104 protein-coding genes, 1 tRNA gene, 2 rRNA genes and 2 pseudogenes (2 of these 109 only partly in view) are annotated in these 115343 nt (G+C 60.4%); 58 read left to right on the top strand and 51 right to left on the bottom strand.

Annotated elements, in window-relative coordinates; translation table 11 throughout:
- Positions 1-810 carry the 5' portion of an SGNH/GDSL hydrolase family protein gene (locus tag WBR25_RS02930; protein WP_047434505.1) on the bottom strand. 228 nt of this gene lie to the left of the window's left edge, so the window shows 810 of its 1038 coding nt (coding positions 1-810); its start codon is at positions 808-810; its stop codon lies beyond the left edge, outside the window.
- A 254-nt stretch (positions 811-1064) separates the two neighbouring features.
- Between WBR25_RS02930 and WBR25_RS02925 the strand changes: the two genes are divergently transcribed.
- Positions 1065-1451: a YgiW/YdeI family stress tolerance OB fold protein gene (locus tag WBR25_RS02925; protein WP_005335826.1), complete on the top strand. Its 387-nt coding sequence runs from the start codon at positions 1065-1067 to the stop codon at positions 1449-1451.
- An 85-nt stretch (positions 1452-1536) separates the two neighbouring features.
- Here the strand turns inward: WBR25_RS02925 and mltC are convergent, their stop codons facing one another.
- From mltC to mutY, 3 genes are all read right to left on the bottom strand, one after another.
- Positions 1537-2640 (bottom strand): membrane-bound lytic murein transglycosylase MltC, encoded by a 1104-nt coding sequence (mltC, locus tag WBR25_RS02920; protein WP_005354839.1) that lies wholly within the window; start codon positions 2638-2640, stop codon positions 1537-1539.
- A gap of 117 nt (positions 2641-2757) precedes the next feature.
- A complete protein-coding gene (locus tag WBR25_RS02915; RefSeq protein ID WP_005335828.1) occupies positions 2758-3030 on the bottom strand; it encodes an oxidative damage protection protein in 273 nt (90 codons plus the stop codon).
- Between the two features lie 8 nt (positions 3031-3038).
- A complete protein-coding gene (mutY, locus tag WBR25_RS02910) occupies positions 3039-4091 on the bottom strand; it encodes an A/G-specific adenine glycosylase (protein WP_429032579.1) in 1053 nt (350 codons plus the stop codon).
- Positions 4092-4328: 237 nt separating this feature from the next.
- Between mutY and WBR25_RS02905 the strand changes: the two genes are divergently transcribed.
- Entirely contained in the window at positions 4329-5567 is a 1239-nt protein-coding gene (locus WBR25_RS02905) for a multifunctional CCA addition/repair protein (protein WP_479749380.1), read from the top strand.
- 118 nt (positions 5568-5685) lie between these two features.
- Here the strand turns inward: WBR25_RS02905 and WBR25_RS02900 are convergent, their stop codons facing one another.
- Both WBR25_RS02900 and WBR25_RS02895 read right to left on the bottom strand, forming a co-directional pair.
- Positions 5686-7284, bottom strand: a complete 1599-nt coding sequence (locus tag WBR25_RS02900) for a BCCT family transporter (RefSeq protein ID WP_005335834.1) — start codon at positions 7282-7284, stop codon at positions 5686-5688.
- 9 nt (positions 7285-7293) lie between these two features.
- The gene (locus WBR25_RS02895) at positions 7294-7821 is read right to left on the bottom strand and encodes a hypothetical protein (RefSeq protein ID WP_005335836.1); all 528 of its coding nucleotides are present in this window, start codon (positions 7819-7821) and stop codon (positions 7294-7296) included.
- Positions 7822-7984: 163 nt separating this feature from the next.
- On the opposite strand from WBR25_RS02895, the gene WBR25_RS02890 reads away from it, so the two are divergent.
- The gene (locus tag WBR25_RS02890; protein WP_013723454.1) at positions 7985-8464 is read left to right on the top strand and encodes a MarR family winged helix-turn-helix transcriptional regulator; all 480 of its coding nucleotides are present in this window, start codon (positions 7985-7987) and stop codon (positions 8462-8464) included.
- Between the two features lie 67 nt (positions 8465-8531).
- On the opposite strand, the pseudogene WBR25_RS02885 reads toward WBR25_RS02890, so the two are convergent.
- Positions 8532-9750: pseudogene (locus tag WBR25_RS02885) on the bottom strand (IS3 family transposase).
- Between the two features lie 109 nt (positions 9751-9859).
- Complete coding sequence (locus WBR25_RS02880; RefSeq protein WP_236297363.1) at positions 9860-10441, bottom strand: YjaG family protein; 582 nt, start codon at positions 10439-10441, stop codon at positions 9860-9862.
- A 162-nt stretch (positions 10442-10603) separates the two neighbouring features.
- Between WBR25_RS02880 and WBR25_RS02875 the strand changes: the two genes are divergently transcribed.
- On the top strand, positions 10604-11548 hold the full coding sequence (locus WBR25_RS02875) for a D-2-hydroxyacid dehydrogenase (RefSeq protein ID WP_005363043.1): 945 nt from the start codon (positions 10604-10606) through the stop codon (positions 11546-11548).
- 71 nt (positions 11549-11619) lie between these two features.
- Here the strand turns inward: WBR25_RS02875 and mepM are convergent, their stop codons facing one another.
- Positions 11620-12957 carry a murein DD-endopeptidase MepM gene (gene mepM / locus WBR25_RS02870; RefSeq protein ID WP_005354854.1) on the bottom strand — a complete coding sequence of 446 codons (1338 nt, stop codon included), beginning with the start codon at positions 12955-12957 and terminating at the stop codon, positions 11620-11622.
- A 260-nt stretch (positions 12958-13217) separates the two neighbouring features.
- Between mepM and WBR25_RS02865 the strand changes: the two genes are divergently transcribed.
- Positions 13218-14516, top strand: a complete 1299-nt coding sequence (locus WBR25_RS02865; RefSeq protein WP_323896561.1) for a LapD/MoxY N-terminal periplasmic domain-containing protein — start codon at positions 13218-13220, stop codon at positions 14514-14516.
- The gene (locus tag WBR25_RS02860; RefSeq protein WP_479749379.1) at positions 14513-15454 is read left to right on the top strand and encodes a TAXI family TRAP transporter solute-binding subunit; all 942 of its coding nucleotides are present in this window, start codon (positions 14513-14515) and stop codon (positions 15452-15454) included. Before WBR25_RS02865 ends, WBR25_RS02860 begins: the two co-directional genes overlap by 4 nt.
- Here the strand turns inward: WBR25_RS02860 and WBR25_RS02855 are convergent.
- Together WBR25_RS02855 and znuA are read right to left on the bottom strand one after the other, a co-directional pair.
- Positions 15449-16123, bottom strand: a complete 675-nt coding sequence (locus WBR25_RS02855; RefSeq protein ID WP_005335848.1) for a transglutaminase-like cysteine peptidase — start codon at positions 16121-16123, stop codon at positions 15449-15451. The genes WBR25_RS02860 and WBR25_RS02855 overlap by 6 nt on opposite strands.
- Before the next feature lie 67 nt (positions 16124-16190).
- Complete coding sequence (gene znuA, locus WBR25_RS02850) at positions 16191-17123, bottom strand: zinc ABC transporter substrate-binding protein ZnuA (protein WP_304520507.1); 933 nt, start codon at positions 17121-17123, stop codon at positions 16191-16193.
- A 93-nt stretch (positions 17124-17216) separates the two neighbouring features.
- Between znuA and znuC the strand changes: the two genes are divergently transcribed.
- Both znuC and znuB read left to right on the top strand, forming a co-directional pair.
- Entirely contained in the window at positions 17217-17993 is a 777-nt protein-coding gene (gene znuC / locus WBR25_RS02845) for a zinc ABC transporter ATP-binding protein ZnuC (RefSeq protein ID WP_005354861.1), read from the top strand.
- Positions 17994-18014: 21 nt separating this feature from the next.
- Positions 18015-18794, top strand: a complete 780-nt coding sequence (gene znuB, locus WBR25_RS02840; protein ID WP_005354863.1) for a zinc ABC transporter permease subunit ZnuB — start codon at positions 18015-18017, stop codon at positions 18792-18794.
- A 9-nt stretch (positions 18795-18803) separates the two neighbouring features.
- On the opposite strand, the gene WBR25_RS02835 is transcribed toward znuB, so the two are convergent.
- Entirely contained in the window at positions 18804-19694 is an 891-nt protein-coding gene (locus tag WBR25_RS02835) for a LysR substrate-binding domain-containing protein (protein WP_479749378.1), read from the bottom strand.
- Between the two features lie 91 nt (positions 19695-19785).
- Between WBR25_RS02835 and WBR25_RS02830 the strand changes: the two genes are divergently transcribed.
- Entirely contained in the window at positions 19786-20643 is an 858-nt protein-coding gene (locus WBR25_RS02830) for a DMT family transporter (RefSeq protein ID WP_219265035.1), read from the top strand.
- 4 nt (positions 20644-20647) lie between these two features.
- Here the strand turns inward: WBR25_RS02830 and WBR25_RS02825 are convergent, their stop codons facing one another.
- Complete coding sequence (locus WBR25_RS02825) at positions 20648-21235, bottom strand: uracil-DNA glycosylase family protein (RefSeq protein ID WP_479749377.1); 588 nt, start codon at positions 21233-21235, stop codon at positions 20648-20650.
- Between the two features lie 99 nt (positions 21236-21334).
- Here WBR25_RS02825 and rarD point away from each other — a divergent pair, with 99 nt between their 5' ends.
- Positions 21335-22225: an EamA family transporter RarD gene (gene rarD / locus WBR25_RS02820; RefSeq protein ID WP_042052465.1), complete on the top strand. Its 891-nt coding sequence runs from the start codon at positions 21335-21337 to the stop codon at positions 22223-22225.
- On the opposite strand, the gene WBR25_RS02815 is transcribed toward rarD, so the two are convergent.
- A complete protein-coding gene (locus WBR25_RS02815; RefSeq protein WP_216976005.1) occupies positions 22207-22941 on the bottom strand; it encodes a substrate-binding periplasmic protein in 735 nt (244 codons plus the stop codon). The two genes, rarD and WBR25_RS02815, sit on opposite strands and share 19 nt — an antisense overlap.
- Positions 22942-22985: 44 nt before the next feature.
- On the opposite strand from WBR25_RS02815, the gene WBR25_RS02810 reads away from it, so the two are divergent.
- Positions 22986-23330 carry a GIY-YIG nuclease family protein gene (locus tag WBR25_RS02810; RefSeq protein WP_479749376.1) on the top strand — a complete coding sequence of 115 codons (345 nt, stop codon included), beginning with the start codon at positions 22986-22988 and terminating at the stop codon, positions 23328-23330.
- Positions 23331-23420: 90 nt separating this feature from the next.
- Here the strand turns inward: WBR25_RS02810 and pspG are convergent, their stop codons facing one another.
- From pspG to WBR25_RS02790, 4 genes are all read right to left on the bottom strand, one after another.
- Complete coding sequence (pspG, locus tag WBR25_RS02805) at positions 23421-23639, bottom strand: envelope stress response protein PspG (protein WP_005335871.1); 219 nt, start codon at positions 23637-23639, stop codon at positions 23421-23423.
- A gap of 48 nt (positions 23640-23687) precedes the next feature.
- Positions 23688-23894: a PspC domain-containing protein gene (locus WBR25_RS02800; RefSeq protein WP_005335873.1), complete on the bottom strand. Its 207-nt coding sequence runs from the start codon at positions 23892-23894 to the stop codon at positions 23688-23690.
- Between the two features lie 2 nt (positions 23895-23896).
- Positions 23897-24559, bottom strand: a complete 663-nt coding sequence (gene pspA / locus WBR25_RS02795) for a phage shock protein PspA (RefSeq protein WP_479749375.1) — start codon at positions 24557-24559, stop codon at positions 23897-23899.
- A gap of 210 nt (positions 24560-24769) precedes the next feature.
- Positions 24770-25498: a 1-acylglycerol-3-phosphate O-acyltransferase gene (locus WBR25_RS02790; protein ID WP_005335875.1), complete on the bottom strand. Its 729-nt coding sequence runs from the start codon at positions 25496-25498 to the stop codon at positions 24770-24772.
- 185 nt (positions 25499-25683) lie between these two features.
- On the opposite strand from WBR25_RS02790, the gene WBR25_RS02785 reads away from it, so the two are divergent.
- From WBR25_RS02785 to WBR25_RS02770, 4 genes are read left to right on the top strand one after another with little or no spacing between them, the layout of a single operon-like run.
- Positions 25684-26061 (top strand): hypothetical protein, encoded by a 378-nt coding sequence (locus tag WBR25_RS02785; RefSeq protein WP_005354882.1) that lies wholly within the window; start codon positions 25684-25686, stop codon positions 26059-26061.
- 53 nt (positions 26062-26114) lie between these two features.
- Positions 26115-28157: a protein-disulfide reductase DsbD family protein gene (locus WBR25_RS02780; protein WP_479749374.1), complete on the top strand. Its 2043-nt coding sequence runs from the start codon at positions 26115-26117 to the stop codon at positions 28155-28157.
- A 9-nt stretch (positions 28158-28166) separates the two neighbouring features.
- Positions 28167-28910 (top strand): DsbA family protein, encoded by a 744-nt coding sequence (locus WBR25_RS02775; protein WP_005363069.1) that lies wholly within the window; start codon positions 28167-28169, stop codon positions 28908-28910.
- A 3-nt stretch (positions 28911-28913) separates the two neighbouring features.
- Positions 28914-29429, top strand: a complete 516-nt coding sequence (locus WBR25_RS02770) for a protein disulfide oxidoreductase (RefSeq protein WP_479749373.1) — start codon at positions 28914-28916, stop codon at positions 29427-29429.
- 77 nt (positions 29430-29506) lie between these two features.
- Here the strand turns inward: WBR25_RS02770 and WBR25_RS02765 are convergent, their stop codons facing one another.
- Positions 29507-30331, bottom strand: a complete 825-nt coding sequence (locus WBR25_RS02765; RefSeq protein WP_479749372.1) for a LysR family transcriptional regulator — start codon at positions 30329-30331, stop codon at positions 29507-29509.
- Positions 30332-30461: 130 nt separating this feature from the next.
- Between WBR25_RS02765 and WBR25_RS02760 the strand changes: the two genes are divergently transcribed.
- The 8 genes from WBR25_RS02760 to WBR25_RS02725 all read left to right on the top strand — a co-directional run bounded on the left by WBR25_RS02760 (position 30462) and on the right by WBR25_RS02725 (position 38887).
- Positions 30462-31340 carry an NAD(P)-dependent oxidoreductase gene (locus tag WBR25_RS02760; RefSeq protein ID WP_479749371.1) on the top strand — a complete coding sequence of 293 codons (879 nt, stop codon included), beginning with the start codon at positions 30462-30464 and terminating at the stop codon, positions 31338-31340.
- Positions 31337-32089: an SDR family NAD(P)-dependent oxidoreductase gene (locus tag WBR25_RS02755; protein ID WP_479749370.1), complete on the top strand. Its 753-nt coding sequence runs from the start codon at positions 31337-31339 to the stop codon at positions 32087-32089. Before WBR25_RS02760 ends, WBR25_RS02755 begins: the two co-directional genes overlap by 4 nt.
- Before the next feature lie 280 nt (positions 32090-32369).
- Positions 32370-32654: a cold adaptation protein ActJcold adaptation protein ActJ gene (gene atcJ, locus WBR25_RS02750; RefSeq protein ID WP_005343121.1), complete on the top strand. Its 285-nt coding sequence runs from the start codon at positions 32370-32372 to the stop codon at positions 32652-32654.
- A gap of 23 nt (positions 32655-32677) precedes the next feature.
- The gene (gene atcA, locus WBR25_RS02745) at positions 32678-33220 is read left to right on the top strand and encodes a cold adaptation protein AtcA (RefSeq protein WP_113739871.1); all 543 of its coding nucleotides are present in this window, start codon (positions 32678-32680) and stop codon (positions 33218-33220) included.
- 12 nt (positions 33221-33232) lie between these two features.
- Positions 33233-34000, top strand: coding sequence for a cold adaptation protein AtcB (gene atcB / locus WBR25_RS02740; RefSeq protein WP_005343119.1), 768 nt, complete (start codon positions 33233-33235; stop codon positions 33998-34000).
- 11 nt (positions 34001-34011) lie between these two features.
- Positions 34012-34914 carry a cold adaptation protein AtcC gene (atcC, locus tag WBR25_RS02735; protein WP_204382557.1) on the top strand — a complete coding sequence of 301 codons (903 nt, stop codon included), beginning with the start codon at positions 34012-34014 and terminating at the stop codon, positions 34912-34914.
- A gap of 525 nt (positions 34915-35439) precedes the next feature.
- Positions 35440-36927: a peptide MFS transporter gene (locus tag WBR25_RS02730; RefSeq protein WP_479749369.1), complete on the top strand. Its 1488-nt coding sequence runs from the start codon at positions 35440-35442 to the stop codon at positions 36925-36927.
- A gap of 571 nt (positions 36928-37498) precedes the next feature.
- Positions 37499-38887, top strand: a complete 1389-nt coding sequence (locus WBR25_RS02725; RefSeq protein WP_335815568.1) for a hypothetical protein — start codon at positions 37499-37501, stop codon at positions 38885-38887.
- An 88-nt stretch (positions 38888-38975) separates the two neighbouring features.
- On the opposite strand, the gene parC is transcribed toward WBR25_RS02725, so the two are convergent.
- The 6 genes from parC to nudF all read right to left on the bottom strand — a co-directional run bounded on the left by parC (position 38976) and on the right by nudF (position 45885).
- Positions 38976-41270, bottom strand: a complete 2295-nt coding sequence (gene parC, locus WBR25_RS02720; RefSeq protein WP_479749368.1) for a DNA topoisomerase IV subunit A — start codon at positions 41268-41270, stop codon at positions 38976-38978.
- Between the two features lie 71 nt (positions 41271-41341).
- Positions 41342-43237: a DNA topoisomerase IV subunit B gene (parE, locus tag WBR25_RS02715; protein WP_044800865.1), complete on the bottom strand. Its 1896-nt coding sequence runs from the start codon at positions 43235-43237 to the stop codon at positions 41342-41344.
- 116 nt (positions 43238-43353) lie between these two features.
- The gene (locus tag WBR25_RS02710; RefSeq protein ID WP_479749367.1) at positions 43354-43941 is read right to left on the bottom strand and encodes a YqiA/YcfP family alpha/beta fold hydrolase; all 588 of its coding nucleotides are present in this window, start codon (positions 43939-43941) and stop codon (positions 43354-43356) included.
- A 10-nt stretch (positions 43942-43951) separates the two neighbouring features.
- Positions 43952-44770: a 3',5'-cyclic-AMP phosphodiesterase gene (cpdA, locus tag WBR25_RS02705; RefSeq protein ID WP_042656609.1), complete on the bottom strand. Its 819-nt coding sequence runs from the start codon at positions 44768-44770 to the stop codon at positions 43952-43954.
- A gap of 22 nt (positions 44771-44792) precedes the next feature.
- Entirely contained in the window at positions 44793-45197 is a 405-nt protein-coding gene (locus tag WBR25_RS02700) for a DUF1249 domain-containing protein (RefSeq protein WP_050514255.1), read from the bottom strand.
- 46 nt (positions 45198-45243) lie between these two features.
- On the bottom strand, positions 45244-45885 hold the full coding sequence (gene nudF / locus WBR25_RS02695; protein ID WP_033135754.1) for an ADP-ribose diphosphatase: 642 nt from the start codon (positions 45883-45885) through the stop codon (positions 45244-45246).
- Between the two features lie 305 nt (positions 45886-46190).
- On the opposite strand from nudF, the gene tolC reads away from it, so the two are divergent.
- A complete protein-coding gene (tolC, locus tag WBR25_RS02690; protein WP_479749366.1) occupies positions 46191-47516 on the top strand; it encodes an outer membrane channel protein TolC in 1326 nt (441 codons plus the stop codon).
- Positions 47517-47632: 116 nt separating this feature from the next.
- On the opposite strand, the gene hldE is transcribed toward tolC, so the two are convergent.
- Positions 47633-49060 (bottom strand): bifunctional D-glycero-beta-D-manno-heptose-7-phosphate kinase/D-glycero-beta-D-manno-heptose 1-phosphate adenylyltransferase HldE, encoded by a 1428-nt coding sequence (hldE, locus tag WBR25_RS02685; RefSeq protein WP_182938309.1) that lies wholly within the window; start codon positions 49058-49060, stop codon positions 47633-47635.
- Between the two features lie 203 nt (positions 49061-49263).
- Between hldE and lpxL the strand changes: the two genes are divergently transcribed.
- From lpxL to WBR25_RS02650, 7 genes are all read left to right on the top strand, one after another.
- Entirely contained in the window at positions 49264-50187 is a 924-nt protein-coding gene (lpxL, locus tag WBR25_RS02680) for an LpxL/LpxP family Kdo(2)-lipid IV(A) lauroyl/palmitoleoyl acyltransferase (RefSeq protein WP_100652699.1), read from the top strand.
- Positions 50188-50812: 625 nt separating this feature from the next.
- On the top strand, positions 50813-52735 hold the full coding sequence (locus WBR25_RS02675) for a PTS mannitol transporter subunit IICBA (protein WP_421263367.1): 1923 nt from the start codon (positions 50813-50815) through the stop codon (positions 52733-52735).
- 37 nt (positions 52736-52772) lie between these two features.
- Entirely contained in the window at positions 52773-53918 is a 1146-nt protein-coding gene (locus tag WBR25_RS02670; protein WP_479749365.1) for a mannitol-1-phosphate 5-dehydrogenase, read from the top strand.
- Positions 53919-54051: 133 nt separating this feature from the next.
- Complete coding sequence (locus tag WBR25_RS02665) at positions 54052-54573, top strand: MltR family transcriptional regulator (RefSeq protein WP_005335907.1); 522 nt, start codon at positions 54052-54054, stop codon at positions 54571-54573.
- Between the two features lie 190 nt (positions 54574-54763).
- Complete coding sequence (locus WBR25_RS02660; protein ID WP_479749364.1) at positions 54764-56551, top strand: cation:proton antiporter; 1788 nt, start codon at positions 54764-54766, stop codon at positions 56549-56551.
- Positions 56548-57120: a DNA-J related domain-containing protein gene (locus WBR25_RS02655; protein ID WP_479749363.1), complete on the top strand. Its 573-nt coding sequence runs from the start codon at positions 56548-56550 to the stop codon at positions 57118-57120. Before WBR25_RS02660 ends, WBR25_RS02655 begins: the two co-directional genes overlap by 4 nt.
- Before the next feature lie 64 nt (positions 57121-57184).
- Positions 57185-57433: a hypothetical protein gene (locus WBR25_RS02650; RefSeq protein WP_005363113.1), complete on the top strand. Its 249-nt coding sequence runs from the start codon at positions 57185-57187 to the stop codon at positions 57431-57433.
- 60 nt (positions 57434-57493) lie between these two features.
- Here the strand turns inward: WBR25_RS02650 and WBR25_RS02645 are convergent, their stop codons facing one another.
- Together WBR25_RS02645 and zntB are read right to left on the bottom strand one after the other, a co-directional pair.
- Positions 57494-58006 carry a mechanosensitive ion channel domain-containing protein gene (locus WBR25_RS02645; RefSeq protein ID WP_005354921.1) on the bottom strand — a complete coding sequence of 171 codons (513 nt, stop codon included), beginning with the start codon at positions 58004-58006 and terminating at the stop codon, positions 57494-57496.
- A gap of 13 nt (positions 58007-58019) precedes the next feature.
- On the bottom strand, positions 58020-58985 hold the full coding sequence (gene zntB / locus WBR25_RS02640; protein WP_479749855.1) for a zinc transporter ZntB: 966 nt from the start codon (positions 58983-58985) through the stop codon (positions 58020-58022).
- A gap of 140 nt (positions 58986-59125) precedes the next feature.
- Here zntB and WBR25_RS02635 point away from each other — a divergent pair, with 140 nt between their 5' ends.
- Entirely contained in the window at positions 59126-59575 is a 450-nt protein-coding gene (locus WBR25_RS02635; protein ID WP_124928468.1) for a YaiI/YqxD family protein, read from the top strand.
- Positions 59576-59700: 125 nt separating this feature from the next.
- Positions 59701-60201, top strand: a complete 501-nt coding sequence (locus WBR25_RS02630; protein ID WP_479749853.1) for a metal-dependent hydrolase — start codon at positions 59701-59703, stop codon at positions 60199-60201.
- A 64-nt stretch (positions 60202-60265) separates the two neighbouring features.
- On the opposite strand, the gene WBR25_RS02625 is transcribed toward WBR25_RS02630, so the two are convergent.
- Positions 60266-61471 carry a NupC/NupG family nucleoside CNT transporter gene (locus WBR25_RS02625; RefSeq protein WP_005363118.1) on the bottom strand — a complete coding sequence of 402 codons (1206 nt, stop codon included), beginning with the start codon at positions 61469-61471 and terminating at the stop codon, positions 60266-60268.
- Positions 61472-62013: 542 nt separating this feature from the next.
- On the opposite strand from WBR25_RS02625, the gene dbpA reads away from it, so the two are divergent.
- Positions 62014-63393 (top strand): ATP-dependent RNA helicase DbpA, encoded by a 1380-nt coding sequence (gene dbpA, locus WBR25_RS02620; RefSeq protein ID WP_479749362.1) that lies wholly within the window; start codon positions 62014-62016, stop codon positions 63391-63393.
- An 89-nt stretch (positions 63394-63482) separates the two neighbouring features.
- Complete coding sequence (locus tag WBR25_RS02615) at positions 63483-63773, top strand: YkgJ family cysteine cluster protein (RefSeq protein ID WP_005341481.1); 291 nt, start codon at positions 63483-63485, stop codon at positions 63771-63773.
- Positions 63774-63799: 26 nt separating this feature from the next.
- Here the strand turns inward: WBR25_RS02615 and WBR25_RS02610 are convergent, their stop codons facing one another.
- Complete coding sequence (locus WBR25_RS02610) at positions 63800-64207, bottom strand: hypothetical protein (RefSeq protein ID WP_479749361.1); 408 nt, start codon at positions 64205-64207, stop codon at positions 63800-63802.
- A gap of 267 nt (positions 64208-64474) precedes the next feature.
- On the opposite strand from WBR25_RS02610, the gene WBR25_RS02605 reads away from it, so the two are divergent.
- Positions 64475-65869, top strand: coding sequence for a PepSY-associated TM helix domain-containing protein (locus tag WBR25_RS02605; protein WP_479749360.1), 1395 nt, complete (start codon positions 64475-64477; stop codon positions 65867-65869).
- A gap of 105 nt (positions 65870-65974) precedes the next feature.
- Positions 65975-67193, top strand: a pseudogene (locus tag WBR25_RS02600) (IS3 family transposase).
- A 73-nt stretch (positions 67194-67266) separates the two neighbouring features.
- On the opposite strand, the gene WBR25_RS02595 reads toward WBR25_RS02600, so the two are convergent.
- Complete coding sequence (locus WBR25_RS02595; protein ID WP_421255752.1) at positions 67267-68172, bottom strand: 1,4-dihydroxy-2-naphthoate polyprenyltransferase; 906 nt, start codon at positions 68170-68172, stop codon at positions 67267-67269.
- A 208-nt stretch (positions 68173-68380) separates the two neighbouring features.
- Here WBR25_RS02595 and WBR25_RS02590 point away from each other — a divergent pair, with 208 nt between their 5' ends.
- The 8 genes from WBR25_RS02590 to WBR25_RS02555 all read left to right on the top strand — a co-directional run bounded on the left by WBR25_RS02590 (position 68381) and on the right by WBR25_RS02555 (position 79566).
- Positions 68381-69703 (top strand): isochorismate synthase, encoded by a 1323-nt coding sequence (locus WBR25_RS02590; RefSeq protein WP_421296583.1) that lies wholly within the window; start codon positions 68381-68383, stop codon positions 69701-69703.
- 32 nt (positions 69704-69735) lie between these two features.
- Positions 69736-71493: a 2-succinyl-5-enolpyruvyl-6-hydroxy-3-cyclohexene-1-carboxylic-acid synthase gene (gene menD / locus WBR25_RS02585; RefSeq protein WP_479749359.1), complete on the top strand. Its 1758-nt coding sequence runs from the start codon at positions 69736-69738 to the stop codon at positions 71491-71493.
- Positions 71453-72250 carry a 2-succinyl-6-hydroxy-2,4-cyclohexadiene-1-carboxylate synthase gene (gene menH / locus WBR25_RS02580; RefSeq protein WP_479749358.1) on the top strand — a complete coding sequence of 266 codons (798 nt, stop codon included), beginning with the start codon at positions 71453-71455 and terminating at the stop codon, positions 72248-72250. The genes menD and menH overlap by 41 nt, the downstream gene beginning before the upstream one ends.
- Positions 72243-73103, top strand: a complete 861-nt coding sequence (menB, locus tag WBR25_RS02575; RefSeq protein ID WP_005354934.1) for a 1,4-dihydroxy-2-naphthoyl-CoA synthase — start codon at positions 72243-72245, stop codon at positions 73101-73103. Before menH ends, menB begins: the two co-directional genes overlap by 8 nt.
- On the top strand, positions 73103-74032 hold the full coding sequence (gene menC / locus WBR25_RS02570) for an o-succinylbenzoate synthase (protein WP_236358172.1): 930 nt from the start codon (positions 73103-73105) through the stop codon (positions 74030-74032). Before menB ends, menC begins: the two co-directional genes overlap by 1 nt.
- The gene (gene menE / locus WBR25_RS02565; protein ID WP_479749357.1) at positions 74025-75452 is read left to right on the top strand and encodes an o-succinylbenzoate--CoA ligase; all 1428 of its coding nucleotides are present in this window, start codon (positions 74025-74027) and stop codon (positions 75450-75452) included. The genes menC and menE overlap by 8 nt, the downstream gene beginning before the upstream one ends.
- A gap of 219 nt (positions 75453-75671) precedes the next feature.
- Positions 75672-78431 (top strand): collagenase, encoded by a 2760-nt coding sequence (locus WBR25_RS02560; RefSeq protein ID WP_479749356.1) that lies wholly within the window; start codon positions 75672-75674, stop codon positions 78429-78431.
- A gap of 187 nt (positions 78432-78618) precedes the next feature.
- A complete protein-coding gene (locus WBR25_RS02555; RefSeq protein WP_479749355.1) occupies positions 78619-79566 on the top strand; it encodes a SanA/YdcF family protein in 948 nt (315 codons plus the stop codon).
- A gap of 84 nt (positions 79567-79650) precedes the next feature.
- Here the strand turns inward: WBR25_RS02555 and WBR25_RS02550 are convergent, their stop codons facing one another.
- From WBR25_RS02550 to WBR25_RS02540, 3 genes are all read right to left on the bottom strand, one after another.
- Positions 79651-80265 carry a superoxide dismutase gene (locus tag WBR25_RS02550; RefSeq protein ID WP_479749354.1) on the bottom strand — a complete coding sequence of 205 codons (615 nt, stop codon included), beginning with the start codon at positions 80263-80265 and terminating at the stop codon, positions 79651-79653.
- A 17-nt stretch (positions 80266-80282) separates the two neighbouring features.
- On the bottom strand, positions 80283-80762 hold the full coding sequence (locus tag WBR25_RS02545; RefSeq protein WP_005354955.1) for a hypothetical protein: 480 nt from the start codon (positions 80760-80762) through the stop codon (positions 80283-80285).
- Between the two features lie 174 nt (positions 80763-80936).
- Complete coding sequence (locus WBR25_RS02540; protein WP_005335957.1) at positions 80937-81953, bottom strand: chemotaxis protein; 1017 nt, start codon at positions 81951-81953, stop codon at positions 80937-80939.
- Between the two features lie 201 nt (positions 81954-82154).
- Between WBR25_RS02540 and WBR25_RS02535 the strand changes: the two genes are divergently transcribed.
- Complete coding sequence (locus WBR25_RS02535; protein WP_479749353.1) at positions 82155-82874, top strand: SDR family NAD(P)-dependent oxidoreductase; 720 nt, start codon at positions 82155-82157, stop codon at positions 82872-82874.
- Here the strand turns inward: WBR25_RS02535 and WBR25_RS02530 are convergent.
- Positions 82861-84927 (bottom strand): tRNA(Met) cytidine acetyltransferase TmcA, encoded by a 2067-nt coding sequence (locus WBR25_RS02530; protein WP_479749352.1) that lies wholly within the window; start codon positions 84925-84927, stop codon positions 82861-82863. The genes WBR25_RS02535 and WBR25_RS02530 overlap by 14 nt on opposite strands.
- On the bottom strand, positions 84924-85235 hold the full coding sequence (locus WBR25_RS02525; RefSeq protein ID WP_100652668.1) for an HlyU family transcriptional regulator: 312 nt from the start codon (positions 85233-85235) through the stop codon (positions 84924-84926). The genes WBR25_RS02530 and WBR25_RS02525 overlap by 4 nt, the downstream gene beginning before the upstream one ends.
- Positions 85236-85372: 137 nt before the next feature.
- On the opposite strand from WBR25_RS02525, the gene WBR25_RS02520 reads away from it, so the two are divergent.
- The 3 genes from WBR25_RS02520 (at position 85373) to WBR25_RS02510 (ending at position 86831) form a co-directional block, all read left to right on the top strand.
- Entirely contained in the window at positions 85373-85579 is a 207-nt protein-coding gene (locus WBR25_RS02520) for a bacterioferritin-associated ferredoxin (protein ID WP_005335965.1), read from the top strand.
- A gap of 145 nt (positions 85580-85724) precedes the next feature.
- Positions 85725-86201 carry a bacterioferritin gene (gene bfr, locus WBR25_RS02515; protein ID WP_005354959.1) on the top strand — a complete coding sequence of 159 codons (477 nt, stop codon included), beginning with the start codon at positions 85725-85727 and terminating at the stop codon, positions 86199-86201.
- Positions 86202-86372: 171 nt separating this feature from the next.
- On the top strand, positions 86373-86831 hold the full coding sequence (locus WBR25_RS02510; protein ID WP_005363178.1) for a methylglyoxal synthase: 459 nt from the start codon (positions 86373-86375) through the stop codon (positions 86829-86831).
- Positions 86832-86920: 89 nt separating this feature from the next.
- Here the strand turns inward: WBR25_RS02510 and WBR25_RS02505 are convergent, their stop codons facing one another.
- Both WBR25_RS02505 and WBR25_RS02500 read right to left on the bottom strand, forming a co-directional pair.
- A complete protein-coding gene (locus WBR25_RS02505) occupies positions 86921-88072 on the bottom strand; it encodes an iron-containing alcohol dehydrogenase (RefSeq protein ID WP_198303884.1) in 1152 nt (383 codons plus the stop codon).
- Positions 88073-88215: 143 nt separating this feature from the next.
- Positions 88216-88671 carry a hypothetical protein gene (locus WBR25_RS02500; RefSeq protein ID WP_139443387.1) on the bottom strand — a complete coding sequence of 152 codons (456 nt, stop codon included), beginning with the start codon at positions 88669-88671 and terminating at the stop codon, positions 88216-88218.
- A 474-nt stretch (positions 88672-89145) separates the two neighbouring features.
- On the opposite strand from WBR25_RS02500, the gene WBR25_RS02495 reads away from it, so the two are divergent.
- Positions 89146-90618: a C69 family dipeptidase gene (locus tag WBR25_RS02495; RefSeq protein ID WP_479749351.1), complete on the top strand. Its 1473-nt coding sequence runs from the start codon at positions 89146-89148 to the stop codon at positions 90616-90618.
- Positions 90619-90679: 61 nt separating this feature from the next.
- Here WBR25_RS02495 and WBR25_RS02490 read toward each other — a convergent pair whose 3' ends face one another.
- The 3 genes from WBR25_RS02490 to WBR25_RS02480 are packed head-to-tail and all read right to left on the bottom strand — an operon-like array spanning position 90680 to position 92281.
- Complete coding sequence (locus WBR25_RS02490; RefSeq protein ID WP_064335364.1) at positions 90680-91426, bottom strand: SDR family oxidoreductase; 747 nt, start codon at positions 91424-91426, stop codon at positions 90680-90682.
- A gap of 56 nt (positions 91427-91482) precedes the next feature.
- Complete coding sequence (locus tag WBR25_RS02485) at positions 91483-91728, bottom strand: DUF3624 domain-containing protein (protein ID WP_479749350.1); 246 nt, start codon at positions 91726-91728, stop codon at positions 91483-91485.
- 31 nt (positions 91729-91759) lie between these two features.
- Positions 91760-92281, bottom strand: a complete 522-nt coding sequence (locus tag WBR25_RS02480) for a GNAT family N-acetyltransferase (RefSeq protein ID WP_267518751.1) — start codon at positions 92279-92281, stop codon at positions 91760-91762.
- A 186-nt stretch (positions 92282-92467) separates the two neighbouring features.
- Between WBR25_RS02480 and WBR25_RS02475 the strand changes: the two genes are divergently transcribed.
- Complete coding sequence (locus WBR25_RS02475) at positions 92468-93907, top strand: RimK family protein (RefSeq protein WP_421315723.1); 1440 nt, start codon at positions 92468-92470, stop codon at positions 93905-93907.
- An 83-nt stretch (positions 93908-93990) separates the two neighbouring features.
- Here WBR25_RS02475 and WBR25_RS02470 read toward each other — a convergent pair whose 3' ends face one another.
- Together WBR25_RS02470 and WBR25_RS02465 are read right to left on the bottom strand one after the other, a co-directional pair.
- Positions 93991-95619, bottom strand: coding sequence for an alpha-amylase family glycosyl hydrolase (locus tag WBR25_RS02470; RefSeq protein WP_479749349.1), 1629 nt, complete (start codon positions 95617-95619; stop codon positions 93991-93993).
- A gap of 109 nt (positions 95620-95728) precedes the next feature.
- Positions 95729-97696: a TonB-dependent copper receptor gene (locus WBR25_RS02465; protein WP_479749348.1), complete on the bottom strand. Its 1968-nt coding sequence runs from the start codon at positions 97694-97696 to the stop codon at positions 95729-95731.
- Between WBR25_RS02465 and WBR25_RS02460 the strand changes: the two genes are divergently transcribed.
- Complete coding sequence (locus tag WBR25_RS02460; protein ID WP_127006022.1) at positions 97685-97945, top strand: hypothetical protein; 261 nt, start codon at positions 97685-97687, stop codon at positions 97943-97945. The genes WBR25_RS02465 and WBR25_RS02460 overlap by 12 nt on opposite strands.
- Here WBR25_RS02460 and WBR25_RS02455 read toward each other — a convergent pair.
- Positions 97942-98199 (bottom strand): DUF2442 domain-containing protein, encoded by a 258-nt coding sequence (locus WBR25_RS02455; RefSeq protein WP_005335997.1) that lies wholly within the window; start codon positions 98197-98199, stop codon positions 97942-97944. The two genes, WBR25_RS02460 and WBR25_RS02455, sit on opposite strands and share 4 nt — an antisense overlap.
- A 259-nt stretch (positions 98200-98458) precedes the next feature.
- Between WBR25_RS02455 and WBR25_RS02450 the strand changes: the two genes are divergently transcribed.
- Positions 98459-100423: an LTA synthase family protein gene (locus WBR25_RS02450; protein ID WP_479749347.1), complete on the top strand. Its 1965-nt coding sequence runs from the start codon at positions 98459-98461 to the stop codon at positions 100421-100423.
- Between the two features lie 90 nt (positions 100424-100513).
- On the opposite strand, the gene WBR25_RS02445 is transcribed toward WBR25_RS02450, so the two are convergent.
- Positions 100514-100984: an Lrp/AsnC family transcriptional regulator gene (locus tag WBR25_RS02445; RefSeq protein WP_005336001.1), complete on the bottom strand. Its 471-nt coding sequence runs from the start codon at positions 100982-100984 to the stop codon at positions 100514-100516.
- 143 nt (positions 100985-101127) lie between these two features.
- On the opposite strand from WBR25_RS02445, the gene WBR25_RS02440 reads away from it, so the two are divergent.
- Positions 101128-101646 carry a cyclin-dependent kinase inhibitor 3 family protein gene (locus WBR25_RS02440; protein ID WP_429134050.1) on the top strand — a complete coding sequence of 173 codons (519 nt, stop codon included), beginning with the start codon at positions 101128-101130 and terminating at the stop codon, positions 101644-101646.
- Here the strand turns inward: WBR25_RS02440 and metA are convergent, their stop codons facing one another.
- Positions 101647-102594, bottom strand: a complete 948-nt coding sequence (metA, locus tag WBR25_RS02435) for a homoserine O-succinyltransferase MetA (RefSeq protein ID WP_479749346.1) — start codon at positions 102592-102594, stop codon at positions 101647-101649. It lies immediately after the preceding gene.
- 144 nt (positions 102595-102738) lie between these two features.
- Between metA and WBR25_RS02430 the strand changes: the two genes are divergently transcribed.
- From WBR25_RS02430 to yidA, 4 genes are all read left to right on the top strand, one after another.
- Positions 102739-103977: a cyclic di-GMP phosphodiesterase gene (locus WBR25_RS02430; RefSeq protein WP_162517468.1), complete on the top strand. Its 1239-nt coding sequence runs from the start codon at positions 102739-102741 to the stop codon at positions 103975-103977.
- Positions 103978-104030: 53 nt separating this feature from the next.
- Positions 104031-105179, top strand: a complete 1149-nt coding sequence (locus WBR25_RS02425) for a competence/damage-inducible protein A (RefSeq protein ID WP_479749345.1) — start codon at positions 104031-104033, stop codon at positions 105177-105179.
- 255 nt (positions 105180-105434) lie between these two features.
- Positions 105435-107102, top strand: coding sequence for a DUF342 domain-containing protein (locus tag WBR25_RS02420; RefSeq protein WP_240533643.1), 1668 nt, complete (start codon positions 105435-105437; stop codon positions 107100-107102).
- Positions 107103-107216: 114 nt separating this feature from the next.
- The gene (gene yidA / locus WBR25_RS02415) at positions 107217-108026 is read left to right on the top strand and encodes a sugar-phosphatase (RefSeq protein ID WP_479749344.1); all 810 of its coding nucleotides are present in this window, start codon (positions 107217-107219) and stop codon (positions 108024-108026) included.
- Positions 108027-108135: 109 nt separating this feature from the next.
- Here yidA and WBR25_RS02410 read toward each other — a convergent pair whose 3' ends face one another.
- From WBR25_RS02410 to WBR25_RS02390, 5 genes are all read right to left on the bottom strand, one after another.
- Positions 108136-111219 (bottom strand): transglycosylase domain-containing protein, encoded by a 3084-nt coding sequence (locus WBR25_RS02410; RefSeq protein ID WP_479749343.1) that lies wholly within the window; start codon positions 111217-111219, stop codon positions 108136-108138.
- A 208-nt stretch (positions 111220-111427) separates the two neighbouring features.
- Complete coding sequence (tmaR, locus tag WBR25_RS02405; protein ID WP_005336024.1) at positions 111428-111745, bottom strand: PTS system regulator TmaR; 318 nt, start codon at positions 111743-111745, stop codon at positions 111428-111430.
- Between the two features lie 408 nt (positions 111746-112153).
- Positions 112154-112230 (bottom strand) — tRNA-Asp (locus tag WBR25_RS02400).
- Positions 112231-112327: 97 nt separating this feature from the next.
- Positions 112328-112442, bottom strand: a 5S ribosomal RNA gene (rrf, locus tag WBR25_RS02395).
- Between the two features lie 107 nt (positions 112443-112549).
- Positions 112550-115343 (bottom strand): 23S ribosomal RNA (locus WBR25_RS02390); it runs 95 nt beyond the window's last position.

Here is a 115343-nt window from a genome sequence, read left to right as displayed (position 1 = left end):
CTCGGCGGCGCTGCCGGAGAACGGCTTCCACGTATAGCCGCCACCGTAGCAGGCGTGTTCTGTGTCACTCAGCCCGAACAGCTGGGGATCGCGCATCATCTCGTCAAACTGCTTGTCCACTTCGAACAGCTTCACGATGCCAAGGGGAGCCAGCTCTCGAGTGAGGTTCTGCAACTTCTGGTTGTGGTAACTGGCCACATGGCGCACCTTCTCCACCACCTTCATGCTGCGGGCTGACGGGGTCTGCCCCAGATCAGGAATGTTGAACAGCAGGATCTGCTGCGCGCCGTTGAGCACCAACCGGTTGGATGCCAGCCGGATGGTATCGATCACCCGATCCGCATCCCGCTCGGTGTTCCAGCCATAAGCCAGATAGTCATTGGCACCGACCCAGATCACCACCAGATCATCGGGGCGGAACTTGTCCTTTTTCAGGAACTGATCGATCTCGTAATCGAGGTTGTTGATCACCTGATATTTGGGATCCCAGGACCAGAAACCGAGCCAGCCATTCAGGGCCCCCAGATGGTTATAGGCCACCGCGGTTGCACCGCCTTCAGCCTCGTTGGCCACGACCAGACCGGGAAAACGCTCGTCACCCAACTGCTCCAGCCACACCGGGCCGTTGCTGAATCGCCCGTTGAAGTAAGGTGGGCTGGAGGGGAGATACCCCCGCATCTTCTTGTACATCTTGCCGGTGTCGGAGAGGCTGTCACCAAACATCACGACCCGGGAAAAAGGTTGGCGTCCCTCTGCCGCTTGCGCGGTTAATGCCATTAACCCCAATAAACAAACAAGCCATTTTTTCATATTGTTATGCTCTTCGATTAAGCAGGTGAGACCTGCGGACTTCTCCTCGAGTGGCGACAGGCATGGGAAGAGTCTGCTGCCACTGACTTCTGGTGAAGGCGACAGATTACAGTTCCAGATGAAATCACACATGTTCCGACACCGATGAAATCGCTTGCGCTCACAAAACAGACAATCACACCAGCCTATTTCTTTCACGCTTGTTTCACATCCCCCCCGGCACAATGCCCCCATACCAACGACAGGAGTATGAAATGAACAAGGCAAGCGCAAGCGTAATCGGACTGTTGACCCTGATGTCTGTCTCCTCTTTTGCCATGGCGGCCTATACCGGCCCGCAGGAGCAGAACAAGGTTTCCGTTGCTCAGCTGAAAGATCTGGCCGATGACAGCTGGGCCACCCTGGAAGGGAAACTGGTCAAGCACCTGGGCGGCGAGAACTATCTGTTCCGCGACGCCAGCGGTGAGGTGGAGGTCGAAGTGGATCAGGATGTGTGGCGTGGCACCGAAGTGGGCCCGGATGATCAGATCCGTATCCGTGGTGAAGTGGACCACAGCTGGAACAAGACCGAAGTGGAAGTGAAAACCCTGGAGAAAGTGGGCGCGGCCCCGCAGACCAAGGGCGGCTTTATCGCCAAATAAGGCCACTTCAACGACGAATTGGCCAGACGTTAAAAGGGCGCTTGATATCAAGCGCCCTTTTGCATGGTTAACCCAGCGTCACCGCTTAACCGGCCCGACTGGCAAAGGCTCTCTTGAACCCCTTCTCGGCCTGATTGACCTTGTAGAGGTAACGGCGCGCCTCCTCTTTGGGATGCTGCTCGGTCAACACCTGATAGACCGCCTCGGGGGAGAGCCGGTTGATCCGGCCCGGCGCCGCCTTGCGATCGCTGGAGAAGGTATTGAGCACCCCGCCAGCGCCACCGTTATAGGCGGAGATAACCGCATAGCGACGGGAGCGCGGATCCTGAATATCCGCCAGATAGACGGTCTGCAACAGGTGCAGATAGGCGGTACCGACATCGATGTTGTAGGCCGGGTTGAACAGCTCCTCCCGGGTCGGCTGACCGTTCTTGCCCTTGACCCGCACATAGACGTCACGACCGGCGGTAGCCGGGATCACCTGCATCAGGCCATAAGCGTTGGCATGGCTCACCGCATAGGGGTTGAAGCTGCTCTCGGTCTTGATCACCGCATAGATCAGGCTCTCCGGCACGCCGTATTTGCGCGACGCTTCCCGGATGATCCCAGCATACTTGTAGCCCCGTCGATCTTCATGGTTGGCCACCATGGGTATATCGACGAAGAAGATGGTGCGAATACCCAGAGTGCGCTTCTTCATCGCCGTGTTGAGCAGGTAATCGGCATAACGCTCGGCGCGCCAGGAGGCGCGGATTGGCTGGCGCTGATTGTCCAGCACCTGACCGTAGAGGAAAGGCTCGCCGCCGGTCAGAATTTCCCGATCGGAGTAAAGATCCACTTCGGCCGGATCGTCCGGCGTCAGCAGGGTCTCGATGATGGCGCGACGCAGGTGAGCGCGGGGATCGATGCCCGAGACCGTCTCCACCATGATGTGGCCGCTGGAGAAGTCGATGTGGGCCCGGCTCTTGTACTGATCCGTGTATTTGACGTAGTCAAACTTGCCCGCAAACAGCGCCTCCCGCCCCCATATCTCGTTCACGTTATGGGAGAGCGCGCTGATCATGTGTTCAAAACCGCGGATGTCCTTGCCGTTGACCAGATCGTCATCCTCACTCCCGCTGGGCTTGGGGGAAGATGAGCAGGCAGAGAGAAACAGCAGGGTGCACAGCAGCCAAAAAATTCGGCCCATAGGATCCTCAAACCGGGCAGCAGAGCTGCCCATCATTCATTTGCTGCGACTTCAGGAGCGGTCACACCAGTGTGGCGCCATTACCGCACCTGTTCACACATACAACAGCCGGAGAGCTTACTGGGCAGGCGGGGTGTAACCTTCGATCTGCACTTCACCTGCATCAAACAGGTAGCTGACCATCTCTTTTTCCAGCAGTTGGCGATGCTCAAGATTCATCATGTTGAGCTTTTTCTCGTTGATCAGCATCACCTGCTTCTTCTGCCACTCGGCCCAGGCTTCCTTGCTGATGTTGTCAAAAATCCGCTTGCCGAGCTCACCGGGATAGAGTTGGAAATCCAGACCCGGGCCCTCTTTTTTCAGGCGTTGGCAAAATACAGTACGGCTCATGTTGACCTCTATGGTTGTAACTCTGGATAGGCGAGCAGACGGGCCGTGGCGGCCGCCAGCCCCACCTCGGCAGGATGGCGTAAGTTATACCAGAGTCGGTTATCTGCTTCCATGAGCCGCAGCGGCTGCGCCTCATCAATGTCAATCAGCAACGGCTGAATATCGAGATGGAAGTGGCTGAAGGTATGGCGAAAACCGGCCAGTTCCCGATAGCCGTGATGGCTCAGGCCAAGGGACGCCAGCAGACCATCCACCTCCGCCAGCGAAGCCACCTGCGGGAAGCAGTAGAGCCCGCCCCAGATCCCCTGTGGCGGCCGCTTCTCCAGCAATAACTCGTCACCATGGCGGATCAACAACATGACGCCGTCGCGGGCCGGAATGCTCTTCTTCGGCTTGCTGTTGGGGTAGGCAGTGGGGTTGCCTTGCGACAGCCCCTGGCAATCGGCCCGCACCGGACAGCGATCACAGGCAGGCTTGCTGCGGGTGCAGATCGTCGCCCCGATATCCATCATCGCCTGATTGTATTGCGCCACGCCCAGTTTGGGAGTCAGCCGGATGGCGATCTCCCACAGCTCGTTCTCAACCTGCTTCTGGCCGGGCCAGCCCGGCAGCGCCAGCCAGCGGGTGAGTACCCGCTTCACGTTGCCATCAAGGATGGCGTGGGGCTGACCCAGAGAGAGCGACAGCACGGCCCCGGCGGTTGAGCGACCAATGCCCGGCAGCGCCATCACCTCGTCAAAACTCTCGGGAAAGAGACCGTGGTGGTGATCGCGGATCTGCTGGGCCGCCTTGTGCAGGTTGCGGGCCCGGGCGTAGTAGCCAAGCCCGGTCCAGTGGTGCAGCACCTCGTCGACAGGGGCATCGGCCAGCGCCACCACATCGGGGAAACGCGCCATAAAACGCTGGTAATAGGGGATGACTGTAGCGACTTGGGTCTGCTGCAGCATGATCTCCGAGACCCAGACCCGGTAAGGGGTCTTCTCCTGCTGCCAGGGCAGGGTTTTGCGGCCATGAAGCTCATACCACTCCAGAACCCGGCTTGCGAAGGTTGATTGATTCACGTTGTTCTCATGTCGTTGATATATGGGGAACTCTGCGGTTCCTTCGGCTCATCTGGCCTGCGCGGGCATAAAGTCATCCCGCAGCACAGCGCCAGCTGTCTGGTGCGGCAGCGTAAGGCCTCGTCACGCCCAAGTCAAAGCCGCGCTGACTGGCGCTGCGGGCAGGTGGTGGTCAGGCAGCAAAGCGGTAACAAAGACGATATACTCGGCCCCACGATTGATGACGGGAGAGACGGTTTGCAGACTTATCTGGTTGGGGGCGCAGTGCGGGATCGCCTGCTGGGGTTGCCGCAGGGCGACAGGGATCATCTGGTGGTCGGCGCCACCGTGGAACAGATGCTGGCGCTGGGTTTTACCCAGGTCGGTCGCGACTTTCCCGTGTTTCTTCACCCCAAAAACCAGCAGGAGTATGCCCTCGCCCGTACCGAACGCAAACAGGGTCAGGGCTACACAGGCTTTGTCTGCCACGCCGCCCCCGATGTGACGCTGGAGCAGGATCTGCTGCGCCGGGATCTCACCATCAACGCCATCGCCGAGGATGATCAGGGCCAACTCCACGATCCCTACGGTGGCATCGAGGATTTGGAAAAACGGCTGCTGCGCCACGTCTCCCCCGCCTTTGCCGAAGATCCGCTGCGCATCCTGCGGGTCGCCCGCTTCGCCGCCCGCTTCCACGCTCAGGGCTTTACCATAGCGCCGGAGACCCTCGCCCTGATGAGCGAGATGACGGCCGCTGGCGAGCTGGCCCACCTCACGCCGGAGCGAGTCTGGAAGGAGCTGGAAAAAGTGCTGCTGGGGCCAACCCCGCAGATCTTTATCGAGGTGCTGCGCCAGTGCGGCGCCCTCAAGGCACTCTTCCCCGAAATCGACGCTCTGTTCGGCGTCCCCGCCCCGGCCAAGTGGCACCCGGAGATCGACACCGGCATCCACACCCTGATGGTGCTGGAGCAGGCGTGCCGGATCTCCCCGGAATTGACCGTCCGCTTTGCCGCCCTCTGCCACGACCTTGGCAAGGGAGTAACCCCCAAGGAGTTCTGGCCAAGCCATCACGGTCACGGCCAGAAAGGGCTACCGCTTATTCGCGCTCTGTGCGATCGGTTCCGGGTACCCAATGAGTGCCGGGATCTGGCGCTGCTGGTGAGCGATCTGCACACCCACATCCATATCGCCTTTGAGCTCAAGCCCGCCACCCTGCTCAAGGTGTTCGACAAGGCGGATGCCTGGCGCCGCCCCGAGCGCTTTGCCCAGCTGCTGAATGCCTGCCGCGCCGACTTCCACGGCCGCACCGGTTTCGAGGAGCGGGTCTACGCCGAGCCGGACTATGTGGCCGAAGCGCTGGCTGCCGCCCAGGCGGTGCCGGTGAAAGAGATAGTGGCGGCCGGTTACAAAGGGGAAGAGATCAAGGAGCAGCTGGCCAAAAAGCGCACTGATGCCATCAGCCGGGTCAAGGATGAGTGGACCTTTATCGAGGAGTAACCTCGGCCCCATAACAGACGGCCGCCCTGATGATGAGCTCCGCAAGGAGAGCATCGCCAGGGCGGCCGTTTTCCATCCAGATTGATATGTGAAGGGGCGCTAACCCCTGCTGGTGCCGTTATGCCGGACCAATTCTCTCCATCAGGCTCATATGGGATGAGCCATCGTGGCGCTTGAGGTTCTGGCGATATTCGAACTGGCGCTGGCTCTCCTGCTTGAGCCCCAGCATCAGCGAATAGCACATCGCCAACATGATCACCGAGAAGGGCAGCGCGGCTATGATGCTGGCCGCCTGCAAGGCTGCCAGGCCGCCGGAGACCAGCAGGATAGCGGCAACCAGCCCCTGCCCCAGACCCCATACGGCGCGGTGCAGTACCGGCGGCTCCTGATCACCGATGGAGAGCAGAGTCGTGATGACCAGCGTGCCCGAGTCACTGGAGGTGATGAAGTAGGTGCAGATGAGCAGGGTCAACACGGCCTTGGCGATCCAGCCGAAGGTATCCCAGTGCAGCAGCTCGACCGTCTTGTAGAGCGCCAGCGTCACATCCTGATTGACCGCAGCGACCACGCCACCACCGCCAAACAGCTCCAGATTCATCGCCGTACCGCCAAACACGGTGAGCCAGAACATGCCGAGCAGCGAGGGTACCAGCAGCACACCGAGCACAAACTCGCGAATGGTACGCCCCTTGGAGATGCGGGCGATAAACATGCCGACAAACGGCGCCCAGGCAATCCACCAACCCCAGTAAAACGCCGTCCAGCTCGACTGCCAGGCCGAAGTGCCGTTGGCCTCGGTGTTGGTCCAGAAGCTCAGTTTGACGATGTTCTGCAGGTAATCACCGATGTTCTGTACATAGGCGTTGAGGATATAGGTGGTCGGCCCCAGCACCAGAAAAAGCGCGAGCACGAAGACGCTTAGCCAGATATTGAGCTCGGAGAGGATCTTCACTCCGCGCCCGACCCCGGAAACCGCCGACAGGGTGGCGATCAGGCTGATACCGCCAATCAGCCAGAGCTGGTTGGACTGCGACACCGCCATACCAAACATCTGGTTGAGGCCGGTATTCATCTGGGAGACCCCCAGACCAAGGGAGGTCGCCACCCCGAAGACTGTGCCGAACACCGCCAGCACATCGGCCGCATGGCCCCAGAAACCGTAGATCCGCTCGCCGAGGATGGGGTAAAGCACAGAGCGGATCGCCAGCGGCAACTTGCGACGATAACTGAAAAAGGCCAGCGACAGGCCAACGATCACATAGATGGCCCAGGGGTGCAGGCCCCAGTGGAAGAAGGTGAGGCGCATGGCGATCTGGGCCGCTTCCGGGGTCATCCCTTCGGTAATGAACGGATTGCCCTGCAGATGGTTCATCGGCTCGGCTATGCTCCAGAACACCAGACCGATCCCCATGCCAGCGCTAAAGAGCATGGAGAACCAGGCGAAGTAGCCGAACTCCGGTACCTGGTCGTCGTCACCCAGCCGGATGCTGCCAAAACGGCTGAACATCAGGTAGACAGCGAAGAACAGGAACAGGGCGACCACCAGAATGTAGTACCACTTGAACCCGGCAATAATCTGATCCTTGGCACCGACAAACCAGGCGGCCGCGGTATCGGGAACAAATACGCCAAACAGCAAAAACAGGGTGATCACGGTGAGGGCCGTCATGGCCATGGTGGGGTTGAGGCCTTTCAATAGCCCTTTGCTTGCTCGCATCCAGCCTCCTTAGTCGTTGTTGAAAAAGTCTTCGCCCACATGATCACCGGCACCACCGATGGCGCGATAGACCAGTTTACCGGCTGCCTGTTCGCGGTGATCCACCAGCGAAACCGAGGGCTGGCCGTTCACGGCGTGACGCTTGCCAAGGAAGATGGCCATGGGGACGCCCAGATTGGAGATACCGCTGGTGATCCAGAGGCGGTTGAAGTCGTAAGAGCCACCGATGAACTCCAGCTGGGCCAGGCCGGTATCTAGGCCGGTCAGATAGAAGTTCATGGCACTTTCGTCAGGAAAGAGGTGCACCAGCACATAGGCGTAGCGCAATTCGTTCACCAACTCCTTTAGGTTGAAAGTACCTGTCTCACTGCAAGAGAGGGGTAACTCACCATCATAGTGGTGTACTTTGAGGTTGTTGGGGTCTTCATCATAGGCAGGCTGATAGCGCACAAAAGCCGAGGTATCCGGCAGTTCATAGCGCACTCTGACCACACGTAACTCGGCCACCAGAGACTTGATATCCAGCTCGTCATTCATCATTTCGCTCCTCAAATGTCAGGGTGAATTCCGTGAAATGCCCGTCAACCTAACACAAAATTAATTAGAGCAGAAATTATTACAGCAAAAACAATATTGACCTTGTGACGAATTAGGCGGAAAATTTTGCGCCTCTCCATAGCCCTCCAATGACGCACACCCCATGGAAAAACATGATGAAGTGCTGGTCGCCCTGCGCCAGATTATTCGTGCCATCGACATGCACTCCAGGCGCTTGATCAAAGAAGCCGGGCTCACCTCCCCGCAACTCTTGCTGCTCAAAGGGATCGACGAGTTGGGACAGATCTCCATGCGCCAGCTGGCCGATCACACCAACATGAGCCAGGCCACCGCCACCACCATCATGGACCGATTGGAGAGCCGCCAACTGGTGCAGCGCGTTCGCAGCAATACCGACAAGCGCAAGGTTCACGCGACACTGACTGACGCAGGCCGCGCCCTGCTGGCCCAGGCCCCCACCCCGCTGCAAGAGCGCTTCATCCAGCGTTTTCAGGCGCTGGAAGCGTGGGAACAGACCCTGCTGCTCTCCTCCCTGCAACGCATCTCCTCCATGATGAATGCAGACGAAATCGACGCGGCCCCGGTGCTGAGCGTCAGACCCCTCACCGAAGAGCAGGCATAAACAGTTGAACAATTTCAGTGTCTAGTCCTGAAATAGGTTTACACATTTTCAACTAGCATTTCTCTACTCAGAACCCCCTATATGCCGCATCGGGGGTTCTGTATTTCAACGCATGATGCGGCCGCTCCGCGTTGTAAATATCCACTGCTTCACGCACCATTTCCCGCGCTTGCGTCAAATCCTGCGGGCTTTGCAACAATAACTCTCCTTTCAAAATCCCGTTCACCCGCTCCGCCAACGCATTCTGGTAACAGTCATACCCATCCGTCATCGAGCATTTCACCCCGTACCGTTCATGTAATGACTGATACAGCCCAGAGCAATACTGCACGCCGCGGTCCGAGTGATGGATGAGTTCACCGTCGCCGCGTCGTTGCTTCAGCGCTTTCTTGAACGCCATCGCCACCGATTCGGCGTGCATCCCTTCGTGTACGTGATGGCCCACTATCTTGCGTGAGTACGCATCCGTCACCAGGCTCAGGTACAGCGGTCCGCTCCTGGCTGGCAGATAGGTGATATCAGCGACCCAGACCTGCTCCGGGGCCACCGGCGTGACCTGCTCTGGCCCCGCCTTGAGCAAGTTGGAATGACGGTAGAAACGGTGAAAACTGTGGGTGGTCTTGTGATACGCCCGCCTGGGCAGCACCAGCAGGCGGTGCTCGGCCAATATCTGAAACAGCCTGTCACGCCCGACCTTGAGCCCGCCATCATCCTGACCCTGGAGCAGATAATGCAGCTTGCGAGTGCCGACCCGCGGTTGTCGCAGTCGAACCTGACGCACGAAGCGCACCACCTGCAGCCCTGTGCATGGAGCTCGTCGGCGACCCGATTGCGCTTGTAGTAAGCCTGCCGGCTTATCCCCAGAAACAGGCAAGCCCTGACAATGCTCAGCCTCTCGACTTGCCGCTGCGAGAGGACTTGCCGGGTCGCTTTTTTACGATGGAGACGCCGTAGTCATTCTTCAGTACATCGACGACGGCCTCAAAGAACTGGGCCTTCTGGCTCATCAGGGCCAGCTGCTGCTCGAGTTCCTTGATACGCTGTTCGGGCGTCTGGTTGTCGGGGTCAGGCATGGTGATGCTCCTGCCGGCGCGCACAGAAGCCCCCTGGCTCCAATCTTGCCGACCATGTTTACGCAACCATACCAGAACGGTGGAGCGGCCCTGAATGCCATAACGCACCTGAGCCTGTTTGTAGGTGAGCTCGCCTTTTTCAATTTGCTCGACCAGTGCCAGTTTAAAAGTCAGCGAGTAATCGCGCTGTGTCCGTTTCACACCTTGTCCCATCGGGCTCTCCATTTATTGGGGGGAAAGGTGTAAACCATATTCAGGACGGGACACAGGCATAAAAAAAGCTCCCGAACGGGAGCTTTTTTCGATCAGGGGCCGCAGAGAATTACTCTTCCAGGCTGATCCCGATATTGGAGACGCCATCCTGAGAGGCGAATGCTCTGATGGCCAGGATTCGATCGCTGTCGCGCTCATGGGCAACCCGCTTGAGCAGTTCAACCTGGAACTCCAGCTCGGCTTCCATGTACTCGTGCTCGTAGAGCTCCTCTTCGGTCAGATCCCGCTCTTCCAGCAGCTCGATAAAACCGGCCACAGTACCGACTGATGCATGACTGGCATCGTTGGCCTCTTCGCCAACCCGGCAGATCACCGAGTTATAGGCGCAGCCCAGCGCAACACAGGCATCCAGCGCCGGATAGGCACCGTAGGATTCAAACTTGCGGGGATCCGGAATGTGAGACTCGAACTCTTCGAGAATGGCACCCAGATTGACCCGGGATCCCTTGATGGTGAGGTAGACCCACATCTGATCCAGCGCATGCCGGAAAGCGCCAGCATTGCCAAAGCCGGAGGCCTGACAGAACAGGGCATAGTTGGGGTACATGCGCTCTGCCAGCGCCAGGGTGTAGACGGTCTGTTGCCAAGGCTGTAGCTCGGCCAGTCGCTTATAAAACTTGTCACCAAACACTGGAGTCGGATCCTTTGCAAAATGTGGGGCAGATTGTAGCCCACGAGGCGCGCGGCGAAAACGAAAAAGCGCCCTGGTCGGCTATGTTGCGATATGAAGTCAGGTAAGATGGGTCGAGAGCGGCATCTTGTTGCGCCGCAAATTCTGATAAGGAACAAGAGTATGAGCCAACGTACCCTTCTTTTGCTCAGCCAGGATAATGCTCACTACGAACGGCTGCTCAAGGCCGCCAACCTCCCCCATCTGCGCATTTTGCGAGCCGATAACCAGAGCGATGCCGAGAAGCTGATCGGCGAAGCCCATATTCTGATGGCCGAACCGGCCCGTGCCAAACCGCTGCTGCCCAAAGCCAACAAGCTGAGCTGGTTCCAGTCCACCTATGCGGGAGTCGATGTGCTGCTCGACCCTGACAGTCGCCGCGACTACCAGCTCACCAATGTCCGCGGCATCTTCGGCCCGCTGATGAGCGAGTATGTCTTTGGTCATCTGCTCAGCCTGATGCGCCAAATTCCCCTTTATCGGGAACAGCAGAAACAGCGACTGTGGCAGAGTCACCCCTATCAGGGCCTCAAGGGGCGCACCATGCTGATCCTGGGGACCGGCAGCATTGGCCAGCATATCGCCCACACCGGCAAACATTTTGGCATGAAGGTGCTGGGCATCAGCCGCAGCGGTCGGGAGCGGGCTGGGTTTGATCAAGTTTATCAACTGCCTGCGCTCAACAAGATGCTGGCGCAGGCCGATGTCATCGTCAGCGTGCTGCCAGCCACCCGCGATACCCGTCATCTGTTCAATGCCGCCCGCTTCGAACACTGCAAACCGGGCGCCATCCTGTTCAACGTCGGCCGCGGCAGCGCCGTGCACTCGGGCGATTTGCTCACCGCACTGCGTACCGGCAAGCTGGCGATGGCGGTGCTGGATGTGTTCGAGCAGGAGCCGCTGCCCGCCGACAGTCCGCTGTGGGGCCAACCCAACCTCATCGTCACCCCCCACAACAGCGCCTACAGCTTCCCGGATGATGTGGCCCAGATCTTTGTGCGCAACTACATCCGCTTTATCGATGGCCAGCCACTGGATGGCAAAATCGACTTCGACAAGGGTTACTAACCCTCACTGCGCATGTAAAAAGGCCCCGCCAATCTGGCGGGGCCTTTCATTTCAGGCGGTGACGACAGGAATCAACCCGCGGCCAGCTCCTTGCGATAGCTCTTCACCTTGGCAAGGAACTGACGACGCTCCTTGCCGCTGAGCGGTTCAGCCATAGGCAGCTTGGCGGTCATGGCATTGACCGGGCGGTTGTTGATCCGCAGCTCGTAGTGCAGGTGAGCACCGGTCGAGCGACCTGTGTTGCCGGAGAGGCCGATCTTGTCGCCCATCTTCACTCGCTGACCGGTTTTGACCAGCAGCTTGCTCAGGTGCAGATAACGGGTAGAGAGAGTACGGCCATGCTTGATGACGATATAGGTACCCGCCAGCGGGTGGCTGGTTGCCTTCTGGACGATACCATCACCGGTCGCCAGCACTGGCGTACCCACCGGCACTGCGAAGTCGGTGCCCTCGTGAGGACGCACCATACCGGTTACCGGATGTTTGCGCGCCGGGTTGAAATTGGAGCTGATTCGATAGCGGCTGTGGGTCGGGTAGCGGCGGAATCCGCGCTCCAGACTGTTGCCCTGACCGTCGTAATAGTTGCCGTCATCGGAGAGCCAGGCCGACACCGTCTTGCCCTGGCTGGTCACTTCCACACCTAGCAGCTGGCTGTTGCCAGTGCTCTTGCCTTCCACTGTCTCCTGGCGTACCAGCACTTTGAACTTGTCGCCCTTCTGAAGATCCTTGGCGAAATTCATTCGCCACTGGAACAGGTTGGCAATTTTCTGGATATGGTTGGCCGGAATCCCCGCATTGCGGGCACTGACATAGAAGCTGCCGTTGATCACGCCGTTGTAACGCTGCGGTTGCCACTCGACCTTCTCATTGATCATGGAGGCGGTATAGGCATCATCGCTGCGCGCCATCACCAGCGTCTGTTTGATGTTCAGGCGGATTTTGAGTTGCTGCAGGATGTTGTCCTGATCGATCAGCAGCTCGATATTCTGGCCCGGCTTGAGGCGCGCCAGATAGTTCTTGTTGTCCGCGTCCAGCACCTTGTAGAGGGTGGTGGTGGAGAGACCGAGATTGTTAAAAATAGCGGTCAGGTTTTCGCCGTTGCGAACCCGGTAATCCTGCCACTGGGGGGTGGTGTCGACCGGGATGTCGTCATCCGGCGCACTCTGATCAACCAGTTCGTGATCGGGAATTTCGTTAAAGTCGGTGTTGTTTTCGTTGGTTGCCGTACCTGCGGTATCAATGGGCAACTCAAGACGCAGCGGCCGCTCGAGGATGTCACCCGGAGCTGGCAATAATGCCACTGCTGACAGGGTCATGGCCGTCAGCATCAGCATTGCGTAAAAGTGTTTGCGGGGAACCGGTGGTTCCCAATTGGCAGCCTGTACTACCAAGGGACGGAGACGTTTCATCCGCTATCCTGTATTTAGATCTAAAGAGTGTGAGTTGCGATGTCAGTTGTGACAAAACCGTATAAAACTGTTTGTTGGACACAAATAGTTACAAATAGTTCATCACAATCTGCATGAACCTCACATTTTATGCATAACCCGCCCGGATGGGCAGAAATGATCGTCTTTTTTAACCATTTTTTCCTATTTTTAAGAACCGGGTCGGATTCGATACTGAATAGAAACCTAAAATGTTGCGATAACTTTTCCATGGAGTGGATATGTCGTTAGCAAAACTGTTAATCAGAATAATTGTCGTCCTGTTCCTGATCGGTGCAGCGCTGCTGTTTGCACTGGAAGTCACGACAGTCCGCCAATCCATCCTCGACCAGATGTCAGCCAACCTGGAAACCGCCATCACCGCTCTCGGGCTAGTGCTGCAAGGAACCCTGCTTAATGACGACAATGTGCTGGCCGAAACCATCGTCAATGCCATGTTCGATGGCGGCTTCGTCAGCTCGGTCACCCTGATCGATCCCGATGGCCAGTTGCTGTTTCAGAAAGTCTTCCACTCTACCCAGCAAAATGTCCCCGGCTGGCTTCCCTCGGTTATCGGCATGCCGCCCGTCAAAATTGAGCAAGAGTTGACCGATGGCTGGCGCATGCTGGGCACTCTGACCCTTGAGGGGCATAGCGGCTACGCCTATCAGCATCTGTGGAATGCCATCAGCCGCACCGGCATAGCCCTGCTGGCAGGGCTCGTCATATTTACCCTGGTCATATCTCTAGTCTGCAAACGCCTGCTGCAGCCCCTGGAGCAGATCAACCTGCAGCTGATCCGCATCCGCAAACACCAGTTCAACAGCACCCTGCCCACCCCCTGGTTGCAAGACCTCAAAGAAGTGGCACTTTCCATCAACCAATTAGTCTCCGAACGCAAACGGGACCTGCTGCAACAACGGCTCAAAATCACCCAGCTGGGAAAACAGCTGCCACTGACGACCCCACAGCCGCTGCAAGGAGTGAGTCCACTGCCGGAAGGTGGGCAACTGCAAAAATTTGTCTCCACACAAGGGGAGATCGCGCTCTATCAGCGTTTCTTGCCCAGTCAGCCCCTCGGTGCCGACAGCGATCTCGCAACCATCCGGAGCGCCCTGAAACAGTGGCAGCACTCTCATATAGAGGGGGTCTTGCTGCCCCTCTCCCTGCTCAATCACCCGCAATGGTCCGAGATCGCCCCTCTGTTCAGCCAGGGCCGTGGCAAAACACTGGATTGGCGCTGGGATGTGGCCACATTCCCCGCCCACGACCAAGCCACATTGGCCGCGTTACAGGAACAGGGGTATGAGCTCGCCTTCAGCGCCATTCCCCTCAATGCGGATACCTTCAATCAACTTGACCCGCTCAATCCCATCTTTATCAGCTGTCAACTGACCGATGCGCCGCTCTACTGGAATCTGCTCTCCCAAACCATGCATGCCGCCGGTTATACCCTGCTGGCAGAATCGGGAGAGTGTCGCGACATCGACAAACTGCGGACCTGGGGTATCGATGGTTATGCCAAGGAGGCGCAATCATGAAGAAGCTCGCCATACTGTTGCCCCTGCTGTGGCAACCCGGCCTGATGGCTGAAACCGTCACTATCGCCACCGGGGGGGAGCAGGGGATTTATCACCAGATAACCAAAGAATTTTGCCGTCTGGCCCATGAGGTCGATGAGCAACTTACGTGCACATTGCAGAGCTCATCGGGTTCAATAGAAAACCTGAAGCGGCTGAAGAGTGGCGAGACCTCCTACGCCATGGTGCAGTCAGACTGGCTGTATCAGGCAAGCAAAGGCTTGGGCCCTTTTACCACGCAGCCGCAACCTGAGCTGCACGCCCTGTTTGCCACCCATGCCGAGCCCTTCACCATAGTGATCCGTGCCGATGGCGATATCACTTCACTGGAACAGCTCAAGCTCGCCCCCATCGACATGGGGTTGAAGAACTCGGGAACCCGCCAGACGGCGCTGGCTCTGTTCAACATCTTGGGAGCGAAAGAGCAGGATCTCGATCTGAAGAGCATGGCCAACCTGCCGGATGCGCTCTGCAGCAAGCAGATCGACGCATTTGCACTGGTGATGGGACACCCTAACCGGATTGTGCTCGACACCGCCAAACGTTGCGCGGTCAGTTTCCTCCCCATCGATGGGGCCACCCGTGATCAGCTACTCAAAGGGGTCAAATATTACCAACGTAGTCAGGTGCCCGCCCGCATCTACCCCGGCAATCTGAAGGCGACCCCCACCTTTGCCATTGCCGCCACCCTGGTCACCAATGCCACCATGCCGGAAGAGTCTGTCTATCGTCTGACCAAGGCCATGCTGACCCAGCAGACCAAGTTCAATGAGCAGACTTATGGCTACGCCAATATGTTTCACCGGGCACGCAATAAAACCGGCCCGGTGCTGAGTATTGAGCAGCATCCGGGCGCAGCTAAATATTTCGAGGAGCTGAAAGCGGCGGGCAAGCTATAACTGACGACGGGGAGAGCGCAGTTGCTCGCTGGAGAAACGGGTCTTCATCGATGTCCACTGCGCCAACCGATCGGCACTCCCCGCCAGCGTCCCTTCCCGCCGTGACTTCATGATCCAGATGCTTTTGGCATCGAAACTGTAAACGGGAATGAGATCGGTACGCTTGCTGCCCGGCAGGATCCGGCTGTTGATGTTGTCGAGCACCAGTGGGTCAGCCTTGGGTGTCGGAAAATAGAGAGTCACCATGTGGAACTGGTTGTAACGCACCGCCTTGACGTAGGCCAGCCGCAGCTTCTTCTCATCCACCCCCAGCTCCATCAGGGTGTAGTACTTGGAGATGCTGTAATCCTCGCAATCCCCACCCCGGGCGCCGATGAACTCCAGCGGATTGGCCCAGTAATCCTCATCTCCCCACAGCTTGGGATCCTCGCTGTAGGTCAGATTGTTGAAGTAATTGTTCACCAGCTCGATCTTCTGCTGGTCGGTTGTACCCGCTCTGGGGGTGAGCAGGCGAGAGAATGCCTCGGCCCGCTGAATGGCCCGGCCACCATACACTTCCTGCAGCTTGGCCCGCAGATCCGGACTGGCAATATATTCGGAAAGACGCGAAGCCTGCACGTTGGCGCAACATAGCGCCAACGTGCAAGCCGGGATCAACAACCATTTCATACCGGACACTCCATGTCAGATGCTGGAGGTCAGTATAGTCCCTCCGGATGAGAGGCTCAGCAGGCGATCAGCGACACTGTGCGAATGCGTCTGCCAGTTGCTGCATGAATTGGGGATAACCATCCGGGCCGAGCGGTACCTGCTCACCCACCTCGTCCAGCAGCAGCACCTTGGCACCGGTATTACGAGCAACCGACTCAATCACTGCGGGGGAGAATTGCGGCTCGGCATAGATGCAGCTCGCCTGCTTCTCTTCCAAAGCCTTGCGAATATCCACCAGCGTCTTGGCGCCTGGGCGACGCTCCGGACTCACGGTGAAGTGACCTTTTGAACTCATGCCGTAGTGGCGCTCCCAGTAGCCATACGCCTCGTGGAATACAAAGTACCCCTTCTCATTCACCGCCTTCATCTGGCCAGCAATCACCTTGTCTTTGGCATCCACTTTGGCATCAAATGCCGCGAGGTTGGCGTCATAACGAGCCTGATTGGCCGGATCCAGCTTGCCCAATTCACTTGCGATCGCCTTGGCAATCACTTTGGCCTGCATCGGTCCAAGCCAGATATGGGGATCGACCCCTTCGTGATGATGTCCCTCATGCCCTTCATCATGGTCACCGTGCTCGTGGACGGCATGATCGTGATCATCATGGTCATGGGAGTCATGACTATCCTGAGTCGCGTAGTTGAACAGCGGCATCCCATCAACCTGAGTCAGGGTCAGAGCATGAGGATGATTGGCCAGCGGCTTGGCCATGAAGCCTTCCAGCTCGGGGCCGACCCACACCACCAGACCGGCACTGTTGATGCTGCGAATATCGGACGGACGCAGGGAGAAATCGTGGGGAGAGGCACCGGTCGGCAGCAATACCTTGGGCTCGCTCACCCCGTCAGTGATCGCCGCGGCAATGAAGCCAAGGGGCTTGATGGTGGTCAGCACCTCAATGGCACGAACAGGCAAACTCACCGCCAGCAGGGCAGTGAAAAGCGCAATAATTCTCATTGGTGAATCTCGTCAGGGGGTGAGTATGTGATAATATAACAGCTGTTTTTTGTTATATTATAACTCTCACTGGCTGTAAACCCCGGAGTTGTCATGAGCCAACTGGTAGAGCTGAAAGAGGTCTCTCTCTCGTTTGATGGACGCTCTGTGCTCGACAAGGTCTCCTTTACCCTCAATAAAGGCAAAATCACCACGCTCGTCGGCCCCAACGGGGCTGGCAAGAGCACCCTGAGCAAGCTGGTGCTGGGCCTGCTCACGCCGGATTCAGGCAAGATCACCCGCAGCCGCGATCTGAGAGTCGGCTATGTACCGCAGCGCCTCTATCTGGATCCCACCTTGCCGCTGACGGTGCGTCGCTTCCTGCAACTGGGCAAAAATAGCCGCCTCTCCATCGAGGAAGCTCTGGCCCGGGTGGGCGCAGAGGGATTGCTGGAAAACCGGATGCAAAAACTCTCCGGCGGCGAGATGCAGCGGGTGCTGCTGGCTCGCGCCCTGCTGGTCAAACCCGAGCTGCTGGTACTGGACGAGCCGGTTCAAGGCGTGGACATCACTGGCCAGATCGAGCTCTACGCCCTCATCGGTCAGCTCGCCGCCGAGTTCAATTGCGCCGTGCTGATGGTATCCCACGACCTGCATCTGGTGATGGCCAGCACCCACGAGGTGATCTGCCTCAATCGCCATGTCTGCTGTCATGGCGAGCCGGAAAGCGTGGCGCGCCACCCCGAATTTGCCCGCCTGTTCGGGCGACCGGAGCAGGAGGTGCTGGCGGTCTATACCCACCATCACCACTGCGACGGCGAACACCACCATCATGAACCGCAGGCTCCCGTCATCCGCCTGCCCTCTCGCAACAACGCTCACAGCAAATAGCGCAAGCAACAGGACATTCAAGTGGACAGCTTTCTGTTATACGCCCTCGCGGCCGGTCTCGGCATCGCCCTGCTGGCCGGTCCCCTAGGTAGCTTCGTGGTATGGCGCAAGATGGCCTACTTTGGCGACACCCTCTCCCACGCCTGCCTGTTCGGCATCGCGCTGGGCATCCTGCTGCAGGTCGATCTCACCCTGGCGGTGGTGGTCTGCTGCCTCGCCATGGCGATGCTGCTGGTGATCATGAGTCGCAACCAGCAGGTGGCGACCGATACCCTGCTCGGCATTCTGGCCCACAGTGCCCTGTCCCTCGGTCTGGTTACCTTGAGTTTTATGGATAACGTGCGGGTGGATCTGATGGCCTACCTGTTTGGCGACCTGCTCTCGGTACAACCGATGGACCTGCTCTGGATCTACGGCGGTGGCGCGCTGGTGCTGCTCACCCTGTGGCGACTGTGGGATCCCCTGCTCTCCATGACCATCTCGGAAGAGCTGGCACGGGTAGAGGGGATCCGGGTCGATGTGCTGCGCTGCGTACTGATGCTGCTGATCGGGCTGGTGATTGCCGTTGCGATGAAGTTTGTCGGGGCGCTGATCATCACCTCCCTGCTGATCATCCCCGCCGCCACCGCCCGCCGCTTCAGCCAGACGCCGGAGCAGATGGCCGGCTTTGCCGCGCTGATTGGCTGTCTCGCCGTGCTGGGTGGATTGACCCTCTCCTGGTATCAAGATACTCCGGCAGGGCCTTCTGTCGTCGTCTGCGCCACCAGCCTGTTTGTGCTGAGCCAGTTCAAGAGAGCGTAACTGTGCAGGCTAGAGCGGCATGCTCTGGCGTGTCTCCATCATCAGCCACTGGCGCAACCGGCTGATGGCGGGCTCATGGGCCCGTGAGCGCTTGCAGGTAAAGTAGAAGGCATCCCCCGTCTCCAGCTGGTGTACCGGCAAGGCCACCAGTTGGGGATCATCGGGCCGCAGCATGTAGTCATTCACGAACGCCACCCCCTGATCCCAGGCTGCCGCCTCCATCGCCAGCAGCACATGGCTGAAATGGTGCATGCGCGCCTCGTCAGGGATCACCAAGCCACCCGCCTTGGCCCAGCGCTGCCAATCCTCCCCCCGCGCCTTGTAAATGGACTGCACCGAGAGCAGCGGCAGCTGCCAAATGACCTCGGGCCACTCCCCGCTAATCTGCTGCAACAGGCGGCGACTACAGACCGGAAAGAGCCGCTCCTGATAAATAAGATCGTGGCAGTAGCCCCGCCCGTGGGGTGACACAGTGATAAAGCAATCCGCTACCCGATCGGAGAGCTCGGGATCCTCCGCCACCATCTCCAGACTCAAATCCAGCTCGGGGTAGAGTTGGCGCAATCCGGCCAACCGCGGGATCAGCCACTTCACCGCAAACGAGCTGTAGACTGCGAGCCGGACTCGCATCTCGCCGCCCCCGCGCAACTGTTCGCTGCTTTGGGCAATCTGGCTGAGCCCGGCGGCAATCCCTTCGAAGTAACTCTCCCCCTGGGTTGTCAGCGAGAGCAGCCGACCCTGACGCAGCAGCAAGCGCTCACCCAGAAAATCCTCCAGCAGGCGGATCTGGTGGCTGACCGCACTCTGGCTGACGTTCAGTTCAAGGGCGGCGCGGGAGAAGCTGAGCAACCGGGCCACCACCTCGAAATATTGCACCGCACGCAGGGGAGGAAGCTTCATTATCTAAATATCTCATGAGTGGTCATTTTTTATCATTTTACTGGATATCAACCGGCACGCTACCCTCCGCTCATCTGAAGTGGGAGGTGGTATGAATGCAGTAGGGATCGGCATCCTTTATCTGGTGCTGGGCAATATGGTGGCGGTTTTTTCCGATGCGCTGGTCAAGGTGCTGGAGCCGGATCAGCCCATCTTCCAGTTTGTCTTTTTCCGCCAGCTCTCGGCCGCCATTCTGCTGATGCCCTGGCTGCTCTGGTCATGGCGCCGCAACCCGCCGGTGGCCATCAAGTGGCACCTGCTGCGGGCTCATATCTGGGCGGTCGGCGTCTGCCTGATGGTGGTGGCCCTCACCCGCTTGCCGCTCGCTACCGCCAATGCCCTCTTCTATGCCGCGCCGCTGATGATGGTGCCGCTGGCGGTGTGGATGGCGGGGGAAGCGATCTCGCGCCAGAAGGTGCTGACCGCGCTGATCGGCTTTATCGGGGTACTGATCGTGCTGCGCCCGACCGAAGTGAACTGGGCCGCACTGGCGGCGCTCGGGGTGGCGCTGTCGATGGCGCTCAACAATCTGCTGATCAAGCGGATCCCGCTCAAGCAGCCCATCGCCCAGACCCTGTTTTTCACCAACGTGCTGAGCATGCCCTTCATTCTGGCGCTGGCATTGTGGGAAGGGGGCAACTGGCAGTGGCAGATGTGGTGGCCCGCTTTTGGCTCCTCGGCGCTGATCATGGTCTATGCGGGATTGTGCGTGGTGGCCTATCGCAAGGCGGAGGCGAGCAAGATCGCCTCGGCGGAGTACACCGGTCTGCTGATGGCGGTGGCCATCGGGGTGTGGCTGTTTGACGAGCAGCCGGGCCTGCCGCTGCTGCTGGGCTGTATCTGCATCGTCCTGCCGCTCATCGCCATGGCCCGCAGCAAACCAAAACCGCTGGCCGAGCCGGCGGTTTAAGCACTCAGGGTCTCCCCAGAAGCGGGGCGACCCTTTGCTGCAGATGGGGGACGATCTCCTGCTCGAACCAGGGATTCTTCCTGAGCCAGAGAGTATTGCGCGGGGAGGGATGCGGCAACGGCAGCCAGCCGGGGCCATAGTCGGCCCAGCTGCGCACCGTGTCGGTGAGCGAGCCCCTGGCTGCCCCCCGCAGATAGTAGGCTTGTGAATATTGGCCGATCAGCAGGGTCAGTTCGATGTTGGGTAACAGCATCAGTACCTTGTCATGCCAGGTGGGCGCGCACTCGGGTCTGGGCGGCAGATCGCCCGACTTGCCCTTGCCGGGATAGCAGAGACCCATCGGCATGATGGCGATGCGGGATTCGTCGTAAAAGGTGGTTTTATCGACCCCGAGCCACTGGCGCAGCCGGTCACCGGAGGGGTCATCCCACGGGATACCGCTGGCATGCACCCGGGTGCCGGGCGCCTGACCGATGATCAGCAGGCGGGCACTCTCAGCCCCGCGGATCACCGGACGAGGCCCCAGCGGCAGATGAGCCTCGCACAGACGGCAGGCCCTGATTTGCTCAAACAACTTATCGATTCGCTGCATGACGTTGATAGTACCAGCATTTCCCTGTTTTCCCTCTTGTGGAAACAAGGCGCGCCTCCTACTATCGCCATGGATGTTTAATTTAATAAACGGATAATAATGAAAAACTGGCTAGGTACCGGCACCGCGACCCTCTCCTTCATCCTGTGGGGGATGCTGCCGCTCTATTATCAATTCATGCCCGAGGTCAACATGTGGGAGCTGATCTCCCACCGGGTGCTCTGGTCTGTGGTGCTGCTGGGTGCCCTGTTTTTGCTGCTTGGCCACAAGGTGCCCTGGGCACAACTGCGCAGCGAGCCGCGCCAGCTCGGCCTCATTCTGCTGGCGGGCCCCGTCATGTCCATCAGCTGGTGCATGTTCACCTGGTGCCTCACTACCGGGCAAGTGCTGACCACCAGCCTCGCCTTCTTTATGACCCCGCTGTTCAATATCGTATTCGCCGTCATCTTCCTCAAAGAGCGACTCACCCCGCAAAAGCATCTGGCGGTCGCGCTGGCGCTGGCGGGGCTCGCCTACATGCTCTTCTGCTACGGCCAACTCCCCTGGTTCTCCCTCATCATGGGGGCCAACTTCGCCTGCTACGGCCTTATCAAGAAGAAGATCCACTACGACACCGGCACCAGCCTCTATCTGGAAGCCATGGTGCAACTGCCCGTCGCGCTGATCATCATCGGCACGCTGGCATGGCACGGGGAAGGGGCATTCGTGAACGGAGATCTGGCTGACAAGCTGCTGCTGATGGGCAGTGCGCCCGCAACTCTGCTGCCGGTGGGGCTGTTCTGCTATGCGGTGGCGAGAACCCGGATGAGCACTGTGGGGCTGCTGCAATATATCGAGCCCAGCCTCGCTTTCCTGCTCGCCATCTACTGGTTTGGTGAGGCGCCGGACCCCATCAAGGCGGTCGGTTTCGCCTTTGTCTGGGCAGGTCTGCTGGTGAGCCTGTTGCCGCTGCACCGGCTCAAGCGCCGCCCTCAGGGCGTGCCGCGATAGGACTCCAGCACCTTGTGCCAGCGGGGATCCCTGTCCATCTGCTCGGCGATGTCGTTAAGGGTGGCATGCAGCTCGGGGCGGGATTTGGGCAGCAGGATATGGCGGGTATAGCTGGATTGGGGGAAGGGCGAGATAAACAGCTTGCCCTGATAGTGCTGTGAGTCGATGAAAAAGCCCAGCGATGAACCACTTACCAGCGTCACATCGATGCGGCCGCGCACCAGCAGCTCAAGATTGGTCTTCACCTTCTTGGCATCCTGACGTACCAGCTCGCCGCGGCTGGCCGCATCATCGATCCCCTGATAGCGGTAGCCCTCCACCCCGCCAAACACCAACCCCTTGAGGGAGTCGGGTCCGCGATAGGTGACTGGGTTATCGATGTTCGAGACCAGCTCGTTGGTGTCGCGCATCACCGGGAAAGTCCAGAGATAGCGCTCGCGATGGGGATCCCCCACCCAGGCGGGATTGACCCAGACCACCAGACCGTCAAAGTCTGGATCCGCCATCTCCAGCGCCAGCCGGGCGCGATTGACCAACCAAAGCTCGATTCTGGGTTCACCACCCAGCTTTTCATTGAGATACTTGACCAGCTCGCGGCTCAGCCCTGCATCCACTCCGGTGTTGAAGGGGGGATGCTGATGGTAATCGTAGAGACGGATCGTCTCCCCCAGAGCCGGGACCGACAACAGTAACCACAACCAAAACCAGACTCTCATCGCACCTCCTTGAGCTGCCTCTGAGTTTGGCACAGAGAATTTGAATGAGAGAACCCGCGACCACCACTCCAGCGCCGCAACCATCCCCCCCTTCCCGCTGGTCTGTCTACATGGTGCGTACTGCCACCGGCCTGCTCTATACCGGGATCAGCACGGATCCGCTGCGCCGTCTGGGCCAGCACCAGAGTGGCAAGGGCGCTCGCGCCCTGCGCGGCAAGGGGCCACTGACGCTGGCGTGGCAACAGGAAGTCGGCGAGAAGGGGGCGGCTCTGCGCATCGAATATCGCCTCAAGCAGCAGCCGAAATCCTTCAAGGAGCAGCTGATCCACAGCCCGGCACTCTGGCAGAGCTGGAGCCCCCAGTGGTTACCCGCAGCCACCCAGCCTTGAGGACGACAGGCAAAAAAAGGCCACTCGATGAGTGGCCGGAAAGGGGAAATCAGGGAGCATCACACAACGTCTTGCACAACCTCAGGCGGGTTAGAGGTAGGTATTGGAACGCTTGCTGCGGTTACTGATCAGCCAGCAAACCGCCAGCACCAGCAGCAACCAGGGGGCCAGCTTGATGATCAGAGCAAGCATGCCGCCCAGTGCCCCAAGCAGCACGAACAGGCCGCTCACCAGCAACATGGCTACCAGGGTAAAACCGGTCAGTGCCATGACCAGCAGCACTACCAGCAATATGAAAAATTCCAGCATAACTTGCTCCTTATCAGTACCTTCTCTGCCGGCTGATCACCCCTTCGGTCAATCCAGCCAGCGCTTCAATTCATAACGGGGCGGCATCACCAGCACCGCCAGCAGATAGGCGGCCAGAGCCAGCGGCGGCATCAGGATCAGGGCGAGCAGTGCCACCACCCGCACCGTGACTCTGGAGACCCCCAACCGCCTGGCAATACCGGCGCAGACCCCGGTCAGCTTGCGATGTACCAGATCCTTGGGCCAGGGGCTCATGTTTACACCTCCGCCTTCTGGCCTTTGAGGCGAGCCAGCTCGCGCTCGATCTCGTCATTGAGCTCCAGCTCGCGGAACTGGGCCTCCAGCGAGGGATTCTGCCCCAAGGTGGCCGCCTCCAGCTGGGCTTCCAGCTGATCGACCCGGCCCTGAAAACCATCAAAGCGCGCCATCAGCTCATGCATGCGCTGGTTGTCCACCTGGGCGCGAGCACGAATGCGGCTGTGGGCCGTCTGCTCGCGCAGGGTCAGCAGTTTCTGCTTCTCGCGCGCCTCGGTCAGCTTGGCCGCCAGCCGCTCGCTGTCGGCGGTGAGCTGGGCCAGCACCTCGGCCACCTGGGCCTTGTCCTGCTCCAGCTGTTCACATTTTTTGACCTCCGCCAGCTTCTCGGTGAGGGCGGCGCGGGCCAGATCCTCACGTCCCTTCTGGATGGCGAGCTCGGCCTTGGCCGACCACTCCAGGATCTGCGCCTGCAACGCCTGCTGGTGACGCTCCAGCTGCTTCTGTTCGGCAATCACGCGGGCGGCCTGGGTACGCATTTCGACCTGCACCTGCTCCATCTCTTCGATCATCAGGCGCAGCATCTTCTCCGGCTCTTCACTCTTGTCGAGCAGGCTGTGCAGGTTGGCATTTATCACGTCGGTCAGGCGGCTGAATACGCTCATGGTCTGGCTCCTTGTTGATGGGATGGCTATCTCTTCCCATAGCATTACAAGAGCCGTGCCAAGAAAAATTATTTTTGTTTTACATATAGATGGGAATTTACCGAGGAAATTCAAGAAGGATTTATTGGTGAAAATAGCCAACCAGGTGGTGATTTTCACCAACAAAAAAGGGAGCCTCAAGCTCCCTTGTCGATTCGTCTGCGCTATCCGTCAGGCGGCGTGGCTGTGGCCCAGCTTGCTGTCCAGTTCGGTCAGCTTGGCCTCCATCCGGGCACGGCAGGTGTCGGAGAGATCGCGAATGCCGCTGGCACCGTGCTCCTTGCTGCAGACCGGCGCCATCACTTCCACCAGCACCTCGCCGTTGTCCCAGCGATTGAGGTCGACCTGACCAAAGTAGCTGGAGCAGACGATGGGCACCACGGGCACTTCAGCCTGTACCGCAGTGTGGAAAGCGCCCGCCTTGAACGGCAGCAGGCCACGCCCCTGGGAGCGGGTCCCTTCCGGGAACATCCAGATGGAGGTGCCGCGGTTCTTGATGCGATCCACCACCTGACCTATGGTGCCGATGGCACGGGAGCGGTTGGAGCGGTCGATCAGCACGTTGCCGGAGAGCCAGAAGATAAGGCCGAACAGCGGCAGCCAGAGCAGGCTCTTTTTGCCTACCGCCACCACGCCGGGCTGCACCGCACCGGTCACGGTGAAGATGTCGAAGTTGCTCTGGTGGTTGCAGACGTAGACCGCCGGGCCGACCGATTTGACCTCGTCGGCCACCGTCACCTTGACTCGCAGCCCGATCAGCGGGCAGACCGCGTGATACATGCGGGCGAAGACATAGACGTTGTTGGGATGGCGCGGACGAACCAGACAGAGCAGCAGGCCGAACAGGAACCAGAAAATGAGCAGCAGACCAAGCAGCAGCACACGGGCAATTTTGAGCATCGAACACCTCGAGTTTTAACTCGGCGCAGTATACTGATCCCCCTTTTAGCGAACAAGCGTTCGCCAAACAGAACCGACCACCCTCCCCGTCGCGCCACCCACAGTACTGCTCATCAATACGCCGCCGACTTGCCCCACCCGCCATTGGTCGTTAGGATGGCCCCATCTTGATGGACGGGGCGAACATGATGTTGCAACAACGGGTAGCGAAACATCTCCTGCTGCTGGTCTGCCTGCTGGTGCTAAATTGTGCGGCCCAGCCGCTGGCCCGGCTTGCCCTGCTCGATCACGCCCTCAGCTGTCAGGCACTGCCCGTTCCAGGCTCGGCAACGGATCAAGAGGATGCCAAACCGGCCAGCCCGCAACCCACCAGCTGCCAGCTCAACGGCAAGTGGTTAAGTGCCGCCACCCTGCTCTGCGTCGAACAGCTCTTCTTTGCCGTGGCGGTGCTGATCGCCCTGCTGGCCCCCCTTTGGCGCTACACACCGCCACTGCCCCCTCCCAGAGTCATCTCGCCGCCCGAGCGGCGTCTGCACCTCACCCTCTGCGTCTGGCGGGAATGAGTTCGGCAGCGTTCTTTCGTTAGCTGTCACTCAATTTTTGCGAGACCAAAAAGATGTCGAATCTCTTCAAGGCGGCCCTGCTACTGGGCGGTCTGCTGTGGCAATCCATGGGATTGGCCAGCGACACGGGCTGGCTCACCAGCCCACAGAATGATCACGCCCGGGTACGGCTGCAGGCCGACCGCAGCACGGCAGATCAGACCCGCATCCTGCTCGATGTCGAGCTGGAGTCAGGCTGGAAAACCTACTGGCACAGTCCGGGAGAAGGGGGCATTGCCCCCCAGATCCTGTGGGACGAGCCGGTCGGAGACTTTCAGTGGCGCTGGCCGGTGCCACGCCACTTCGAGGTAGCTGGGCTCAGCACCCAGGGTTATCAGGGGGACGTGACCTTCCCCCTCAGCCTCAACTACCCAACTGGGCAACCGCTCAAGGGAACTCTACGCCTCTCCACCTGCAGCAATGTCTGCATCCTGACCGACTTTCCCTTCACCCTCGCGGTGGATGGCGCAGCCCCGGCCGACTTCGATTTTGCCTGGGCGAAGGCGATGAGTACCCTGCCCCAGCAATTGCCTGCCGAAACCCGGGTCGAGCTCGGTTATCAGCACAACCAGCTGCAACTGCGCGCCGAGCGGGCAGAAGGCTGGCAATCACCAGCGCTCTTTATCGACGCTCTGGAGGGTGCCGAATTTGGCAAACCGGCGCTTGAGGTCGAAGGCAACACCCTGATCGCCCGGGTGCCGGTGAGCGATGGCTGGCAGGGAGATGCGCCGGATCTGCGTGGCCAATCCCTCGGCCTGCTGCTCACCAGCGGCGAACAGGCGTGGCAGGGCAAGGGGACGATCGGCGCGCCACTCGCACTGCCCAACCAGAGCCATTCGCTGTTCTGGTTGCTGGGAGCAGCGCTGCTCGGCGGCCTGATCCTCAACCTGATGCCCTGCGTGCTGCCGGTGCTGGCGCTCAAGCTGGGAACAGTGTTGCAACATCAGAAGCGTGAACAGGGAGCGGTGCGCAAGCAGTTCCTCGCCGCCAGCGCCGGGATCATCGCCTCCTTCTGGGTGCTGGCGGCCATGAGCAGCCTGCTACGCGCCACGCAAGGGGCCGTTGGCTGGGGCATCCAGTTCCAGAGCGCCGGTTTTATCGGCTTGATGGTGCTGGTCACCATGCTGTTTTGCGCCAACCTGTTGGGGCTGTTCGAGATCCGCCTGCCCAGCGCCCTCAGCACCCGCCTCGCCACCAGCGGCGGCAACGGCCTCGGCGGTCACTTCCTGCAGGGGAGCTTCGCCACTCTGCTGGCGACCCCCTGCTCGGCACCGTTCCTCGGCACGGCAGTGGCCTTTGCGCTGGCGGCGCCACTTGGCCAGCTCTGGCTCATCTTCACAGCGTTGGGGATTGGCATGAGCTTGCCCTGGCTGCTGGTGGCGGCCCTGCCACGGCTCGCCCTCTGGCTGCCGAAACCGGGGCGCTGGATGAACCATCTGCGCATCCTGCTCGGCTTGATGATGCTGGGCTCCAGCCTCTGGCTCACCAGCCTGCTCGACAACCATCTCGGCAGCTATGCCACCGGCTGGCTGATGGTTGCCATGCTGCTGGCACTGCTGATTGGCATCATCTGGCGTTACGGCATGCGCGGCTTCACACTGGCGATCGCCCTAGCAGCCCTGATTGGCAGCCCCCTGCTGCTGAGCGGTGCCTTTAGCGCGCAGGGCTCGGCCAGCGTTGACAAGGTGGTCTGGCAGCCGCTCTCCGAACGCGCCATCACAGATGCGCTGGCCCAGAACAAGCGGGTCTTTATCGATGTCACCGCCGACTGGTGCGTCACCTGCAAGGCCAACAAATACAACGTGTTGCTGCGCGATGAGGTGCAACAGGCCCTCTCGGCCCCCGATGTGGTGGCCCTGCGCGGCGACTGGAGCAAACCGAACGACACCATCGCCGCCTTCCTGCGTAAGCGGGGCGCGGCGGCCGTCCCCTTCAACCAGATTTACGGCCCGGAGTTGCCGCAGGGGGTCACGCTGTCACCCCTGCTCGACAAGGACGATCTGCTGACCACATTGCACAAGGCTGGCCTGCTTCAGGCTGGCACCACCCGATTTTAAGGAGCAACCATGAAACCGACTCTGAGCGCCCTGACCCTGCTGGCCTCCCTTTCCGCAACCCTGCTGGCTCCGGCCCTGCACGCCGCCCCCTTCACCCCGGAGCAGGAGGCACGTATCAAGGAGCTGATCCGCGAGACCCTGATCGCCAACCCCAAGATCCTCGACGAGGCCGCCGAATCCTGGGAGAAGCAGAATGCGGCAGCCCAGGAGGCGCAGCTTGGCAACTTCATCAAGGGCAACAAGGATGTGCTGTTCAACAGCGCCACCAGCCCGCGCCTCGGCGCCAAGAACCCCAAGCTGACGCTGGTGCTGTTCACCGACTACAACTGCCCCTACTGCAAGCAGTTCGATCCCCAGCTGACCAAGCTGCTCAAGGCCTATCCGGACGATCTGGGGCTGGTGATCAAGTTGCTGCCGTTCAAGGGGCAGACCTCCGCCAAGGCGGCCCAATACAGCCTGACCCTGTGGCAGCAAGATCCCGCCCGCTTCCTCACCCTGCACGACAAGCTGATGAGCAAGCAGGGGATGTTGACCGAGGCGGACATCAACAAGGCGCTGGCCGCCACTGGCAACACCGCGCTCAAACCGGCCGCCAAGGCGACCGAGGAGCTGCGCAACAGCCTGCGCATCGGCACCATTCTGGGGGTACAGGGCACACCGGCGACCCTGATTGGCAACCAGCTGGTGCCGGGCGCCATCCCCTATGAGGAGCTGGAGCAACTGGTGCAGGCCGAACTGGCCAAGCAGGGGTAAGGGATGACCACCAATCCTCAACCCCGCTGGCGCCGCTGGGGCAAGGAGGCTCTCTGGCTGCTGCTGATGGCGCTGATCATCTCGACCCTGCTGGATCTGTGGCGCAGCCCGACCCTGCCAGAGGGGGCGATGAGCGCCCCCGTCACCCTGCAGGATGGCAGCAGCACGGATCTCGCCACCCTGAGCCGCGGCAAGCCGCTGCTGGTCTACTACTGGGCCAGCTGGTGCGGGGTGTGCCGTTTCACCACCCCGGCGGTGCAGCAGCTCTGGCAAGGGGGGGAAAACGTGCTGACGGTGGCGCTGCGCTCCGGCAATTCGGAGCAGTTAGCCAAGGGGATGAGCAAGAAGGGGCTCACCTTCCCGACCCACAACGACGAGTCGGGAGCGCTAGCTGCCAAGTGGCAGGTGGGGGTCACCCCGACTTTCCTCGTTATCAAGGATGGGACGCTTGTGAGCAGCACCACCGGCTGGAGCTCGAAGTGGGGCCTGCAGCTGCGGCTCTGGTGGGCGTCGCTCTAGCCACGCCAGCATCGTTGCCTACAACAGGGCCATCCCACCGGATGGCCCTTTTTTATGCCGACATTTTTATCCCGACATCAGGCGGGGAGCTGCATCCCGCGCACCTGAGCCAGCAGGGCGGTCACCGCCGCCGAGCGCAACGCATCGGGGACGTAGCAGAGCCCCACCCGCCGCTTGAAGGAAGAGGCCGCCAGCTCGGCGACCGTACAACCGGGCGGACAGAGGGAACGAGGCAACCAGGCAATCCCCGCCCCGGCGGCCACCATAGTCGCAGCCAGTCGCAGCGACCCCGCCCGCCGTGGATAGAGGGGCGCCTGATTACCGAGGATGGCGATCAGCCGTAGGTGGGAGTCGTGGCGCGGGCAGGTGACCCAGGGTTCATCCGCCAACGCTGCCGGGGTGAACGCCCCCTTGCCCGCCAGCGGGTGATCCGGCGGCAGCACCAGCACAAACTCCTCCTCCAGCAGGGGGATAAAGAGCTCGTCACCGCAACGCAGGGATTCACACCCCAGCCGCACATCGCCACAGCAACCCTCCTCCAGAGTCAGCAGGATCTCCTCGTGGGCGAGTACCCCGTTGACCAGCGTCCCCACCACGCCATCGCCAAGGTCTGCCTCAATCCCCACCGTCAGCTCGAGGCAGGGGGAGGTTTCACGAAACTCGCGGGCGAGGGAGTCGGTGTCGGCGATCAGCCGCTTGGCGCGGGGATAGAGCCGGTGCGCCGCTTCGGTCCCCTCCACCCCGCGCGCCTGCCGCACAAACAGGGTCACCCCCAGCTCATCCTCCAGCGTTTTGATGGTGGTGGAGAGGGTGGGCTGGGTAATGAAGAGGCGGGTAGCGGCCGCCGTGATGTTGCGCTCCTCGAAGACAGCCACAAACGCACGCAGGGTTCGCACATCCATAGAATTCACCTATACCAGACAGTCATAAAAGCCATTTTTCACGGCAACACGGGGCAAATATAGTGGTTCACCTGCCACAAGGCATCCCAATTTTCTATATCAGCGTCTATCAACACAGCCAGGAGCCATCATGCGCCATCTCTCTGTCATCGGCCTCGGGGCCATGGGCTCCGCCCTCGCCACCACCTTGCTCAAGGCGAGCCATCCGGTCACCGTCTGGAATCGCAGCGCCGCCAAGGCGGCCCCGCTGCAAGCGCTGGGCGCGACTCTCGCCCCCTCGGTTGGCGCGGCTATTGCCGCAAGCGATATGACCCTTGTCTGCGTCGATAACTACGCCGTCAGCCAGCAGTTGCTGGATGAGGCGAGCGATGCGGTGGCGGGCAAGCTGCTGGTGCAGCTCTCTACCGGCAGCCCGCAGGGGGCCAGAGCGCTGGAGAGCTGGAGCCATGCCCGCGGCGCCCGTTATCTCGATGGCGCCATCCTCTGCTTCCCGGATCAGATCGGCACCAGCGATGCCAGCATCATCTGCTCGGGGGCCAGCGCCGCCTTTAGCGAGGCCGAGCCAGTGCTGCGCCTGCTCGCCCCCACCCTCGACCATGTGGCCGAGGCGGTGGGCGCCGCTGCGGCGCAAGATTGTGCCGTCGCTGCCTACTTTGCCGGTGGTCTGCTTGGTGCTCTGCACGGCGCGCTCATTTGCGAGGCGGAGGGGTTGCCGGTAGCCAAGGTGTGCGCCCAATTCAGCGAGCTGTCGCCGATTTTGGGGGGCGATGTGGCCCACCTTGGCAAGACGCTGGCGAGCGGCAATTTCGATCACCCCTACGCCAGCCTGAAAACCTGGAGCGCTGCCATCAGCCGCCTCGCTGGTCATGCCACCGATGCCGGGATAGACAGCCGCTTCCCGCGCTTTGCCGCCGATCTGTTTGAGGAAGGGGTGGCGCAAGGGTTTGGTCAGCAGGAGGTGTCGGCCCTCATCAAGGTGCTGCGGGCACGCAATGGAGCGGCACAATGAACGAGCTGACCAACCAACCCCAAATTGCGCTGGTCACCGGCGCCGCTGGCGGGATTGGCCGCCAGCTCTGTATCGGGCTGGCCGAGGCGGGTTATCGGGTGATCGCCACCGATCTGGCCCCTCACGCTTTCGACCATCCCGAGATCCACTTTCATCCGCTCGATTTGCGGGACGAGCAGGCCATCGTGGGGCTCTTTGCCGAGGTGCGCGCACAGCATGGCGGCATCCATCTGCTGATCAACTACGGCGCCATCAGCAAGTTCCACACCCGCTTCGAGGAGCTGAGCGCAGCCCAGTTCGATCTGGTGATGACGGTCAATGTGCGCGGCGCCATGCTCTGCGCCCGCGCCTTTGTGCAGGCCAACCGCGATCTGCCCTATGGCCGCATCATCAATATCGCCTCCACCCGCTGGCAGCAGAACGAACCGGGTTGGGATGCCTACGGCGCCTCCAAGGGGGCGCTGGTCGCTCTCACCCAGTCCCTCGCCAACTCGCTGGCCGACTACCCCATCACGGTCAATGCCATCAGCCCGGGCTGGATCCAGGCGGAGGATTACCACACCCTGACCGAGGCGGATCACCGCCAGCACCCGAGCGGCCGGGTCGGGCGCCCCGACGACATCACCCGCGCCTGCCTCTTTCTGGCGGATCCCCATAACGATTTCATCAACGGTGCCAATCTGGTGGTCGATGGCGGGATGAGCAAGAAGATGATCTACCACACCTCCGCCTCCTTCTGGGAGGAGTAACCCCTGCGGCGGCAGCCTCGCCCCGGACTGCCGCCCGCTCCTTTTCTGCCCGTTTTTTCATCGCTTTTGCCCCGCCGCCCTTGCACTGCCCTGACCGACTGGCAACAATAGGCACTCAACTGACCCCTCTTCATTTCGCCCGTTAATTGATCGCCCAACTCATCGCGTTGGCGGGCTGTTTCCGTTAAAATGACGGGTTTTTGCCGTGCCTGGTTTGCCAATCCCCACCATCAGGCACTCGCAGCGTGAATCCTATGATGCCAGTGATGCAGGATCTGCCATGAACAACTACTTTCGGGTGCTGGGCGTCAAGTCCAACGCCAGCGAAAACGACATCAAGAAAGCCTATCGTCGGCTGTCGAACCAGTACCACCCCGACAAGCTGCACGGGGCCAGTGAAGAAGAGAAAGAGCAGGCAGCCATCAAGCTGCACCAGGTAAAGCAGGCCTATGAAGTGCTGTCCGATCCGAAACAGCGAGCCGCCTTTATCAAGGATTTCAACAACGTCATCGTGACCGACCCCGCCTCCGCCATGCAGGAGATGTGGGATCAGTTCTACCCCTGAAACAGCAGGCAGAAAGAGCAACTATGCAAAAGAGATGGGACCAGGCGCGGCTCAAGTCGCTGCAAAGCGATGCCAGCGAAAACATCGAATCCTACCGGGATCAGGACGACCCCAAGGGGCTGGAACAGTTCACCGACCAGATGAAGAGCCTGCTGCTGGCCGATATGAGCATGCTGGAGTTTATGCCCGAGTATCTGCCGCTGGCCCTCTATGGCCGGGTGCAGTTCCCGGCCAAGGCCAAGTCGCAGTGGAACAAGTGGCTCGCCAGCGGCGAGCAGCCGGGCTGGGACGAGTTCAAGGTGAGCGTCGGCTTCAACAATGCCGCCCTGCCGCTGGTCAAGGCGGTGCGGGCCCAGAGCGAAGATCAGCTGATGGAAGCCTGCGCCGTGCTGTTCCTGCTCGATAACCCGCTGCCGCGCGGCAGCCACCGCGGTGATGACGACTATGAGCTGCGCGACGAAGAAGATGAAGACGGGGAAGATGCCGACGCCGACTACCATGGCGGCAGTGACCGCTATGGTGATGACGACGGCGATCAGGATATGTACGACGAAGTCCGTTTCTAATTGGGGCAAGGCATGAGCAACAGTCTGATAGAAATTACCGCCATCGAGATCAAAGAGCTGGCCGTTATCGAGCCGAAGCAGGCCAGCGAGAAGTTCGAGCTGATCGCCAAGACCATGTCTGACGACCAGCTGGCAGAAGTGATTGAAAACATTGATATCGTTACCCTGACCCAGATTAACGGCCAGCACGATATCTCCTTCCCCTCCATCATCTCCGAGCTGATGACCCCGGAGCGGATCCGCGACATCGTCTGCCAGCAGCCGCTCTATTGGGAAGAGGCGATCAAGAACAACGCCGACGAGCTGCAACAGCACACCTTCGACTTCCTCAACTACCTGATCCGCACCCAGGATAGCGAAGCCAAGCAGCGCGAGATCCTCGAGTGCGTGGCCGAAGATCCGGCCGGTCTCTTCTACCTCGCCATCCCCTTTATCGAGTTCTATCGCGGCGATCGCTATGAAGAGGACGAAGGCTATCGCGACGTGCTGCACGCCGAAGAGGAAGATCTTGAAGAGTCCCTGCGCTACAGCGAGCGCCAGCAGAGCGAGGATGTCCACGACTACGCGCTGGATGACCCGAGAAGCCTCTTGATGCTTATTCGCGAGCTGGCCCCCGAGGTGGAGAAAGCCATCAAGGCGCTGCTGCGCAACGAGCACTCCAGCTGGGATGGCATCATCAACAAGTTTGCCGCCGAACTGGTGATGCAGGCCAAAGAGAAGAACAAGGTCGAGGAAGACGAGTACGGCGACGTCGACGACATGTTCAGCTTTCTGGATTAAGGAGCCCATTCATGCAGTTAGTCATTCGCGATGCCAACCAGGGCCCCTTTCTGACTCAGGTGCTGCGCTTTGGCCGCGACAACGAACTCTTGAGTCAGCAGCAGCTGGCCGCCATTAAGGGCAAGGCGGTGCTGATGAGCCTCAAATTCGCCGACAAGTACTACAACAAGTACAAGATGCACCTGCTGGAGCAGGCCGCCCACGACGTCATCGGCGTGGTGAGCCTCGGCCTGCAGGAGCTCTCGGCGCGGGATCCGGCCAAGGCGCTGGCGCTGCTGCAGGCGCCGGAAGGCCCCATCAAGCCGTTCCAGAAGGGCTGGTCGATGCTTATCACCGTCAGCCCCAAGCAGGCTGGCAACAGCCTCTACGGTGACGTGGATGCGCGGCTCTTGGACAAGATCTCGAGCCCGCCCGATGTGGAGGAGTGGCAAGGGTGGCAGGAGTACGAGAAGGCGCTGACCGAGCACAACAAGAGCCGCCTGATGGAACTCATCGACCAGCACTTCTTCGCCTGCGAGAGCGATCACCCCACCATGGAGGACAAGCTGGCCGAAGCGCTGCTCTACCGCATCCTCTGCGGCAAGGGCAGTGGCGCCGCCCCGCTCAAGGTGAAGCAGGATCTCAAGCGCAAACTGGCGCGGGAGATTGAGCTCGACGAGGGCTGGTATGACACCGACTATCTCGCCGCCCAGCTCGCCCTGATGCTGAGCGCGCTGCCAGCCGACATGGCCGCCGCCCTGCGGCAGGAGTTGAGCCCGGGCTTTGTGCCCAACCTGCTGCACACCCTCGGCTTTGTGCGCCAGTACCAGCTGCTGCAAAAAGAGAACGCCTCGCCGGAGAAGCTCGACAACATCGAGATGCGCGCCGGTCTCAAGCACCCGCTGCTCGGCTGGCCGCTCTACCACGACTTCTAAGGCCGCTTTCGCCGCCCATCAGTCGCACCACAACGCCCGGCCTGCCGGGCGTTGTTCTATCCTCCCCTCACCCTCTCCCAAGCAGATAGGTAACACGCGAAATTCACCCCGGGGCTGTCCCTTCTCTTACCGATATTTATTCACTCAATGCCCGAAGATGAATAAACAACCTGCGATACAACGGCTTGGCGCCAGCTGCGTTTCGGGACAACAAAGTGGGACTCGGATCCCGCTACAGCGCCAGAATCAGCACCAAATAGCCGACTGGATCACATCAACCGTGCCGCAATCGCATGGTAAGCCGAGCTAAAACCGCGACCCAATAACGCATAAAAAGGCGGAATAGATCAATAAAAAGCAATTAATCGCGCCGGATTAAATTTCAGGTATGGCTATTTGCACCGCTTGGCCGCTAAATGACAGACCGGCCTTCAGACCAGCATGGAAGCGCACAAGGCTAGCCGGCAGCAGACCGGTACGCTCTCAGGACGAGTTATGACTTTCTTCTCTCACAGGAGACAGACCGTGAGCGCTTCGAATCAACACCCCACCATTCCCCCCGGCTCCGGGGCGCTGTTCTTTATCCAGACCTTCTCGACCCTGGGGTTTGCCGTGCTTTACTCCACCCTGGTGCTCTACGCCACCAAGCGACTCGGCTTCAGCGAATCCCAGGCCAACGCCATGATGGGGGTCTTCGGGGCCTTCAACTATGGCCTGCACCTGTTTGGCGGTTATCTCGGCGGGCGCTACCTCAGCAACCGCAACCTGTTCGTGATGGGGATGGTGCTGCAGGTGATCGGCTGCTACTTCATCGCCGAGATGGGGATCACCGGCCTCTACTGGGGGCTCGCCATGTTCCTTACCGGCAGCGGCCTCAACGTCACCTGCCTCAACATGATGCTGACCCAGCGCTTCGCCCCGGATGATCACCGCCGCGAGAGCGCCTTCCTGTGGAACTACGCCGGGATGAATCTGGGCTTCTTTATCGGCTTCACGGTGGCGGGCTACTTCCAGCTCACCGAGGATTACCGCACCCTGTTCCTGTTTGCGACGCTGGGCAACATCATCGCCATTATTGCCACCTTCGCCTGCTGGCCGATTCTGGCGGATATCAGCACCCCGCTGCGCCATCTCAAAGGGAGCGGCTTCTACCGCCGCATGCTGGCCGGTATCGCCATTCTGGCCATGCTGGTGCCGGCGCTGCGCCTGCTGCTGACCCACGCCAGCTTCAGCGGCAGCTTTGTGCTGATCCTGGGGGCCGTGGTGCTGGTGCTGCTCTGCGTGATGACCGCCCGCCACCCGGACGCCGCCGAGCGTAGCCGCATGGTGGCCTACCTGATCCTCGCCCTCGGCTCCCTCATCTTCTGGTCGCTCTACCAGCTGGCGCCCATGGGACTGATGCTCTTCTCCGAACACAACATCAACCTCAACGTGTTCGGGCTGCGGGTCGCCCCCCAGTGGATCCAGAACATCAACACTGTCGTCATCGTGATCGGCGGCCCCTTGATGGCGCTGCTGTTCAAGCGGCTGCGGGATCTGGGCTGGAATATCGATATCCCCTCCCAGTTTGCCGCCTCCCTGTTTTGCATGGGGCTCGGCATGCTGGTGTTGCCGCTCGGCATCCATCTGGCAGGGGCAGACGGGCTGGTCGCCTTCAAGTGGATCGCCATCAGCTATGTGCTGCAGAGTTTTGGCGAGCTGCTCATCTCCCCCATCGGTTACGCCATGATCGGCAAGCTGGCCCCCGCCAGCCTGCAAGGCTTGATGATGGGCTGCTGGATGATGGTGACCGGCATCGCCTCGGTGCTGGCGGGCTATGTCTCCGGCGCCATGCCGCAAAATATAGGCAGCACCCCGGTCGCCACCAACCCGGGTTACAGCTCGGTATTCAATATGCTCGGCTGGGGTTCGCTGGCAGGCGGCGTGGTGTTGCTGTTGCTGGTGCCGCGCCTGCGCCAGCTGATCGCCTCCAAGATCACCCCGCCACCGGCGGCGACAGCCATTCCTGTCTGATCGGGCTCGGGCCAGCCATTTCAGTGGCCCCTGCCAGAGCGAACGGTTGAATCAGCAACGCGGCTGATAATGCAAAGGGCCCCGCCATCATGGATGGCGGGGCCCTTCTCTTTTGGCGAAATGAATGGCTCTTTTTCTGACGGGCTACCTGGCGCTCGCTTTGGCGTTTGCCCTATTGTCAGCTTCCCTCACCCTAGCCCTCTCCCAAGGGGAGAGGGTATCAGCACCTGCCAACCTGAAGCCATAGCTGTCACGCTTAGCTATCACGCCATACCACGGTCACTATCAATGGCTGCGATCTCTGCTCCCTTCTCCCACTCTTTGCCACAGATAAGGGTCGGGGATGAGGGGGAACAAACCATCACAACAGAAGCCACCGACAAGCCGCAGAGCGTTAATCAAGCAGGAACGAGTAGGGTCGATTAGTGAAGCGTAATCGTCCGCACCGTAATCCCGGTGGCGATGGACATAGAGAAGAGATCAGCTGGAGCACCGGCAGAATTGAGGTACCCTGTTGTCGCGATTGTCTGATGATGCTTCGCTAATCAAACCTACGGCCCTAAGGATAAAAATGACTAAAAAAATAGAATACCTATCTCATGCAAAACGTTTTCTACAGTTTCTTATTGATGATATGGGGGAGAATGATTGGCTCAAACGCAGAGAATCCCTTAGACATAAGATCGAACTCTGTGAATCACAAATATCTCCTAGCAATGGGCCATTAGAATTTCAAATGTTTCCAACACCAGACAATGACATTATATGGTATATGTTCCTTGTGGACATTCAAGGAAAGGACTTATGTAGTGATCATAGCTTTGAAGCTCATAGAATATTACCTTTTTTTGCGTCAATAGGAGAGCGGATTGATGAGATCTCAGAAGTAAACGGCGTACCTCATATAATTAAAAAACTAACATCTGAAAACTCAAACAACACTGATGAAATACTGTTTGAATTGCTAGTTGCTACTCTCTATTTAAGAAATGGATATAATATAGAATTTATAAAGGAAACTCCTCCTATAAAGCGACCAGACATTAAAGTTTTAACTGACGATGGGCAAAACTTTTACGTTGAATGTAAAAGAGTATCAAGAAAAGGAGAATATTCGAGTATTGAGGAGTCAACGTGGGATTCGATTTGGAAAGAATTGAGTAAGGCTATGTTATCAACCAATAAGAACTATTGGGTCGATATCACCTTTAAAAGAGAGCTGAGCGCGGTTTCTCCCAATAAAGTAATCGGTGCATTTAAAAGACTACACATTTCAGGATGTGGCCCTGCTGGAATGAAATTCTACTCTAGCAGTTTTGATATGGTTTTACATAGAGTAAATCAAGTCAAGCTGACTTCACATTTCTCCCAAAATCTAGTAAAACCACTAACACCACAAATACATGATTTAATTTTTGGTAATGTTGACGCCAATGAAAAAAGATCCACAGCCTGTCTCGCTAAAAAAATTGAACGGTATGGTAACCAAAACTCTGTATTAAATATTTTCATTGATGATTTAAAGCTGTGTGCTGGAGCCCAATGGCGATGCACTGACACACAATCGACATTTAAAAGAGCTAAACATTTTAAATCCATCGCAGGGCGGGCAGCCCAACAAATACCTCAAGAAGGGCTCGGGATTATCCATATTTTATACGAAACAAATGAAGGACCTGACATAGAGATTAAAAGAAGGGAAAAACATATGTCGGCATTCAATGAGTTTTCATCTAAAAATACTATAGGGATATTTCTGCATGGAGTTCATTTTTATCCAATGACCGATCACTTTGAGTGGGCTGAAACAATCAGCGAGCACTCTATTACAGAAAATTTACAAAGTGTTATTTTTGAAAAACCATTGCTATTAGATTTTGATATGCAAGGAGAAGCAGGAATTACAGGGGAAACACACTGGGAACAAGACATTAATATTAAGAGTAGAGTCTTTTTTTAAAAAACTAATAACTCAGTATTTTGTACTGGATATCAAAATATGCTTTTTATATTAAAAGGGAGCGCAGTAATACGCTCCCATTTAATTATTACCCTTCCTGATTTTCCCCGGCTACCGGTTCGGTTCCGGCGGCGGGTTCAATCTCGATGCGATCCACCCGCTGCAAACCGCGGGGCAGCTTGGCGCCGCGGCGGCCGCGCTCGCCACGGTAGTAGTCGAGGTCTGAGGGCTTGAGGGTCAGCTTGCGCTTGCCGGCAAACAGGGTGACATATTGCCCCTGCGGGATAATGGCGGCCATCACCATAAACTCTTCCCGCGCCTTGACCCGCGCCGACGGGATGCTGATCAGCTTGTTGCCCTTGCCCTTGCCGAGTACAGGCAGGGTGTTGAGCGGGAACAGCAGCATTCGCCCCTCGTTGGAGATGGCCATGCAGAGATCGGTCTCCGGCGAGCCAATCTTCTGAGGCGCCATCACCTGACCGCCTTCCGGCACGGTGAGCAGCGCCTTGCCGTTCTTGTTCTTGCCGATAAGGTCGTCATAGGTGCAGACAAAGCCGTAACCGGCATCCGAACAGATGAGGTAGGGCTCACCCTCGTTGCCCATCACCAGATGGCGCACCTCTTCCCCTGCCCCCAGCGCAAAGCGGCCGGTGAGCGGCTCGCCCTGACTGCGCGCAGATGGCAAGGTGTGGGATTCGAGGGCGTAGGTTCTCCCCAGCGTGGAGAGGAACACCGCCTGCTGGTTGCTACGGCCACAGGCGTGGGCCAGATAGCTGTCCCCCGCCTTGTAGGAAAGCCCCGCCACATCGACGTCGTGGCCCTTGGCGGCGCGCACCCACCCCTTGTCGGAGAGGATGACGGTAACCGGTTCGCTGGGAATAAGCTCTTTCTCGGTCAGCGCCACCGCGGTGGCACGCTCCACCAGCGGGGTGCGGCGATCGTCGCCGTATTTCTCGGCATCGGCCAGCAGCTCTTTCTTGAGCAGGGTGTTGAGGCGGCGCTCGGAGCCCAGAATAAGCTCCAGCTTGTCACGCTCTTGCGCCAGTTCATCCTGTTCGGCGCGCAGCTTGAACTCTTCCAGCTTGGCCAGATGGCGCAGTTTCAGCTCGAGGATCGCTTCGGCCTGGGTTTCGCTGATATTAAAGCGCTCCACCATCACCTTGCCCGGCTCATCCTCGGTGCGGATGATCTCGATCACCTCGTCGATGTTGAGGTAGGCCACCAGCAAGCCTTCGAGGATGTGCAGGCGAGCCAGCACCTTGTCGAGGCGGAATTGCAGACGGCGACGCACGGTCTCGCGGCGAAAGATGATCCACTCGGAGAGGATCATCTTGAGGGTCTTCACCTGCGGCCGGTTGTCGAGGCCGAGGATGTTGAGGTTGACCCGGTAGTTCTTCTCCAGATCCGTGGTGGCGAACAGGTGGGCCATCAGCCCCTCTACATCCACCCGGTTGGAGCGGGGGATGATCACCAGACGGGTCGGGTTCTCGTGGTCAGATTCATCGCGCAGGTCGGTGACCATGGGCAGCTTTTTCGCCACCATCTGGGCGGCGATCTGCTCCATGATCTTGGCGCCGGAGGCCTGATGGGGCAGCGCGGTGATGACGATGTCACCATCCTCCTCGCTCCAGAGCGCCCGCTGCTTGATGGAGCCCTTGCCGGTCTCGTAGATTTTGCGGATGTCATCGCGCGGAGTGATGATCTCGGCGTTGGTCGGGTAGTCCGGCCCCTGAATGTGCGCCATCAAGGCATCGAGCCCCGCATTGGGGTTGTCGAGCAGCTCGGCACAGGCGTAGGCCACTTCCCGCGCGTTGTGGGGCGGAATGTCGGTCGCCATCCCCACTGCGATACCGGTCACCCCGTTGAGCAGGATGTGCGGTAGGCGGGCAGGCAGCACCACCGGCTCTTTCATGGTGCCGTCGAAGTTCGGCGTCCACTCCACCGTGCCCTGACCCAGCTCGGAGAGCAGCAGCTCGGAGAAGCGCGACAGCCGCGCTTCGGTATAACGCATCGCAGCGAAGGACTTGGGATCGTCCGGCGCACCCCAGTTGCCCTGACCATCCACCAGCGGGTAGCGGTAGGAGAAGGGCTGGGCCATCAGCACCATGGCTTCATAACAGGCGATGTCGCCGTGGGGGTGGTACTTACCCAGCACGTCACCCACGGTACGGGCTGACTTCTTGTGCTTGGAGAGCGCCGACAGCCCCAACTCGCTCATGGCGTAGATGATGCGCCGCTGCACCGGTTTGAGGCCATCGCCGATATGCGGCAAGGCCCGATCCATGATGACGTACATGGAGTAGTTCAAGTAAGCCTGTTCGGTAAAGGTGCGCATTGGCTGGCGCTCTACCCCGTCCAGACTGAGCTCGATAGCATCACTCATATGTTTTTCTCTTGCTATGGCGCGCCCCTGGAGGGCACGCCTGAAATGCGGGTCGGCAGGTGACCGACGGCTTAAATGATGGCGAGGTTGCCCTTCTCTTCGAGCCATTCGCGGCGATCGCTCGCCCGCTTCTTGGCCAGCAGCATGTCCATCAGCTGCAGGGTCTCATCCCCTTCGGCCTCAGGCCCCATGGTGAGCTGCACCAGACGGCGAGTGTTGGGATCCATGGTGGTTTCCCGCAGCTGTTTCGGGTTCATCTCACCCAGACCCTTGAATCGGGTCACCATCACCTTGCCTTTCTTCTTCTCGGCCTCGACCCGCTGCAGCACGCCGTTCTTCTCGTCCTCGTCGAGGGCGTAGTAGACCTCTTTACCGATATCGATCCGGTAGAGGGGCGGCATGGCGACATAGACGTGGCCCTGATTGACCAGCGCGCGGAAGTGCTTCACGAACAGGGCGCAGAGCAGGGTGGCGATGTGCAGACCGTCCGAGTCCGCATCCGCGAGGATGCACACCTTGCCGTAGCGCAGGCCGCTGAGATCCTCTGAGTCGGGATCGAGCCCGATAGCGACCGAGATGTCGTGCACCTCCTGCGAGGCGAGCACCTGACCGGCCTCCACCTCCCAGGTGTTCAGGATCTTGCCGCGCAGCGGCATGATCGCCTGAAACTCGCGATCCCGCGCCTGCTTGGCGCTGCCACCCGCAGAGTCACCCTCCACCAGGAACAGCTCCCCCTGCATGGGGTCGGCGCAGTTACAGTCAGTCAGCTTGCCGGGCAGCGCCGGGCCTTGGGTAATCTTCTTGCGCACCACCGTCTTGGCGGCGCGCATCCGGCGCTGGGCGCTGGAGATGCAGATCTCGGCGATCTGCTCCGCCAGCTCGGTATTGCTGTTCAGATAGAGGCTGAAGGCATCCTTCACCACGCCGGAGACGAACGCCGAGCTCTGGCGGGAGGAGAGCCGCTCCTTGGTTTGGCCGGCAAACTGCGGATCCTGCATCTTGATGGAGAGGATATAGGCGCAGCGATCCCAGATATCTTCCGGGGTCAGCTTGACCCCGCGCGGCAACAGGTTGCGGAACTCGCAGAACTCGCGCATGGCGTCGAGCAGGCCCTGACGCAGGCCGTTGACGTGAGTACCGCCCTGCGCGGTGGGAATGAGGTTCACATAGGATTCGGCGAGGCATTCGCCCCCTTCCGGCAACCAGCAGAGCGCCCAGTCCACCGCCGATTGTTCGGAGCTGAACGAGCCGATAAAAGGCTGCTCCGGCAGGCAGGTGAACTGCTTGACCGCGTCGACCAGATAATCCTTGAGGCCATCTTCGTAGCACCACTCCAGCTTGATGCCGGTGTTCTTGTCGAGGAACTTGATGGTGAGGCCGGGGCAGAGCACGGCCTTGGCTTTGAGCAGGTGCTCCAGCTTGGTGACCGAGAACTTGGGCGAATCGAAGTAGCTCGCCTGCGGCCAGAAGCGCACCCGGGTGCCGGTGTTGCGACGGCCGCAAGTGCCGGTGATGGTCAGCTCCTGCACCTTCTCGCCACGCTCGAAGGCGATGTCATAGACCTGACCGTCGCGACGTACCGTCACCTCGACCCGATCGGAAAGGGCATTCACCACCGAAATACCCACCCCGTGCAGACCGCCGGAGAACTGGTAGTTCTTGTTGGAGAATTTGCCGCCCGCGTGCAGCTTGCAGAGGATCAGCTCCACCCCGCTGACCCCCTCTTCCGGGTGGATATCGACCGGCATACCGCGGCCGTCGTCGATCACCTCGAGGGACTGATCTTCATACAGGGTCACCTCCAGGGTACGGGCGTGACCCGCCAGCGCCTCGTCGACGCTGTTGTCGATGACCTCCTGGCCGAGGTGATTGGGCCGGGTGGTGTCGGTATACATGCCGGGGCGGCGACGCACCGGTTCAAGGCCATTGAGGACCTCAATGGCATCCGCATTGTATTGAGTAGACATGGAGGGCCTTGCGAATTGACGTTTGGAGGGAATCTTAACTGCTAGGCGGGGGCAGGACAAACGCCCCGCGCCGAAAGCTTGATCTGGAGAAGGACAAGCAGGGCGAGACCGCCCTTTTATAACCCGAGGAAGTGGATGATCTGGGCGGGATAGCGTTCGAATGCCACGAAGGCGTGGTCGCCGCCGCACTCCAGCGAGAGACGGGCAAAGCGGTATTCATCCAGCGCCTTGCGATAGTCGAGCACCTCATCTCCCTGCTGTTGCAGGATCCAGAGTCGCTCCGGCGCCGTCACCGGCACCGCCAGCGCCCGCAGCTCGTCCATATGCTCAGGCAGCAGTTCGAACTGCTCCCCGCTATAGGGGTTGGTCTGGGGGCCGAGGTAGTCGCAGAGCAGCTCGTGCGGGCGCACCGCCGGATTGATCAGCGCCGCGCGGCAGCCGTACTGCTCGCTGACCCGGGTCGCCATAAAGCCGCCGAGGGAGCTGCCCACGGCACCGAGCTTGAATTCACTACCATAACGACTCTGCAGATCGGCAATGGTCTGTTCGATAGCGGCCCAAGCCGCCGCTGGCGTATTGGGCTGGGCCGGAATGATCACCTCGATGTCGGGCCGGTTGGCGGCCACCCAGGCAGCCATCTGCTGCGCCTTGGCGGAGCCTGGTGAGGAGTTGAAACCGTGCAGATAAAGGAGAACCGACTTCACGTAATCCTCCTCAATAACCGGTGGCATCGGGGTCGGGCACAAACTGCCCCACCGGCAGGCGCCACACCTCGCTGGCCACCCGCCCATCCGGATAGAGGGTGAGATAGCGCCAGCCCGGGCCGGATTCATCCAGTGCAAAGCCATCACAGAGCGGTTTGAACTGGATGCAGGTAGAGGGGCTGGCAATCAGCCGCACCCCGCGGTGTACCTCGTCAAACTCCTGATGAACATGGCCGAACAGGATGGTCTTCTGCTGTGGATGACGGGCCAGCACGGCAAACAGGTCATCGGCATTCTTGAGATTGTGCTGATCCAGCCAGGCGCAGCCCACCGGCACCGCCTGATGGTGCAGGGTAATCAGGGCGTGGCGATCGGGATATTGGCGCAGGGCGCGATCGAGGGCGGCCAGCTGGTGATCGCCGATCATACCGTGGGGTTTGCCGCGCACCTGGGTGTCGAGCAGGATCACCTGCCAGTGGTCGCCCACCAGCTGCTTGGATTCGCTGATCCCGGCGGCATGGAGATATTCGGTCATCAGCGGGCTGTCATCGTGATTGCCGGGCAGCCAGTAGATGGGGCGACCCAGGGGCGCCATCATGGAGGCAAAACGCTGATAGGATTCCGGGCTGTGATCCTGCGACAGATCGCCGGTCGCCAGAATCACCTCATAGGGGTGTTCGTTGGCCTGCACCTGTTCCAGCACGGCGGCCAGACTCTCTGCGGTGCGCACAGCCAACAGCCGCCCTTCGGCACTCGCGAAGAGGTGGGTATCGGTAATTTGCAACAGGCGCACACTGCCGTCCTGCGCCTGGGGGAGCTCTGTTTCCAAAATCACGCTTCTTTTTATATGTTCAACTGGAGATATTGATCGGGCTGGTACCATGTCTGAGACAAAATTTTAGCCATTCGGCCAGAAACAGATTTACCTGCTCCTTTTCGTCCCGCTGGTGCATCTTTTTATTGGGATAATCATAACGTGGTTGCAAACGGGAAATCTGTTGCGCTGCACACACTTCCGCCATCCGCACATCATGGTACAAACGAATCTCGATTTGAGCCTGCAGATATTCGGGCAATTCGGGGTTGTGCTGGCTCAGGATCACCTGACTGGTGAAGCGACTCTCGCCAATGATGGTGAGCTGGAACTGCAGATCGTTACCGACCCGATAGCGGCGCTCGGCCCCGACTTCCCCATCTGGCGGCAGCAGTTTCATCAATGCCATGTAGTTGACCTCGCAGGTTCTCTGCAAAGACATCAAATCCGGCACATAGCGCCTGCTCTGTTGCAGGGTCAGCGCCACCTCAGCGATCCGCCAGCCAGCGGGCGCGCAGCTCGCCGTGGTTGAGAGCCAGCCACTGCAGGGCGATGACCGAGGCCGCATTGTCGATGCGCCCCTCTTTGAGCCAGGCGTAGGCCTGCTCGCGGCTCACCACGTGGACCCGGATATCTTCGCCCTCATCGGCCAGCCCGTGCAGCCCTTCGGCCTTGCTGGCATCTACCTCGCCCACATAGACCTCGATCCGCTCGGTGCTGCCACCCGGGCTCACCAGATAGCTGATGGCGTGCTCGCAGCGGGCCACCTCGATCCCGGCCTCTTCCACCGCTTCGCGGCGCACCACCGCCTCGGCGGTTTCACCTTCGTCGATAATGCCGGCCACCAGCTCCAGCAGCCAGGGGGTCGGGCAGGTCTCCATGGCGCCGATACGGAACTGCTCCACCAGCACGATCTGGTCGCGCACCGGATCATAGGGCAGCAGCGCGGCAGCATGGCCCCGCTCGAACAGCTCGCGCACAATGGGCTGATTCCAACCGCCTGCAAATAACCGATGCTGCAGACGATAGACATTCACCTTGAAGAAGCCGTTATATCCAGCTGATTTTTCAATGATTTTCACATCATCGGCGGCGTAATGCCGATCTTGCGGCAAGGGTTGCTGCGACATCCGGGACTCCCGTCAGCTTGACTTGTATCAGTTTGACCATAAAATCCGAGGAACATGAATGAACGTTCATTCACTCGGCGTACCATGGCAATGAGGGGTGGATTTTAGCAGCCACAGACCATTTGGCTAGGCGCGCGGGGAGAAAACTGCGTCCGGTTCTTGACGTTCCCGTCACCGGACCTGAGACTCTTAGCATTAAATTTTGCTTATAGTAGAGTGATTAAGCTGCAATCAAGCTTGGTCGGTGACAATATTTGCCCTCTCCAGCAACCAGTTTGGGTTACTACATAAGGTTAAAACGATCTATGAAAAGAACACTCTTGTCCGTCATGGTGTTGCTGGGCGTCAGTGCCGGTGCCCATGCCGAAAACCTGCTCGACATCTACCAGCAAGCCCAGATCAAAGACCCGCAGTTGCTGCAGTCCAAAGCCGTTCGTGACCAGGCCTTCGAGAAGATCAACGAATCCCGTGCTGCGCTCTTGCCGCAAATCAATCTGGGTGCCGGTCTGAACTACCTGCAAAACAAAAATGACACCCAGAGCAACAACAAAGCCTCCGGTTCTCTTTCGCTGGATCAATCCATCTACCGTCGCAGTAACTGGGTCAATCTGGACCTGACCGAGAAAGGCGCCACCCAGTCCGACGTCGCCTACAACCTCGAAGTGCAGAACCTGATGGTGCGCAGCGCCACCGCCTATTTCAATGTGCTCAAGGCGATGGATACCCTGGAATTCGTCCGTGCCAACAAGGTGGCAGTTGAGCGTCAATTGGAGCAAACCCAGCAGCGTTTCGAAGTGGGCCTGACCGCCATCACCGACGTCCATGAAGCCGAGGCTTCCCGCGACCAGGCGCTGGCCGACGAGATCAACGCCGAGAACGAGCTGGCCAACAGCTATGAAGCCCTGCGCGAGCTGACCGGTATCGATCACCGCAATCTGGATGTGCTGAACACCGATCGTTTCAGCCCGCAGAAGACCGCCTTTGGCTCCGACAAGTGGCTGGAGCTGGCGCTGGACAAGAACCTGCAACTGCACAGTGCCCGCATCACCAAGGATATCGCCAAGGAGCAGATCGATCTGGCCAAGACCGGTCATGAGCCGACCCTGGATCTGGGCGCCGGTCTGCAAACCAGCAATACCGATTACAAACTGGATAGCATTCCGGGCGGCAATGACAATCAGGCCAATATCGGTCTGACCTTCAAGCTGCCCATCTACAGCGGCGGTGCCACCACGTCGCAAGTGAAGCAGGCACAATTCAACTACGTGGCCGCCAGCGAGCTGCTGGAGAAGAACTTCCGCTCGGTGCAGAGCACGGTGCGCTCCTCCTACAACAACGTGAACGCCAGCATCGGCTCGGTGCGCGCCTACAGCCAGTCCGTGGTCTCCGCCGACAGCGCCCTGAAGGCGACCGAAGCCGGTTACGAGGTGGGCACCCGTACCATCGTCGACGTGCTGGACTCCACCCGCAAGTTGTACGAGGCGAAGCAGAAGCTCTCCGAAGCCCGCTACAACTACATCCTCAATATCCTCAGCCTGAAACAGGCTGCTGGCGTGCTGGAAGCGCAGGACCTGGTGGAAGTGAACCAGGGTCTGATGCCTGCTACCGCAAAAGCCAAGACCAAAGCCTGATAGCCGATATCGGGAATGAAAAAGGCGACCTTGTGGTCGCCTTTTTGTTATCCGTATTTCCGTCGGCTTGCTACCGCCGATAGTGAGCCCCGCCTGATTGCGGGGCCCGCAGCGCGTTAGCCGCGCTCGCGAATCGTCTTGATGATGTCGCTGGTGGAGCAGCCATCTTCGAAGTTGAGGACGCGCACTTCGCCGCCATTGGCAGTTACTTCGGCGTAACCGGCAATATCTTCCGGCTTGTAGTCACCGCCCTTGACCAGCAGGTCGGGCAGGATCTCGGCGATCAGGCGCTGCGGGGTATCTTCACCGAACGGCACCACCCAATCCACCGCGCCCAGCGCAGCCAGTACGGCCATGCGACGCTCGGTCGGGTTGACCGGACGACCCGGCCCTTTCAGACGGCGAACCGACTCGTCGGTGTTGACCGCCACGATCAGGCGATCCCCCAGCTTGCCAGCGTTGGCCAGATAGGAGACGTGGCCGGCGTGCAAAATGTCGAAGCAGCCATTGGTCATCACTACCTTCTCGCCACGCAGACGGGCGGCACGAACCGCCACTTTCAGCTGGGCTTCGGACATGACACCGAAACCGGTCTCTTGTTCGGTATAGAGGGCGTTGGCCAGCTCGACCGGACTGACGGTAGAGGTGCCCAGCTTGCCGACCACGATACCGGCAGCGGTATTGGCCAGCGCACAGGCTTCGTCCAGGCTCTTGCCTGCCGCCAGCGAGGTGGCCAGGGTGGAGATGACGGTATCACCGGCACCGGTCACATCGTAAACCTCGTGGGCCTGAGCCGGCAGATGCAGCTCCGGCTGGCCTTCGCGGATCAGGGTCATGCCGTTTTCGGAACGGGTGACCAGCAGGGCATCCAGCTCGAAGCGCTTGACCAGCTCCAGTCCCTTGGCGACCAGCTCCTCTTCGCTCTTCACCTTGCCCACCACGGCCTCGAACTCGGACATGTTGGGGGTCAGCAGGGTGGCACCGCGGTACTTCTCGAAGTCGGTCCCCTTGGGGTCGACCAACACCGGAATACCGGCGGCACGGGCGCGCTGGATCATGCCGGGCACGTCGTTGAGAGCACCCTTGCCATAGTCGGAAAGGATCATCACGTCACTATTCGGCAGCGCCTGCTCCACCTTGCTCATCAGCAGGGTGGCATCGACGGAGTGGAAGGGCTCTTCAAAGTCCAGACGCAGCAGCTGCTGGTTGCGGGACAGCACCCGCAGCTTGGTGATAGTCGGGAAGTCGGCCAGACGAACGAAATCACAGGCCACCTTGACGCCAGCCATCTGACCGGCCAGGGCATCGGCCGCTTCATCCTGACCGGTCAGGCCAAGCAGCACGGCGTGAGCGCCAAGGGCGGCGGAGTTGAGGGCCACGTTGGCCGCGCCACCGGGACGTTCCTCAATGTGTTCAACCTTGACCACGGGCACCGGCGCCTCGGGGGAGATCCGACCGGTAGGGCCATGCCAGTAACGGTCCAACATGACATCGCCAACGACCAGAACGCGGGCTTTTTCAAAATCGGGCAGGGTGATCTTCATCTGTATCGACTCTCAAAACCTGAAAAATCAGCGGGCGATTTTATCACACTCTTTTATCCGGTGTAGAAAAAGCCGACTGCAGTTGCCGCCGCTGTCACGCTAACCGGACGCGGGTTACCCCTCTGACCAGCACACAGCCATTCGCCCCCGCCCCCCTTTTCGGCTAGAATCCCCCGATTGTGTTTGCGAACAAGAGATTAGCCATGGCCCATGACAACGCTCCCCGCCTGGAGCCCCGCCTGTTTCATCCCCGTTACTGGGCCAGCTGGTTCGGCCTCGGCCTGCTCTGGCTGCTGACCCTGCTGCCGTGGCGTAGCCAGATGTGGCTGGGCCGTCAGCTCGGTCGTCTCGCCGCCAGGATATTGAAGTCCCGGGTCAAGATTGCACGTCGCAATCTGGAGCTGGCGATGCCCGAGCTGACCCGGGATGAGCGGGAGAAACTGCTCAAGGCCAACTTCGAGAGCGTGGGCTGCGCCGTGTTCGAGGTGGGGATCGCCTGGTTCTGGCCAGACTGGCGGATGCGCAACCTGATGAAGGTGGAAGGGGAAGAGCACGTCATCGCCGCCATGGAAAAAGGTCAGGGCATGCTGCTGCTCTCCTGCCACTTCCTGACGCTGGAACTCAACGCCCGCTGTTTCGGGCTGGTGCGCCCCGGCGTGGGGGTCTATCGCCCCAACACCAATCCGGTGCTGGAGTATGCCCAGTACCACGGGCGCTGTGCCTCCAACAAATATCTGGTAGACCGGATGGATGTGAAGGGGATGATCAAGGCGCTGCGCAACGGCGACGCCCTCTGGTATGCACCGGATCACGACTACGGCAGCCACGCCAGCGTGTTCGTGCCCTACTTCGCGGTAGAGCAGGCGGCCACCATCACCGGCACCGCCACCCTGGCGAGGGTGAAGAACACCGTCACCCTGCCCTGCTACAACATCCGCACCAACGAGGGTTACACCCTGCATATCGGCGCGCCGCTCGCCGACTACCCCAGCGGGGATGACATGGTCGATGCCGCCCGCGCCAACCGAGAGATTGAAGCCGCCGTGCGCAAGGCGCCGGAGCAGTACATGTGGCTCCATCGCCGCTTCAAGACCCGCCCCTCCCCCGAGGATGCCGGCTTCTACTAAGCCGCAGCCCCGACAGGGGCCAGATCGCAAAAAACGACAAACCGCCTGCTGGCGGTTTGTTTTTATCTGCAATCTGGCCTGCGCGGAAAACAAGCGCCCCGAACACTGCAGCTCGATAGCATCCTGCATGTTGGCGCCCATTCCCATTAACAAGCAGCAAAAGAGACCTCATCACCAACCGTAAAAACTGAAAGCGGGTTACAAATTTATTGATTCATTGGTAAGCAATGAAGTGTTTCGATAGATCCATCGTCACTACCCGCTGATGAGTGACTGAGTGATTTGTCCCATTCGAATACAAAAACTGAATTTGTGATGTAAATCACCTTTACATGAAGGAACGTTAAAACTGGATTGGTGATATCAATCACAAAAAATGGTCATTAAAAACAGAAAAGATCGAAATGTAGCCGAATTACAGCATGTGAATGTGACGCAGGTCACTGGTTCTGGAGGGGGTATGACGGGGTATCTGAGAGGTGGATCACAAGACACCCCGTTTTCAGCCTAATTTGATCGCAAGCTGGTAGATTGAAGTTGCTTAGACGACCGGGATGGCGGTTCGGCAAAACCGGCCATCCCGACTACCACTTTTAATCAAACAGGCTTAAAACGGGGTCCCGACATGTTATCACCGGATACCAAAGTCAAGATACAGAATTTTGGACGCTTCCTGTCCAATATGGTCATGCCCAACATAGGCGCCTTTATCGCCTGGGGCTTTATTACCGCCCTCTTCATCCCCACCGGCTGGCTGCCCAATGAAACCTTGGCCAAGCTGGTCGGCCCCATGATCACCTATCTGCTGCCGCTGCTGATTGGCTACACCGGCGGCAAACTGATGGGCGGTGAGCGCGGCGGCGTGGTAGGTGCCATCACCACCATGGGCGTCATCGTGGGCACCGACATCCCCATGTTCATGGGCGCCATGATGGTCGGCCCGCTCGGTGGCTGGGCCATCAAGCGCTTCGACAAGGCGATGGACGGTCGCGTCAAGAGCGGCTTCGAGATGCTGGTCAACAACTTCTCCGCCGGGCTTATCGGCATGCTGCTGGCGATCCTCGCTTTCTTCGTGATTGGCCCCTTCGTCAAGGTGCTCTCCGGCCTGCTGGCCGGTGGCGTCGGCTTCCTGGTGGAAAACCACATGCTGCCGCTCACCTCCATCTTCGTCGAACCGGCCAAGATCCTGTTCCTCAACAACGCCATCAACCACGGCATCTTCTCGCCGCTGGGGATCCAGCAGGCGACCGAGCACGGCAGCTCCATCTTCTTCCTGATTGAAGCGAACCCGGGCCCGGGCATGGGTGTGCTGCTGGCCTACATGGTGTTCGGTCGTGGTGCGGCCAAGCAGTCCGCGGCTGGCGCCTCTATCATTCACTTCTTCGGCGGCATTCACGAGATCTACTTCCCGTACGTGCTGATGAACCCGCGCCTCATTCTGGCGGTGATCGCCGGTGGCATGACCGGGGTCTTTACCCTGACCCTGTTCAACGCCGGTCTGGTCTCCCCTGCCTCACCGGGCTCCATCTTCGCCGTGCTGTTGATGACGCCGAAAGCCTCCCTGATCGGGGTCGCCCTCTCCATCATCAGCGCGACTCTGGTCTCCTTCCTGGTCGCCGCCGTGTTCGTCCGCGCCCAGCAGCCGGAAGCTGACGAGGCCGATGCCCTCGGTGAAGCCACCCGCAAGATGAAAGCCATGAAGGGCGGCAAGCCCGAAACCGCAGCGGCCAAGAAGCCGGGCGGTGAACTGATGGCGGTGCGCAATATCGTGGTTGCCTGCGATGCGGGCATGGGTTCCAGCGCCATGGGCGCCGGCATGCTGCGCAAGCGGGTACAGGCCGCTGGCCTCGATATCAGCGTCACCAACCGCGCCATCGATCAGCTCGACGATCAGGTGGACTGGGTTATCACCCACAAGGATTTGACCGAGCGGGCCCGTCGCCATGCGCCGCATGCCCACCATATTTCACTAACCAACTTCCTCGACAATGGCCTCTATCAGGAGCTGGTACAGAGTCTGACTCAAGCCGCCAACGACGATGTCGCCAACCCGCAGCTGCTGGTGGCCGCCAACGACGACAGCTACGAACCGCAAGCGGCCGAAGTGTTCACCCTGAGCCGTCATGACGTGCATCTGGGACTGAAAGCGGACAACAAGGAGGCCGCCATCCTGACCGCAGGCCGACTGCTGGCGGAACGCGGCTACGTGGCCCCCGACTACGTCAACGCCATGCTGGAGCGCGAACAGCTGGTCTCCACCTACCTCGGCGAATCCATCGCCGTGCCCCACGGCACCATCGCCGCCAAGGAGTTTGTGAAGCGTACCGGCATCGTCATCTGCCAGTACCCGGCCGGGGTCGCCTTTGGCGAGGCTGCCGATGAGGTAGCACGGCTGGTGATCGGTATCGCCGCCCGCAACGACGAACACATGCAGGTGATAACCCGCCTGACCAATGCACTGGATGAACCCGGTCTCATCGACCGGCTGGCCAGCACCACGGATCCCCAGGCCTTCCTGGATCTGCTGGGTGCCGAACAGGCTGCCTAATCATCTTTCATCGTCTTTGGTTCAAGAGGTTAATATCATGAAAACATTGCATTTTGGTGCTGGTAACATCGGTCGCGGCTTTATCGGTAAAGTGCTGGCGGATGCCAGCCATCAGGTCACCTTCGCCGACGTCAACGACACCCTAATCGACCAGCTCAACCACCGTCAGGAGTACAAGGTCCATGTGGTGGGTGCGGATCAGAAGCTGGACGTGGTGCGCAACGTGGCGGCGGTGAGCTCCGCCGGTCACGAGGTGATCGCCCGTATCATCACTGCCGATCTGGTCACCACGGCAGTGGGCCCCAACATTCTGGACAAGATTGCCAGCACCCTGGCCAAGGGGCTGCAAGCTCGCTTCGATGCCGGCAACCTGACACCGCTGAACGTCATCGCCTGTGAAAACATGGTACGCGGCACCAGCCACCTCAAGCGGGAGGTACTCAAGTACCTGCCGGTCGCGTATCATGCCACGCTCGAATCCTGTATCGGCTTCGTCGACTCGGCGGTGGATCGCATCGTGCCGCCCGCCGCGGCTGCCAACGATGATCCGCTGGAAGTGACGGTAGAGAGCTTCAGCGAGTGGATCGTCGACCAGACCCAGTTCAAGGGGGAGCTGCCACAGGTGGCGGGCATGGAGCCCACCGACAATCTGATGGCCTTCGTCGAGCGCAAGCTGTTCACCCTCAACACCGGCCACATCGTCACCGCCTATCTCGGCAAGTTGCGGGGCTACCGCACAGTGCGCGAGGCGATCGAGGATCCGGTGATCCGCAGCAAGGTGCGCCGCGCCATGGAGGAGAGCGGTGCCGTGCTGGTAAAACGCTACGGTTTCGACCCGCGCCTGCACGCCGCCTATATCGAGAAGATCCTGGCCCGCTTCGCCAACCCCTATCTGGTGGACGAGATTGACCGGGTCGGCCGTCAGCCACTGCGCAAACTGGCGGCGGGGGATCGACTGGTGAAACCGCTGCTGGGCACCCTGGAGTACGGCCTGCCCAACGAGCAGTTGCAGGAGGGGATCGCCGCGGCGCTCCACTATCGCAATGCCGATGATCCGCAGGCGGTCGAGCTGCAACAGCTGCTGGCGGAGCTTGGCACGGCCAAAGCGTTGGCCCGCGTCACCGGACTGGATGAAGAGAGCGAAGTGGTTAGCGCCATCGTCGCCCGTTACGAAACCCTGTAATGACCCTGCTTGCGGCGCATTCAGCCACCACTGATAGCGCGCCAACCGCTTGAATGGCAAGGGAATGTGCCCCATATGATAGAAACCGGGAGAGAGGCCCACTCTCTCCCTGTCAGCTGGACCCAATGCACCTATGACCACACACCAGGAAGATGAAGTACTGGAACGACTGAACGAGCAGGATGGCCCCCGCGGCTTCTTTCTCGAAGCCGTGACCATCCTGGAAGAGGCGGTCGACTCCCTGATGCGACGCGCGTTCCGTCAGGAGGAGTATGCCGTCAAATACGCCATCGAACCCCTGCTCAACCAGAGCGGCCCCCTCGGCCAGCTGGAGGTGCGCCTCAAGCTCATCTTCGCCCTCGGCCTCATCTCACTCGAGCGCTATCAGGATATCGAAGCCTATATCAAGATCCGCGACTTTCTGGTGCGCGACCCCAAGGATTACCGCTTCAGCGACAAGCCGATCCGCGATCTGCTCGACCGCCTGCACGGGGTCAATCAGGGCGGCATGATGAAGCTGGAGCCCCCCGCCAGCGAAGAGGATTGGGCCTTCTACCAGATGCAGCTCAACCGGCTCGATCAGATGGTGCGCTCCGCACTGGTACTGGCGCTGGCCGACTGTGTCGGCGAGCTCCACAAGGAGAGCCCCATCTAATCCAGCCCCGAGGCCACCCCATCACCACGGTTGGCGTCTGGCTGGCGCCCTTCACACCACCGCCAGCCACCATGACGCCGACTGTCGCACATCTCCCCATCCCGGCCATGATGCACGCTACTTCAGGTGTCAATCTGACCAACTTAGCCACTACACTAGCTCCATACTCACTGCCTGAATCGAGGTCTGCATGATTGCCCTCTCTCTGGCCGGGATCGCCCTGGTCTCCGTGCTGGCCCAATGGCTCGCCTGGTCGCTGCGGGTGCCCGCCATCCTGTTTCTGCTGCTCACCGGCCTGACTCTGGGTCCGGTCAGCGGCCTGCTCGACCCCGATGCCCTGCTCGGGGATCTGCTGTTTCCGCTGGTCTCCCTGTCGGTAGCCATCATCCTGTTCGAGGGGGCACTGACCCTCCATCTGGCCGAGCTCAAGGGGATCGGCAAGGTGGTGCGCAATCTCTGCTCCACCGGCATGCTGGTCAGTTTCGCCGTCATCGGCAGCGCCGGTTACTTCCTGCTGGGGCTGGACTGGCGGGTCGCCACCATGCTCGGCGCTGTACTGGTGGTAACGGGCCCAACGGTGATCGCCCCCATGCTCAACGTGATCCGCCCCACCCGGGAGGTGGACCGCATCCTGCGCTGGGAGGGGATCGTCATCGACCCTATCGGCGCCCTGTTTGCGGTGCTGGTATTCGAGGCGGTACGCCTCGGCAGTCAGGGGGATCTCATCAGCCATACCCTGCTGGCGCTGGGCAAGACAGTGCTGGTCGGTTCCCTGATCGGGGTGGCGGCAGGCTGGCTCACCACCCTGCTCATTCGCAAGGACTGGCTACCGGTCAGCCTGCACAAATTCGGCGTGCTGGCGCTGGTGCTGGTCACCTTCAGCCTCTCCAACTGGCTCAGCCACGAGTCCGGCCTGCTGGCGGTGACCGTGTTCGGCATCTGGCTCGCCAATCAGGAGGGGCTGGATCTGGAGGAGGTGCTGGCGTTCAAGGAGGATCTCGCGGTGATCCTTATCTCCAGCCTGTTTATCCTGCTGGCGGCCCGCCTCGATCTGGCCCAGCTCTGGCAACTCGGCCCCATGGTGCTGGCGCTGCTCTGCGTGGTGCAGTTCGTGGCGCGCCCGCTCTGTATTCTGGTCTCGACCTGGGGCTCGGATCTCCCCTGGCGAGCTCGCGCCCTGCTGAGCTGGATCGCCCCGCGGGGCATAGTCGCGGCGGCGGTCAGCGCCTCGTTTGCCATCAGCCTGCATCAGGCCGAGATCCCCGATGCCGACAAGCTGGTGCCGCTGGTATTTGCGGTGATCATCTCCACCGTGGTGTTGCAGAGCCTCACCTCGGCACCGCTGGCAAGCCTGCTCAAGATGCGCCAGAGCGCCCCCAACACCTGGCTCATCATAGGGGCCAACTCGGTGGCGCGGGCCATAGGCCGGGCGCTGGCGGATCAGGGGGTGCCGGTACAGCTCTGCGATCCCGCCTGGGAGTTCTGCAAACAGGCGCGGATGAGCAACCTCCCCTGCTATTTCGGCAACCCCCAGTCGGAACATGCCGAGCTGCACCTGCCGCTTACCAGCATCAGTACCGTGCTGGCGCTCTCCCCCAATCGCCACAACAACGCCCTCGGGGTACTGCACTTTGCCCACCTCTACGGCGAGGAGCAGGTCTACTCCCTGCGATCCAGCGAGCAGCACGGCAAGGCTAACCGGGAGAGCGCCACCTTTCGCGCTCGCCAGAACCTGTTTGGGCCCGATATCAACTATGCCCGCTTGAGCGGCCTGCTGAGCCGGGGTGGCCAGATCAAGGCGACCCGCCTGAGCGAGGCGTTCGACTGGGCCCAGTATCAGACCGCCAATCCCGGCGCCATCCCGCTGTTCATCATGGATGGCAAGGGCAAGCCCCAGATCGTTACCGGCCCCGTCACCCCGCAGGCGGGTGAGCTGCTGATCGCCCTGCAGCCGCCCAGAGAGCAGGGCGCTGAATGAACGAAGCCAACCATAATCCGCTGATCGCCCCTCTGCTGGTGCTATTGCAACAGGCGGCGGGCAGCTACAAGGTGCATGAACTGATGGCTGCTCTGCGCCAGCAGGGGGCAATTCCGGTACTGGCCGACGATGAGCAGTTGCAGCTGTTTCGGGTCAACTTCCTGATCATGAACGCCCTTTACCAGTTGCAGGCCGAACTCTGGCAAGAAGGATGGTGGCTGGTGATCAGCACCCTGGATATCCGGCTCGAACCGCTGGTCGGGAGCTCGGAGGCCAACCACGGCTTTGCCCTTGGCGAAAATCTGCGTAGCTACTATCTCGACTGGCAGGTGTTCTGGCAGACCGATCGTGCCGAAGTTGAGGCCCTGCTCAACCGCTTCTGGCGCGCTTACGACGGTGAGGAGCACAAAGCCGAGGCGCTGGCTCTGTTCGAGTTGAATGAAGGGGCGAGCCAGGAGGCGATCCGCCGCCGCTGGCGGGAGCTGGCACTGCAGCACCATCCGGATCGGGGCGGCAATGCAGAGACCTTTATCCGTATCCGCTGGGCATGGGAGGTCCTGCGGGGATGATCCCGTTGCCGCATATAAAGGGCAGGCATAGACTGGGAGTGGATATTCCCCACAGGAGAGCATCATGACAGTCAGTGAACTTCGTAAGCTCTATCAGCAACAGATCCTGCAAGAGGCTGAAATACTCCACGATGTGGCTATTCCCGGCTGGCTCATCGAATTCAGAGGCAAGGATGGCGCCCTCTACGAGCTGACCGACACCCTCGGCTGTCCGGTCAGTTTCGGCACCGTCGAGCAGGCCCGCGAACATCTGCATCAAGTGGCCGACTGCCCGGTTCAGGTGGAGCACCTCTACCGCTTCTTCGAACGCTAGCGCCACCCACCGCACACTAAAAAGGCTCCCGAGGGAGCCTTTTGTTATTCCGGTTGCTTTCTATTCCGGTTGCAGCGGTTCCGCCACCTTGCCCTCCAGCTTCCTGACCGGCTTTTGCAGGATCAGGTTGGCCGGATAGGTGACCAGATCGCCGTTGTCATCACGCACTCGCACATAGAAGAGACCGATCTCGGTGATGACGCCGGTGACCGAATCATCCTTGTCGAGGATGCGGATCCGGTCGCCAATCTTGTAGGGGAAGGCAAAGAAGATGGTGATGCTGGCGGTGATGTTGGAGAGGATCGACCACTGGGCGACCATGGCGACCCCCAGTACCGCAAAGAAGGAGGAGGCGAGCACTACCAGTCGGGAGAAGTCGAGCCCCCACACCCCGGCCAGCACCAGCAAGGTGGCGCAACCGAGCAGGAAGTGGAATACATGGGCCACGTAGAGCACCCGGTTCTCGCTCACCTGCCTGCTCTGACCGAGCGCCAGCAGGCTCTTGTGAATCAGCCGCCGGATCAGGGTATGCCCCAGCAACAGCAGCAGGGTCAGGCCAATTGATTGCCACATGGGTTATGCCTCCTTACCACCAGCGCCGATGTTTGAGCCAGATAGCCAGCCCGCTGGCCAGCGCCACCAGCGAACCGCAGAAGACCCAGAAGGCGGTCGGATTCTCGGCCCCGGGGATACCGCCGAGGTTGATGCCAAACAGGCCGGTCAGGAAGCTGGCAGGTAAAAAGAGCAGCGCCATCACCGACATCTGGTAGGCGCGGTGGTTGGTCGCCTCCGCCATCAGATTGTTGATCTCGTCTGCCAGCACAGCGGTGCGCGCCACCCCGGCATCGAGGTCATCGAGCCAGCGCCGCAGCCGATCGGCGATATCGAGCAGACGACGGCGGTCATCCTCATCCAGCCAGCTGATCTTCTCGTTGGCAAGGCGCGCCACCAGATCCCGCTGGGGGGAGAGGTAACGACGGATCATGATGAGCTGCTTGCGGATCAGCGCCAAGCGGCCATTGGCGGGCATGTCGCGCATCAGCACCATCTCCTCCAGATCGAGGATCTTGTCGTGCAGCTCCTCGACAAACTCCCCCGCCCGATCGGTCAGGGCATCGCAGATCTCCACCAGCCAGTCGGCCGGGGTATCGGCGCCACCACCCAGTTTGAGCTGGTTGAACACATCCTGCTCGGAGAGCAGCGGACGACGACGGCTGCTGATAATGAGATCCGGGGTGATGAAGATGCGCAGCGCCACCATCTCTTCGGGCCTGTGATCCTTGTTGTGGTTGATGCCACGCAGGATCAGCAGCACCGTCTCCCCCATCCGCACCAGCTTGGGACGATTGCTCTGGCCGAGCAGCGACTCCCTGGCCGCCTCGCTGAGCAAGGGGGTCTGCAACAGCCAGCGCGCCGAATCGGGATTGCCGTAATCCAGATGCAGCCAGCCGGGATGCGCCGCCGGGACTTCGCTTCCCGCCGTCAGCGGCGCCATGCCACCCTTGCCATCCAGGGTCAGGGCATAAATCACTTCACCGGGCACCCGATCCATCTCGTCTCCTTCTCGTTTCATGTGCTGGCCCCAGCTTACACCAAAGGCGGGGCCGACTCAGCCCCGCGCCGGAAAGGGGAGGCCTGTGTTAACATGACCACTCTCGTTTTCCATCCGCTTTCACTACAGGAAACCATGCCATGCCCATCTGGGTTGATGCCGATGCCTGCCCCATTCCGGTCAAGGAGATCCTCTACCGTGCCGCCCACCGCGCCCAGGTCGTCACTACCCTGGTGGCCAATCAGGGATTGCGGGTGCCCCCCTCGCCCTTCATCAAAACCCAGCAGGTGGAGAAGGGATTCGATGTGGCAGATCATGTCATCGCCCAGCAGGTTCAGCCCGGCGATCTGGTGATCACCGGCGACATCCCCCTCGCCTCCTGGGTGATCGATGCCGGTGGCGAAGCACTCAATCCCCGCGGCGAGATCTACACCCGCGAGACCATCAAGGCGCGGCTCGGCATGCGCAACTTTATGGAAGAGCTGCGCTCGGCCGGGGTGCAGACCGGCGGCCCGGCCCCCTTAAATGCTGCCGACAAGCAGCGATTCGCCAACGCCCTCGACAAGTGGCTGGTCAAAGGCAAGCTGTAAAGAGACCCTAAAGGCGCCCAACATGGGCGCTTTTTCGCCGTAACATCCTGATTTTTAAAATAAGAGCTGACCACAACCGTCAGGCTGGTAAGATGCGCCGCCATCTTGTCCACGCCGTAATCATCATGACCGCCCAAGGGCACCTGCTCTTCTCCGTTACCTGCACCCTGATCGCCCACAAACTGCAGCTCACTCCGGCGCTGGCCGATGCCAGCCTGTGGCAGACCATCCCTGCCGCCCTAGCCAGCGCCCTGTTGCCCGACCTCGACCACCCCAAATCGGTGCTGGGGCAGCGCCTGCCGTGGATCTCGAAACCTCTGTCGCGGCTGTTCGGCCATCGCGGTTTCACCCACAGTCTGCTGGCGGTCGCCGCCGCCGTCTGGGGGCTGAACCAGAGCCTGCCGCCGGACACCCTGCCCATGGGGGTCAAGGATGCTCTGATCGTCGGCTACCTCAGCCATCTGCTGGGGGACTGGCTCACCCCGGCGGGCATTCCGCTCTTATGGCCCATCAAGCGCCGTTACCGCCTGCCGGGCTGGCCGCTGCGCAGCGGTGGCGCCATCGAAACCGGCTTTTGTACCCTCACCCTGCTGGTTGCCGGCTGGTGGTGCGGCTGGCGGCTGTAAGCCAGAAACAAAAAAGCCCCTGACGAGGTCAGGGGCCCAAGCAGTGGTGCGAACCACTAGAGGATCAGATCATGATGCCAGCGATAACGGCAGAGAGCAGGCTGACCAGGGTAGAACCGTAGACCAGCTTCAGACCGAAGCGGGAAACCATGTTGCCCTTCTCTTCGTTCAGCGCTTTTACCGCACCGGCGATGATGCCGATGGAGCTGAAGTTGGCGAAAGAGACCATGAAGATGGAGAGGATGCCGACGGTGCGCGGAGAGAGCTCGGCAGCCACCTTGCCCAGATCCATCATCGCCACGAACTCGTTGGTCACCAGCTTGGTCGCCATGATGGAGCCCGCTTGCAGCGCTTCACCACTCGGGATACCCAGGATCCAGGCGATCGGGTAGAAGAGGTAACCCATGACGAACTGGAAGTTCACGCCAAATGCCATCTCGAACAGGTAGTTGATCAGGGCGATCAGGGCGATAAAGCCCACCAGCATGGCACCCACGATAACGGCAACGGTGAAACCGGCCATGATGTACTCACCCAGCATCTCGAAGAAGTTCTCTTTCTTCGGGGTGTGGTGCTCGTCACCTTCGGCAATGGCCTTGATGTCGGTCACGGAGTTATCCGGCTCGTAGGGGTTGATCAGAGAGAGCACCACGAAGGTACTGAACATGTTGAGCACCAGCGCGGCAACCACGTAGCGCGGCTCGATCAGCTGCATGTAAGCACCGACGATGGACATGGAGACGGTAGACATCGCCGTCGCCGCCAGGGTGTACATCTGCTTCTCGTTCAGGTGCGGCAGGATGTTCTTGAGGGCGATGAAGTTCTCGGACTGGCCGACGATCATCGAGCTGATGGCGTTGAAAGATTCCAGCTTGCCCATGCCGTTGATCTTGGCCAGCACGGTACCGATACCGCGGATCACCAGCGGCAGCAGGCGGATGTACTGCAGAATACCGATCAGCACGGAGATGAAGACGATGGGCATCAGCACCATCAGGAAGAAGGAGAAGGCCCCTTCGTTAACCAGGCCACCGAACACGAAGTCGGTACCCTGTTTGGCAAACTCCATCAACTTGGTGAAGCCGGCCGCGAAGCCACCCACCACCGCCAGACCCACTTCGGAGTTCAGCATGAACCAGGCCAGCGCCAGTTCGACCACCAGCAGCTGGCCGATATAACGCAGTTTGATCTGTTTCCAGTTGTGGCGGTTAGCCAGCAGAGAGAGAGCGAGGACCATCACCAGTCCGAGCACAAAGTGAACGTATTCCATACCTGTAGCACCTGAGTAAATTGTAATTTTTGACCGGCGCCATCATAGACATTTGCACATTTAAAAATCAGATAACCATCACAATCCCGCGCAATATTATGGAGGCAAGATAATACAAACGTTTTTAAATTAATTGTGCAATGAACTGATATTAATCGCGCAACACAGATAACATAAATCCTTTTAAAACATCATGTTGAGTAATGGCGAAGCCGTTTTCATATTCTTTGAAAATATTTCATCAGCATTTTCGCAACATCCCCTGTGGCGCAGTAACTGTTCGTGGAATATTTTCCAGTCATTATATTGAAACACCGAAAATAGAAAACGTTTATCCACGATAAATAATTAGATGGGTGTTTGAAAAATAGTCCTTATTACATTGTCAGTGCTCGCCCGCGATCGGTTTGGCAACAAATGAACCTTTAATGGCCCCTCGTGGCCAGCCGTTCAAAAATCCGCCACATCCGGTGCCACATTCTGGTATGATGCGCGGCCTTAGCGCTCGCGCATCCCCGTTTTCTCCGAAATAGAGTCCTTTTGTGAACAACAGCGAATTTAGCAGCCTCAATCTCTCCCCCGCCCTGCAAGAGAACCTCACCAGCCTGGGTTACCTGCAGATGACCCCGATCCAGGCCCAGAGCCTGCCCCTGGTGTTAGATGGCAAAGACCTGATTGCCAAGGCAAAAACCGGCAGCGGCAAGACCGCCGCCTTCGGCCTCGGCCTGCTGGCCAAGCTCAACGTCAACCGCCTCGAAGTGCAGGCGCTGGTGCTCTGCCCGACCCGCGAACTGGCGGATCAGGTGGCTCAGGAGATCCGTCGTCTGGCGCGCGCCCTGCCCAACGTCAAGCTGGTGACCCTGTGCGGCGGCACCCCGACCGCACCGCAGTCCGCCACCCTGAGCTTTGGTGCCCACATTGCCGTCGGCACCCCGGGTCGTATTCTCAAGCATCTGGATCAAGGCACGCTGGAGCTCTCCGGCCTCAAGACGCTGGTGCTGGATGAAGCGGATCGCATGCTGGACATGGGCTTTGGCGAAGATATCAACCGGGTCATCAGCTATGCACCCCAACAGCGCCAGACCCTGCTGTTCTCCGCGACCTATCCGGAAGGGATCGCCCAGATGAGCCGCGGCGTGCAGCGCAATCCGGTCGAGGTGAGCGTGGAGTCCCTGCACGAGGGGAGCGCCATCGAACAGAAGCTTTACGAAGTGCCTGCCGGTCAGCGCCTCGACGCCCTCACCTGGCTGCTGAGTCACTACCAGCCAAGCTCCTGCGTGGTGTTCTGCAACACCAAGCGCGCCTGTAACGACGTGGCCGACCATCTGGCCGCCAAGGGCTTCTCGGCGCTGGCGCTGAACGGCGATCTGGAGCAGCGCGAGCGGGATCAGGTGCTGGTGCGCTTTGCCAACGGCAGCGCCACCATTCTGGTGGCCACCGATGTGGCGGCCCGCGGCCTCGACATCAAGGAGCTGGGCGCCGTCATCAACTACGAGCTGACCTATGATCCGGAAGTGCACGTGCACCGCATCGGCCGTACCGGTCGCGCCGGCCAGCAGGGTCTAGCCCTGAGCCTCTATCAGCCGAACGAGGCCCAGCGCGTCAACTTTATCGAAGAGTACCAGCAGGCCCCGATGCCGCTGGGTGATCTCGACAGCATCGGCCGCGATATCAAGCCAATCGCCCCGCAGATGGTGACCCTCTCCATCGATGCAGGCCGCAAGACCAAGGTGCGGGCCGGTGACATTCTGGGTGCCCTGACCGGTGAAGGCGGCATTGCCGGTGCCGATGTGGGCAAGATCCAGATCTCCGAGCAGTACTCCTACGTCGCGGTGAAGCGCAGCGTGGCGAGCGCCGCCCTCAAGCGGTTGCAGGAAGGCAAGATCAAGGGGCGCAGCTACCGCGCCCGCAAACTGGGCTAAGGTTTTTTGCAAGTCGTTAGCCAGACCACAGGCGCCTGACAGGCGCCTGTTTCATATCTCCGATGCCGCCATGCGGCAAGACAGGCACCATGACCCAAGCAATCCAAACCGATGTGAGCTGCCAAAACTGCGAAGCCTGCTGCTGCCGCCTCGAAGTGATGCTCTTTACCGATACCGGCGTGCCGGACCGTTATGTACTGGAACGGGATGGCGAGATACCGGTCATGCGCCGGCTGGACGATGGCTGGTGCGCCGCCCTCGACCGCAACACCATGATGTGCCGTATCTACGAGGTGCGACCGCTGATCTGCCGCGAATTCGAAATGGGTGAACCCGACTGCGTTGACGAACGGGACAAGTGGTTTATCAAGCTGGATTGAGCCAAGGCCAGTCAGGATAAGGGTGGTCAAGCGCTCGCAGGTTCACAGGGAGCGGTGCTGAGCTGCTCTCCCAGCCACTGTATGGCCGCTGCCTCCTGCTCGAAGTAACGTACCGCCCGAAAGGGTAATCCCTTGAAGATGTTATCCGCCAGATAGCGCTTGAAGCCCCCTACGAAAACCACCGCCAGAAACTGACAGCCACTCTCGGCACACCAGCCAAACTGGCGACGAAAACGGGCCAGCACCTCGGGCCCGGCCGCTTCAAACTCGGTCGCGACCTCGACAATCCCCCAGGGGCCATCTATCAATCCGGCCAGTTCGTGACGAAAGCGCGCCTCATAGGCCATGGCACCAGCCAGATTGAAGGGGCCACTCGGGCGGCAGATCAGCATCTGGCCCCTGCGCTCCATGTCAAATTGCCCATGTGGCTGCATGACTGCTCCCATTCCGTTACCACCACCATCGCCTGCAAATTGTTACCACAAGGTAATAATTTATAAGGAAAAGTCCAGCAGCAAACAGGCTTTCCCCAAAGTGTGGTCATCCTATCCAGCAAACCGTCGGCACCTCATGTTACCGACATCCCGCACTGAATCGGTCTCGAGATGTGTGATTGCAGTTAACGAAACGTTACTGCTATTATCCGCGCCGCCACAAACATTCCACCAGCCGAAAGGTTTTCCCCCCAACAAGGATGTGCAATGAAAAACAGGGACTCGAATCATTACCAACGGATCTGGCGCTGGCACTTCTACGCAGGTCTCTTTGTCGCCCCTTTCCTGATCCTGCTGTCACTGACCGGGATCGTCTATCTGTTCAAACCCCAGCTCGACAACCTGATGTACCCCGAGTTGATGAAGGTCGCCCCCGCCAGCCAGACCCTGAGTGCCGACCAGCTGCTGGCCAAGGCGATGATGACCATGCCCGATGCCAGCCTGCGTAAATACCTGCCGCCTATCGCACCCGATCAGAGCGCCCAGTTCATCGTCAATCAGGGGGATCACGAGCTGACTCTGTTTATGGATCCCGCCAGCGGCGCCCTGCTCGGCACCATGGATAACAAGTGGAATCTGCAAGCGGTGGCTCGCTCCCTGCACGCCGACCTGCTGCTCGGCACCACGGGGGATCGGCTGATCGAACTGGCCGCAGGCTGGGGGCTGGTCCTGCTGCTGAGCGGCCTCTACCTCTGGTGGCCACGCCAGGGGCCCGGGGTGGGCGGCATCCTCTGGCCCAGAGTGAGCCAGCGTGAACGCCTCTGGTGGCGGGATCTGCACGCCGTGGTCGGCTTCTGGGGCGCAGGTTTCCTGCTGCTGTTACTGCTGAGCGGCATGACCTGGACCGGTTTCTGGGGCGATCAGTTTGCCGCCGTCTGGAACCGCTTCCCCGCCGCCATGTGGAACGAGGTGCCCAAATCGGCGCCACTGGCCCGCAGCCTGAATCAGGCCCACGAGCAGACCGTCCCCTGGGCGGTGGAGAACACCCCCATGCCCAGCTCGCAGCCGGTCGATGAGGGGCACGATCACGGCGCCATGAACCACGGCGAGCACGAGGGAGTGGTGATGGCGAGCCAGCGCATTGCGCTGCAACGGGTGGTCGAGATCGCCCATGAGCGGGGAGTCCAACCGGGTTACAGCATCACCCCGCCGGTCGGCGCCACCGGCGTCTATACCATCGCGATCTTTGCCGATGATCCGCGCAACGATGCCACCCTGCATATCGATCAATACAGTGGCAAGGTGCTGGCCGATGTGCGCTGGCAGGATTACGGCCCGGTCGCCAAGACGGTGGAGAGCGGCGTCATGCTGCACATGGGCAAGCTCTACGGCTGGCCCCATCAGCTCGCCATGCTGCTCATCTGCCTGATGGTGCTGGCCAGCGCCGTGAGCGGTCTGTGGATCTGGTGGTGCCGTCGTCCGCAGGGCCGTCTCGCCGCGCCGCCGCTGCCAGCCAAACTCCCGCCAATGCGCGGTGCCATCGCCCTGCTCATTTTGCTGGGGATCGCCTTCCCGCTGGTCGGCGCCTCCATGGTCGCCATCTGGCTGCTGGATACCCTGCTCTTCTCCCGCCGCACGCTCAAGGTGGCGCGCGCCAGCTAAACCGGCCAAAACCAAAAAGGGCTCCCATCTCGGGAGCCCTTTTCATTGTTCGTGTCCCGTCCTGAATATGGTTTACACCTTTCCCCCCAATACATGGAGAACCCGATGGGACAAGGTGTGAAACGAACACAGCGCGATTACTCACTGACTTTTAAACTGGCACTGGTCGAGCAGATTGAAAAAGGCGAGCTCAGTTGCCAGCAAGCACAAGCCCGATATGGCATTCAGGGCAATTCGACCATTCTGGTATGGTTACGTAAACATGGTCGGCAAGATTGGAGCCAGGGGGCTTCTGTACGTGCCGGCAGGAGCATCACCATGCCTGACCCCGACAACCAGACGCCAGAACAGCGCATCAAGGAACTTGAGCAACAGCTGGCGCTGATGAGCCAGAAGGCCCAGTTCTTTGAGGCCGTCGTCGATGTACTGAAGAATGACTACGGCGTCTCCATCGTAAAAAAGCGACCCGGCAAGTCCTCTCGCAGCGGCAAGTCGAGAAGCTGACCATCGTCAGGGCTTGCCTGTTTCTGGGGATAAGCCGGCAGGCTTACTACAAGCGCAATCGGGTCGCCGACGAGCTCCATGCTCAAGGGCTGCAGGTGGTGCGCTTTGTGCGTCAGGTTCGACTGCGACAACCTCGGGTGGGTACTCGCAAGCTGCATTATCTGCTCCAGGGTAAGGATGATGGCGGGCTCAAGGTCGGGCGGGACAGGTTGTTTCGGATATTGTCGAGCACCGCCTGCTGGTGCCACCCAGACGGGCTTATCACAAGACCACCCACAGTTTTCACCGTTTCTACCGTCATCCCAACTTGCTCAAGGCGGGGCCAGAGCAGGTCACGCCGGTGGCCCCGGAGCAGGTCTGGGTCGCTGATATCACCTATCTGCCAGCCAGGAGCGGACCGCTGTACCTGAGCCTGGTGACGGATGCGTACTCACGCAAGATAGTGGGCCATCACGTGCACGAAGGGATGCACGCCGAGTCGGTGGCGATGGCGTTCAAGAAAGCGCTGAAGCAACGACGTGGCAGCGGGGAGCTAATCCATCACTCGGACCGCGGCGTGCAGTATTGCTCGGGGCTGTATCAGTCATTACATGAACGGTACGGGGTGAAATGCTCGATGACGGATGGGTATGACTGTTACCAGAATGCGTTGGCGGAGCGGGTGAACGGGATTTTGAAAGGAGAGTTATTGTTGCAAAGCCCGCAGGATTTGACGCAAGCGCGGGAAATGGTGCGTGAAGCGGTGGATATTTACAACGCGGAGCGGCCGCATCATGCGTTGAAATACAGAACCCCCGATGCGGTACATAGAGGGTTCTGAGTAGAAAAATGCTAGTTGAAAATGTGTAAACCTATTTCAGGACTAGACATCGCCTTGGCGTTTGCGCCCCCCGTCAGGATAGCGCCAACCCGATGGAGAGCAGCAGGCTGAACAGAAAGGCGCTGATGGCGGTCTTCTTGAGGGAACCGGTCAGCACCTCGCCATCGTAGCTTTCGCGAAGAGTCTTGGCCGCATCGCTGAGAGGCTTCATGGCGGGCAGGAAGATCCACGGCCAGAAACTGGCGGGCTGGATCAGGATAAAGGCGATGGTGGCCAGCAGCGCCGCCCCCAGCAACACCCAGTGATAGGCGATGGCGCGGTTGCGGCCAAGGCGCACCGCCAGGGTGATCTTGCCGCTGGCGGCGTCGGTCTCGATGTCGCGCACATTGTTGATATTGAGCACGGCGGTGGCCAGCAGGCCACAAGCGGTGGCGGGCAGCAGCAGATCCCACTCCAGCGTCTTGGTGAAGAGGTAGTAGGAGCCGAGCACCCCGAGCAGGCCGAAGAATAAGAACACCGAGATATCGCCAAACCCGCGATAGCCGTAGGGAGTCTTGCCGACCGTGTAGGTCACCGCCGCAACAATGGCCGCACCACCCAGCACTACAAATGCCAAAATCTGCAGCCACTGGCCGCCGAAGGCGCAGCCGAGCAGCAGCAGGCCACTGGCCACCGCCGCCAGCGCGGTCATCCCCATCGCCACGCACATCTGCTTTTTGGTGATAAGGCCGGAGACCACCGCCCGCTGCGGGCCGATCCGTTCACCGTTGTCGGCGCCGGAGACCGCATCGCCGTAATCGTTGGCCAGATTGGAGAGGATCTGCAGCAGGATGGCGGTCAGCAGGGAGAGCGCCATGATGGTGCCATCGAAGGCACCACGACTGGCAGCCAGCCCCGAGCCCAGCAGGATGGAAGAGCAGGCGAGCGGCAGTGTTCGCAAACGCGCCGCCAGCAACCAAACAGAGAAGGTATTTGTCATTTTGTGATGGCCAAACAATCGGATATTGATCGTGTTAAGGGTTATCGAACCGGATTTGGGTATACTTGGCCCCGGAGAGTGAAGCTCCCGCGGGCGATTTACATGGACGAATGGGCAGATAATATATAGGAAATCATCGCCCTTTGGCATAAACCTACGGCATCCAGCTACCGGATCGCTCGTTACTACCCGGCTCAGAAAAGAATCCATGTTGGCTCAGACCCATATCAAGCAACAACTGGACGCCCTGCGTCACAGCAACGTCAGCGGCTTCGTACGGTTGCGAGTGGCGATCGAAATCCACTCCTTTCTGGGCTGGCTCGCGGCGCAAACCCTCTATCCCCGCATCTACTGGCAGGCCCGTGGAGAGGCTCGTCCCGAGTATGTCGCGCTGGGCGCCATCCATGAACTGACCGAGCCGCACGCCATCAAGCAGGTGTGCACGAACACAGCCAACCAGCATCATGACGACAGCCCTCGCTACTATGGCGGGCTGGCGTTCGATCCGGCCCAGTCCGGCTGGCAAGGGTTTGGCCCCTGCCGTTTCGTACTGCCCCGCATCGAGCTTGTGCGCCGTGGCGAGTGCGTCAGTCTCTGCCTCAACCTCTGGCTGGATAACGACAATCTCGAGGCCGAACTGCAGGCGGCCGAAGCCGCCCTCGATGCCCTGCACCCGGAAGCCCCGCTGCCAGCCCTGCAAAAGCAGCCCTGGCAGCGACAGGATTGCCCCGGCCCCGCCCAGTGGCAAACGCTGGTGGAGCGCGTCACCGCCTCTGATTTTCAGGCCCACACTCCCAAGGTGGTGCTGTCGCGGGAGAGCGTGCTGACCAGTCCGAACCATGATGCGGATATCAATCCCTGGGCCATGCTCGACCAGTGGGCCCGCCACGCCCAGGACTGCTTCCACTTCGGTTTTCAATTCTCCCCCGAGCAGGCCTTTATCGCCTGTTCTCCCGAGCGGCTCTACCGCCGGGAAGATCGCCACCTCTTTACCGAGGCGCTGGCGGGCACCATTCGCCGCTCCGGCGATGAAGAGGTCGATGCCCAACTGGCCGCCGAGCTGCTGGCCGACAGCAAGAACCGGCTGGAGAACCGGCTGGTACATGCCGACATCCTCAGCCGTCTGGCACCACTGACCCACGATGCCACCCTGACCGAGCCGCGCATTCTCAAACTGCGGCTGCTGCAACACCTCAAGTGCGATATCGAAGCCGAGCTAAAGCCCGGGGTCTGCGACTGGCAGCTGCTCGACGCCCTCCACCCGACTCCGGCGGTGGGCGGCGCTCCGCGCGAGGCAGCGCTCGCCTTTATCCGCGAGTTCGAACCCTACGATCGGGGCTGGTACGCCGGAGCCTGCGGCATGCTGAGTCGGGAAACGTCCGAGTTCTCGGTCGCTATTCGCAGCGCCCGCATTCAGCCGGGCAGCGTCACCCTGTTTGCCGGTGCCGGCATTGTCGCCGGTTCCGAGCCTGTCGCCGAGTGGGCCGAACTCGACAACAAGATCGCCAATGTGCTCTCCCTGCTGGGATAGTCATTCACCCTTTTCACGCTACGAGAGCCCCTATGCCCATCCGTAAAGAGCCTGCCAGCGAAGAGTTTGCCTGCCCCCCGTTTTCGAGCCAGCACGCCACCTTCAACCACGTCTGGTCCTCCCTGTTGCTGGAGGAGCTCTTTCGCCTCGGGGTGCGCGACATCGCGCTGGCCCCCGGCTCCCGCTCTGCGCCGCTGACCATGGCAGCCGCGGCGCATCAGGGCTTTCGCCGTCACCTGCACTTTGACGAGCGCGGCCTCGGCTTTATGGCGCTCGGGCTGGCCAAGGGGAGCAACCGGCCGGTGGCGGTGATCATGACCTCGGGCACCGCGGTAGCCAACCTCTGGCCCGCCGTGGCAGAGGCCCAGCTCACCGGCGTGCCACTGATTATTCTCTCCGCCGATCGCCCTCACGAGCTTATCGACAACGGCGCCAATCAGGCGATCGACCAGCAGGGGATCTTCGGCCGCTACCCCGTCTATCAGCAGAACCTGCCGAGCCCCACCCCGACCATTCCGGCCGCCTTCGTGTTGAGTTCGGTGGACCAAGCCTTGGCCAAGCAGGTGCTCACCCCCGGGGTGGTGCACTTCAACTGCATGTACCCCGAGCCCCTCTACCCGGGCGAGCACTATCAGGATTTCTCCGACTATCTGGCCCCCCTCGGTGACTGGCTCGGCTCGCACAAGCCCTGGAGCCCGTGGCAGCAAAGCGAGCCGACCTGCCCCCCTCAGGCGGAGTGGGATAGCTTTCGGCAACAGCGCGGCATCGTTGTGGCTGGTCGCATTACCGACCCGAAGCAGGCACAGGCCGCCGCCGCGCTGGCGGAGCAACTCGGCTGGCCGCTGCTGGCAGATCTGCAGAGCCAGATCCGCTTCGATAGCCGCAACCTAATCCACATGGATCTGGCGCTCAACGACCCTGAATTCGTCGCCGAGCTGGGCCGCGCCGAGGTGCTGCTGCAATTTGGCGCGCGACTTGTCTCCAAGCGGCTTGGCCAGTTCATCAAGCACCATTCATGGCAGGATTACTGGCTGGTGGATCCGCAACCGGCGCGGCTCGATCCCGACTACCGGCTGCGCAACCGGCTGCTCTGCAGTGCCAGCGCCTTTGCTGCGGCCCATCCGGTCACCACACAAGCCCCTTGGCACACATTGGCTGAGCTGCAACACAACGCCAGCCAGCAGATCGCCGCTGCCTGCGAGCACTTCTCCGAGCTCGGGGTCTGCCATCGCCTCAATTCCCTTATCGAAGGACAGCTGTTTGTCGGCAACAGCATGCCAGCCCGACTGATGGATATGCTCGGCGAAACGGGCAAGGGGCCGAGCCGAGTGATGACCAACCGCGGCGCCTCCGGCATCGATGGTCTGATCGCCACCGCCTACGGGTTTGCCCAATCGATCGAGCAAGGCAGCAATGAGCCCACCACCCTGTTGCTTGGGGATCTCAGCGCCCTGCACGATCTCAACAGCCTCGCGCTGCTCAGCAAGGCGAGCCGACCGCTGGTGGTGATCCTGCTCAACAACGATGGCGGCAGCATTTTCCGTATGTTGCCGGTGCCCACCGAAGGGGAGCTGCTGGAGAGCTACTACCGGCTGCCCCACGGCCTCGGCTTTGAACATGCCGCCGCCATGTTTGGCCTCGCCTATCGGGCGCCGACCACCCTGCTCGAGTTCGAGCACGATTACCGCGCCGCCCTCCAACATGGCGTTACCTTGATCGAGATCCGGGTACCGAGCGAGCAGGTGGCCGATGATCTCAAGGCGCTGGGGGCCGCCATCCGTGGCAAATAAAAATGCCCATGTGCCGCTGGTGATGCTGCACGGTCTGCTGGGGGATAGCGGCGACTGGCAACCGGTGATCGACCGGCTGCCAGCCATCAGCTGCATCGCCCTCGATCTGCCGGGTCACGGTCAGCATAGCGATCTCAACGTCAGCGACTTTGAGCAGAGCCACCAGTGGCTGGTCGCCGAGCTGGCCAGCCGCAACATTGAACGATATCTGCTGGCGGGTTATTCGCTGGGGGGGCGGCTGGCCCTCTACCACGCCAGCCGCGAGCCCACCGGGCTGCGGGGGCTGCTGCTGGAGAACTGCCACCTGGGGCTACCAGACAATGAGCGGCCCGCCCGCATCCAGCACGATGAACAGTGGGCGCGGCGCTTTGAGCAGGAACCACTGGCTGACGTGCTGGCAGACTGGTACCGGCAAGGGGTGTTTGCCGATCTTGACGATACGGCCCGGGCCAGCCAGATCGCCCGCCGCCTTGGCAACGACAGTCAGGGCATCGCCACCATGCTGCGCGCCACCTCGCTCGGCAAGCAGCCGGATCTCGCCCCCTGGCTCATGGCGAGCCAGCTGCCGGTCACCTGGGTGAGTGGCAAGCGGGATCACAAATTCCATCAGCTGGCTTGCCAGCTGGCGAACCAGGATCGCAGAATCAACCACTTGGTGCTGGATGGCGGCCATAATCTGCACGCCCATCAGCCTGATAACTTTGCCCGACTCCTCGCGGAGTGGGTCAACCAACAAGAAGAGACGAGTCATGATTGAAGCAATGACGGAAGCTGAACTGTATGCACCTGTTGAATGGCAAGATTGCTCCGCCGGTTACGAGGACATCCTCTATCACAAGTCCAACGATGGCATTGCCAAGATCACCATCAACCGTCCCCAGGTGCGCAATGCCTTCCGCCCCCGCACCGTCAAAGAGATGCTGCAGGCGCTGGCCGATGCCCGTTATGACGATCAAATCGGCACTATCATCCTGACCGGTTTTGGCGAGAAAGCCTTCTGCGCCGGCGGCGACCAGAAGATCCGTGGCGACTACGGTGGATACCGTGATGACGAGGGGACTCACCACCTCAACGTACTCGACTTCCAGCGCGACATCCGCACCTGCCCGAAACCGGTGGTTGCCATGGTGGCCGGTTACGCGGTCGGTGGCGGCCACGTGCTGCACATGATGTGTGACCTGACCATCGCCGCCGACAACGCCCAGTTTGGCCAGACCGGTCCGAAAGTGGGCTCCTTCGACGGCGGTTGGGGTGCTTCCTACATGGCCCGCATCGTCGGCCAGAAGAAAGCCCGCGAAATCTGGTTCCTCTGCCGCATGTACGATGCCCAGCAAGCCCTCGATATGGGTCTGGTCAACACCGTCGTGCCGCTGGCCGAACTGGAGCGTGAAACCGTGCGTTGGTGCCGCGAAATGCTGCAAAACAGCCCGATGGCGCTGCGCTGCCTGAAAGCCGCCCTCAACGCTGACTGTGATGGTCAGGCGGGCTTGCAGGAGCTGGCGGGCAATGCCACCATGCTGTTCTACATGACCGAAGAGGGTCAGGAAGGCCGCAACGCCTTCAACGAAAAGCGTCGCCCCGACTTCTCCAAATACAAGCGGAACCCCTGATGACACTCGCCCTGTATCGCTATCAACTGCCTTTTACCCAGCCACTGACCTTTCACGGCAAGGTGGAGGTGGCGCGAGAGGGGCTGTTGGTGCGCATCAACGACGGCTGGGGGGAAATTGCCCCCCTGCCCGGCTTCTCGAAAGAGAGCCTGCAACAGGCAGAGGCAGAAGCCCTTGCCGCGCTGGCAGCCCTGGCCGCCGGCGACAACCTGAACCCCGTGCTGCCGTCGGTGCAATTTGGCCTCGACTGCGCGCGCCGGACATGGCCCGAACAGAGCAACCCGCTGCCGGAGCCCTATCCCCTCATTCAAGGCTCCCCCCAGGAGCTGCTGCGCAACTGGAAAGAGTGGCTGCACCGCACGCCCGGCAAGGCCAAGCTGAAAGTGGCGCGCTACCCGATGCGTGACGAGCTGGCGCTGATCCGCCTGCTGTGCGATCGCCTCCCCTCCCTCAAGCTGGTGCTGGACGCCAACCAGGGCTGGACACGCGAGGAGGCGTGGACCTTCTGCGGCCACCTCGACCCGAACCGCATCGAGTATCTGGAAGACCCTTGCGCCGACTTTGCCGACATCGCCTTTGTCGCCAACCGCACCGGCATGCCGGTGGCGCTGGACGAGCTGCTGGCGCAAGGCAAGCCGTGGGAGCCGATCCCGCAACTGCGCGCGCTGGTGCTCAAGCCTACCCTGCTCGGTTCACTCGCCAACTGCGAAGCGCTGATCGCCCGCGCCCGCGAACTGCGGCTCAAGGTGATCATCTCCTCCTGCTTCGAATCGGATCTGGGCCTGAACCAGCTCTTTCATCTGGCGAGCGAATGGGCTCCCGAACAGGCGCCGGGTCTGGATACCCGCCGCTGGATGGCGGGCAACCTGCTGGGGGAAGATGGCAAACCGGACCTGAGCCGACTGGAGCAACTGTATTACCGTGATTGAACCCACACGTTCACCCGAACAGACACCTTGCCCGGTACGCCACCGGGCAATCACAGCCCCGAACCGCATTGCCATCCACGCCGCCTCGCCTCTCAGTTATCGCCAGCTCGATGCCCGCCTCAACAGCCTGTGCCAACAGCTGGAACAAGCCGGAGTGCGTCGTGGCGCTCATCTGGCGACGGTGGTGCGCGGTGCGCTGGAAGATGTACTGCTGGCGTGGGCCTGCGTGCGCAGCGGCGTGGTGTTCTGCCCGCTCAACCCCGCCTTCCCCCTCGAAAAGCAGCGCGAGCTGGCGGTACAACTCGATGCCGATGCCTTCTGGTCGGCAGGGGAGATCCCGGCAGGCAACTGGCAGCCCCTGCAGCTCGACTTCACGCGCGAACTGCCAGCAAGCGAGGAAACATGGCCGCTGGCATCGACCCAGCTCAACAACATGATCCTCACCTCAGGATCCAGCGGCACACCGAAAGCGGTGGTGCATCGGCTCTGCAACCACCTTGCCTCGGCGCGCGGCTCTGCCACCCTCATTCCCCTCGATGAGAAGTCCGGCTGGCTACTCTCCCTGCCGCTGTTTCATGTGGGCGGCTACGCCATCCTGTTTCGGGTCTTTCTGGCGGGCGCAACTCTGGTACTGGATCAACGTGAACGCTCCCTCAAGGAGCGGCTGGAGTGCCAGCCCATCACTCACCTCTCGCTGGTGCCAACCCAGCTCTGGCGTCTGCTGGCAGAGGGTTTTGATCCCGCCCGTACCCGCCTGCGCGAGCTGCTGCTCGGTGGCGCCGCCATCCCGCAACCGCTGGTGAAGCGCCTCTGCGCCATGGGGCTGGAACCCAAGGTGAGCTATGGTCTCTCCGAGATGGGGAGCCAGGTCTGCACCGCTATCCCCGGCGATGCAGGCATAGTTGGCAAACCGCTACCGGGACGGGAAGTGTGCATCAGGGAGCAGGAGGTCTGCGTGCGCGGCGCCACCCTGTTTGCCGGTTACTACCGGGCTGGCGAGCTGGATCTGCCCCTCGATGGCGAAGGCTGGTTTCATACTCGCGACAAGGGGAGGTTCACTGCGGCAGGGGAGCTGCTGGTAGAGGGACGGCTCGATAACCTCTTCATCTCGGGCGGGGAGAATATCCAGCCAGAAACCATCGAGCAGCGACTGGTAGATCATCCCGCTGTCGCCCAGGCGCTGGTGGTGCCGGTGACGAGCGACGAGTGGGGACAACGCCCCGCCGCCTTTATCGACTGGCACGGCGAGCCGGTTCCCGACTCCGAACTGGCAGCCTGGCTCCGCAGCACCCTGCCCGGCTTTATGGTGCCCGACCACTGGCTCCCCTGGCCCGATCTTGGCGGCAATCTCAAGCCCTCCCGCCAACTGCTGGGCAAGGTAGCCCGACAACAAACCACTCGGGCACGACAAGCTGAATGAGATCGGACTCACAATTTACCGATCTTCTTTGAAAACAAAAAAAGAAACATGTGAGTCCTTACTGCGGCGCCAACCCACGATAATTCGATCAGACTCAAAAAGTCACCATCTTATTGATTTATCTGATTTTTAATTGGCAATTGATATCCCTTTGGAACCGTTTAAATTGCCTTGCGATTACTCGCAAGACAATACACAAACAAGAACAAAGGGATAAAAATGAACCGTTCAGGTACCGGGTGGCTGCTGCTGGCAGGTCCCCTGCTTTTGGCTACATCCTCGGCGCAAGCCAACTACTCCCCCAATGACTGGCGACAGTATCAGCTGACTGGCGAATCGAGCCGGCAACTGGCCGCGCGCATCACCGAGATCACCTACGAGCTCAAGGCGCGCAGCAGCAACGCCCCCTATCAGCAGCTTAGGGTCTACCGTCGCTTCGACTGGCAGAGCAGCGATCTCGCCGCACTGGCCGAGCAGCAGTGTGGCGAGCCGCAGCTCAAGGTAGATGCAGGCTGGCAGATCCGCTTCGTGCGCTGTGAAGATCGGATTCCGGCGGGTAAGCTCATTCCCGCCAGCAGTTATGACTTTGGTTATGGCCTCAAGCAGGGTCGCTGGGAGCAGCTGGCGGGCACGCCGACCGCCCAGCGGCAGGATCGTCTGCCGCTGCCACAAGCCATCATCCTGGGTCAGAGCGAAAGGGAGCTGGATCGCTGCGAACTCAACGCGCAGGGCCGCTGCGCCGAGTCGGAGTGGCACTATCAGCCGCAGGATTGGCAGCAGTTGCAGGTACTTGAAGAGAGCCCGAGTGAACGGGATGGCCGGTTGGAGCAGATCTTCTTCCGTCTGCAACCGGTGGCAGGCAGTCAGGCTGCCGCTCAGATCAGCGAGCTCCATGTCTGGCGCCGCTATCAGTGGCAGCTGGATCAGCTCACGCCTCAGCAGGAGTGTGATGAGCCACAGGAGCGCAAGGAGGGGAGCAACACCATCCGCTATCGCATCTGCCGTCAGGTAATCCCCGCTGGCAGCGAAGTTCAGGTAACGTTGCAAGATAGCGGCTACCAATACCCTGTCGCCGGCGGCGAGTGGCAACCCCTGCCAGAGAGCAAAGAGTGGCAGGAGAGCCGGGTGCTCAATCGCCCCATCGTGCTGGCCAGCAAGGAGGAGCAGCTGGAGTGCCGTCGCGCCAACGGTCGTCTCTGCTCCGAGCCCGAGCAGCCCGATGTGGATCTGCTCGACAGCGATGCCGCCAAACTGGTGGCCGACGTGAGCGGCCAGAACAGTCCTGCCTGGCAGGCGGATTACGGTCACGATGACGCCAAGCTGATGGCGGTGGTGCGCGGCATGCGTGCCCTGCTGGCGGCCAACCAGCCGACCCATCCGGCGATGGACAAGCTGCTCTACTATGTGCGCGCCCACAACTACCACGGCGGCGTTGGCAAAGAGAGTGATCAGGCCGCCCGGGCTCTGGCCGGGGTGATGATTGATCTGCTCAACCACCCATTGCTGCTGGGTGCCGAACCACAGGATCAGGCTGGCACAGTGCTGGAAGCCTGGAGCGTGGCGGCGCAGGGACAACTTGGCCAAGCAGCCTTCCGCCAGAGTGCCGCCCCCATGCTGGCCCAGCTCAACCAGGCGTTCGGCTATGCGGTGCAACATGCAGCGCAGATCAATGGCCACAAACCCTGGGCCGATGGTCTGTTCGAGCTGCTCAATCTGGTCGATCAGAGCGCCTCTTACGGTCAGCAGGCAGACTTCAGCGCAGCTGTGCTGCAACAGGAGGCGGCATTGCGCCAGAGCCTGCTGCAACTGGGCCTGAGCGAGCTGGCCCTCTGGAAACAGCGCGATGGCTCACGGGATCTGTTTATCTTCAACAACATCCTCGATGCCCACAGCCGCCTCTATCAGATGATGCGCTACCTCCATCACACCAGCCCGGATAAGGCGATCGCCTATCGCCAACAGCTGGATCGCGATGTCATCGCCATCATGCGCCAGCAGGGGCTGATCCCAGGTGGACAGCATCCGGCTGCCATGCTGGAAGAGGTCTCCCTGACCCTCTCCAGCTATTACCTCACCTACACGGATCGCACCAGCGAAGCCTGTATCAGCGGCGAGTTCGCCGGGCTTTGCACACCGATCCGCATGGAAGATATTCTGCCGTTCGAGCACACCTGCTCACCCACCCTGCGTCTGCGTGCCCAGGATCTGACTCAGGCTCAGGCCGAAGGGATCTGCCGCGAGCTGGGTGATGAAGAGCAGCGCTTCCACCAGCAAATGGAGACAGGCTGGCAACCGGTGGCTGATGATCACAACGAGGCGCTGGAGCTGGTGATCTTCAACTCCTCCGCCGACTGGGGCCGCTACGGCAGCGCGCTGTTTGGTGTCTCCACCGACAATGGCGGCATCTATATCGAGGGGGATCCGGCTCGGCCCGGCAATCAGGCCCGCTTCTTCGCCTATGAGGCGGAGTGGAAACGCCCTGCCTTCCAGGTGTGGAACCTGCGCCACGAGTACGTTCACTATCTGGATGGCCGCTTCAACCAGTACGGCAGTTTCGGCCACTATCCGCTCAACCGCACTACCTGGTGGGCCGAGGGGATTGCAGAGTACATCGCCCACGGCCAGTGCTTTGCCCGGGGTCTGGATAACGTAGCAAACCGCCCCGCCAACCAGCGTCCGACACTGGCGGCTATCCTCCACCTTGACTACGACCAGGGTGGCGAGATGGTCTACTCCTGGTCCTATACCGTGCACCGTTTCCTCAACGATACCGGTCGCGGCGCCAGCTGGCTGGCGCTGGCACAGGCGCTGCGCAATCCGGATCGACAGCAGGCGATGAGCGACTTCGAAGGGGAGTTGGACCGCCTGATCGCCAACGACAGCGACGCCTATCAGGCGTGGCTCGCCCGGGATCTGCTGCCTTGGTGGCAAGCCAACAAGGAGTCAGACGCCTGCAAGGGTAACGACTCCGCCCACTGATAAACCTTCACCGACCAGAGGGGCTGCCACCGCAGCCCCTCTCTTTATCCTCCCGCTCTCCCGGCCTCTGCTGCGACAACCTCTGCCCGAATGAGGTGCCCGCCCGTTATCAAGCCTGACGCCAGCGGCCGAGTTGTAATAGAATGCCGATAGCCACTCCCAACTTCAGACCCTGACCGCACCGCGCATGAAGAAGTTTGCCAAGATCCTCCTCGCCTGCCTCGTTTTGCTGCTGGCCCTGATTGCCATGCTGCTGGGCTACAGCGAGTGGATCGTCTCGGATGCCCGTCACTACACCTACGATCAGGTGGACAAGGTGCCCTACAACCGGGTTGCGGTGGTGCTGGGTACCTCCAAATATCTCTCCGGTGGCGGCCCCAACCACTACTTCAAATACCGCATCAAGGCGGCGGCCGAGCTCTACAACAATGCCAAGGTGGACTTCATCATCGTCTCCGGTGACAACGCCACCGTGCAGTACAACGAGCCACGCCAGATGCGCCGCGCCCTGATCAAGGCGGGCATCCCCGCCTCCGCCATCTATATGGATTTCGCCGGATTCCGCACCCTCGACTCAGTTGTTCGCGCCAAAGAGGTGTTCGGCCAGGAGCGCTTTACCGTGGTCTCCCAAGGCTTTCATAACGAGCGGGCCATTTTCATCGCCCGCCATTTCGGTATCGATGCGGTCGGCTTCAATGCCGAGGACCCCAGCGCCTATCAGGGGATCCGCACCCGGGTGCGGGAAGTCTTTGCCCGCCTGATGGGGCTGCTCGACCTCTATGTACTGGACAAGGGGCCCAAGTTCCTCGGCGCTCCTGTGCCCATCGGTCTGCCTGTGCCTTGCCAGTCACTGAGCACCATCGGCAGCCTGCAACCCTGCCTCAAACAGCCCAAACCGGCGGTGGATGAGGCCAAGCCAGCGGCAGTATCTGCCGCGGTTGCCACCGAGTCGGCTACTCCATCTGCCTCGGCCGTGACTGAACAAGTCACGCTAGCTTTATCCGCTGCGGCAACGACCGAGCCGGTCACTCCCGCCAAATCCGCAGCAGAAACCGCCGCCGAGATGCCCAGCGCGGCCTTGCCCACATTGCCGGTGGCCCCTTCAGCCGCCAGCGCCAGCACAGCCGCACCATAAACAGATGACCCGCCAACTGGCGGGTCTTGTTATTACAGCGCAGGTTGTGGCGGTGAGCCTGTACACCCATTCCCAGCGGCCAAGTCAGCCTCGCGCCGCCTGATAGCGGCGGGCCACTTCGGCCCACTCCACCACCTGATAGAAGGCTGCGATATAGTCAGGACGCTTGTTCTGGTACTTGAGATAGTAGGCGTGCTCCCACACATCCAGCCCCAGGATCGGGGTATGGCCATGCATCAGGGGACTATCCTGATTGGCACTGCTCTCCACCTGCAATCTGCCCGCCTTGTCCACCACCAGCCAGGCCCAGCCGCTGCCAAAGCGACTCAGGGCAGCCTGAGTGAAGGCCTGCTTGAAGACATCGAATCCCCCCAATTCCCGCTCGATGGCCAGAGCCAGCTCACCACCCGGCTCACCGCCCCCCTGCGGGCTCATCACCAGCCAGAACAGGGAGTGGTTGGCATGGCCGCCACCATGGTTGCGGACCGCCCCCTGCAGGGCGGTTGGCAGGGTGTCGAAGCGGCGCAGCAGATCCTCAACCGGCATTGCGGCCAGCTCTGGCGCCCCTTCCAGCGCGGCGTTGAGGTTGTTGATATAGGTCTGGTGATGACGACTGTGGTGGATCTCCATGGTCAGGGCATCGATATGGGGTTCCAGTGCGTCGTAGGCATAGTTCAGGGCTGGCAGGGTATGGCTCATGATGACCTCTGTTCAGATTAATGGAGCCGGGATGAGGGCTCGCTCTGACACAGGCAGTGACCGAGCGAACGCATGATCCCGGCGTGGCTGCCGTGGCGCTGTACGAACGTCAGCAACTCGGCACGGGTTGTGCGGGTATGGCGCAAAGCAGCCTCTCGCAGGCGAGAGGAGCAAGCGGGGGAGTGACAGGTCGCCAGCAGGCAGTCGTGCACATAGCAGAGCAGGTCGGCGGCGCGATCGGGCAGAGTCATGGCCACCAGCAGATCCGCCAGATTGTGGTGAGCCACAACCAGCGCAGCCACCGCCTCATCCGCATCGTGCCACTGCACCAATTGCTGACGAGCCAGCCAGAGCGCCTGCTGATAATGGGCCAGCGCCTGATGATACTCGCCGCAATCAAACAGCCGGTTGCCCTCTCGGGTCTGCTGTTTCCAGTGACTCATGCTGCTGCCACCTTCGGTCGACTCGACCCATCCCTTCACCCAGGTTGCTGTCATATGCTTCACACCAACAAATGATAATAATTATCATTACATGAATCATATCCGGGAGACAAGGGGCGTCGGGATCGCAGCAAACAGCCAAAACAGCGCGGCCACTCCTTGGCAAGGAGTGGCCGCTTGAGGCACCGGTCAGTGGATTCGACCGGCTAATTGGAAGTTAACGGCAGGTCAGATGTTGTTGGCGGGCGAGGGTGGGGCAATCCCCAGAAGCATATGATCCATCATCCCCACCATGCGCCCTATCTCGGGCTTGGTGATGGTATCGTTGGCCCCCAGTTGCAGCGCTTTCTGGCGGTTGTCATCGCTCATCAGAGAGGAGAACATCACGATGGGCATCTCCTTGTAGGAGGGGGTATCCCGCAGCCGCTTGAGCAGGTGCATGCCATCCATGCGCGGCATCTCCACATCGGTGATCACCGCATTGACGAAGCCGGTCACCGGCATTCTCTCCTCCTGGGCCAGACGATCGAAATCCGTCATCATCTCCAGCCCCTCTCCCCCGTCCTTGGCCGTGATCACGTTGTAGCCGGCGGTGCGCAGGGTGGTTTCGATCATCTTGCGGATAAAGGCCGAGTCATCCACCACCAGGATGGTTTTGCCCTGACGCAGCGCCATCATGCGATCGTCGATGAGCACCTTGCGGTCCTGAGTGACGTCGTATTTCTCCATGCTGAGCTCGGGGTTGATATCGGCGATAATCTTCTCGAAATCGAGGATCATGATGAGGTTGCCATCACGCCTGACCACGGCCACCACGCAGTCGTTCTCCCCCGCTTCCAGAAACTGGCTGGGGGACTCCACATCCTCCCAGGAGACCCGGTGGATCCTGCTGACGCTATCGATCAGAAAACCGTTGGCCATCTTGTTGAAGTCGGTGACGATCACCACCTTGTGGCTGGGGTCCGGGTTGGTCTTGATGCCGAGCCAGCCCGCCAGATCCACCAGCGGGATGAGGCGATCCCGCAGGGAGAAGACCCCCACCATATGACGCTGGGCATTGGGGTAATCTGTGGTTTCCGGCACCCGGATCACCTCGCGTACCTTGGCGACGTTGATCCCGTAATAAGCGGTTTTTTCACGGCCGTCCGGTAGCTGCTTCTTGAGGTGAAACTCGATGATCTCAAGCTCGTTGGTGCCACTTTCGGTCAGGATAGATTTACGCTCTTCCCCATCTTTGGACATCATGGTGACTCTCATTCTGGTTGCGCGGGCAGCAGACCGCTGCGGTTTTCCCTCAGTATAGGAATGGAATTCACCCAACGGCTCGGATCTCGGCAAGATTGCATCGTTAACCGCTTGATCCCGCAGGCTGGCACGATCGTATCTGCCAATCAGGACAACATTGGCGGATGGTGAAATCCATCATGCCCCCACAAGGAGCCTGAGATGAGTGAAGGTATCGTCGTGATTGGCGCTTCTGGCGGTATCGGGGCGGCGCTGGTCGCACACTGGTTGGCGGCGGGTGTCGGGCCAGTGATTGCCATCAGTCGTCAACCCGCACCAGCAGGAGCCTCTTCGCCGGCCCTGCACTGGCTATGTTGTGATTACAGCGATGAGCAGATGGCAACTGCGGTAGCCCGCATCGCGGAGTTGGCGCCGAGACCCCATCGGGTGGTGATATGCAACGGCATACTGCATCAGGGGGAAATCCAGCCAGAGAAGCGACTCGAAGCAATCAATCTCGATGCCATGACCCGCCTCTACCAGACCAACGCCTTGCTGCCGCTGCGCTGGCTCAGCCAGTTGTTACCGCTGTTTGGCCGCGAGCCCTGCACTCTGGCCGTTCTCAGCGCTCGGGTCGGCAGCATTGGCGACAACCGAACGGGCGGCTGGTATGGTTATCGTGCATCCAAGGCCGCCCTCAACATGCTGCTCAAGTGTGCTGCCATCGAGCTGGCCCGGCGGGCCCCAGGCGTCAAATTGCTGGCCTTCCATCCCGGCACCGTGGATACCCAACTCTCCCGCCCGTTTCACGCCAATGTACCGGCGGGAAACGTGCAGAGTCCCGAGCTGGTAGCCGACCATTTGATTAACCTGATGAACCGACTGAAACCGGATGGCGAGCTGAGCTTTCTCGACTGGCAGGGCAAACCTATCGAGTGGTAGGGGAGATCAGGAGACGCGCCAGCAGTGCCCGCAGCGCCTTGATAACTGCTGGCTTACCCGCCAGCTGCAACCTCGCAGCCAGCGCCCCCCACTCTGCGTATTGCCAGATGGGGGCAATCAGCAGAGAACGTTCGTCAGGGGTCAGCGAAGCCAGCACAGCCAGATTGCGCGCCAGCCACAGCTGCAAGCTCGACTGGCTCAGTTCGAACGGCTTGTGATGCAGGGCAAAGCACTCAACCTCATCGCGCTCGAACTCGCCAAGCTCCGCTGCGGTAGCGGTGCTGCCTTGCAGACATTGCCATACCAACTCGGGATCCAATCCTTTCAACTCTCCCGCCAGCAAGGTCGGCAACTGGCGAATGAAACGCTGTTGCCACTGATCCAGCTCGGGCTCATGCTCGGGTTTCAGCGCCTTTAGCAGCAGGGCTGCGTGACAGCCGCTGGCGGCATCCCGTTGCAGGCCGATGCGCAGCACCTCCAGCCCGGCCTTGCGCCAGAAAGGGAGCAGGTCGGCGCTAGCCGAAAAGGCAGAACCGAGGTAATCGATCCCCGCCTGACGATAATGTTCTTCAAGCCTGCCAAGCAGCAGCGAACCCAACCCGTGGCGGTGCAGCTCGGGGTGGATGGCGATACGCATCACCCGGGCGTAGCTGCGCCCCCCCGCCGTTTTGAACCCGGCGTGGGCCAGCAGCGACTGGGGCAGCAGATGGCCGCGCGGACGGCGGCGACCGGCCCAGATCGCCTCGGCCAGCTCGGGCTCTATCCCCCCTTCCCGCGCCACCAAGGCCACACCCAGCAGGCTCGCACCCTGCTCCAGCAGATGGATGTCGAGATCCGGGCTCTCCAGCAGGGACCTGAGATCGCTCGGCGTGGTCTGGTAGTGAGCCAGCACCAGCAGGCCAAAGAGCTGGTTGAGCAGCGCCTCGTCGCTCGCTAGCTCCTCTTGACTGACCAGACGCCAGCTCGGGCTGGTCGGCGGCAAGGGCATTGCGACTTCGGCATTGAGGCCGAGCAGGCGGAAAATCAGCGGCTCCAGCGGATCGCGCCCACTCCAGCGAATGGGCTCAGAGAGGTGGATCTCCTGCCACTCCGGGGTCTGGCTATCGAGCACACGCTTGAAGCGCAGGTGAAAACCGCGCCCCGTCCCCTCGTAACCGTGCTCGGTGGTGGCAAACACAATGCGGCTGTGGCGGGCCAACATGGCTTCGAGCAGCGGGGTCGGAATGGCGGCCGCTTCATCCACCAGCAGCAGATCGGGATTCATCGCCTCGTGCACCAGCCGATCCGGCGAGCAGTAGCTCAGTCCGGTCAGCTGTTCCGGCGTGGTATCTAGCCCACGAGCGGCGTGGGCAAACAGGGTCGCCACCGTTGCCTGCGAGGGGGCCGTCACCACTATGTTCAGCGCGGGCTGCTGGCGCAGCAGCTCGGCGGCAGCCAGCCCCAGCAGCGCACTCTTGCCACGACCGCGGTCAGCGCTCAGCACCAGCGGCCGACGGCGATGACCGTGCAACACCTTGTGGATGGCGGGCAGTGCCCGCGCCTGATCGCAGCTCAGCCTGCGCTCCGGCCCAAGCGGTTGCCACGGTTGTGAGCAAACCGGCGGCTCCAGAGAGAGGGCAGGATTCCCCGCCAGCAACCGCACCAGCCGGGCGATAAAGCCGTGACCGGCCCGACCCGCCTCCTCCGGCTGCGCCACCAGCCGGATCCGGTCAGGATCCGGCCATGCAGGCCACTGTGCTCTGGGCGGGGTCAGCAGCAACAGCAAGCCACCGGCGCATAGAGTACCTGCCAGCGCCCCGAAGGCATCGGGATGAAAGCCGCTGAAGGCGTTGAACACCAGCGTGTCGCACTCCTGACCGAGCCGCTGCTGCGCCTTGGCAGCGGGTTGCGGGGCATAACACTCGGGCCCGGCACCCAGCCAGAAGACGGTCTCGCCGAGCAGGGATTGGGCGCGGGCAATGCAGTCGGCCTCCTCCCCCTCCAGCCAGATCAGGCGCCGTTCACCGGCGCGGGCCAGCGCCTCGCGCAACAGGGTGACCTCTTGCTGTGTCATGAAGCTTGGCTGTCAGCCGGTTTGCGGGGCTCGAACATGCGATCTCCCATCTGATCGATAAAGGTGTGGGCCTTCTGCACCATGAAACGCTCGGCATCGGCCGGATTGGCAAACAGATCGGAGCGGATGAAACGATGGGTGTGCAGCACGCCGTCCAGCTCCTTGGTGATGCGCCCTGCCAGTCGGTACTGGCCACCTTCTGCCATGGGTTCCGGATAGATGAGATAGCCGGCATATTCGGTGGGGGTGACTTCCGGTGCCTTGGTCGGCTCGCCCCCGAACAGGGCGCTGAACAGTTTCTTGAACATGGTGATCTCCTCTGGTTGCCAGCATTGTCCCCAAGGGGTTGCACAGTGGCAAGCAGGGGATCTTATTACCAATGGTTATTTGCACTACGAACCATTCTCATTTAGATTTCATTTAATTTCAGCGCGAGGTAACCACCATGTATGTCTGTTTGTGCCGCGGCATCACAGATACCCAGATCCGCAAAGCGGTGCAGTCAGGTAAAAGCGAATTCCGCCAGCTCAAGCAGTCGCTCGAGGTGGGCGCCCAATGTGGCAAATGCGTGCGCATGACCATGGAGATCATCGCCGCCGAACTCGACAAGATGGAGCAGGAGCAACCCGTGCTCTACTACGAAGTGGCCTGATCTGGACACCTCTTTTCTGATGCGACCCGCCAACAGGGTCCCCCCCTTTTCTCAGGCGAGCTGGCTCGCCAGACCTCTTGTTGTCACTTTTCTGGACTAAGCTCTAACGATCGGAGCCTCAGGCACGAACCAAGGAGCACTGTCGATGAAAGGAGATCCCAAGATCATTGCCCACCTCAACAAGGTGCTGGCCAATGAGCTGATTGCCATCAACCAATACTTCCTGCACGCCCGCATCTACGATGACTGGGGCCTCAAGGCGCTCGGGCACAAGGAGTATCACGAGTCTATCGATGAGATGAAACACGCCGATGAACTGGTCAAGCGCGTGCTGTTTCTCGAAGGGCTGCCCAATTTGCAGGATCTGGGCAAGCTGCGCATCGGCGAGACCGTCGAAGAGATGTTGCGCTGCGACCTGTCTCTGGAGATGGATGCCATCCCCGACCTCAAGGTAGCCATCGCCTACGCCGAGTCGGTGCAGGACTACATCAGCCGCGACCTGTTCCAGGAGATCCTTGAGGATGAAGAGGAGCACGTGGACTGGCTGGAGACCCAGCTAGACCTTATCGATCGCATCGGGCTGGAGAACTATCAGCAGTCGCAACTGCACCACGGCTCCTGAGCCCGCAGGCCAGCAAGCAAAGAGACCCGCCAGCGCGGGTCTCTTCATTTGAGCAGCCATGACCCGAAAACTTTTCGACAGGATCACAGTTAATACGCCCGACACAGCATCTGTCATGGCTTTCGATTAGGATACGACTCTCTTCCAATAACAATGCTACGGACGATTTCCATGGAACAGATTGCACGCGAGATGGCGCCCCACAAGCGGGTGGCTCTGGTGGCTCACGACAACATGAAGACCCCTCTGCTGAACTGGGTGATGCGCCGCAAGGAGGAGCTCAAGCTCCACCATCTCTATGCGACCGGCACCACCGGCACCATGCTCGGCAAGAAGGCGCAGCTGCCCATCACCTGCCTCTTCTCCGGCCCCATGGGGGGTGACCAGCAGCTCGGCGCCCTGATCGCCGAAGGGAAGATCGACGTGCTGATCTTCTTCTGGGATCCCCTCAATGCGGTGCCGCACGATCCGGACGTGAAGGCGCTGCTGCGCCTTGCTGCGGTCTGGAACATCCCGGTCGCCACCAACGAAGCGACCGCCGACTTCATCATGGACAGCCCCCATATGCGGCAAGCGTTCAGCGTACAGATCCCGGATTACGCCGGTTATCTGAAGGCGCGCACCGAGTGATCGGCTAACCCGTCATGCAAGAGGGCCGCAACAAGCGGCCCTCTTTAATTGGGAAAATGCATCAGCCAGGGAAACAAACCGGCGCCGACTTATAGCGCCCGGGCGAGAATGCGTGCCACCCGATCCGGGTCGATATCCTGCTGCTCACCGAGCGCGGTGCGCCCCACCCGCTTGAGGTTGGAGCAGACCGCCGGAATGCAGCTTTCGCTGAGGCCATAGTCGGCCAGCCGGGTACCCAGTCCCATCTTCTGGAAGAACTGCTCGGTGCGGATGATCGCCTCTTCGATACGCAGGGCCTTGTCCTCGCGGGTCGAATGCCACACCCGCTCGGCAAACTGGGCCAGCTTGTCCTGCTTCTGGCTCGCCCGCTCACGGAGCAGTGAGGGGAGCACCACCGCCAAGCTCTGGCCGTGGTCGAGCCCGTAAAGCGCCGTCAGCTGATGGCCGATGGCGTGAGAGGCCCAATCCTGCGGCACTCCACAACCGATAAGGCCGTTGAGTGCCAGACTGGCCGCCCACATCAGATTGGCACGTACCTGATAGTTGGTCGGCTCCGCCAGCGCCCTGGGGCCGTTCTCCACCAGCACCTGCAGCAAACCTTCCGCCAGCCGATCTTGCACCTCACCGCCGACCGGGAAGGTGAGGTACTGCTCGGCGATATGGACGAAGGCATCCACCACTCCGTTACCGGTCTGGCGCGGCGGCAAACTGTAGGTGGTCGCCGGATCGAGCACCGCAAATTGCGGCTGCACCAGCGGGCTTCTGAAGGAGATCTTCACATCCCCCCGGCTCACCACCGAGGTGGGATTGCTCTCGGAGCCGGTTGCCGGCAGGGTCAGCACGCAGCCCATCGGCAGCGCCTTGTGCACGCTCGCCTGCTTGCCGCAAATATCCCAGGGTTCATCCCCCTCGTAGCAGGCGGCCGCCGCGACAAACTTGGTGCCATCCACCACGGAGCCGCCACCGACCGCCAGCAGGAAGTCGATGCGCTCACGCTTCACCAGCGCCACCGCCTCCATCAACAGCTCGTATCTGGGATTGGCGCCGATGCCGGAGAACTCCCGCCACGTCACCCCTTCCAGCGCCCGGGTCAGCTGCTCATAGACGCCGTTTTGCTTGATGCTGCCGCCGCCGTAGAGCACCAGCAGCCGGCTGCCGGGCGGGATCAGTTCGGGCAGGCTGGCGATCTGCCCCTCGCCGAAACAGATACGGGTCGGATTGGCATATTGGAAGTTGTACACGGCGGACTCCTCGACTGGCTCAATGCGCGGACATTGTGCGCCTGTGGGGAGGTGAGGTCAAAAGAGGTGGCAGAAGCTTGCCCATCGGCGGTCGACACTGGCCCATCGGTGCCGACCGGGTAGATCTCAGAACAGCGGCAGGATCAGGCAGTTTTGGCCTCATCTTTGGATGAGCTCTTCTTGCCGGTCAGGCGATCCATCGCCTCCTTGAGCATCGTCTCTCGCTGTTCGTTGAGCGGCTTGCTCTGCTCCGCCCGCTCTTCCGGCGTCAGCTTCTTGTTATCGGCGATGCTCTTGAGCTTCTCTTCGATCTCGTTGAACTTCTTGCGATCGAAACCAAGCGCCTTGTCCACCAGCTGCTGCACCACGCCCCCCTTGTCGGAGCTCATATCCAGCGCCGGTGGCAACTTGTTGTTCTTGGCCAGATGTTCGTAGGTCAGCACCTGCTGGGCCTGACCGGTCATGCGCTGGGTGGAGAGGCTGACCATCTCCTCCCAGCCACCGCCCTGGCCGCCGCTACTGGCACTGTTGAGGGTAGCGAGGGCACGGTTGTTGGATGCGCTCTGGGCAAGCTGCTGGCTGTAGGGTTTGATATCCATGGGGGCTCCAATTCGGTGCGCATCTGCGGCAATGGGCACAGGCTGATCCGGTCACATGGGGCGTCAGGCCCCACCATTATCAATTAAACCAGCAAGTTACAGGCCAACTTGTCAGATGGTGCAAGATCCCGCGCTATGGCGGATCTCACCACGCCCCCCACGCAAGGCTGACGTCAGAATCATGACTCATCTGCTGCCGGTTCTCGCTGTTTTGGCACATTTCGCCGTCCGCGCACCACGACGCCAGAGAAAAGTCAGGAACCGCAGCTCGATCACAAAATAAACAACCACTCAGGAATACAATTTTGGCGCACATCACAACCAGCCAGCCGTGTCATGGATGATCTGTTCGAAAAACCAATAACAGGCAGACCAATCTGCCGAGCTCACTCCGCTGCCAGTTCGGAGTTGCAGCCTCCCCACACCTCATCCCCTCGTCTGACTCTCACTCACCGCAACCCTTCGGGTACACCTATGAAAAAACACACCTTGAGTCTTCTCTCCGCCACCCTGCTCACCCTGCTTGGCACCAGTGCCGACGCCTGTACCGGCCTCATCGTCGGCAAGGGGGCCAGCGCCGACGGCAGCGTGATGATCGCCAGAAACGAGGATTTTGGCGTCAACAACTGGAACAAGTACCTCGCCTTCCGGCCCGCGCAACAGAACGAGGGCAAACTCTGGAAACTGGGCAACGGGCTGGAAGTGCCGATGCCCAAGGCGTTCTTAGCCTACTCCGCCATCCACGACTGGGATGCCACCACCAGCGACCCGGCAGGCAAATATTATGAAGAGCGCGGTATCAACGAGTTCAACGTCGCCATCTCGGCCACCACCAGTGCCGAGGTCAACGACAAGGCCCAAAAAGCCGATCCGCTGATCGAGAAGGGAGTGATTGAAGCCATCATCCCGACCCTGATCCTGCCGCAGGCCAAGACGGCCAAAGAGGGAGTCGAGCTGCTCGGCCGCTATGTGGAGCAATATGGCGCCGGTGAGGGCAACAGCCTCTATCTGGCGGATGTGAACGAGGCCTGGCTGATGGAGATCGGCTCCGGCCACCACTGGATCGCGGTGCGGGTGCCGGACGACAGCTACGCCATGGTGGCCAACGGCCTGCGCATCCACGGCGTCAATCTCGACAGCGCCGATGTGCTGCACTCGCCCAAGCTGCTGGAGTTCGTGCGCGAGCACAAACTGCTGGATAACGCCGACCCGAAAGATTTCAACTTCGCCAAGGCATTCGGAGTGATTGCCGACCCCTACAACGTGGATCGGGAGTGGCTCGGCCAGAACATGCTGACGGCCTCCCACAAACAGGCGACCCGGCAGGCGCAATATCCACTGTTTATGAAGCCGGATGCCCCCATCGCCGTGCCGGACGTGGCCAAGGTGCTGAGCGCCACCTATGACGGTACGCCGCTCGCGGGCAAGGCGGAGCGGCCGATCCGCGTCGATCGCCAGCAGGAATCCCACGTCATCCAGCTGCGCAAGGAGATGCCCAAAGAGCTGCAGGGGCTCATCTGGCAGAGTTACGGCGTGCTGGCCGAATCTGTGATGGTGCCACTCTACAACACCCTGGAAAACTATCCCCAGCCCTATCGCACCGGCAGCGACAGCTACTCCGACGATTCCGCCTACTGGCAGTTCCGCAGCCTGACCGCGCTGGCCAGCGCCGATCCGGACAAGTACCTGCCGCTGCTGCGCGGCGTCTGGAGCAAGGAGAGCAACAAGCTCTACAAGGAGGTGGCCCTGCTCGACCAGAGCCTCAAGCAGGCCTATGCCAGCGACAAGGCTACCGCCATCGGGCTGGCTGCCGACTACTCCTATGGCCAGTTGGAGCAGACCTATCAGATGGCCAAAACGCTGCGCTACAAGCTGATGACGGATCTCACCAAGCGCAGCGAGAAGAAGTATTCGCCGGAGGAGTTCAAGAAGATCATGAGCCTGTAATCGGCTCGCCAACGCAAAGAGGCTCCCAAGGGAGCCTCTTTTGTTTCAGCCAATGCAGCGATCAGCGACGGCTGATATTGAGCGGGCCGAAGGTCTGGGCCACCGGCATGATCTCGATGCTGTTGATGTTGACGTGGGCCGGTTGCTGGCTCACCCAGAGCACGGTATTGGCGATATCTTCCGGCTGGATCGCCTCCACCCCCTGATAGACGGAGGCCGCCTTGGCGTCGTCACCGTGGAAGCGCACGTTGGAGAACTCGGTGCCGCCGCACAGGCCCGGCTCCACGTTGGTGACGCGGATGGCGGTGCCCGCCAGATCGGCGCGCAGGTTGAGGCTGAACTGCTTCACGAACGCCTTGGTGGCGCCGTAGACGTTGCCGCCCGGATAAGGGTAGGTACCCGCGATGGAGCCGATGTTGATGACATGGCCGCGATTGCGCGCCACCATGCCCGGCAGCAGCAGACGGGTGAGCAGGGTCAGGCCGCTGATGTTGGTGGCGATCATCTGCTCCCAATCTTCCAGATCCGCCTTGTGGGCCGGCTCCAGCCCCAGCGCCAGACCGGCGTTGTTGACCAGCAGATCCACCTCGCTCCAGGCGGCTGGCAGGCCGGCGATGGCGGCGCGGGTGGCCGCCTTGTCCTGCACGTCGAACGCCAGCGGCAGGAACTGCTCCCCCAGCTCGTCAGCCAGCGCAGCCAGCCGCTCGGCGCGGCGACCGGTGCCGATCACCTTGTAGCCCGCCTGCACCAACTGGCGGCTGATGGCTTCACCAAAACCGGACGAGGCGCCCGTTACCATTGCAATCATCTGAACCTCCATATCTACACCGATATTGTTATTTATCTGTTTGAATCTATTAAGATTCATTCATCGCTCAATTCACGTCCGGTCGCCTTGCGCCAGACAAATACCACCAGATGGAGCAGCAACAGGCCCGAGCCACCCAGCGCAAACAGCAGGCCGGTGAGGGCGTTGACCGAGGTGTCGGCGCCGCACCACCACCAGACCAGCCAGCCAATCAGGCCGATGACGAAGGTCTGGCCGACGCAGACCGGGCAGCGCCCCAGCTTGGCCTTGATGGCGGTGGCAAGACAGTTGTCGCAGCTCATCCTGCTCCTCGATTCTGCTCGTTCAATATGGTCAGTTGGCCTGTGCAGGCGGCTTGCGCGCCTGAGTGCGAGCCGCTCTGCGCCGCTCACGCTCCTCGTCGCTCACCAGCGGCAGCACCAGCCGGTGGGCGTGCTGGTCGCGGCCATAGTAGTCCGCCAGCCGCTGCTGGGGACGAAATCCCAATCCCTGATAGAGCGCCAGCGCCTCTTCGTTGGCATCCGCCACCTCCAGCCGGATCGCCCCCCAGCCAGCGGCCTTGCCCTCGCGGATCACCTGCTCCAGCAGGCGGCGGGCCCAGCCCAGACGGCGCACTGTCCAGCGGATGGCCAGCGCCTGAATGACCAGCCGATCCCAGCCTCTGTGCTCCAGCAGGCAGAGATAGCCCATCAGCTGATGTTTCTCATCCAGCAGCAACAGGGTGCGCCCCTTGGCGTGGGCCAGCAGATAGTGCCAGCGGCTGCGGCCAAAGGCGACTTCGGGAGGAAAACAGTAGCGTTCCAGATTAACGATGGCGCCCAGATCATCGGTTCGGGCCGCTCGTACGGTCAACACGGGGAGTCCTTGTTCGGTTATTTATCCTCAGCACCAAAAATGCGACTTGTATCACAAGTTACCAAGGCGTCATATTAGGCACTGTAACCTCTTGTTTCCCCTCGCGCCATTGTCGTGCTTGTCGGTGCATCGAAGCCCACTGGGGATCCTGCCTGTTCAGGCAGTCTGATCTGTGGAGCCGAAAATATGAGTACCTATGTCATCGTCGAAGAGCTGGGCGACTGGCCTTGCCATGCCGATTATCTGCTGACCGCCCGCACCTATCTGCAACATGGCGTGCCGACCACCGGCGGCCGACCCCGCATCATCAACCTCTGCCGCAATCTGGAACACCTTAGCGCAGGCTACTACTGCTCACTGCTGGCCCAGGCCCGCGGCCACCACTGCCTGCCGGGTTTGCAGGCCATCAGCAGACTGCAACCCCAGCAGCCACCGGCCAAGCTGTGGCGCAAGGCACAAGGGTGGCTGGCCCAGCAGAACGAGGACAGGATCCGGGTGCGCGCCATCTTCGGCCAGTGTGAACAGAGCGAGCTGGCGGGGCTGGCCCGCTACTACTATGGCCTGAGCCAACTGCCGCTGCAGGAGCTGACCCTCAAGCGCGGCCGCCACGGCTGGTCGGTGCGCCAGCAGCAGAGCCTGTCGCCGCTGGAGCTGAGCCCAAGCGAGAAAGAGCTGATGCTGCACCACGCTCAGGCGCTGGTGGGGACCGGTGATGAGGAGCAGGCGGCGCCGCTCTACCAGCTCGCCATTCTGGTCGACCCCGATGATGGCCGTGCCAGCAGTGACGGGCTGGCGCTGGAGCGCTTTATCCGGGCTGCCGCCGCCCAAGGCATCCGGGCCGAGATCCTGCCACCGTCGGCCATCGAGCGGCTGCCGGAGTTCGACACCCTCTGGCTGCGTGCCGAAACCGCAGTCGGCCACTACACCTTCGAATTTGCCCATCGCGCCGAACAGCTCAAGATGCCGGTGATCGACAGCTCCCGCGCCATCCTCGCCTGCAGCAACAAACTCTATCTCTACGAGCTGATGGTGCGCAGCGGCGTGCCCATGCCGCCCACCATGGTGGTGACCCGCCGCGGCCGCCACCATGTGGACGAGCTGGTACAGCGGCTCGGCCTGCCGCTGATGGTGAAAGTGCCCGACGGGGCACAGGGGCGCGATCTCGCCATGGCCAGCGACGAGCAGCAGCTGGCCCGGCTGCTGGACGAGGGGCTGGGCCGCTCCGCCCTGCTGCTGGTGCAGAGCCGGATCCCCGCCGAGTTCGACTGGCGCATCGGCTTTCTCGATGGCTCGCCGCTGTTTGCCTGCCGCCGCTACCGGCCCGAACCCGGCAACCGCATCCGCCGCCGCAAGCACCCCCTCGACATGAGCAGCATCGAGGCGCTGCCACTCAACGAGGTGCCGGAGCGGGTACTGCAGACCGCTCGCCGCGCAGTGCATCAGCTCGGCAATGGCCTCTACGGGCTCGATTTGCGCCAGCAGGGGCGTGACTGCGTGCTGCTGGAGATCGTCGACAACCCCTGGATCCGCGGCGATATCGAAGACAAGGAGGCGCAGGATCTCTACGAGCGACTGGCCCGTGCCTTCCGCCAGCGGCTGGAAAACCGGGGCCAGACAACCGCATAACCCGCCACGACCTTGTCGCCCACAATGACAGAGAGGGCCCCGCGATGGGGCCCTCTCTCGTATCAAAGCGTGCTGCCGCAGACTTATTGCAGACGCAGGAAACGCCCGCTCAAGGGGGGAAGCTCCACCGTCACGCTGCTGCCGCCGATGGCCAGACTCTCGCCGCTTTGCAGATCCACCAGCGCGCTGCCGCTGCGCAGTTTGCCCGTCGGCAGGTTGTAGCTGAGCGCCGTGGAGGAGAGGTTAAGCAGGTAGACTATCTGCTCCCCTGCCGTCTGCTTGATGTCACCATAGAGGCTGCCATCGGCCACCAGTTTGACTCGCTCTCCCTGATAGAGAGCGGGGTGCGCGGCACGCATCTCCAGTAGCTGGGCCAGCCACTCTTTCAGCTCGGCTTGTTCGCTACTTGGCACAAAGCCGGTGACAGCGGGCACCTTGCCGTCGCTGCGGGCCACATGATCGTCGCACAAGCCCTGCGCTGCGCAGTCACCACCGACCTTGGCGGCAAAGCCCGGCACCTCGTCGCCAAACTCCTCGCCATAGTAGAAGGTGATGGGGCCGGAGCGGGCCGCCATAAAGCTGAAGGCTGCCTTGTGGCGCTGCCAGTACTCGGTCGATTTGAAGTTGCCGCGCTCCAGCAGATCGCCAAAACGCACCAGATCGTGGTTGCCCAGCATCAGGTTCGGCATGGCATGATTCGGGTAGTTCTCCACCTTGTTCCAGCTGGCGTCAAGCACGCTGGCACCCTGCCCGCCCTTGCCGGACTCCTCGACCGCCAGCGCCTGCACGATGCCGTAGCGCAACGGGAAGTCAAAGGCCGAGGAGAGCGCAGGATTGTCGCTGCTGCCGTAAGCCTGGGCGCGAATGTCATCAGCCCCCTTCCACACCTCGCCCACCATGTAGCCAAGGGTGCCCCACTGCTGACCGGCGGCCTTGCGCGCCGCGCTGGCCTGCTCCACCTCGCTGCGAATGGCGCGCCAATCATCCAGCCCAAGCTGATAGGCCTGATCGAGGCGCCAACCGTCGATGCCGTACTGATCTACCCAGTAGCGGGCCACCTCCTTGAAGTAGGCGAGGCTCTCCGGCTTGCTGTAATCCACCAGCTGGCCGGGATAACCGGCGCCGCCGCTGGTGAGGGCTGGCAGACGCCCCTCTGGCGAGGGCTTGCTCACCCCCACCTTGTTGACGTGGCCAAACACCCCGTCGAGGAAGACATAGAGGCCGCGCTGGTGCGCCCCGTCCACCAGCTGCTTGAGCTTGGCATTGCTGCCAAAGTTGGGATCCACGGTGAAGAAGTCGCAGGCGAAGTAGCCGGTGGCATCGAGCTTGTTATCGCCGCCTTGCCCCGCGCAGGAGTCGAATACCGGGGTGAGCCAGATGGCGTTGACGTTGAGACTCTTGATGTGGTCGAGGCTATCGATGATCCCCTGCAGATCGCCGTTGTGCTGGGAGGGGCCATAGCCGACGCCGTAGTTGGCACTGCCGTCACCATCGGCAAACGACTCCACCATTACCTGATAGATGCGCAGGTTGCAGGCGGGTTGATCGTCGCCATAGCAGGCACGACTGGCCGTGGCGACCGGAGGGTGGGTGACCGGCGGATTGACGACGGGGGGAGCGCTCTCCCCACCTGAACTACCGCTGCCGCCGCAAGCCGCAAGTAACAGGGCGGCCCCGAGCAGGCCGCCATAGCGTAACGTTCCCTGTTTCATTGTTATGTTCCCGCTGTGAGAGCAGGCGTCTGATACGCCTGTTTTTCACCATGATAGCGATGCTCACACAGCGGTGTCTGTGACTGAAAACGTTATCTGACTCAACTGGTTAGAGCACACTGGCCGAGGCAAAACGGTAGTTGACCGAGAGCCAGTAGGAACGACCCGGCTCGGGGATGCGGCCGCTCTGCTCATAGCCAAGCCCGGCCTGACTGGCGTGCACCGACTTGGAGAGGTGCTCGTAGTAGAAGGTGTCGAACAGGTTGTCTACCCCGGCCGAGAGTTGCCACCCCTTGGCAAACTGCCAGGCGCCGCTCAGGTTCATGGTGAAGAAGCCCGGGGTCTCCCCCTGATCCTGACCTGCAACGGTACCGGACCAGAGATCTACCCGATCCTGCGCCGCCACGGCGCGGCCCAGCAGGGTGAAACTCAGCGCTTCGTCCGGCTGCCAGCCCAGCGCCAGCTTGCCATCGAGGGGCGGCATCTGGGCCAGCGGTTTGTTGTCGCTCTGGTTTTCGCCGTAGACCACCGCCAGACCACCATCGAGACGCCACTGCTCGGCAAACTGCCAGCGCCCCTCCAGCTCGCCACCGCGGGTCTGGGCATCGATGTTGCGCACCTGATTCGACTTGCTGTTGTAGAGCAGGTAGTCCTTGATGTCGGCACTAAAGAGGGAGAGGGTCAGGTCCAGCTCGCGGCTGCGCAAAGCCAGCCCTGCATCCCACTGACGGCTGCGCTCCGGGTTGAGGGTGAACGGGGTGCTGTCCTTGCTGCGCTCCCAGTAGTCCGGCGCCCGCTCCGCCTGCCCCCAGGCCAGATAGCTGGACCAGCGTGGCGACCACTGATATTCGTAGCGGCCAAACCCGCTGTTAAGACTCAGGGTATCGCTGTAGAGGGTCTGTTCACCAGCGCCATAGCGGGTGGTCTCTACCCTATCCTGACGATAACCGCCCTTGTAGCTGTGGGCCCCCTGCTGACGACCCAGTTCGGCGAATCCGCCCTGCTGCTCGAAACGCAGGGTGCGCTGACGATCTTTGGTGGCATAGTCGACCCCACTCCGACTGCGATGCTGATCCCGGTTGCTGTCTAGCCCGGCGGTCAGCAGCCAGTCGGCAGGCAGGGCGATATCGTTGGCCCAGCGCCCGCCGGTATTGCGGCGATCCGGGTTGGAGAGCATCTTCATGCCGCTGTTTTGCCGCAGGCTGAAGTTGTCCATGATGTGGTCGATGTAGTTGTCCCACAGGGTCAGCTCGCTGCGCTGCCAGTGAGTGGTGATCTGCTCCTGCCTGAGCTTCAGCCCGAAGGATTCGCGATCAAACATGGGGCCATCCATGGTGCGGTCCGCATAGGCGGCGCGGGCGTTGCTGCGCTCGGCGGTCAGTTCCAGCCAGGTGTGCTCCCCCGGCGTCCAGCCCAGCTGGGCGGTGCCGTTCTCGCGGCGATAGAAGGAGCGCACCTCGTTGCCGTGACCATCGCGGTAATCGTCGCTATCGGAGTGGGTGAACTGACCGCGCAGATAGCCATCGGTCGAACCCACCGTCATATCCACCATCTGGTCATCGCGGCCAAAACTGCCATAGAGGGCCGAGGCATCGGCCTTGAGGCCCGGTGCGGTGAACTCGGGTCTGTCCCGTTCGAACAGCACGGTTCCCGCCAGGGTGGCACCCTGCTCGAGGGATTGCGGCCCCTTCAGCACCCGGATCCGGTCAAAGGATTGGGGAAACACATAGGCGGTGGGCGGGTCCATCCGGCCGCCACAGCCACCGGCCAGCATGCCGCCATCCATCTGCACGTTGAGGCGGGACATCCCCATCCCCCGCAGCACAGGGTCGCCACCGAGCCCCCCTTTGCGCACCATGCTCATGCCGGTGACATTCTTCAGATAACCGGCGCCGTCGGCAGCGGGCATGGGGGAACCGGGCTTCTTGGGATCCAGTATCACTTCAAGTGTGCTGGCGGGGCGGGTTGCCACCACCACCATGGGATCCAGCTGTTGCACCGACTCCTGACCGGCGGCGCCGTGACAGGCGAGCCCGCCCACCAGCAGGGCAAGAGGAGTGCGCATATGACAAGCCATACATTTTCCTTATGTATTTGTTTGTTTTGTTATTTTCATTCAACCAATCAAACCTTTCAGCAAGGGAAAGGTTTGCCGTCAGGCCGCAAAAAAGGCCTGCGGCGCGAAAGCGGCAAGCCTCTGTCAGGTGAAGCGAAGGCAAGTTGGCAAAATGTTGCGCAGGTTTTACCCAAGTTGGCTCAGAAAGGCAAACGGGCAAACATTCCAGCAACAGGAATCTGGCGTTGGCTCACAAAAAATGGGGATTAGCTGAAGGCTTCCCGCTCATCAATGGGCGAGATGAGGTGATAGACCTCATGGGCGGATAGCGTGCAGCCAACAGGCCACTCCAGCTGGTGGTGACGGTTGATGAAGACCCGGGCGCAGTGACGCTCGCTCTCCAGCTTTGCAAATAGCGGCTGGGTTCGCCAGGGGGTCAGATCCAGCACCCCCGTGGTGCCATCCGATAACACCAAAAACAGGCGCCATCCCCGCACATACTCGACATCGATAAAGACCGGCATCCCTTCGGCTCCGATTGAGATAATTCGCGGCAATTATAAACACCAACTCCCCATCCATACACGCTGTGGCTCACATTTTATCCAGCAGATTATTCTGTGCTCATTAGTGGCGTGGCATCACATTTTTAGATGATAAATGTGTTAATGCCGACTTTTAACAAACTTGAATGCAACCTTAACCAATTCGATCTGTCATAACCTCACAACAACTAAAAAAACGTCTGTGGACAGACGTTTAGAGTCTCATTCAGGAACAAACATGACAGATCTAAAACAGCGACTCGGCCCGTTTTGGCCCTTCGCCGTCTTCTGCGCGCTCGCGCTTTTCTCTCTCTCTTTCAGCCGAATCGCCCTCGGTATATGGCAACTGGAACGGGTGGATGCCGTGGCCGGTTGGCAGGAGATGCTGCTGCAAGGGATCCGGGTCGACTTTGCGACCCTCTGCTGGGTCTGGGGTGTCCCCGCCATGCTCACTCTGCTGCTGGCAGGCCCCCATGCCATCGGCCGAGGCTGGCTGCAACTGATGCGCGTCTGGCTGACCGTCGGACTCTGGCTGATGCTGTTCCTCGAGATCTCCACCCCTTCGTTTGTCACCGAATATGGCGTGCGCCCCAACCGCCTCTATGTGGAGTACCTCATCTATCCGAAAGAGGTGTTCGCCATGCTGTGGGCGGGCCGCAAAGCCGAGCTGCTGCTGGCGTTACTCTTCAGTGGCGCCGCGCTGACCAGCGGTTGGTGGCTGAGCGGCCGTCTGGTGCGTGGCCTCAGCTTCCCGCGCTGGTATCTGCGTCCGGCCTTCGCCCTGCTCATTCTGGCCATAGGTTTTCTCGGTGCCCGCTCCAGTCTCGGCCACCGCGCCCTGAACCCGGCCATGGTCGCCTTTGCCGAGGATCCGCTGGTCAACTCGCTCACCGTCAACTCCGCCTACTCCCTCTTCTTTGCCATCAAACAGATGGGCGCCGAGGAGGATGCCGGCCAGTTTTACGGCGAGATGACCCCTCAGAAGGTGCTCGAGGTCATGCGCAAGGAGAGTGGTCGTCCGGCCAGTGATTTCAACTCAGATCTGCTGCCCAGCCAGACCTTCAACCAGGCGAGCTTCCAGGGTAAACCGAAGAATCTGGTGATCCTGCTGCAGGAGAGCCTGGGCGCCCAGTTTGTCGGCTCCCTCGGCGGCCTGCCGCTTACCCCCAACATCGACGCCCTGTCGCAGCAGGGCTGGGCCTTCGAGCAGCTCTACGCCACCGGCACCCGCTCGGTGCGCGGTATCGAAGCAGTACTGACCGGCTTCACGCCGACCCCGGCACAGGCGGTGGTCAAACTAGGCAAGAGCCAGACCAACTTCTTTACCATCGCGGATCTGCTCAAACAGCGGGGTTATGACACCAGCTTTATTTATGGCGGCGAGAGTCACTTCGACAACATGCGCAGCTTCTTCCTCGGCAACGGCTTCACCACCATCGTCGAACAGAAGGATTTCGACAATCCGGTGTTCAAAGGCTCCTGGGGAGCTTCCGACGAGGATCTGATGGCCAAGGCCGACGAGACCTTCAAGGCCCTTCACAAAGAGGGCAAACCCTTCTTCAGTCTGGTGTTCAGCTCCAGCAACCACGATCCGTTCGAATTCCCGGACAACCGCATCGAACTCTTCGAGCAGCCCAAGCATACCCGCAACAACGCGGCCAAGTATGCGGATTACGCCATCGGCGAGTTCTTCAAGAAGGCGAAACAGTCCGAATACTGGAAGGATACCCTGTTTCTGGTCATCGCCGACCACGACAGCCGGGTCGGTGGCGCCAGTCTGGTGCCAATTCCCCGCTTCCATATTCCGGGGGTTATCGTGGGCGACGGTATTGCGCCGAGAAAGGATCCGCGCATCGTCAGCCAGATCGACATGGCGCCGACCCTGCTCTCTCTGATGGGGGTCAGTGCCGACTACCCCATGCTCGGCAAGGATCTGACGCGCATGCCCGCCGACTGGCCGGGGCGCGCCATCATGCAGTACGACAAGAACTTCGCCCTGATGCGCGGCAAGGATGTGGTGATCCTGCAACCGGAACGGGCAGCAGAGGGCTATGTCTACGATGATGCCAACGAGAAGCTGACCCTGGCGGCGCAGCCGGACGCCTTGAAGGAAGATGCGCTTGGTCTTGCCCTGTGGGGCAGCATGGCCTATCAGAAGAGCCTCTATCAGACGGCCAAGGATGAACGCACCGCCGCCAATTGAGCCACCCGTGCAAGTTCAATCGATAGCAGAATGGACAAAACCGCCAGCTGGCGGTTTTTCCATCTATTCATACTGTCGGCCCACTGGCCATTATGGCTGGGGAAAGCAGGGCAGGGAGCGGCTGAACTTGTGCTCGAATACCAGCGAGGTTTCGAGGTGCACCACCTCCTCGCGGGAGGTGAAGTGATCGAAGACAAAGTTGCGCAGGTGCTCGGTATCGGAGACACAGAGGTGCACCAGAAAATCATCCTTGCCCCCCATGTGGAACAGGCTGATCACTTCGGGCAGCGCCAGAATGGCATCGCGGAAAGCATCGATGATCTGACGGCTGTGGCGGGCCAACTGCAGGGAGACCATGGCCTGAATGTGGCCACCGAGGGCCTGATAATCCACTTCGCAGTGCGCCCCCTTGAGCACGCCATCCTGCTGCAGCTTGCGCACCCGCTCCAGACAGGTGGAGGGGGCAACGCCCACCAGCGCGGCCAGATCCTTGTTGGTCATGCCCGCATCCCGAAACAGATGGGCCAGGATATCCAAATCCAGTTGATCCAGGTTTCTCATCTTAACTCCTTGAACCGCTCAATTTTTTAGACTCTGCCCGTAAACCGGGGCAAACACAACGGCCATTGACATCCCCCCTGCCCCGCCTATCCTTGGCGCCATTCACCGGTCGCAGCCCTGCGGCCACCACGCGAGGATCCGCCATGCACCCGTATCACCCCTTCTGGAGCCTTGAGGTTCCCCGTGTCGATGGTCAGCTGCTGCTGACCCCCTGCCCCGGCACCCAGCAGGTGCCGCTGACCCTAGCGCTCGATCAACTGCGGTTGGCCGGTGCCCACGGGGTGGTGACCCTGATGACGAGCGCCGAGTTGATCCGACTCGAACTGGCGCAGCTCGGCCAGCAGGTCGAGCACGAAGGGATGCGCTGGTTCCATCTGCCCATCGAGGATGATCTGGCCCCCGATGCCGACTTCGAGGCTACCTGGCAACAGGCGCTGCCACAGCTGCGCGAGCTGCTGGGGGATGGCAAACATCTGGTCATCCACTGCAAAGGGGGCAGCGGTCGTACCGGTCTGGTCGCCGCCGCGCTGCTGATGACCCTCGGCCAGCCACAGCAAGAGGCGATGGCCGCCATCAAGGCCCACAGACCCAAGGCGTTTACCCTGGCCTGCCACCGCCAATGGCTCGACCAGCTGGCCGAGCGGCTGGCGCAGGGCGACTGACTACTTGCCTCCCTGGTCGTAGGTAAAGACCTTGCCGATATCCTCCACCCGATAGCTGGTGAGCTGATAGACGTAGTAGTTGAGCCAGTTGGCAAACAGCAGATGACCATGGCTGCGCCAGCTGGCGCGCGGGGTCTGGCCCGGATCATTATTCGGGTAGTAGTTGACCGGAATGGCCGGGGCGAGCCCTGCCGCCAGATCCCGCTGATACTCCCCGTCCAGCGTCAGGGCATCGTACTCCGGGTGGCCGGTGACAAACACCTGACGACAATCCTTGGTGGCCGCCAGATAGACTCCCGCCTCTTCTGACTCGGCAAAAATCTGCAAGTCGGTCTGGGCACGGATCAGATCGCCATCAAACGCCGCGTAGCGGGAGTGGGGGGCGACGAACTCGTCATCGAAACCGCGCAGCAGCGGCTCGTGCTCATCGAGACGATGGTGGCGATAAACCCCGGAGAGCTTCTCGCCGTGGGTCTGCTTCTCCATGCCATACAAGGCTTTCAGCGCCGCCTGCACCGCCCAGCAGAGGAACAGGGTGGAGGTGACATGCTGATGGGACCACTCGATGATCTCGACGATGCGCGGCCAGTAGACCACCTCCTCGAACTCCACCAGCCCGAGCGGCGCCCCGGTAATGATCATGCCGTCGTAGTTATTGCCACGCACCTGCTCGAAGTCGTGATAGAAGTTCTCCAGATGGGCCTGCGGCGTGTTCTTTGACTCCCTGTCATCGATGCGCAGCAGATCCACATCCACCTGCAGCGGCGAGTTGGAGAGCATCCGCATCAGCTGGATCTCGGTCTCAATCTTCTTTGGCATCAGGTTGAGGATGAGCACCCGAAGCGGGCGGATGTTCTGGGTGACGGCCCGGGATTCCGTCATCACGAAGATGTTCTCCTGCCCCAGCACTTCGGCGGCGGGTAACTGATCCGGAATCTTGATCGGCATGCTTACTCCCTGTACTGCATCAGTAAATATGTCTGGACATCCAGAAGCCTATAATAAAGCTCCTGCCCTGTCATCAGATACCTTTTGTATTCACCCCCGCCTTTGACTAGCATACGGCTCAGTGTGTCTCCTGCTTCCAAGATAATGACCGGTATCAAGATTTCCGTAGATCGACTGCAAGTCGGCAACTATGTATCCCTGCCACTGGGGTGGCGCGAACACCCGTTCCTGTTTTCCAGCTTCAAGATCAAAAGTGAAGAAGAGATCGAGCTGATCCGCCGTCTCGGCCTGAAACTGGTCACCATCATTCCCGACAAGAGCGACGTTCCGCCCAAGCCCCTCAATCAGGTACAGCCTCAGCAACAAGAGAGCGCAGACGCCGCCCAGCGCCAGGCCCAGATGCAGCAGGAGAAAGATCGCCGCATCGAACAGTTGCAACTCTATCGCCGCAACCTGCAGCAGTGCGAGAAACAGTTCCAGCAGTCGCTGGCGCAGGTGCGCAGTGTGATGAGCAAGATCCAGTCCCGCCCCCTCAATGCCATCGGCGAGGCGCAGGAGCTGGTCAACGCCATGACAGAACAGCTGCTCTCGGTGGACGAGATGGTGCTCCATCTGGTCTCCGACAGCGAGGATGGCAACAACCTCTACTTCCACTCCCTCAACGTCAGCGTGCTCAGCATGCTGCTGGCCAAGGAGTGCAACATGTCGGCCGACGAGATCCGTCAGGTCGGCATGGGGGCGCTGTTCCACGATATCGGCAAGCTGAAGATCCCGAGCCAGATCCTGCGCAAGACCGAGCCGCTGACCAAGCCGGAGCAGAACCTGATGGCCCAGCACCCGCGCTACGGACTGGATCTGCTCAATCTGGCCAAAGATTTCCCGGCCGAGGCAAAGGGGATCGTGCTCCATCACCATGAATATCTCGATGGCAGCGGGCCGGAAGGGCTCAAGGGTGGCCAGCTCGATCCGCTGACCCAGATGGTGTCGCTGATCAACGAGTACGATAACCTCTGCCACATGCAGGCCAAGGTGCCCTACTCGGCCCTGAGCGGCCTCTACAAGCAGCGCAAGGCGCAGTTCAATCCGGAGTACCTCAGCATGCTGATCCGGTTGATGGGGATCTACCCCCCCGGCAGCGTGGTGCAACTCTCCAATGGTCAGGTGGGGCTGGTGATGTCGGTCAACGCTTCCCGCCTGCTCTACCCCTCGGTGCTGGTCTACGATCCGCGCATTCCCCGTCAGGAAGCCGCCATCATCGACCTGCAGCAAGCCGAACTGTCGATCGCCAAGGTGATCCACCCCAAACGGCTGCCGCCCGCCGTGTTCGAGTACCTCAATCCGCGTACCCGGATCAGCTACTACTTCGAGCACAACAAAGCCTGATTGTGTTGGCCCGAGGCCAACCGCTGCCACCCGTTTAATCCAAGGAGCCTGCCATGCGTATCGAGATCATCAGTACCGGAGACGAAATTGTGACGGGTCTGGTGGTGGATACCAACGCGGCCTGGCTCAGCGCTCTGCTGCTGGAGCAGGGCTGGCAGGTGCGCCGTCGCCTGACGGTAGGGGACAACCTCGCCGACCTGAAAACGGTGCTGCAAGAGAGTGCCAGCCGCGCCGAGGTGGTGCTGGTGTGTGGCGGGCTCGGGCCCACTGCCGACGACCTCACCGCTCAGGCCGCCGCCGAGGCCTTTGACCAACCGCTCACCCTCTTCCCCGACTGGCTCGCTACCATCGAAGCGCGCTACGCCAGCCGTGGCCGCCCCATGGCACAAAGCAATGCCAAACAGGCCTGGTTGCCACAGGGGAGCGAGATCCTCGACAACCCGGTCGGCACCGCCTGCGGCTTTGTGGTGCGAAGTGGCCAGAGTCAGCTCTTCTTCACCCCGGGCGTGCCGTTCGAGTTCAAACAGATGGTGCGCGAGCAAATTCTGCCGCGCCTCAAACAGCTGGCCGGGGCACAGATCGATACCGAGCTGCGTCGCTTTTACACCTTCGGCGTCTCGGAGTCGGCGCTCAGCGATATGCTGGATGCCGAACCCTGGCCAGCTGGTATTGAGCTGGGTTACCGCTCCTCCATGCCCCTTATCGAGCTGAAGCTGATCGGCCACGGCGCCAGTGCCGCTGACATGGAGAGTGCCGAGCGCCGACTGCTGGATACGATCCGTCCCTGGCTGGTTGGCAGCGGAGATATGGAACCGGCGCAGCAGATCCTGGCGCTGCTGCAAGACAAACCGCTAACTCTGCTGGAGGGAGAGAGTGGCGGCGCCCTGCTGGCGCTTTGTCACGGCCATCCCCGGCTGGAGGCCAACTTCAGTACGCAACTGGCCGATGAGCTGGCACAACTGCCGACGACCGATGCGGGCCTGCAACTGACCATAGGGCGAAAAGGGCCAGAGGGGGTGCCACTGCTGCTCAGCGCCGATGGCATGCACATCGGTCAGACGGTCAAGATCAGCCACCCCGACCCGGAGAGTCGCCGCAAGATCCTCGCCTTTGCCGCCCTCGACATGCTGCGCCGCCATATGCTGGGTGAACCGGTGCTCGGCGATTACCTCACCCTGGCCAGAATAGCCCAGCGCAGCTGATAAGAACCGCCATTCACCTGCCAGCGACCCTATGTCGCTGGCGCTACGATCCGTCTTTTCTCTCCGTTTCCAAACAGCGCCCACATTTATCTGGCCGCCATCACCGATTTGACTTCAATTCATTGACCATTCAGAGGAAATATCTGAATACTGCCCACTCTCAAGGTTGGCGACTCGCTTTATTAATCATTGAGAGATTAAATGACAGTAGAGGAGCGAGCCGATCGCTCCGTTCTCATCCAGCAAGGAGATGCGGTGTTAAGCAAAGAGTGGTTGCTGCTATCAAGCGATATGGAACTGGTCTGCCTGCGGATTGCCGCCGGTCTCACCAAACCTGTCACGGAACAGGATGTGCAGGCTCTGCTGCTCGCTTCCAACTGTCGCCGCTATCAGCCGCTGCCCGAGGGGATCAAACAGGCCATCAGCCTGCTCAATACCCTGCTCACCAACCCTGCCGCCCCCGTCCCTGCCAACCCCATCCCTGTCGGCAAGCGTCAGGATGCCCGACTCGCCGTAATAGTGGAGAAGGATCGCATGAGCGCCATCGCCCAGATCACTGCCGACTGGGGTGGCAAGTATGTGACGCTGGAACAGCTGAAAGAGGCGATCGCCATCAGCGAAATCAAACAGGGGGTGAGTGAGCAACTGCTCACCGCTGCCATCCAGTCAGCCAAGGAGGCCGCCCCCGGCAGTCAGCTCAAGCTGGTGATTGCCAACGGCCAGCCTGCCGTCAATGGTCAGGACACTCGCTATGAGCGGCTGGTGGAGACCCCGGCCGAACGGATCCTCAAACCGCAGGAGCTGGGTCATGGCAAGGTCGACCTGCGGGATCTCGGCTCCATCGTCACCGTCAAGGCAGGCGCTCCGCTGATGCGCCGTCATCCGGCCACCGTCGGGGTGCCCGGTTTTACCGTGACCGGTCAGGATCTGCCCGCCAAGGATGGCAAAGACAGTCCGATGAGCGCTGGCGAGGGCACCTTCATCTCCCCCGACGATCCCGACCTGCTGATTGCCGGTCGGGCGGGCCTGCCCTGTCAGGAGAAAGCAGGCATGAAGGTGGACGAGGTGCTCAGCGTCAAACAGGTGGATGCCCGCCACGGCCACATTGATTTTGAAGGGGGCTTAATCGTCAGCGGCGACGTCAACCCGGGCATGAAGATCCGGGTCAGCGGTGACATCGTGATTGGCGGCTTTATCGAAGGGGGCTGGATCGAGGCAGGGGGCAGCATTACGGTACGCCACGGCATCATTGGCCGCCGCAACGAGCAGGGAGAGTACCTTTGCCAACTCAATGCGCAGGGGGAGATCCACGCCAGCTACGCCCAGTATGCCCAGCTGGAAGCGGGGGGGGATATCCAGATCCAGAGCCAGCTCAGCCACTGCTACTCCCGCAGCGGACAAGATATCAAGGTGGGCGATAGCAACATGCGCAAAGGCACTCTGCTGGGGGGCACCAGCATTGCCAATCGCCTGATCATGGCCCCCAGCCTGGGGGCCGAGGCAGCCAACCATACCCGGCTGCAGATCCTTGGCGGCTACTTCACCCACAAGGAGCAGGAACACCAGCTCAAGCTGCGCCAGCAGGCGTGTCAGGCCCAGCTGGAGAAAATCAAGGAGCTGGTCATGAAGTTGCTGCAACTGCCCGGCGACAAGCGCAATCCGGATACCCTGCGCAAGCTCAAACCGATCCGGGACCATCAGCTGGCCGAACTGGCCCAGCTCGATGAGCAGCTCACCGCCAACCAGGAGGAGCTGCGAAACTTGATGGCTCAGATGGAGGTCATTGCCACCCAGCACCTCTACTCCGGCATCGAGGTCGAGATGGCCAGCTTGAAACGCAAGGTTACCATTACCCGAGGCCCTACCCGTCTGACCATCCATGATGAAACCCTCGAGATGACCCCTTACGAGGGACACAAATAGCTCAACCGGCACGGCCCCATCGCTGAACCGGTCGTGATCCCGCCGCCGATTTTCGCTACACTCGCCACTTCCTTGGCCCCACCGGGCGGGCCACCCAGACTCAGGTAGTGAGAGATGTACAAGCTGATCGCATTGGATATGGATGGCACCCTGCTCAACCCGCAGGGCCAGATTACTCCCCGCACCCACGCCGCCATCAGTGCCGCGCGCGCTAAAGGGGTAACCGTAGTACTGGCCTCCGGCCGCCCGCTGGAAGGGATGAGCCGCTATCTGGAAGAGCTCGGCCTCACCACAGAGCATGACTACGTCATCTGCTACAACGGCGCCCTAGTGCAGCAGGTGGCCGATCAGCGCATCATCCGCAGCCAGCTGCTGACCGGCAGTGACGCCAGCGCCGTCGCCAAACTGGCTGACGAGCTGGAGGTGAACGTCCACGGTTTCTCGGTCACCCGTGGCCTGATCAGTCCCCGTGTCAGCACCTACACCGAGCACGAATCCCGCCTGATCGGCATGCCGATCAATCTGATCGACTTCGCCACCCTGCCTGCCGACGAGCAGATCATGAAGGTGATGATGATCGACGAGCCGCCCCAGCTCTCCCGCGCCATCGAGCGACTGCCTGCAGAGCTCTATGAGCGCTATACCGTGGTACAGAGCGCCCCCTTCTTCCTCGAGTTCATGAACAAGCAGAGCAACAAGGGAACCGGCGTGGCCGCACTGGCCGAGCACCTGGGCCTGACCGCCGCTCAGGTGATCTGCGTCGGGGATGCCGGCAACGATCGCCACATGATCGAATACGCAGGCCTCGGAGTTGCGATGGGCAATGCCACCGACGAGATCAAGGCTCTCGCCCGGCACACCACCGCCCGCAACGATGAAGATGGCGTGGCTCAGGTGATCGAGCAGTTCGTACTGAACGCCTGATCGCAATCGAGCGCCGCTGCGGCCGATAAGGAAATAAAAACGGGGAGGCTGTCAGCCTCCCCGTTTTTTCTGGTTAGTTATCTGCGTGATGAGCGTTAATTCGCTCGCATCACTGGTTCGCCAGACACTGGGTATGGGAGCCCGGTTGCAGGTAAGGCGTCAGCAGGGGAGCCATCCCCTTGAGCACCTGCACCGGCAGTGCCGAGGTGAAGCGGAACTTGTCAGACTGGCTACCCGGTACATAGGCGGTCAGGGTACCGAAGTGATCCTCACCCAGATAGAAGACGAAGGTCGCGGTGCGGTTGCGCGCCAGTGAGCTGGTCACGTTGCCATAACGACCCACGGTTTCAATCCGGTTATCCCCGGTTCCGGTCTTGCCCCCCATCTGCAGCACAGTGCCATCCGGCAGGGTAAAGGCACCGGCGATACGTCTTGCCGTGCCCCCTTCAACGACTTTGGAGAGCGCACTGCGCAGGGCGGCCGCCACCTCTGCTGGCATGACTCGGGTTCCCTCGGTGTGCTGCGGCTCAAACTCGGTCTCGAAGGGCGTCCCCTTGGCGAACGAGAGGTGCTCGATACGCAAAGTTGGCGAGCGGATACCGCCATTCTGGATAATCCCCATCAGCTCGGCCAGTGCTGCCGGGCGGTCGCCAGAGCTACCCAACGCGGTCGCCAGCGAAGGAACCAGATGGTCGAACGGATAACCAAGCTTGGCCCAGCGCTGATGGATATCGAGGAAGGCTTCCACCTCCAGCATGGTGCGGATCCGGCTGTCACGGGCACTGCGATGACGGGTCTTGAACAGCCAGCTGTAAACCTCTTGCCGCTCGTCACGACTGGCCGCCACCGCGTCGGCAAAGGTCGCCTTGTCGAACTCCTTGAGATAGGCCAGCAGCCACAGCTCCAGCGGGTGAACCCGGGCGATGTAGCCCTGATCCGGCAGTGAATACTTGCCCGGGCCATAGCTGACGTAGAGCTGATTAACCCGCTTGGCGCTCAGCTTCTCTCTCGGCAACCGCTCCGCCAGGAAGGCAGCAAAAGCCGCTTCGCTGGCTTCCGGCATCAGGTAGCGGTGAACCGCCGCCAGACGTACCGCACTCGGCTTGAGACCGTCGAGGAAGGTATCGAGCTGCTCCTCGGGAGTCTTGCCGCGATATTTGCGCCAGAAGCGCAGCAGATAGGTCTGCCCCTCTTTGTCGGCAAATTTGGCCAGATACTCCTGACGACGGGGATCCTTGTCATCCTTCAGCAACTGGGCACGGTTGCCCTCCTTGTAGAGGCTGTAGCGCACGATATCGCGCATCAGCCGCACAAAGGGCAAGTTAATCGACTCACGCAGAGAGTCACGCAACGTCGGAATACGATTGTTATCCTCACGGCGGAAGTTGTTGAAGGTGTGCATGCCGCCACCGGTAAAGAATCCTTCGTTGGGGCTGGCGGAGTATTTGCGATCCAGCGCCGCTTCCAGCATCACAGGCAGGCTCTTGTCCTGAGCCGTCATCAGATAGGAGATGGCCCAGCGGCTGAGGTTGTCCTGAGAGACGGCCGCCAGCTTGCGCAGATTCTCGACCGGCATCCCGGCATAGTTGTCGTGCAGCTCGGCCACGATCTCCAGATAGGTGGTCAGCACCCGCAACTTGGCGGTTGAGCCCAACTCCAGCTTGGAACCTTCGTTGATATCGAACGGCTGATCGGTGTTGTCGGTCTGCACCCGCACCTTGAACCCTTCCGGTGACTTCTCGAACAGGGTGAAGCTGTAGCGCACATCGCCCGTCTTCTCCGGCGAGAGCAGGCGCTCACCAAACAGCCCTACCTGGGCGGCAAACGTCGGGTCGGCCAGCTGTTGCAGATAACGGGAGATTTCGTTCTGCAGCGGCATGTTGAGGCTGGTATCGGCGGTCAGATCCATCCGGTCGAGGTCATAGAGCTGCACCCCAAGCTGGCGGCTCAGGCGAGTACGGGCAACCTGCAACCCCTTGTTATTGTTCACCCGGGTGATAGCAGGGGACTGAAGGAAGTCACGGAATGTAATCTTGGCCTTGAGCGCCGCCTCCATCAGAGGTGGCGTGATCATCCCCTCCTGCACAAACAGGCGCAGGTAGCTGTCGGTCAGGGTAGCCAGCGCCTCTCGCCCCTGAGCCAGATAGTAAGAGGGACGACGGTGCGCAATCATCAAAGAGACAACCTGACGCAGGGCAAGCCCCTGCTCGGTCAGCGGTGCGTTCTGGTTGCGGGCGGGGTCCAGCAGACGGTTCACGTCATCGACATTGGCACCAAACCAGACCCAGAGACCATCCCCCAAACCATGCACCTCACCATATCCCGGCGCAGCCGAGAGCGGTACCGAGTTGAGATAGGCCCAGGCGACCAGTTTGCGCGCTTCGAGGGTTTCCGGCCCGAGACGATAGGCACGCACGCTGGCAGAGGCCATCTGACGGATCTTCTCGGTCGGCGACAGGGTCAGGCCATCCGGCGAGTGGCGATACTTCTCCACCTGGGTCGCCAGGGTACTGCCACCGGCAGATTGATCCTGCATATCGAGCGCCTTGCCCACCTGGGAGAGCGCGGCCTTGGCAAAACGGGGCCAGTCGACCGCCGGGTTGGCCAACGGCTCTTCGTTGCTCAGCAAGTCGCGGTTCTCGATAAACAGCAGCGACTGGATGACAAGAGGCGGAATGGAGTCAAAATCCGGATAGTGATGGGTCGGATACTTGAATTGATAGAAGGGCTCGGCACGGCAGTCGTGCAGCGTCAGTCCGGCCTGCACCTTCTCGGTATAGGGCACGAAGAAGCCTCGACTGGCGTAGTCATAGAGCGCGTCGGAGAAATGCACCTGCTTGCTGACTTCATAGCCCCGCTGCAGCAAACGCTCCTGCATCATCGGCAGTTGCACATAGCCGAGCCGCTTGTCGAACGGGCCATCCTCAGGGAAGGCGATCTGCTTGCTCTGACCAGGCTCGACCTGATAGGTGAGCTTGGCGGCATAGCGGGAAATCTCCTGAGATTGCAGCTTCGAGGTTTTCATCTCATAGCCAACCAGAGCGATCACCGCCCCCAGGCACAATAAAAAGAGAAAACAGAACAGCCAACGCCACCAGAGACGACGCTTGCGCTTTGGGTTCCCGTCCGAGGTCTGGACAGATGAATCTTGAGATGCCACTTGTGTCAAATCCGTCTGTTCTGATGCGCCCATATCAGCCCCACCATGGTTGCGCAATTTATTGTGTTTCACTCAAGCTTAGTCTTTTCAAGTCAATGGCTTGAAACTATTGACCGCTTTGTGGTGATGGTAACAGGGCAATTCTAAAAAGGGGAGCCGATTGTTGCAGGAGTGGCAGAGATCCGAGCTGATAACAAAACACCGGCCAGTGGCCGGTGTTTCTTAAGCGAAAGCGCAACGCTTATTTGTGAGAGCTCATGCCCTTCAGCTTGGTGCTCAGCTCTTTACGCTCTTTGGAGAGCTCGGCGTTCTTGATGATGTGGTCATCCACGCGCTCTTCATAGTCGGCACGCATGTTGGCGATGATCGCCTGCACATCATCAATGCTCATGCCCGGCTTGATATAGTCGCTCAGGTTGTCGAGCAGCAGCACGCGCTTCTGGTTGTCACGGATCTTCTTCTCGTTATCCGCAATTTCACGCTTGAGTTTGTTCTGGCGACGGGACATACGCACATATTCCAGTACATCGCTGAAGGTGGACTTGTTTACTTGTTCCATATCGATACCACTGACTTAAGGTTGATAAAAACTGGCCAAGTTACACCTGGAGCCCGACACACTCAGCGCGGGACAGGCAAACTCAAGATGCCCTTACTCTACCGAGTTATAAGCGAGATACAACCCTAATCGCGCGCCATGAACAGAGTTTGGCCAAAAGTAAACCAGTTAAAGTGGCTAGTAATCCATCAGATAAGGGCTTGATATAGATAGAAAATGGGAAAGATGGCAGGGTTTTAGTTCTCTTCCTGCAGATAAATACTAACACTGGCTGTTTAACACGCTAAAAACACAAAGCCCGTTCGTGAAGCCGGGCTTTGTGTTGATTCTGGTGTGCAAATCTGGAGGTCACTGGCAAAACCGCCCATAGCAAAAAGGCCTTCCCATCAGGGAAGGCCTTCAAATTAGTGGCGGAGCGGACGGGACTCGAACCCGCGACCCCCGGCGTGACAGGCCGGTATTCTAACCGACTGAACTACCGCTCCGCATTCGGTTAGCTTGCGCTAAATCTTCTGCTGCATTTTCTGAGGTGTCATCCTCGCAGCCAGTGACATGATTCTTCACATCACTGTTTAATTGGGTGCCTGGCAGTGTCCTACTCTCGCATGGCGAATGCCACACTACCATCGGCGCTACCGCGTTTCACTTCTGAGTTCGGCATGGGATCAGGTGGTTCCACGGCGCTATGGCCGCCAGGCAAATTCTTTAATCTAGAAAGCTGACGTGAGTAACGACTTGGTCATTATCACTGAATTAGTAGTTCGTTCATTCGCTACAAGGCCAGAAACACTTCTTGGGTGTTGTATGGTTAAGCCTCACGGGTAATTAGTATGGGTTAGCTCAACACGTCGCCGCGCTTACACACCCCACCTATCAACGTTGTGGTCTCCAACGGCCCTTTAGGACCCTCAAGGGGTCAGGGATGACTCATCTCAGGGCTCGCTTCCCGCTTAGATGCTTTCAGCGGTTATCGATTCCGAACTTAGCTACCGGGCAGTGCCACTGGCGTGACAACCCGAACACCAGAGGTTCGTTCACTCCGGTCCTCTCGTACTAGGAGCAACTCCCTTCAATCATCCAACGCCCACGGCAGATAGGGACCGAACTGTCTCACGACGTTCTGAACCCAGCTCGCGTACCACTTTAAATGGCGAACAGCCATACCCTTGGGACCGACTTCAGCCCCAGGATGTGATGAGCCGACATCGAGGTGCCAAACACCGCCGTCGATATGAACTCTTGGGCGGTATCAGCCTGTTATCCCCGGAGTACCTTTTATCCGTTGAGCGATGGCCCTTCCATTCAGAACCACCGGATCACTATGACCTACTTTCGTACCTGCTCGACCTGTCCGTCTCGCAGTTAAGCTGGCTTATGCCATTGCACTAACCTCCTGATGTCCGACCAGGATTAGCCAACCTTCGTGCTCCTCCGTTACTCTTTGGGAGGAGACCGCCCCAGTCAAACTACCCACCAGGCACTGTCCGCGAGCCCGATTCAGGGCCCTGCGTTAGAACATCAAACATACAAGGGTGGTATTTCAAGGACGGCTCCAGCGCAACTGGCGTCACGCCTTCAAAGCCTCCCACCTATCCTACACATGTAGGTTCAATGTTCAGTGCCAAGCTGTAGTAAAGGTTCACGGGGTCTTTCCGTCTAGCCGCGGGTACACCGCATCTTCACGGCGAATTCGATTTCACTGAGTCTCGGGTGGAGACAGCATGGCCATGGTTACACCATTCGTGCAGGTCGGAACTTACCCGACAAGGAATTTCGCTACCTTAGGACCGTTATAGTTACGGTCGCCGTTTACCGGGGCTTCGATCAAGAGCTTCGCTTGCGCTAACCCCATCAATTAACCTTCCGGCACCGGGCAGGTGTCACACCCTATACGTCCACTTTCGTGTTTGCAGAGTGCTGTGTTTTTGATAAACAGTCCCAGCCATCTGGTCACTGCGACTCCCAACTGCTCCATCCGCAAGGGACTTCACTGTCAAGAGCGAACCTTCTCCCGAAGTTACGGTTCTATTTTGCCTAGTTCCTTCACCCGAGTTCTCTCAAGCGCCTTGGTATTCTCTACCCGACCACCTGTGTCGGTTTGGGGTACGATGACTTGTAATCTGAAGCTTAGAGGCTTTTCCTGGAAGCAGGGCATCAATGGCTTCCGCACCGTAGTGCGTTCGTCTCGTGTCTCAGTGTTGTGTCTCCGGATTTGCCTAGAAACACCACCTACGCACTTTCACCAGGACAACCGTCGCCTGGCCCACCTAGCCTTCTCCGTCCCCCCATCGCAATTACAAGTCGTGCAGGAATATTAACCTGCTTCCCATCGACTACGCCTTTCGGCCTCGCCTTAGGGGTCGACTCACCCTGCCCCGATTAACGTTGGACAGGAACCCTTGGTCTTCCGGCGAGGAGGCTTTTCACCCCCTTTATCGTTACTTACGTCAGCATTCGCACTTCTGATATCTCCAGCATACCTCTCGATACACCTTCGCAGACTTACAGAACGCTCCCCTACCACTCACACATAAGTGTGAATCCGCGGCTTCGGTGCCTGGTTTGAGCCCCGTTACATCTTCCGCGCAGGCCGACTCGACTAGTGAGCTATTACGCTTTCTTTAAATGATGGCTGCTTCTAAGCCAACATCCTAGCTGTCTGAGCCTTCCCACATCGTTTCCCACTTAACCAGAACTTTGGGACCTTAGCCGGCGGTCTGGGTTGTTTCCCTCTTCACGACGGACGTTAGCACCCGCCGTGTGTCTCCCGGATAGTACTTACTGGTATTCGGAGTTTGCATGGGGTTGGTAAGTCGGGATGACCCCTAGCCCAAACAGTGCTCTACCCCCAGTAGTATTCGTCCGAGGCGCTACCTAAATAGCTTTCGGGGAGAACCAGCTATCTCCGAGTTTGATTGACCTTTCACCCCCAGCCACAGGTCATCCCCTAACTTTGCAACGTTAGTGGGTTCGGTCCTCCAGTTGATGTTACTCAACCTTCAACCTGCCCATGGCTAGATCACCCGGTTTCGGGTCTACACCTTGCAACTAGACGCCCAGTTAAGACTCGGTTTCCCTACGGCTCCCCTATACGGTTAACCTCGCTACAAAATGTAAGTCGCTGACCCATTATACAAAAGGTACGCAGTCACCCCGAAGGGCTCCCACTGCTTGTACGTACACGGTTTCAGGTTCTATTTCACTCCCCTCACAGGGGTTCTTTTCGCCTTTCCCTCACGGTACTGGTTCACTATCGGTCAGTCAGGAGTATTTAGCCTTGGAGGATGGTCCCCCCATATTCAGACAGGATGTCACGTGTCCCGCCCTACTCGATTTCACATCAAGGTCGTTTTCGTGTACGGGGCTATCACCCTGTATCGCCGGTTCTTCCAGGACCGTTCCACTAACTTCCAAGATGCTTAAGGGCTAATCCCCGTTCGCTCGCCGCTACTGAGGGAATCTCGGTTGATTTCTTTTCCTCGGGGTACTTAGATGTTTCAGTTCTCCCGGTTCGCCTCTGTTACCTATGTATTCAGTAACAGATACCCGAGTTATCTCGGGTGGGTTTCCCCATTCGGAAATCTGTGAGTAATAGCGT

It is taken from the genome of Aeromonas sp. MTB, assembly GCF_056632455.1.
This window is presented reverse-complemented; position numbering and strand designations above follow the sequence as displayed.

Bases quoted from the DNA above. Each gene is read 5' to 3' on its own strand.
- WBR25_RS02925 (WP_005335826.1), top strand. From the start codon at position 1,065: ATGAACAAGGCAAGCGCAAGCGTAATCGGACTGTTGACCCTGATGTCT.
- mltC (WP_005354839.1), bottom strand. From the start codon at position 2,640: ATGGGCCGAATTTTTTGGCTGCTGTGCACCCTGCTGTTTCTCTCTGCC.
- WBR25_RS02915 (WP_005335828.1), bottom strand. From the start codon at position 3,030: ATGAGCCGTACTGTATTTTGCCAACGCCTGAAAAAAGAGGGCCCGGGT.
- WBR25_RS02900 (WP_005335834.1), bottom strand. From the start codon at position 7,284: ATGCGAGCAAGCAAAGGGCTATTGAAAGGCCTCAACCCCACCATGGCC.
- WBR25_RS02895 (WP_005335836.1), bottom strand. From the start codon at position 7,821: ATGAATGACGAGCTGGATATCAAGTCTCTGGTGGCCGAGTTACGTGTG.
- WBR25_RS02890 (WP_013723454.1), top strand. From the start codon at position 7,985: ATGGAAAAACATGATGAAGTGCTGGTCGCCCTGCGCCAGATTATTCGT.
- WBR25_RS02875 (WP_005363043.1), top strand. From the start codon at position 10,604: ATGAGCCAACGTACCCTTCTTTTGCTCAGCCAGGATAATGCTCACTAC.
- mepM (WP_005354854.1), bottom strand. From the start codon at position 12,957: ATGAAACGTCTCCGTCCCTTGGTAGTACAGGCTGCCAATTGGGAACCA.
- WBR25_RS02865 (WP_323896561.1), top strand. From the start codon at position 13,218: ATGTCGTTAGCAAAACTGTTAATCAGAATAATTGTCGTCCTGTTCCTG.
- WBR25_RS02860 (WP_479749379.1), top strand. From the start codon at position 14,513: ATGAAGAAGCTCGCCATACTGTTGCCCCTGCTGTGGCAACCCGGCCTG.
- WBR25_RS02855 (WP_005335848.1), bottom strand. From the start codon at position 16,123: ATGAAATGGTTGTTGATCCCGGCTTGCACGTTGGCGCTATGTTGCGCC.
- znuA (WP_304520507.1), bottom strand. From the start codon at position 17,123: ATGAGAATTATTGCGCTTTTCACTGCCCTGCTGGCGGTGAGTTTGCCT.
- znuC (WP_005354861.1), top strand. From the start codon at position 17,217: ATGAGCCAACTGGTAGAGCTGAAAGAGGTCTCTCTCTCGTTTGATGGA.
- WBR25_RS02835 (WP_479749378.1), bottom strand. From the start codon at position 19,694: ATGAAGCTTCCTCCCCTGCGTGCGGTGCAATATTTCGAGGTGGTGGCC.
- WBR25_RS02830 (WP_219265035.1), top strand. From the start codon at position 19,786: ATGAATGCAGTAGGGATCGGCATCCTTTATCTGGTGCTGGGCAATATG.
- WBR25_RS02825 (WP_479749377.1), bottom strand. From the start codon at position 21,235: ATGCAGCGAATCGATAAGTTGTTTGAGCAAATCAGGGCCTGCCGTCTG.
- rarD (WP_042052465.1), top strand. From the start codon at position 21,335: ATGAAAAACTGGCTAGGTACCGGCACCGCGACCCTCTCCTTCATCCTG.
- WBR25_RS02815 (WP_216976005.1), bottom strand. From the start codon at position 22,941: ATGAGAGTCTGGTTTTGGTTGTGGTTACTGTTGTCGGTCCCGGCTCTG.
- WBR25_RS02810 (WP_479749376.1), top strand. From the start codon at position 22,986: ATGAGAGAACCCGCGACCACCACTCCAGCGCCGCAACCATCCCCCCCT.
- pspG (WP_005335871.1), bottom strand. From the start codon at position 23,639: ATGCTGGAATTTTTCATATTGCTGGTAGTGCTGCTGGTCATGGCACTG.
- WBR25_RS02800 (WP_005335873.1), bottom strand. From the start codon at position 23,894: ATGAGCCCCTGGCCCAAGGATCTGGTACATCGCAAGCTGACCGGGGTC.
- pspA (WP_479749375.1), bottom strand. From the start codon at position 24,559: ATGAGCGTATTCAGCCGCCTGACCGACGTGATAAATGCCAACCTGCAC.
- WBR25_RS02790 (WP_005335875.1), bottom strand. From the start codon at position 25,498: ATGCTCAAAATTGCCCGTGTGCTGCTGCTTGGTCTGCTGCTCATTTTC.
- WBR25_RS02785 (WP_005354882.1), top strand. From the start codon at position 25,684: ATGATGTTGCAACAACGGGTAGCGAAACATCTCCTGCTGCTGGTCTGC.
- WBR25_RS02780 (WP_479749374.1), top strand. From the start codon at position 26,115: ATGTCGAATCTCTTCAAGGCGGCCCTGCTACTGGGCGGTCTGCTGTGG.
- WBR25_RS02775 (WP_005363069.1), top strand. From the start codon at position 28,167: ATGAAACCGACTCTGAGCGCCCTGACCCTGCTGGCCTCCCTTTCCGCA.
- WBR25_RS02770 (WP_479749373.1), top strand. From the start codon at position 28,914: ATGACCACCAATCCTCAACCCCGCTGGCGCCGCTGGGGCAAGGAGGCT.
- WBR25_RS02765 (WP_479749372.1), bottom strand. From the start codon at position 30,331: ATGGATGTGCGAACCCTGCGTGCGTTTGTGGCTGTCTTCGAGGAGCGC.
- WBR25_RS02760 (WP_479749371.1), top strand. From the start codon at position 30,462: ATGCGCCATCTCTCTGTCATCGGCCTCGGGGCCATGGGCTCCGCCCTC.
- WBR25_RS02755 (WP_479749370.1), top strand. From the start codon at position 31,337: ATGAACGAGCTGACCAACCAACCCCAAATTGCGCTGGTCACCGGCGCC.
- atcJ (WP_005343121.1), top strand. From the start codon at position 32,370: ATGAACAACTACTTTCGGGTGCTGGGCGTCAAGTCCAACGCCAGCGAA.
- atcA (WP_113739871.1), top strand. From the start codon at position 32,678: ATGCAAAAGAGATGGGACCAGGCGCGGCTCAAGTCGCTGCAAAGCGAT.
- atcB (WP_005343119.1), top strand. From the start codon at position 33,233: ATGAGCAACAGTCTGATAGAAATTACCGCCATCGAGATCAAAGAGCTG.
- atcC (WP_204382557.1), top strand. From the start codon at position 34,012: ATGCAGTTAGTCATTCGCGATGCCAACCAGGGCCCCTTTCTGACTCAG.
- WBR25_RS02725 (WP_335815568.1), top strand. From the start codon at position 37,499: ATGACTAAAAAAATAGAATACCTATCTCATGCAAAACGTTTTCTACAG.
- parC (WP_479749368.1), bottom strand. From the start codon at position 41,270: ATGAGTGATGCTATCGAGCTCAGTCTGGACGGGGTAGAGCGCCAGCCA.
- parE (WP_044800865.1), bottom strand. From the start codon at position 43,237: ATGTCTACTCAATACAATGCGGATGCCATTGAGGTCCTCAATGGCCTT.
- WBR25_RS02700 (WP_050514255.1), bottom strand. From the start codon at position 45,197: ATGTCTTTGCAGAGAACCTGCGAGGTCAACTACATGGCATTGATGAAA.
- nudF (WP_033135754.1), bottom strand. From the start codon at position 45,885: ATGTCGCAGCAACCCTTGCCGCAAGATCGGCATTACGCCGCCGATGAT.
- tolC (WP_479749366.1), top strand. From the start codon at position 46,191: ATGAAAAGAACACTCTTGTCCGTCATGGTGTTGCTGGGCGTCAGTGCC.
- hldE (WP_182938309.1), bottom strand. From the start codon at position 49,060: ATGAAGATCACCCTGCCCGATTTTGAAAAAGCCCGCGTTCTGGTCGTT.
- lpxL (WP_100652699.1), top strand. From the start codon at position 49,264: ATGGCCCATGACAACGCTCCCCGCCTGGAGCCCCGCCTGTTTCATCCC.
- WBR25_RS02675 (WP_421263367.1), top strand. From the start codon at position 50,813: ATGTTATCACCGGATACCAAAGTCAAGATACAGAATTTTGGACGCTTC.
- WBR25_RS02670 (WP_479749365.1), top strand. From the start codon at position 52,773: ATGAAAACATTGCATTTTGGTGCTGGTAACATCGGTCGCGGCTTTATC.
- WBR25_RS02665 (WP_005335907.1), top strand. From the start codon at position 54,052: ATGACCACACACCAGGAAGATGAAGTACTGGAACGACTGAACGAGCAG.
- WBR25_RS02660 (WP_479749364.1), top strand. From the start codon at position 54,764: ATGATTGCCCTCTCTCTGGCCGGGATCGCCCTGGTCTCCGTGCTGGCC.
- WBR25_RS02655 (WP_479749363.1), top strand. From the start codon at position 56,548: ATGAACGAAGCCAACCATAATCCGCTGATCGCCCCTCTGCTGGTGCTA.
- WBR25_RS02650 (WP_005363113.1), top strand. From the start codon at position 57,185: ATGACAGTCAGTGAACTTCGTAAGCTCTATCAGCAACAGATCCTGCAA.
- WBR25_RS02645 (WP_005354921.1), bottom strand. From the start codon at position 58,006: ATGTGGCAATCAATTGGCCTGACCCTGCTGCTGTTGCTGGGGCATACC.
- zntB (WP_479749855.1), bottom strand. From the start codon at position 58,985: ATGGATCGGGTGCCCGGTGAAGTGATTTATGCCCTGACCCTGGATGGC.
- WBR25_RS02635 (WP_124928468.1), top strand. From the start codon at position 59,126: ATGCCCATCTGGGTTGATGCCGATGCCTGCCCCATTCCGGTCAAGGAG.
- WBR25_RS02630 (WP_479749853.1), top strand. From the start codon at position 59,701: ATGACCGCCCAAGGGCACCTGCTCTTCTCCGTTACCTGCACCCTGATC.
- WBR25_RS02625 (WP_005363118.1), bottom strand. From the start codon at position 61,471: ATGGAATACGTTCACTTTGTGCTCGGACTGGTGATGGTCCTCGCTCTC.
- WBR25_RS02615 (WP_005341481.1), top strand. From the start codon at position 63,483: ATGACCCAAGCAATCCAAACCGATGTGAGCTGCCAAAACTGCGAAGCC.
- WBR25_RS02610 (WP_479749361.1), bottom strand. From the start codon at position 64,207: ATGCAGCCACATGGGCAATTTGACATGGAGCGCAGGGGCCAGATGCTG.
- WBR25_RS02605 (WP_479749360.1), top strand. From the start codon at position 64,475: ATGAAAAACAGGGACTCGAATCATTACCAACGGATCTGGCGCTGGCAC.
- WBR25_RS02595 (WP_421255752.1), bottom strand. From the start codon at position 68,172: ATGACAAATACCTTCTCTGTTTGGTTGCTGGCGGCGCGTTTGCGAACA.
- WBR25_RS02590 (WP_421296583.1), top strand. From the start codon at position 68,381: ATGTTGGCTCAGACCCATATCAAGCAACAACTGGACGCCCTGCGTCAC.
- menD (WP_479749359.1), top strand. From the start codon at position 69,736: ATGCCCATCCGTAAAGAGCCTGCCAGCGAAGAGTTTGCCTGCCCCCCG.
- menH (WP_479749358.1), top strand. From the start codon at position 71,453: ATGATCTCAAGGCGCTGGGGGCCGCCATCCGTGGCAAATAAAAATGCC.
- menB (WP_005354934.1), top strand. From the start codon at position 72,243: ATGATTGAAGCAATGACGGAAGCTGAACTGTATGCACCTGTTGAATGG.
- menC (WP_236358172.1), top strand. From the start codon at position 73,103: ATGACACTCGCCCTGTATCGCTATCAACTGCCTTTTACCCAGCCACTG.
- WBR25_RS02560 (WP_479749356.1), top strand. From the start codon at position 75,672: ATGAACCGTTCAGGTACCGGGTGGCTGCTGCTGGCAGGTCCCCTGCTT.
- WBR25_RS02555 (WP_479749355.1), top strand. From the start codon at position 78,619: ATGAAGAAGTTTGCCAAGATCCTCCTCGCCTGCCTCGTTTTGCTGCTG.
- WBR25_RS02550 (WP_479749354.1), bottom strand. From the start codon at position 80,265: ATGAGCCATACCCTGCCAGCCCTGAACTATGCCTACGACGCACTGGAA.
- WBR25_RS02545 (WP_005354955.1), bottom strand. From the start codon at position 80,762: ATGACAGCAACCTGGGTGAAGGGATGGGTCGAGTCGACCGAAGGTGGC.
- WBR25_RS02540 (WP_005335957.1), bottom strand. From the start codon at position 81,953: ATGATGTCCAAAGATGGGGAAGAGCGTAAATCTATCCTGACCGAAAGT.
- WBR25_RS02535 (WP_479749353.1), top strand. From the start codon at position 82,155: ATGAGTGAAGGTATCGTCGTGATTGGCGCTTCTGGCGGTATCGGGGCG.
- WBR25_RS02530 (WP_479749352.1), bottom strand. From the start codon at position 84,927: ATGACACAGCAAGAGGTCACCCTGTTGCGCGAGGCGCTGGCCCGCGCC.
- WBR25_RS02525 (WP_100652668.1), bottom strand. From the start codon at position 85,235: ATGTTCAAGAAACTGTTCAGCGCCCTGTTCGGGGGCGAGCCGACCAAG.
- WBR25_RS02520 (WP_005335965.1), top strand. From the start codon at position 85,373: ATGTATGTCTGTTTGTGCCGCGGCATCACAGATACCCAGATCCGCAAA.
- bfr (WP_005354959.1), top strand. From the start codon at position 85,725: ATGAAAGGAGATCCCAAGATCATTGCCCACCTCAACAAGGTGCTGGCC.
- WBR25_RS02510 (WP_005363178.1), top strand. From the start codon at position 86,373: ATGGAACAGATTGCACGCGAGATGGCGCCCCACAAGCGGGTGGCTCTG.
- WBR25_RS02500 (WP_139443387.1), bottom strand. From the start codon at position 88,671: ATGGATATCAAACCCTACAGCCAGCAGCTTGCCCAGAGCGCATCCAAC.
- WBR25_RS02495 (WP_479749351.1), top strand. From the start codon at position 89,146: ATGAAAAAACACACCTTGAGTCTTCTCTCCGCCACCCTGCTCACCCTG.
- WBR25_RS02490 (WP_064335364.1), bottom strand. From the start codon at position 91,426: ATGATTGCAATGGTAACGGGCGCCTCGTCCGGTTTTGGTGAAGCCATC.
- WBR25_RS02485 (WP_479749350.1), bottom strand. From the start codon at position 91,728: ATGAGCTGCGACAACTGTCTTGCCACCGCCATCAAGGCCAAGCTGGGG.
- WBR25_RS02475 (WP_421315723.1), top strand. From the start codon at position 92,468: ATGAGTACCTATGTCATCGTCGAAGAGCTGGGCGACTGGCCTTGCCAT.
- WBR25_RS02470 (WP_479749349.1), bottom strand. From the start codon at position 95,619: ATGAAACAGGGAACGTTACGCTATGGCGGCCTGCTCGGGGCCGCCCTG.
- WBR25_RS02460 (WP_127006022.1), top strand. From the start codon at position 97,685: ATGACAAGCCATACATTTTCCTTATGTATTTGTTTGTTTTGTTATTTT.
- WBR25_RS02465 (WP_479749348.1), bottom strand. From the start codon at position 97,696: ATGGCTTGTCATATGCGCACTCCTCTTGCCCTGCTGGTGGGCGGGCTC.
- WBR25_RS02455 (WP_005335997.1), bottom strand. From the start codon at position 98,199: ATGCCGGTCTTTATCGATGTCGAGTATGTGCGGGGATGGCGCCTGTTT.
- WBR25_RS02450 (WP_479749347.1), top strand. From the start codon at position 98,459: ATGACAGATCTAAAACAGCGACTCGGCCCGTTTTGGCCCTTCGCCGTC.
- WBR25_RS02445 (WP_005336001.1), bottom strand. From the start codon at position 100,984: ATGAGAAACCTGGATCAACTGGATTTGGATATCCTGGCCCATCTGTTT.
- WBR25_RS02440 (WP_429134050.1), top strand. From the start codon at position 101,128: ATGCACCCGTATCACCCCTTCTGGAGCCTTGAGGTTCCCCGTGTCGAT.
- metA (WP_479749346.1), bottom strand. From the start codon at position 102,594: ATGCCGATCAAGATTCCGGATCAGTTACCCGCCGCCGAAGTGCTGGGG.
- WBR25_RS02430 (WP_162517468.1), top strand. From the start codon at position 102,739: ATGACCGGTATCAAGATTTCCGTAGATCGACTGCAAGTCGGCAACTAT.
- WBR25_RS02425 (WP_479749345.1), top strand. From the start codon at position 104,031: ATGCGTATCGAGATCATCAGTACCGGAGACGAAATTGTGACGGGTCTG.
- yidA (WP_479749344.1), top strand. From the start codon at position 107,217: ATGTACAAGCTGATCGCATTGGATATGGATGGCACCCTGCTCAACCCG.
- WBR25_RS02410 (WP_479749343.1), bottom strand. From the start codon at position 111,219: ATGGGCGCATCAGAACAGACGGATTTGACACAAGTGGCATCTCAAGAT.
- tmaR (WP_005336024.1), bottom strand. From the start codon at position 111,745: ATGGAACAAGTAAACAAGTCCACCTTCAGCGATGTACTGGAATATGTG.